The organism is Microbacterium sp. NPDC058062 (assembly GCF_042885375.1).
In the GTDB taxonomy this organism is placed as follows: domain Bacteria; phylum Actinomycetota; class Actinomycetes; order Actinomycetales; family Microbacteriaceae; genus Microbacterium; species Microbacterium trichothecenolyticum_C.
Genome location: NZ_JBHVSC010000001.1, coordinates 226,605 through 339,646, shown reverse-complemented (window position 1 = coordinate 339,646; position 113,042 = coordinate 226,605). Strand labels below are relative to the sequence as shown.

Genomic DNA, 113,042 nt, shown 5'->3' with positions numbered 1-113,042 from the left:
TCGATCGATGCGCGGAAGGTGCGGTCGGCCTCCCAGAACGCGAGCGTCTGCTGCTCGATCTCGGGGAAGCGAGGGCTCGGAACGACGGCGGCCGGCGCGGCGTCGGCCGCGGGCCCGAAGGCGGAGGGTCGGGGGTAGGTCATGTTCTCTCGCAGGTGCTCGCTCGTGTGCTTCCTGCGGGGACGACACTGCCTGGATCCCTGACCAGACGTACCGCGGTACCACCCTGCATTGACGCTCGGCCCTTCGACAGGCTCAGGGACCGAGACGCCCTCTCTCATTGCGGCTGTGACGGGCCTGACCCGCTCGGTTCTACTGGGGGCGCCACGTGCGTGGGGTCCTGTTCTTCCGAGAGCTCCCCGGTGATGGCCGGATCCGCGCTGGTCCGACGAGTCTACCGTGGCTGTGCAAGAGGGAATGCGGCGACCGTCGCCGGGGTTTCTGGACTCGTGCCAAGATTGACGCCCGTGACCGCAGCAGCACCCGAACCCGCGCTCGCCCTCGAGACCGCCCCGACGCGTCGCGTCGCGTGGGCGTCGATGGTGGGCACCTCCCTCGAGTCCTTCGACTTCTACCTGTTCGCCTACTTCTCGGCGTTCTTCGTCGGCCCGCTCTTCTTCGACCCGCTGGGCGAGTTCGGCGCGACCAGCGCGGCGTTCCTCACGATCGCCCTCGCGTTCGTCGTGCGCCCGATCGGCGCCGTGATCTTCGGGTACATGGGCGACCGCCTCGGCCGCCGGGCGACCCTGCTGTGGACCGTCGCCATCATGGGCGTCGCGACCGGCCTCATCGGCCTCCTCCCCACCTATGCGCAGGCGGGCTGGCTGGGCGCGATCCTGCTGATCCTCCTCCGCATCGTGCAGGGCCTGTCGCTCGGCGGCGAGTGGGGCGGCTCGATCCTCATCGCCACCGAGAACTCCGGCCCCGTCAAGCGCGCCTTCTACGCCGCGGTGCCCCAGCTCGGATCCCCCGTCGGCTCGATCCTGTCCGCGACCGTGTTCATCGTGCTGACGACCGTCCTCCCGGCGGATCAGATCGCGGAGTGGGGCTGGCGCGTCCCGTTCCTCCTCGCGATCCCGCTGCTGCTGGTGTCGCTGTACCTGCGATGGTCGATCACCGAGACGCCGGTGTTCGAGCGCGTCGTCTCCGAGGGGCGCCGCGACCGCGTCCCCTTCCTCACGATGTTCGCGAAGCGCCCCGGCGCCATGGCCATCGCCATCGGTGCGGCCCTCCTCGGCATCGGGTCCTACTCGCTGATGAACACGTACACCGTCAACTACGGCGTGGAGCAGCTGGGCTTCAGCTTCCAGGACCTGCTCATCGCGACCACGATCGGCGGTCTGCTGCAGCTCGTCACGATCCCGCTGTTCGGCGCGTGGGCCAGCCGGGTCGGGTCGGCGAACGTGGTCGTGTGGGGCGCGCTGGGCACGCTCCTCATCACGTTCCCGATGTACTTCCTGCTCCAGTTCGCGACCTTCCCGATCCTCATCGCGACGATGCTCGTCGGCGGCATCCTCCCGACGATGGCCTGGGCCGCGCTCGGAGGTCTCATGAACGACCTCTTCCCTGACCGCTTCCGCTACTCGGCGCTGTCGTTCGCGTACGCGCTGGCGGCGACGATCAGCGGCTTCGTGCCCTACCTCACGTTCGAGCTCGGCGTGGCCACGGGCTTCGCGTGGTGGCACCCGGGCGTGATCCTCGCGATCATGTCGGCCATCACACTGGTCTCCGCGTGGCTGGCCTCCCGGCGCACCGTCGAGCCCGAGCTCGCGAGCGACCCGGCGACCGCGACGGCCAACGCCTGAGCGAAGACGCCGGAAAGCGAGCGGATGCCGGAACCCCCGGCATCCGCTCGCTTCTCCCGGTGCATGGACACCCGGGTAGAATCGAGCGACATCCCACACTCAGGCACGCTCACACAGTGCCGCACATATCGCCTCGAGGAGACGCCATGACCGACGCCCGCCCCGCACAGGGTCAGATCCCGGACAAGCCCGCGCTGGAGGGCCTCGAGGAGAAGTGGGATGCCGCCTGGTCCGGGCAGGGCACGTACCTGTTCGACCGTGCTCGTGCCGCACAGGTCGGTCGCGCCGGCGTGTACTCGGTCGACACTCCCCCGCCGACGGCGTCCGGGAGCCTGCACATCGGGCACGTGTTCTCGTTCACGCACACCGACCTCAAGGTGCGGTACGAGCGCATGCGCGGGAAGACCGTGTTCTACCCGATGGGCTGGGACGACAACGGCCTGCCCACCGAGCGCCGCGTGCAGAACTACTACGGCGTGCGCTGCGACCCGTCGCTGCCCTACGACGCCGACTTCACGCCGCCGTTCGAGGGCGGCGACAACAAGTCGAGCCGCGCCGCCGACCAGGTGCCCGTCAGCCGCCGCAACTTCATCGAGCTGTGCGAGAAGCTCACGGTCGAGGACGAGAAGCAGTTCGAGGCGCTCTTCCGCCAGCTGGGCCTCAGTGTCGACTGGACGCAGACCTACCGCACCATCTCCGACGACACGATCCGCACGAGCCAGCGTGCGTTCCTGCGCAACCTCGAGCGCGGCGAGGCCTACCAGGACCTCGCGCCGACGATGTGGGACATCGACTTCCGCACCGCCGTGGCCCAGGCAGAGCTCGAGGACCGCGAACAGCAGGCGTCGTTCCACACCATCGACTTCCCGTTCGCGGACGGCTCGGGCGCGATCACGATCGAGACCACTCGTCCGGAGCTGCTGCCGGCGTGCGTCGCGATCGTCACGCACCCCGAGGGCCCCCACAAGCACCTCATCGGCACGAAGGTGCGGAGCCCGTTCTTCGGCGCCGACATCGAGATCCACGGCCACCACCTCGCCCAGCCCGACAAGGGCACGGGCGCGGCGATGGTCTGCACGTTCGGCGACGTGACCGACATCGTGTGGTGGCGCGAGCTCCGCACCACCGACGGCCGCCACCTGCCGAACATGACCACGATCGGCCTCGACGGGCGCTTCCTGCCCCAGGCGCCCTCGATCGTCGCGAACGCCGAGGCGGGCGCGTGGTACGAGGCCGAGATGGCGGGCAAGACCGTCTTCTCCGCCCGCAAGGCCCTCGTCGAGAAGCTGCAGGAGACCGGCGACATCACCGCCGTCGGCAAGCCGTTCATCCACGCGGTGAAGTTCTTCGAGAAGGGCGACCGTCCGCTCGAGATCGTCTCGACGCGCCAGTGGTACATCCGCAACGGCGCACGCGATGCCGAGCTGCGCGACAAGCTCATCGCACTCGGACAGCAGATGTCGTGGCATCCCGATTTCATGCGGGTCCGCTACGAGAACTGGACCAACGGTCTCACCGGCGACTGGCTCGTGTCGCGCCAGCGCTTCTTCGGCGTGCCGATCCCGCTGTGGTACGGACTCGACGAGAACGGCGAGCGCGACTACGACCGCGTGCTCACCCCCGACCTGGCGTCGCTTCCGGTCGATCCGTCGACCGACGTGCCCCCGGGCTACAGCGCCGACCAGCGCGGCGTCGCGGGCGGCTTCGACGGCGAGAACGACATCTTCGACACGTGGGCGACCTCGTCGCTCACGCCGCAGCTGGCAGGCGGCTGGGATCGCGATCCGGAGCTCTGGAACCTCGTGGCCCCGTTCGACATGCGCCCGCAGGGTCAGGACATCATCCGCACCTGGCTGTTCTCGACGATGCTGCGCAGCGCCCTCGAGGACGACCGTGCACCGTGGATGGATGCCGCGATCTCGGGCTTCATCGTCGACCCCGACCGCAAGAAGATGTCGAAGTCGAAGGGCAACGTCGTCACGCCCGCTGACATCCTGGCGCAGCACGGCTCGGACGCGGTGCGGTACTGGGCGGCCTCGAGCCGCCTCGGCACCGACGCGGCGTTCGACCCGCAGAACCCGACGCAGATCAAGATCGGCCGCCGCCTCGCGATCAAGGTTCTCAACGCCGCGAAGTTCGTGCTGTCGTTCCCGGTTCCCGAGGGTGCCGAGGTGACCCACGCCCTCGACGCATCGATGCTCGCGACGCTCCACGGCGTCGTGCGCGACGCCACGAAGGCGCTCGAGAACTACGACCACGCCCGTGCGCTCGAGGTGACCGAGTCGTTCTTCTGGACGTTCTGCGACGACTACCTCGAGCTCGTCAAGGAGCGCGCGTACAACCAGACCGACGCAGGTCAGGCCTCCGCCGCGCTCGCGCTGCGCCTGGCGATGTCGGCGCTGCTGCGCCTGCTGGCCCCGGTGCTGGCGTTCGCGACCGAAGAGGCCTGGTCGTGGTTCAACGACGGCTCGGTGCACACCGCAGACTGGCCCGTCGCACCGGACGAGGAGTGGGGCGACCCCACGGTGCTGACCGCCGTGAGCGCGGCGCTCATCGGCATCCGCCGCGCGAAGACCGAGGCGAAGGCGTCGCAGAAGACCGCGGTCGCCCGCGCCGTCCTCGCCGGCCCGGCCGCCGCGCTCGATGCGCTGCGGCTCGCGGAAGGCGACCTCAAGGCGGTCGGCCGGATCACCGAGATCGAGTACGTCGACGCCGAGGCCGTCTCCGTCACGGAGATCGAACTCGCTCCCCAGGAGGTGTGACATGCAGCTCGGAACACGCTGGACCTCGGGTGACGAACCGCCGAAGGCCGTCCCGGCCGCGCTGGTGCGCGGCATCCGTTCCGTGGATGAGACGATCCCCGCCGACCAGCTCGGTCAGCCGCGTCCGCGCTGGACGCTCACGTGGTTGGAGGGCAAGCCCATCGCGGAGCTCGACACGGGTGTGATCGTGTCGCTGGACGCCGACGGCGAAGCCGTCGTCCGGCACGATCCGGACGACGGCTTCGCCTAAGCCTCAGCGGCTCATTCCTCCGGCGCGTCGTGGTGCGACGCCGAGAGGAGCAGCCGGATGGCGAAGAGGGTCGCGACGAGTGTCACTCCCGCGGCGATGAGGAACGGCAGCCGCAGATCGATGCGGGCCACCCATCCGCCGAGGAGCGTCGCGAACGGGAAGATGCCCCACGTGAACGTGCGGGTGATCCCCAGCACGCGGCCGAAGATGTGACCCGGCACGATCGTCTGACGCAGCGCGCCCCACGGCACGTTCCACACGGAGACGGCCGCGGCCATGAGGCCGTACGCGATGGTTCCCGTGATCGCCTCGGGCGCCGCCCACACCGCCGCGAGGCTGATGGCTGCGACGACGTTGGCGCCGAGCATCACCGGGCCGCGACCGAACTTCGCGACGAGCGACGAGGCCACGAGTGACCCCGCGAGTCCCCCGAGCCCGATTCCGGCGGTGACCACGCCGATCGCGGCCGCCGGCACGTGCTGAACGTCGAGGAAGTACAGGTACACCGGTGCCTGGGCGAACGCGAAGGCCGAACCGACGATCGAGGTGAAGATCACCATCGAGCGCAGGAACCGGTGATTCCAGAGGTACACGAAGGCGTCGCGAGCCGAGACGTTCGGACGGGCGGTGGCGGCAGCATCCGTCTCCGTCGCCTCTTCGGAGGCCGCCAGCGGGTCGCCGGCTGCGACCGCCGCCTCAGCCCGCACCGCCGTGGCGCGCGCTTCGTGCAGCGGACGAGCGGCCGACAGCGGGAGCATCACGGCGAGCACGATCGGGATGAGGTAGCCCGCGGCGCCCACCCAGAGCGGCAGCGCGAGCGAGATCGCGAACAGGACGCCGCCGATCGGCGACGAGATGAAGCTGTCGATCGTGATCTGCGCTGCCTGCATCCAGCCGTTCGCGCGATCCAGCGCCGGGCGCTTGACGACAGCCGGCATGATCGCGTTGGTCGCGTTGTCGAACAGCGTCTCGCCGAGACCGAAGACCAGCACGCCGGCGAACAGCCACCAGATGTCGAGAGCCCCCGAGACGGTGAGCAGGGCGAGCCCGACCGCAGCGAGTCCACGGATGCCGTTGGCGATCGCCATGATCCAGCGGCGATCGAACCGGTCGACGAGCATGCCGGCCGGCAGGCCGAAGACGAGCCACGGGAGGAACGCGAGCGCGGTGATCGCCGAGATCGCGAGCGGGTCGCGGGTCAGGGTGGTGGCGATGAGTGGAACCGCCACGCGTCCGAGGCCATCCGCGAGGTTGCTGAACGCGGCCGCGGTCCACAGCTTTCCGAAATCGCGGCCGAGCGGGACCCTGCGTGCCCGCCCGGCCGACGATCCGGTCCGCTCGGCCGTGTCGACGCTGTCGCTCACCGCGGCAGCAGCCCCATTGCGGCGCGTGCCTCGGCTTCGCGCCGAGCCCCGACCACGGCGGCCTGGGCGGTCAATGCGCGACGCTCTTCGGCGTCGTCTCGCTTCTCGACGCGTGCGACGACGTACGCGTCGAGAGCGGATGCTGCGCGCAGCAGCGCGCGGTCGAATCGGGTGGCGGATGCCCGGAACCCACGTGCCGCGAGTTCGTCTGCCGTGATGGCGGTCATGACTGTCCTCCTATTTGCGGGAGCGGGAAGAGGTCTGCCCGGATGGTGACGGGGCGGACGTTCTCGCCGGTCTGATTGCGGTAGTTGTCGACGGTCTCGTCGATGAGCGCCATGATCTTGAGCGCCAGGTCTTTGCTCTGCTCGGCGGTGAGGCGCGCGGTGGCGGTGGAGATCAGCGTGCCTTCCTGCCACATCTCGTCCTCGCCGCCGATGCCGCGGTTGACGAAGTCGAGCAGCTGGTCGTTGCGGTTGCGCAGGAACTCGTTCATCACGACCTGCGTCGCCGCACGGCCGGCGGGCGTCGCCATCGCATCCGGGTTGGCGAATGACACGCCTCCGACGGGACGCTCCCACCACCGCTCGCGGCCGGTGCCGCGATCTTCGGCCTCCCGGATCAGGTCCTGCTTGGCGAGAGCGCGGAGGTGGTAGCTCGTCGACCCGCTGGACTCCCCCAGCCGCTCCGCGAGCGAGCTCGCCGTCTGCGGGCCGTACTGGCTGAGGATGTCGTAGATCTTCACGCGCAACGGGTGCGCCAGAGCCCGGAGCGCCCCGGAGTCGAGGACGCGATCCTGGTTGTGACGCTCCTCGGTGCGGGCGGCGGCATCCGTGGTCTCGGGTGTCTCGTTCTCTGCCATGACACCAGAGTAGCGATGCAAAGAAGTCTTTGCAAGTACTTCTTTGCAACCAATAGTTTGCAAGCTGCTCTTTGCAAAAGACTCTCGGCATGGGCGGGCGGCGTGACTAGGCTGGACGCCATGCCGAACGAGAACCCGCTCCTGTCCCCCAGCACGCTGCCGTACGGTCTGCCCGAGTACGCGGCCATCCGCCCCGAGCACTACCTGCCAGCGTTCGAGCAGGCGTTCGCCGATCACACCCGCGAAGTGGCGGCGATCACGCGCGTGCGCTCTATGCCGACGTTCGAGAACACGCTGGTGCCGCTGGAAGAGAGCGGTCGTCTCCTGGGTGACGTCGCCCGCACGTTCTACACCGTGTCGTCGGCCGACGCGACGCCCGAGATCCAGGAGATCGAGGAACAGCTCGCGCCCCTCATGTCGGCGCACCAGGACTCGATCCAGCTCGACTCGGACCTGTTCTGGCGCATCAGGACGATCCGCGAACAGCTCGACCAGCTCGATCTGACGCCCGAGCAGCGGTACCTCGTGGAGCGCCACCACACCGAGATGGTCCACGCCGGTGCGGGACTGGACGACGCGGCGAAGCAGCGCCTCACGGAGCTGAACCAGCGGCTGTCGACCCTCACCACGCAGTTCGAGAAAAACCTCCTCGCCGACTCCAATGACCTCGCGATCGTGTTCGACGACGCGTCCGAGCTCGACGGGCTCTCCGAGGGCGAGCTGTCGGCGGCGGCTCAGGCCGCAGCGGATCGCGGGCTCGAGGGCAAGTGGGTCGTGACCCTGACCCTCTTCACGGGGCATCCCTACCTGTCGAGCCTGACCGACCGTGGATCCCGTGCGCGCCTGCTCGCGGCATCCCGCTCCCGGGGCGCGCGCGGCAACGAGCACGACAACCGCGCCACCCTGCTCGAGATCGTCAGGCTCCGCGCCGAGCGGGCGGCGCTGCTCGGCTACGACTCGCACGCGTCGTACATCACGTCGGACGAGACCGCCGGCTCCCCCGCAGCGGTCCACGACCTGCTGCGCCAGCTCGCCGCGCCCGCCGCCCGCAATGCCCGGCGCGAGCAGGCCAAGCTGCAGGCCATCATCGACTCCGAGCCGGAGCCGTTCGCGCTGGAGGCGCACGACTGGGCCTTCTACACCGAGAAGGTGCGCGCGGCCGAGTACGACCTCGACCGCGCCGCGCTGCGCCCCTGGTTCGAGGCGGAGCGGGTGCTCCAGGACGGCGTGTTCCGGGCGGCCACCGATCTGTACGGCATCACGTTCGCCGAGCGAGCGGACCTCGGGGGCTACCACCCCGACACCCGCGTGTTCGAGATCCACAACGCCGACGGATCGACGCTCGGGCTGTACATCCTCGATCTGTACACGCGCGACACCAAGCGCGGCGGCGCCTGGATGAACTCGATCGTGCTGCAGTCGCGGCTGCGCGGCACACAGCCGATCGTGGTCAACAACCTCAATGTGCCGAAGCCGGCCGAAGGGCGGCCGACTCTGCTCAGCCTCGACGAGGTGACGACGCTGTTCCACGAGTTCGGACACGCGCTGCACGGGCTGTTCGCGACCGTGACGTACCCGCACTTCGCCGGCACCAACGTCTACCGCGACTTCGTCGAGTTCCCCAGCCAGGTCAACGAGATGTGGATCTACTGGCCCGAGATCCTCGCTTCGTACGCCCGTCACATCGACACCGACGAGCCGCTGCCTGCCGAGATCGTCGAGAAGCTGCACGCGTCGGAGGCGTTCAACCAGGGCTTCGCGACGAGCGAGTACCTCGCGGCGGCATGGCTCGACCAGGCGTGGCACTCGCTGTCGGTCGACGGCGCTGCCGCCGACATCGACGTCGCGGCCTTCGAGGCGGCCGCACTCGCCGACATCGGGCTCGACAACGCGGTCGTGCCGACCCGCTACTCGTCGACCTACTTCGCCCACGTCTTCTCGGGCGGTTACAGCGCCGGGTACTACTCGTACATCTGGAGCGAGGTGCTCGACGCCGACACGGTGGAATGGTTCCGCGAGAACGGCGGCCTCCGTCGTGAGAACGGCGATCGCTTCCGCGGCCGGCTGTTGGGCGTGGGCGGGTCGAAGGACCCGCTCGAGGCCTACCGCGACTTCCGGGGCCGCGACGCCGAGATCCAGCCGCTGCTCGAGCGCCGCGGACTGGCAGGCTAGCCGACGTTCACAGCAGGCCGAGCTCGCGGGCGAAGGCGCACACCCGCTCGGCCATCACGGCGGGCACTTCGGCGATCGCGAAGTGCCCGCCCTCGTCGAGCCGCTCGAAGGTGCGCAGGTCGCGGTAGAAGCGTCGCGCCAGCGACTCGGGGTAGTCGCCCTCGTGGCGCTGGATGTGGACGGATGCCGGAACCACGACCGGCGGCATCTCGTCGGGCTGGTCGGCGCCTTCGTAGTACGGCCGGAACGAGGTGCCGATGCTCTGGGTCGTCCAGTAGATCATCGCCTCGGTCAGGATGCGGTCGCGGGAGATCCGTCGCTCGACCGCGCGCGGGTCGCCCTGTGGAGTGTCGCTCCACTCCACGAGCTTCTCGGTCAGCCAGGCGAGCAGTCCCGCGGGCGAGTCGTTGAGGGCGGCGGCAAGCGTGTCGGGCCGGGTCGCCTGCACGTGCCCGTAGGCGCCATTGGCGCCGCCCCAGTGCTCGAGACGTGTGAAGAAGGCGACCTCGTCGGGGGCGGTGAGGAGTGGGCGCTCGGCCATCGAGGGGAAGTGCGAGTGGGTGACGACGACGCCCGACACCGACTCCGGGTACGATCCCGCGATCAGGTCGTTGACGTTCGCCGACACGTCCTCGCCGTAGGTCAGGTAGGCCTCGTAGCCGAGCACATCGGTCATGAGGGCATGCATCGTCGCAGCGAGCCGGGTCTCGGTCATCGGGCCTTCGGCGTACGCGGACGAGTACGCAAAGCCGGGGAAGCTCGGCACCACGAGGTGGAAGTCGGGCAGCAGATCCGCGAAGTCGAGCTGCAGCGCGAACGTGTGCGGCCAGCCGTGCATCACCAGGAGCGCGGGCGCGTCGTCGCGGGCGGCGCGCAGATGCGCGAAATGGATCGTCGTGTCGCCGATGTCGGCGAGGAACTGCGCGTGCCCGTTCAGCCATGTCTCTCTCGCGCGCCAGTCCCAGTCGCGCCACGCCTCGACGAGGGTGGTCAGATAGTCGGCGTCCATGCCTGACGGCGGTCGCCGCGGCGATTCCGGAAGTGGCCGGAACCGGTCGAGGCGCTCCTGCAGATCGGCGAGTGCGGCATCGGGCACGTGGATCGAGAAGGGGCGGACGGTGGGCATGGCCCGAAGCTACTCGGCCCCTCCGACACCGCCGGCCCGGATCGCGCTCATCAGCTCGCGGACGCGGACGAAGGTCGGCACCTCGGCGTTCGCCAGGCCGGTGACCGTTGTCGCCGTCGGAGGGTGGTGCCGGCTCACCGCCACCACGCCATGGTCGCCGCCGACGATGGCGAGATCCTCGCCATCGAGCCACACCCCGCGGCCGTAGCCCAGCCCGTCGCCCGCGTCGGCGGTGACCCGTTCGGTGAGCAGCGCCACGAGCGAGGGGTCGACGACGCGCCCCGCCAGGAGCGCCAGCCAGAACAGGTGAAGATCGCCCGCGGTGGAGTGCGCTCCCCCGTCGCCGGATCCGACGACCGGCAGTTCGAACACGTTGGTGCGGCCGTCGTCCTTGTAGCCGGTCGCCGTGCCCGGTGGGAGCAGATCGGAGCGGGGGAAGCCCGTCGAGGTCATGCCGGCGGGCTCGAACACGCGAGCCCGCACGAGGTCGGCGAACGGGATGCCCGAGGCGCGCTCGGCGATGATCGCGAGCACGACGTAGCCGCCGTTGCAGTAGGAGAACCGCTCGCCCGCGCGGAACTTCGTCGGGAAGCCCTCGAGCATCGGCAGATAGGCGGGCGTGGAGTCGAGGCTCTGCACCGGCACGCTGAGAGGCGCCAGAGCGTCGACTTCCTCGTCGAGATAGTCCCCGATGCCGGACGTGTGGCTCAGGAGATGGTCGATGGTGACGTCGTCGGCGATGAGCGGCAGGTCGTCCTGAAGGATCTCGCGCGCGGGAGTGTCTTGCCGCAGCAGGCCGTCGCCGATGAGCGAGAGCGTGGTGAGCGCGGTGAAGGTCTTCGTTCCGCTCGCGAGCCCGAACCGCGTCGCAGGGGTGTTCGGCGCACCGGCGGTACGGTCGGCAAGCCCGACAGCCCACTCGCCCAGCACGGCGTCACCACGGCGCGCGCTGATGACGCCGCAGAAGCCCTCGAGGTCCGGCGCGACATCGCCCATGCGTAGGACTCCCGCGGTCGTGGGATCCGGTCAGGCGCTCTTGCGCTTCTCGCGAAGCACGAGAGTCGGCGGAGCGCCCTCGTCGACGGCGGCGCGGGTAACGATGACCTTGTCGACGTCGTCGGTCGACGGGATCTCGAACATGATCGGGCCGAGGACGTCCTCGAGGATCGCGCGAAGGCCGCGCGCGCCGGTCTTGCGCGCCACCGCGAGGTCGGCGATCGCCTCGAGCGCCTCGCGATCGAACTCGAGGGTGACACCGTCGAGTTCGAACATGCGGTGGTACTGCTTCACGAGCGCGTTCTTCGGCTCGGTGAGGATCTCCATGAGCGCCTCGCGGTCGAGCGGCGAGACCGAGGCGACGACGGGGAGCCGACCGATGAACTCGGGGATCAGGCCGAACTTGTGCAGGTCTTCCGGCTGCACGTCGCCGAACAGGTTGAGGTCTTCGTCCTTGCGGTGCAGCGAGGCGCCGAAGCCGACGCCGTGCTTCCCGACGCGAGAGGAGATGATGTCTTCCAGTCCGGCGAACGCGCCGGCCACGATGAACAGGACGTTCGTCGTGTCGATCTGGATGAACTCCTGGTGCGGATGCTTGCGACCGCCCTGTGGCGGGACCGAGGCCACGGTGCCCTCGAGGATCTTGAGCAGCGCCTGCTGCACGCCCTCACCCGAGACGTCACGGGTGATCGACGGATTCTCGGCCTTGCGGGCGATCTTGTCGACCTCGTCGATGTAGATGATGCCGGTCTCGGCGCGCTTCGTATCGAAGTCGGCGGCCTGCAGCAGCTTGAGGAGGATGTTCTCAACGTCCTCGCCGACGTAGCCGGCCTCGGTCAGCGCAGTGGCGTCGGCGACCGCGAACGGCACATTGAGGCGCTTCGCGAGCGTCTGCGCGAGATAGGTCTTGCCGCAGCCCGTGGGGCCGAGGAGCAGGATGTTGCTCTTGGCGATCTCGATCTCGTCGGCGCGCTGCTCGGCCGACTGGATGGTGCCGTGCGCACGCACACGCTTGTAGTGGTTGTAGACGGCGACCGAGAGTGCGCGCTTGGCGTCGGTCTGCCCGACGACGTACTCCTCAAGGAACGCGAAGATCTCGCGGGGCTTCGGCAGGTCGAAGTCGGCGACGACGCCGGACGACGACTCGGCCATGCGCTCTTCGATGATCTCGTTGCACAACTCGACGCACTCGTCGCAGATGTAGACGCCGGGTCCGGCGATCAACTGCTGGACCTGCTTCTGGCTCTTACCGCAGAAGGAGCACTTGAACAGGTCGGCGCTCTCACCGATGCGTGCCATGCGCTCCTCCTCGTACGTCGGGGGCCGAGCCCCCCAGCTGTTCTCCGAGCCTAATAGCTGAGGCCGACATGCGGCGGCATTGCGACGCACGTTGTGGACGACCCGGGGTTCGCGGAGAGAGAACCATCTCGTCACACGCAAGCGCCCCGCCGCCCGGTCATCCGGGCGGCGGGGCGCTGAACGCTGCGCTGATAGCGGCGGAGAGACTACTTCGTCAGGGCCTGCTGGCCGCGCTTGCGCGTAGTCAGTACCTGGTCGACGAGGCCATAGGTGACCGCCTCCTCCGCGGAGAGGATCTTGTCGCGATCGATGTCCTTGTTGACCTCTGCCTGCGTCTTGTTCGAGTGCTTCGCGAGCGTCTCCTCGAGCCAGGTGCGCATGCGCAGGATCTCGGCCGCCTGGATCTCGATGTCCGATGCCTGACCATGGCCGGCCTCGCCGACGGCGGGCTGGTGGATCAGGATGCGGGCATTCGGCAGCGCCAGACGCTTGCCGGGTGCGCCGGCCGCGAGCAGCACGGCCGCAGCGGACGCCGCCTGGCCGAGCACGACCGTCTGGATCTGCGGCGACACGTACTGCATGGTGTCGTAGATCGCGGTCATCGCCGTGAACGAGCCACCGGGCGAGTTGATGTACATGATGATGTCGCGGTCGGGGTCCTGCGACTCGAGCACGAGCAGCTGGGCCATGACGTCATCGGCCGAGGCATCGTCGACCTGGACGCCCAGGAAGATGACGCGGTCCTCGAACAGCTTGTTGTACGGGTCCTGGCGCTTGTAGCCGTAGGCGGTGCGCTCCTCGAACTGCGGCAGGATGTAGCGGCTGCCGGGCATCTGGAGCGCCTGGGGCGCCGCCGCTCCGAAGGTGGGGGTCTGCATTCCGGGTTCTCTCTCTTTCGCCTTCGGTCTCAGCTGTCGGAGGCGGTGCCGCCGCCGCCGATGACGTCGGTCGCGGATTCGCGGATGTGGTCGACGAAGCCGTACTCCAGTGCTTCCTCGGCGCCGAACCAGCGGTCGCGGTCACCGTCGGCGTTGATCTGCTCGACCGACTTGCCCGTCTGCTTGGCGGTGATCTCGGCGAGGCGCTTCTTCATGTCGAGGATGAGCTGCGCCTGCGTCTGGATGTCGCTCGCGGTGCCGCCGAAGCCGCCGTGCGGCTGGTGCAGCAGGACGCGGGCGTTCGGCGTGATGTAGCGCTTGCCCTTCGTTCCCGCCGTGAGCAGGAGCTGGCCCATCGAGGCGGCCATGCCGATGCCGACCGTGACGATGTCGTTGGGCACGAACTGCATCGTGTCGTAGATCGCCATGCCGGCCGTGATCGAGCCACCCGGCGAGTTGATGTAGAGGTAGATGTCCTTCTCGGAGTCCTCGGCGGCGAGAAGCAGGATCTTCGCGCAGATCTCGTTGGCGTTGTCGTCACGCACCTCCGACCCCAGCCAGATGATGCGGTCCTTCAACAGCCGGTCGAAGACGCTGGTCGCGACAAGTGGTTCGGCCATGTGTACTCCTGTTTCCTTGGGTCGCCATCGAATCTACCGGCGCCTCGCGAACGACCCGCCCGTGTTCGCCCTGGGCAGAGCGCGCACAACGCAGAAGAGGACGGATGCCGCGGCATCCGTCCTCTTCTGTCGATCGGTCAGCCGATCGGAACGCGTATCACTCGGCGTCGGCGGCCTTCTTGGCCGGAGCCTTCTTGGCGGCCGGCTTCTTGGGGGGAGCCTTCTCAGCGGTCACGGCGTCCTCCGCGGCCGTCTTCTTGGCGGCGGGCTTGCGCGCGGGAGCCTTCTTGGCGGGCTTCTCGGCGACCTCGGCCTCTTCTGCCTCGATCACGGCGTCGGCGTCGGCCGCGGCATCCGCGATCTCCTCCGCCTCCTCGACGACCTCTTCCTCGTCCTCGGTGGCGACGAAGCCGCTGAGGTCGACGGGCTGGCCGTTCGTGTCGACGACGTTGACCTTGCCGAGCGCGACGGCGAGAGCCTTGTTGCGGGCGACCTCGCCGATCATCGCGGGGAGCTGGTTGCCCTCCTGCAGAGCGTTCACGAAGTCCTGCGGTGCCATGCCGTACTGGGCGGCCGACTGCACGAGGTACTGCGTGAGCTCGTCCTGCGAGACCTGCACGTTGACCGTCTCGGCGATCTTGTCGAGCAGCATCTGCGTCTTGAACTGCTTCTCGCTCGCCTCGGCGACCTCGGCACGGTGGACGTCGTCCTCGAGGCGGCCCTCGCCCTCGAGGTGGTTGTGCACCTCGTCCTCGATGAGCTGCGGCGGAACGGGGATCTCGACCTGCTCGAGCAGCGTCTCGATCAGCTTGTCGCGCGCGGCGGAGCCCTGGGTGAAGGCGCCCTGCTGGCCGACGCGCTCCTTGAGGCTGTCGCGCAGCTCGGCGATCGTGTCGAACTCGCTTGCGATCTGGGCGAAGTCGTCGTCGGCCTCGGGCAGCTCGCGCTCCTTGACGGCCTTGACGGTCACCGAGACCTCGGCCTCGTCGCCGGCGTGGTCGCCGCCGACGAGCTTCGAGCGGAAGGTGGTGTCCTCGCCGGCGGTGAGCGAGTCGATGGCCTCGTCGATGCCCTCGAGGAGCTCGCCCGAGCCGACCTCGTAGGAGACGCCCTCGGCGCGGTCGATCTCGTTGCCGTCGATCGTGGCGACGAGGTCCAGCTCGACGAAGTCGCCGGTGGCGGCGGGACGGTCGACGGTCACGAGCGTGCCGAAGCGGCCGCGCAGGCGGTCGAGCTCCTCGTCGATCGCGGCCTCGTCGACCTTGACGGCCTCGACCTCGACGGTCGTGCCCTCGAAGGACGGCAGGTCGAACTCGGGACGCACGTCGACCTCGACGGTGACCTCGAGGTCGCCCGAGAAGTCCTTCTCGTTCGGCCAGGTGGTGACGTCGGCCGACGGACGGCCGAGCACGCGCAGCTCGTGGGCGGCGGCGGCCTCGCGGTAGAAGGTATCGAGACCCTCGCTGACGGCGTGCTCGAGAACCGCGACACGACCGATGCGCTGGTCGATGATGGGCGCGGGCACCTTGCCCTTGCGGAAGCCGGGGATCTGCACGTCCTGTGCGATGTGCTCGTATGCGTGCTTGATCGACGGCTTGAGCTCGTCGGGGCTGACCGTGATGTGCAGCTTGACCCGGGTCGGGCTGAGCTTCTCGACGGTGCTGTTCACCATGCCTGTACTTCTCCTCTTTCCGGCCGCACGCGGCAGCGTGCGGTTGAAGGTCTGGGTTCGAAAATTCCGAGGGCCGTGATGTCGGGGCGACAGGATTTGAACCTGCGGCCTCCCGCTCCCAAAGCGGGCGCTCTACCAAGCTGAGCTACGCCCCGGGCGGGTTCGCACGCGTGCGTGCGCCTTTCGGCCCCGAGAAGTCTAGCCGACGCGCCCGCGACGTTCCTGCGCCCCTACATCTGCTCGACCCAACCCGCGCGCCAGTCGGGCGCCGGGAACGGCTTCGTCCAATACGCGGTCTCTTTCGAGATGAGTCCGTCGCGCAGCTCGAAGACGAACACCGTCTGGTACGGATCGCCGTCGCCGTAGTCCAGATCAGCCTCCAGCACCCACAGGTCCCCGGCGCCGGTGAGACGGCGCGGCGAGATCGCAGGAAGCTGCGGAAACGCGCCGTAGATGGCGCGCCGGTTGTCGGCGCCCACGATGCGCTCCCCCGACTGCGGCCACTCGATGACGGCATCGTCGTGGAACACATCGTCCATGCCCGCGACGTCGCCCGCGTTGAGTGTGGCGACGAGCGCCTCGACGACCTGCTTGCCCGTGCGTTCCATGACCGGCCCTTCGCTCGGCCGCGCGTCTGGAGGGCGGGTCGGAACGGGAAGACCTTCGCGATGTAATACGATTGACCGGTGCCCGTCCGCGGGCGCACGGGGATGTAGCTCAATGGTAGAGCCTCAGTCTTCCAAACTGATGGTGCGGGTTCGATTCCCGTCATCCCCTCCGAATGCCCCTTCGAGGTAGGCCCAGGCCGCCCCGGAGGGGCGATTTCATTCACATCGCGCGATCTGCTCCCGCGTGCCCTACTGTTCCCGGGTCGCCCTCTCGCGGCAGACTGGGTGTGGAACTGTTCCATGCCCTCCAGGAGCCGCGATGAGCAGCCGTAAGCCGATCCCCGAGCCGGGCGAGCGCAAGCTCCCGCGGCGTGCCGCGTCGGAACTCGCCGAGAAGTGGACCCGCATCGACGGCGTCGACGTCTTCTACCGCGAGTCGCCGAACCCGACCAAGGACGAGCGCGTCATGGCGCACGTGCACGGATTCGGGCTGTCGGGCCGCTATCTGCTGCCGACGGCCGAGCGGCTCGCCGACGAGTTCCACACCTACGTCCCGGACCTTCCCGGATTCGGGCGCAGCGGCAAGCGCAAGGACATGCTCGACATCCCCGATCTCGCGCGTGCCGCGGTCGACTTCTTCGACGACCGCGGGGTCGAGAAGGCGACGCTCGTCGGCAACTCGATGGGCTGCCCGGTCATCATCGAGTTCGCGCACCGCTACCCCGAGCGCATCGACCGTGCGGTGCTGGTGTCCCCCGCGGGCGGACTGTTCAACCAGCCGCTGCGGCGGGCGATCAAGCAGCTCTCGCAGGATGCTCCGCGCGAGCCGGTGAAGATGGCGCGGGTCGCCGTGCCCGACTACGTGCGCTTCGGCGTGCCGAGCACGATGAAGATGTTCCGCTCGCTCACGCAGTACCCCTCATTGCAGCGGCTGCTCGAGATGCGCATCCCCACGCTGGTCGTGCTGGGCGAGCGCGACCCGCTCCTCCCCCACGCGCACCGCGTCGACGAGATCGCGAGCCAGACCGACAGCCACGTGCTGGTCGTGATGCTCGAGGGCGCCGCCCACGCGATCAACTTCAGCCACCCGGGGCAGCTGGCCCACGTCATCCGTCATTTCATAGACGACCTGCCGATCGAGAACGACCCCGCGTGGCCCGGTCACGTGCGCCTGTACGAGGTGCACCGCGGCAAGCATCACCCGCCCGCACAGCCCCGCGACTGACGCGTCGCCGCCTCAGTCGAGGGGCGTCGCGTCGCGGTGCTCGTCGATGTGCGCGAGGTAGTGCTCGGCGTTGCGAAGCAGACCGGCGCGCTCGTCCGCGGTGAGCTCGCGGCGCACCTTCGCGGGTACACCGGCGACCAGGGATCCGTCCGGGATCTCGGACCCCTCGAGCACGACCGCCCCACCGGCCACGAGGCATCCCGATCCGATCTTCGCGCCGTTGAGCACCACCGCGCCCATGCCGATGAGCGAGCCGTCGCCGATCGTGCAGCCGTGGACGACGGCGTTGTGGCCGACCGACACGTTCTCGCCGATGACGACCGGCCTGCCGGCATCCACGTGGACCGAGACGTTGTCCTGGAGGTTGCTGTTCGCCCCCACCGTGATGGTGTCGCCGTCGGCGCGGAGCACCGCGTTGTACCAGACGCTCGCACCGGGGCCGAGCGTCACGCCCCCGACGACGCGGGCGCCGGCGGCGATGAACGACGTGGGGTCTAGCGAGGGCGTCCTGCCCGCGGCGACGAGGACTGATGCTCCGGGTGCGACCGTCATGGTCCGACCCTATTCGCCAGCGCCTTCTCGATGGCGTCGGTGTACCAGGGCGCCAGCGTGTCGGCGAACGTGACCGTCAGGTGGTCCTGGTCGCGGTAGATGTTCGCCCCTCCGACGACGGGCGCGCACGTGTCGGGGCCGCAGAACACGTCGGTGAAGTCGAGCAGCGTGACGGAGTCGAGACCGGATGCTGCGCCCCGGAGCGGATCGTCGTCCACCAGCACGTCCGATCGCGCGCCGTCGCACTCGGACATGTCATGCGTGCGCAGGCACTTGTTGGGGTCGGTCTCCCACACGGGGTTGTCGACGACCGTGATGACGGGGATGCCGCGCTCGGTGACGGTGCTCCACGCGTCGCGGTAGCCGGCGACGGCCGCGTCGTAGGAGGAGTCGTAGCCGGCCGCCGAGTACGGAGTGGTCGCGATCGCCGCGGTGAACACGGCGTCGAGGTCGGCGTCGTCGATCGCGTTCTGCACGCGGTCGCGCCACTCGGTGCAGGCTGCGCCGAACGCGCCCGGCGTAGCCAGCGGTGTGGCGTTCCAGGGGCACGCGCCCTTGAACCACGTGACGAGCTGCCAGCCGTTCTCGTTCGCCATGCGCTGGAACGTCGACAGCAACTGGTACGCGTGGCTGTCGCCGATGAGCGCGACGCGCGGGGCGTCGGGGTCGTCCGAGCCGAAGGTGCACGAGACAGGTCGCGAATCGGTGAGCTGCACGAAGCAGTCCGGATTCTCGGGCCGGTCGATCCCCGCGAAACCGGGAGCGGGGAGGATCGTGTCGCCGAAGTCCGCGCCCGCGCAGGAGGGGTCGAGGACGGATGCCGCGCCGAAGCACTCGGGCGGATTCTGCTGCAGCTCCGCGATGTCGCGGGTGCCCTGGCTGTACAGGGGCGCGTTGACGAACCATGCGGACGCGGCCACCAGGCCGACCACGATCATGGCGCCGAGCGACGACCACAGGGTCACGCGAGCGGGACGCGAGGTGAGCACCTTCCAGCCGCGGGCAGGATCCTCGACGAATCGCTTCGTGAGCCAGGCGAGCACGAAGCACAGCACCAGCAGCGCGACGCGATGGTAGATGGTGAGACCCCAGAACGGCACGGAGGGTGCGATGACGATCAGCGGCCAGTGCCACAGGTAGAGCGAATACGAGATGTCGCCGACGAACTGCGCCGGACGGATCGCGAGGATGCGGGTCGGGTACCACCAGCGCTCGGTGTTCGAGGCCGCGATGACCGAGGCAGCGCCCAGGGTCGGCAGCGCCGCCATGTAGCCGGGGAACGGCGTCTGCCCGTCGAACGTGAAGGCGACGTAGAGGAGGAGCAGGATGCCGCCCCAGCCGAGCACGAAGCTGCCGATTGCGCCCCGGACCCTCAGCATCGGCACGAGCGCGATCAGGGCGCCCACGCCGAACTGCCACATGCGGCCGAACGTGACGAAGTACGCGGGCGCGGGGTTCGTGATCGTGAAGACGACGCAGAACACGAACGAGACGGCGGTCACGATGCCGAGCGTCGTGATGATCGCGCGGCGCCGGGCGCCGCGGAAGAACTTCACGCCGATCCACGCGGCCAGCAGCATGATGAGCGGCCACATCACGTAGAACTGCTCTTCGAGCGACAGCGACCAGTAGTGCTGCACCGTGGTGGGCGAACCCGCGTGGTTGAGATAGTCGGCCGAGTTGAGCGCCAGGTACCAGTTCTCGACGTAGAACGTCGACGCGAGGATCTCGCGCACTTCGTTCGGCAGCGCCGACGTGGGCATGAGATACGGCGACATCACGACGACGGCGCAGAACAGCAGGACGAGAAGGGAAGCCGGGAGCAGGCGCCGTGCGCGTCGCGCCCAGAACTGGCCCAGCTTCACCGAGCCGGTGGCGGTCAGCTCGCGCATGAGGTGCGCGGTGATGAGGAAGCCCGAGATCACGAAGAAGATGTCGACGCCGATGTAGCCGCCCGTGAGCCGGCCCGGCCAGAAGTGGTACAGCACGACGCACAGCACGGCGATCGCACGCAGGCCCTGCACGTGCGGGATGAAGCGGGAGGGCTCGGCGTGTTCGGGCGAGCGGTCCCGGGGCTCGCGGGTCACGGTCTTGGCGGGAACGCTCAGATGCTGCGGTCCGAGGTCGTGATCGGCGGAAGGCACGAATCGACGTTAGCCGCTGTCGCGCCGTCGGCCCGCACCGACGGCGCGGATTCCCCGGTTTAGCCCAGCCTTCTCTTGCTTGCGGAATGACTCCTCGTGAGTAGCGTTGCAGTCACCAGAGGCCGAAAGATGGAGACGAGCGACATGACGAACACCCAGACCACCCCCGCAACCGCAGCGAACCCCGACGTCGCCGCCGCGACGGCGCAGTTCCTCACCCCCGTCGTCCTGGGCCTGCAGGCCCTGGCCGTGAACGGAAAGCAGGCGCACTGGAACGTGCGCGGCGCGAACTTCATCGCGATCCACGAACTGCTCGACTCCGTTGTCGCCCACGCTCAGGCCGGCGCCGACCAGGCCGCCGAGCGCATCGTGGCCCTCGGGCTCCCGATCGACGCCCGCGTCGGCACGGTCGCCCAGAAGACCTCGTCCGCGGTCCCCGCCGGCTTCACGCAGTGGGATGCGCTCATCCGCAACGTGATCTCCGACATGGACACGGTCATCGCCGACACACAGGCCGCGATCGACGGACTCGACGAGTTCGACCTCACGAGCCAGGACATCGCGATCGGCATCAAGGAGTCGCTCGAGAAGGACCGCTGGTTCCTCTTCGCGCACCTCGCCGAGTGATCGCCATCTGATGACGAGGGCCCCCGGGATTCCCGGGGGCCCTCGTCGTGTCACGGATGCTGCAGGAAGGCGAGCACCGCAAGGACCCGGCGATGCTCGGTGCCCGACTCCTCGAGCCCGAGCTTCGCGAAGATCGCGCTGATGTTCTTCTCCACCGCTCCCACGCCGATGAACAGCCGCTCCGCGATGCTCGCGTTGCTGCGCCCCTCCGCCATGAGCGTCAGCACATCGCGCTCGCGCGGCGTCAGCGTGGAGAGCGGATCCGGCCGCGCCGCGAGCAGCCCCTGCACGACGAGTGGATCGAGCACGGTCCCCCGCTCGCGGACGCGGCGGACCGCGTCGGTGAACTCGTCGAGCGAGGTGACGCGGTCCTTCAAGAGGTAGCCGACGCCGCCCTCGCCGCCGGCGAGGAGCTCCTTCGCGTAGACGCCCTCGACATACTGACTGAGCACGAGGATGCCGACCGCCGGCAGTGCGGCCCGCACCGCCAGCGCCGCGCGGATGCCTTCGTCCCGGAACCCGGGAGGCAGGCGGACGTCGAGGATCGCGACGTCCGCACGCGCTTCGCGCACGCGGGCCACGACGTCATCGGCGTCGCCCCAGGCGCCGGCGGTGACGTAGCCCGCCTCGTCGAAGAGCCGGATGAGGCCCTCGCGCAGGAGGACCGAATCCTCGAACAGGACGACGCGGAGCGGGGCGGAGCCGGGCGACGAGACCATCCCCTCAGGATAGGGATCGGTCATGGCAGGGCCGTGAGCGGGATGTGCGCGCCGACCGAGGTCGGTCCGCCGACCGGGCTGGTCACGACCAGTACGCCGCGGAGCCCTGCGACGCGCTCGCGCAGGCCCTCGAGCCCATGACCCGACGTGATGGCGGCGCCGCCGCGGCCGTTGTCCACCACCCACACATCGAGGTGCGTGGGTGCCCCGGTAGGCGTCCGTCGCAGCGACGCGCGCAGTGTGACCCCGGTGGCGCCGGAGTGCTTGACCGCGTTCGTCATCAGCTCCGCGACGATGAAGTAGACGGTGCGGGCCACCTCCTGGCTGACCGCGCGGTCGACCGCGGGGTCGATCTCGACCTGCACCCAGAGCGGCGAGGCTGTCGCGACGGCGTCCAGCGCGGCGGCGAGCCCGCGGTCCTGCAGGAGCGGCGGGGCGACCCCGCTCGACAGCGCGCGCAGCTCGTCCAGCGCCGCCTTCGCGTGGCCCCGTGCGTCCCGCGCGAGGTCGGCGGCAGCATCCGTGTCTCCCGACGCGGCGCGGCGCTCCAGCGCGGCGAGGTCCATCTGCAGCCGTACCAGGCGCTGCTGCGGACCGTCGTGGATGTCGCGCTCGAGGCGACGAAGGGCGACGTCCTCGGCGTGCACCGCGGCACCGCGAGCCGCCGCCTCGGCACGGACCTCGGCAGCGAGCTCGTCCGACTCCCAGCGGCCGAGCATGCCCTTCGCGACCGCATGGTGGCCGCGCGCGAGGCCGCCGAGCACCCACGGCATCGTGAAGGTGAAGACGATGCCGGCGACGAGGTAGAGCGCGACTTCGACGGCCCAGCTCGACCAGCCGCCGAAGAGCCACGGCATGAAGTCGGCGACGTAGTGCCCCCACTCCCCTTCAAAGCCGTCTCCGCTGCTCCAGTTCCGGGGTAGGAACAGCCCCCAGAACCAGTACGTGAGGCCGCCGAGGCCGACGCTCAGCCACACCACGGTGAGGGTGAAGGAGATCGTGCTGATGATCGGGTTCACGATCATGCCGTGCACCAGGTACAGCCAGTAGTGCGTGTTGCGGATCGGGCGGGTCAGCGTCACCCAGAAGCCCGTCGCCTCGGGCGCGTCACGATTCCACTCCGGCTCGGCGATCTCGGGCTGTCCGGTCAGCAGCAGGAGGAACCTGTCCGCGACGCCGAACCCTCGCGCGATCAGCAGCGTCAGCACGATGAGCGGCAGCCCGATCACCAGGATCAGCAGGCCGACGCCGGTCCAGAACAGCGAGGCGAGCAGGCTCACCGAGACCATGGCGAGCACGAAGACCGCGAGAAGGTACAGCGCACTGCCCGGCGTGCGCACCCACGCCTGTCCGTACGATGCCCAGAACCCCGTGGCGGGGTGGGACGCGATCGGCTGGAGCGGGGCCGGTTCAGTGGTGGCGGCGGTCATCGGTGTCTCCCTCGGAACTCATGCTCCCAGCTTCGCGACGGTCGCGGTGCCGCGGCATCCGATGCCCTCCCGAACGGGTACGGGGGCTGACCCCCGTACCCGCGACGGGTCACGCCACGTGTGTGAGCCGTCCCGCCAGCAGCGTCGCGGCGACGCGCATCCCGCGCAACCGCGGCTCGTCGGCGGCGAGGGGGTCGTGCTCGCAGATCGCGAGGTCGGCGACGTCGCCGGGATCGATGCGCGCAGGCTCCGCGGACCCGCCGCGCGTCGACGCGGCCAGTGCCGTCGCCGCGTCGACACGCTGCGACGGCTGCCACGGATCGCGGCCCCCGCGCGTGCGGAACACGGCGGACGCCATCGCCGCCCAGGGATCGAGCGGCGCGACGGGCGCATCCGAGCCGAAGAGCAGATTCGCGCCGGAATCGGCGAGGGCCCGCAGCGGGTACGGCTGCGCCGTCTGGCCCGCCCAGACGGTGTCGGTCAGGTCGCGGTCGTCGAGCGCGTGCTCGGGCTGCACGCTCGCGCCCACCCCGAGTCGCGCGAACCGCGGGATGTCGGCGTGCGCGACGAGCTGCGCATGCTCGATCGTGCCCCACGCCCCGGTCGCGGCGAAGGCGTCGAGCGCGTGCGAGTTCGCCACGTCGCCGATCGCGTGGATCGCCGACGCGATGCCTGCCGCGGTCGCGCGGGTCATGAGGTCGACCAGCGTCGCGACGTCCACGGTGAGCAGGCCGTGGTTGTGCGGGTCATCGGGATACGCGTGTGAGCACGCCGCTGTACGCGTTCCGAGCGATCCGTCGGTGATGACCTTGAGCGGGCCGACGCGGACGAGATCGGATGCTGCGCCCCGGGCGGCGTCTCCGGTCTGGAGTCCGTCGGCGATCGCGCGGTCGAGGAACTGGGGGTAGATCCCGAACGAGATCCGCAGCGCGTCGAACCCCGCGGCGAGGCGCCGGGCCCACGCGTCCTCGTTCCACGACATGTCGAGGTCGACGAGTCCCACGACGCCGCGGGCGGCGGCATCCTGCGCCATGCGCGCGACGAGCGGGTCGGACACCGACGCGTCGACGGCGTTGAGCCGGCGTGAGATCTCGAACGCGGGCTCCTCGCGGAGGATGCCGTGATCGTCGGGGTCGAAGCCCTCGCGGCGGAGCGCCGCCGAGTTCAGCCACACGCTGTGCACGTCGGCGTTGATGAGGTAGGTCGGGACCTCGCCCGTCGCCGCATCGAGCGCGGCGAGATCGGGGGTGTCGGCCCAGAACGCGTCGCGGAAGCCGCTGCCGACGCGGCGCCCGTCGGCGAGCGGATCGGCCTCGCCCATGAGCCTCGCCGCCTCCGCGGCGGACGTCGCCCCTCCGAGGGGCACCCGCTGGGCCGAGAGCGCCCACTGCACGGTGTGGACGTGGTGATCCCAGAGCCCTGGAACCACCCAGCCGCCGTCGGCGTCGAGCACGTTCCCGTTGCGCGCGAGCGCCCCGGCGGGCGCGATGTCGACGACGAGGCCCTCGGCCAAGTGCACGTCGACCGGGTCGGCGCCGAAAGGATCGGTGCGGTCGGAGCCGGTGAGACGCGCGTTCGCGATGACGTCGACCGCCTCGCCGCGCGCCGCCGTCACCGAGCGGCCTTCCGCGTCTCGAGGTCGCGCCGCATCTCCGCGGGGAGCCGCGGGTCGGCGTACGGGCTCGCACCGGCCTCGAGCTCCATGATCACCGTCTCGACGGTCTCGTCGGGCTTGTTCTGGCTCAGCTTGCGCTTGCCGACGACCTTCGTCGGCGTGAGCCGGAAGCCCACGGTGCCCCTCTCGAGCCGGCGCACGTACTCCGGATCGTTCGGCGGCTCCCACATCAGGCGCGGCTGCGGCAGGCCGCTCTCGAACCGCGCGACGAGGCGCTCGAGCACCCGGAGGTTCTCCTCCGGCGTGAGCAGCTCCGGGATGCCGCTGAGGTGCGCCGAGACGAAGTTCCAGGTCGGGACGCTCTGCACGTCGCCGTACCAGCCGGGCGAGACGTACCCGTGCGGTCCCTGCACGACCACGAGCAGCTCACGCTCCCCGAGCCCGTGGATGAGGTCGTCCGGCTTGCCGACGTGGCCGACGATCGTCAGGTCGTCGCGGTCGGCGTCGAGGAGCACGGCGTAGTGCGAGGCGACGAGCCCGTCCTCGGTCGACGAGACGATCGTGACCCACGGGTTGTGCTCGATGAGCCGGCGGATCTCGCCGACATCCGACATCGCGAAGCTCGGGTTCTGACGCATGCGCCCAGCCTATTCGCGCACGCTGCCCCCGCGGATCGGCGTCACGCCTGGCAGCGCGGGCACCAGTAGAGCTTGCGCCCCGCGGCCTCCTCCACCACGATCGCGGTGCCGCACACGCGACACGGCAGCCCGGCGCGGTGGTACACCCAGTGGCGGTCGTCGCGACTGGCCATCGCGGCACGGTAGGCCTCGGGGTCGAGATCGTCCATCGTCATCATCTGGCCGGTCTCGACGCCGATCGCGAGCAGCCGCACCCAGTCCCGCCAGAGATCGCGGACGACCTCCACCGGCACGTCGCGCCCCGGTGTGTGGGGGTTCTGCCGTGCCCGGAACAGCAGCTCGGCGCGGTATACGTTGCCGATCCCGCTGACGACGTTCTGGTCCATGAGCAGCAGGCCGATGGATGTCGGCTTGCGGCGCACGACCGAGGTGAAGCGCTCCTCGCCCTCCGCGACGTCGTCGACGAGCGGGTCGGGCCCCAGCTTGGCGATCGTCGCGGCGACCTCATCGGGCCTCTGCAGCTCGCACGCGGTCGGGCCACGCAGGTCGGCGCACGTGACGTCGGTAAGCAGACGCAGGCGCACCTGACCGACGACCGGCGGCGGCCACTCGTCGCCCTCGTCGGCGAGCCCGGTGGTCTGCTCCGACATGCGCACGTGCACGCGGGTGCGCCGCGGGGCGCCGATCGAGGTCAGCGAATTCTCGCCGGCGCTGTCGAGGATCGGGTCGTCGAGGTCGGTGCCGCGCTGGTTCGTCTGTCCCATGCGGCCATTGGCCGAGGCGATCGTCGGATCGACCAGGATCTCACCCGCGAAGTCCCACGCCCCGTACATGCCCAGGTGCACGCGCAGCCAGAGGTCGTCGTCGAACTCGAGGAACATCTGCTTGCCGACGGCTCGCACCGAGGTCGCGGTGCGGCCGTTCAGGATCTCCGCGCCGTCGACGAAGCGGCCCTGGGGGCTCGACGCCGTGACCGCGCGCCCGACGAAGTTGCGGTCGAACTGGCGGGCGATGCGATGGACGGAATGCCCCTCGGGCACGGCTCAGCCGGCTTCGGGGTCGAACGAGCTGTCGTCGGCGGAGAGGACGTCGGGCTGCCCGGTCACCGCACGCGGGTCGGGCTCGAGGGTGCCGTCCTCCTCGTACGCGGCGAGCTGCGCGATGCGGCGGGCGTGGCGCTCCTCGCGCGAGAACGGGGTCGCGATGAAGCGGTCGATGAAGGTCGCGGCCTCTTCGAACGTGTGCTGCCGGGCGCCGATCGCGATGACGTTGGCGTCGTTGTGCTCCCGGGCGAGCTCAGCGGTGGCGATGCTCCACGCGAGGGCGGCGCGGACGCCGACGACCTTGTTCGCGGCGATCTGCTCGCCGTTGCCGGAGCCGCCGAAGACGACCCCGAGCGCCTCGATGCCGGCGGCCTGGTCGCGCACGACCGCCTGCGCGGCGCGGATGCAGAACGCGGGGTAGTCGTCGAGCGGGTCGTACTCGATCGGGCCGTGGTCGACGACCTCGTGACCGGCGGCCGCGAGGTGGTGCTGCAGCTGCGTCGAGAACTCGAGGCCGGCGTGGTCGGTCGCGATGTGGATGCGCATGGGCTCAATCCTAGAGAGGGGGCGGGAGGCGGAGGACGAAGGATGCTGCGGCCGCGGCGAGCGGTCCGCTCAGGCGGTTCGCGGGCTCAGGGCGCGACGCCCGCGGCGGCGGGCTTGAAGCCTGCGCGCACGTTCTCGCAGCAGGCGGGACGGCAGACGTCGAACCAGGGTCCGAGGTCGGTCGCGTGGGGCCGCTCCCCCGGAGGCGTGCCGTTCAGGCGCTCTTCGACGAGGTCGATCAGCCCCGACACGAACACCGGGTCGACGCCGGGCGTGGGCGTGCGCACCGCGCGGATGCCGGCCTCGGCCGCGGCATCCATCGCCTCGGTGTCGAGGTCCCACAGCACCTCCATGTGGTCGCTCATGAACCCGACCGGGACGATCGCCACCGCCTGCACACCCGCCGCGGGCAGTTCGGCGATGACGTCGTTGACGTCGGGCTCGAGCCACGGCTGGCTCGGCGGGCCGGAGCGCGACTGGTAGACGAGATCCCACGCGACGCGATCGGCGCTCGGGACCTCGGCGGCGACGGCCGCCATGACGACCTCAGCCACCGCGAGATGCTGTGCGGCGTAGGCGCCGCCCTCACCCAGGTCGCGATGCAGCTCGTCGCCATCGCGCGGGCCGGAGCGCTCGGCATCCGCCGTCGGGATGCTGTGGGTCGAGAACAGCACCCGCACGGCCTCGGGGACGATGCCGTCGGAGAGGAAGCCTGCCACCGCGTCGCGCACACCGTCGACGAACGGCTGCACGAACCCGGGGTGGTCGAAGAACTGCCGCACCTTGTCGATGGTGACGCGCCCGGCGAGGTCCGTCTCCGTCAGCACGCGCGCGAAGTCCTCGCGGTACTGCCGGCAGCTCGAGAACGACGAGTAGGCGCTGGTCGCGAGCGCCAGGAGGTTCGTGTGGCCGGCGGCCGCGGCATCCGTCACGGCCTCGCCGAGATAGGGCGCCCAGTTTCGGTTTCCCCAGTAGACGGGGAGGTCGAGACCGCGCCGAGCGAGCTCGCCCTCGAGCGCGGCCTTGAGCGCGCGGTTCTGCGCGTTGATCGGACTCACCCCGCCGAAGTGGCGGTAGTGGTGCGCGACCTCTTCGAGGCGCTCGTCGGGGATGCCGCGGCCGCGGGTGACGTTGCGGAGGAAGGGGATGACATCGTCCTGACCCTCCGGACCGCCGAAGCCCGCGAGAAGGATGCCGTCGTACGCGACGGGCTCCTCGACGTACGGGGCACCCGGTGCGGCGGCGGGAGAGGCGAACGGGACGACGTGCTGCTCGGGAGAGGTCACCCCTCCATCCTGACACCGCGCCCGGGTGGTTTCAGCCACGGGATCGGGCGTTCGCGGGCCCGCTGGCATAGGCTGGGACGGTTGTCATCGGTGCCAGCAGCGCTGGTGGCGGCCGCCGGATCGAGCGCTCGCGCGACGAGCCGATCGACCACCTCCGTCATCCTCACCCATGGGAGCCACAGCAGTGCCTGGAGAGAACCTCACCCGCATCGAGGCGCAGGAGCGCCGCGCGATCGTCGACACGCAGTCGTACGAGGTCGCGCTCGACCTGACGAAGGGCGCCGAGGTCTTCGGATCCCGCTCCGTCGTCCGCTTCACCGCGACGCCCGGTGCCGCGACGTTCATCGACCTGATCGCGCGCGAGGTGCGCGAGATCACCCTCAACGGCCGCTCGATCGACCCCGCGACGGCGTTCGCCGACTCGCGCATCGCGCTCGACGACCTGGCCGCCGACAACGAGCTCGTCATCGACGCCGACTGCCTGTACACCAACACCGGCGAGGGCCTGCACCGTTTCGTCGACCCGGTCGACGGCGAGGTGTACCTCTACTCGCAGTTCGAGGTGCCCGACTCCCGCCGCGTGTTCGCTGTGTTCGAGCAGCCCGACCTCAAGGCGACGTTCGCGTTCACGGTCACGGCCCCCGAGCCGTGGAAGGTCGTCTCCAACTCCCCCACTCCCGAGCCGAAGAAGCACGGCGACGGCACGGCGACCTGGCGCTTCGAGCCGACGCCGCGCATCTCGTCGTACATCACCGCCCTCATCGCCGGCCCGTACGAGGCGACCTTCTCCGAGCTGACCAGCTCGTCGGGCCGTGTCATCCCGCTCGGCGTCTACGGCCGCAAGAGCCTCTGGCAGTTCCTCGATGCCGACTACATCTTCGACAAGACGCGCCAGGGCTTCTCGTACTTCGAGGAGAAGTTCGACTACGCGTACCCGTTCGCGAAGTACGACCAGCTGTTCGTGCCCGAATTCAATGCGGGCGCCATGGAGAACGCGGGCGCGGTCACCTTCACCGAGACCTACGTCTTCCGCTCGAAGGTGACGGACGCCGTCAAGGAGCGTCGCGTCGTCACGATCCTGCACGAGCTCGCGCACATGTGGTTCGGCGACCTCGTGACCATGAAGTGGTGGAACGACCTGTGGCTGAACGAGTCGTTCGCGGAGTGGGCGTCGACGATCGCCACCGCCGAGGCGACCGAGTGGACCGAGGCGTGGACCACGTTCAACGCGATGGAGAAGACCTGGGCGTACCGCCAGGACCAGCTCCCCTCGACGCACCCGGTCGTCGCGCAGATCAACGACCTCGAAGACGTGCAGGTCAACTTCGACGGCATCACGTACGCCAAGGGCGGCTCGGTGCTCAAGCAGCTGGCCGCATGGGTGGGCATCGAGGCGTTCTTCGCGGGTGTCGCCGCGTACTTCAAGAAGCACGAGTGGTCGAACACCGAGGTGGGCGACCTGCTCGCCGAGCTCGAGGCCACCAGCGGCCGTGAGCTGTCGACGTGGTCGAAGAAGTGGCTCGAGACGGCGGGCGTCAACACGCTGTCGCCCGAGATCGTGACGGATGTCGACGGCACCATCACGCGCTTCGCGATCGTGCAGACCGCCCCGGCGGACTACCCGACGATCCGCCCGCACCGCCTCGGGGTCGGCTTCTACGAGCTCCGCGGCGAAGCGCTGGTGCGCGTGCACCACGTCGAGCTCGACGTGGACGGCGACCTCACCGAGGTGCCCGAGCTGAAGGGGCACAAGCGCCCGGCGCTGGTGCTCCTGAACGACGAGGACCTCGCCTACGCGAAGATCCGCCTCGATGACCAGTCGCTGGAGACCGCGATCGACCACCTCGGCAAGATCAGCGATCCGCTCGCCCGCTCGCTGGTGTGGGGTGCCGCGTGGGACCAGACGCGCGATGCCGAGGCATCGGCTTCCGACTACGTCGACCTGGTGCTGCGCAACATCGGCGCCGAGACCGAGTCGACCACCGTCCGCACCACCCTCGCGCAGCTGCAGCTCGCCGCGAACTCGTACGTCTCGCCCGAGAAGCGCGACGTCACGCGAGCCAAGGTCGCCGACGCGCTGTGGGCGCTGGCCGGCTCGGCCGAGGCCGGTGGCGACAGCCAGCTGCAGTTCGTGACCGCGTTCGCGTCCGCCGCGGCCACCCCCGGCCAGTGGGACAAGGTCCGTCAGGTGCGCGACGGCGAGGCGACGTTCGATGGTCTCGCCATCGACACCGACCTCTCGTGGCAGCTGCTCGTGTCGCTCGCCGCCGGCGGGGTCGTCACCGCGGCCGACATCGACGAGGCCCTCGAGGCCGACAACACCGCCAAGGGCGGCGAGTTCGCCGCGCAGGCCAAGGCGGCGCTGCCGTCGGCGGAGGCGAAGGCGGCCGCGTGGTCGTCGCTCGTCGACAGCGACGACCAGCCGAACACGATCGTCCGGTCGGCTGCCCTCGGCTTCACGCACCCGGCCGGCCGCGAGCTGCTCGGCGACTTCGTCGCGCGCTACTTCGAGTCGCTGCTGCCGATCTGGGACTCGCGCACCTACCAGATCGCGCAGTACCTGATCGTGGGCCTCTACCCCGCGCCGCTCGCCGACGTCGCCCTCCGCGACGCCACGCGCGCGTGGCTCGAGGCGAACGGCGACGCCGCGCCCGCCCTCCGCCGCCTCGTCGCCGAGAACCTCGCCGGTGTCGAGCGCGCGCTGTCGGTGCAGGACCGCGACGCCCAGTAAGCAACGACGACGGATGCCTCGACCCTGCGTGGGTCGAGGCATCCGTCGTCTTCGGCACCCTGGTACCACGTCGTCGGCCATTGTTCATCCCGAAGGCTGACGCGCACGGGCACAGCTGACTCATAGCGTTGTGGGCATGATCGTTGCAGAACAGCTCACGAAGCGCTTCGGAGACAAGACCGCGGTGTCCAACGTGTCGTTCACCGTGCAGCCGGGGAAGGTCACCGGGTTCCTCGGTCCGAACGGCGCCGGCAAGTCGACCACCATGCGGATGATCGTCGGCCTCGACCGGCCCACATCCGGCACGGTGACCGTCGCCGGCCAGAATTACGCGCACCTGCGCTCACCGCTGACCGAGGTCGGCGTCCTGCTCGACGCGAAGGCCGTGCACACGGGTCGCTCGGCCCGCAACCACCTGCGCGCGATGGCCGCGACCCACGGCATCGGACGCTCGCGCGTCGACGAGGTGATCGAGCTCACCGGCATCCAGTCGGTCGCCGGCAAGCGGGCGGGCAAGTTCTCGCTCGGCATGGGCCAGCGGCTCGGCATCGCGGCGGCGCTGCTCGGCGATCCGCGCACGCTCATCCTCGACGAGCCGGTGAACGGCCTCGATCCCGAGGGCGTGCGGTGGGTGCGCCAGTTCGTGCGGCACCTCGCCGCCGAGGGGCGCACCGTGCTCCTGTCCAGCCACCTCATGAGCGAGATGGCGCAGACCGCCGACCACGTCATCGTGCTCGGCCGCGGGCAGGTGCTCGCCGATGCCGAACTGTCCGAGCTCGTGCAGGCGTGGACCACCAACAATGTCATCGTGCGGTCGCCGCGCCTGTCGGAGCTCGTCGCCGCCCTCGCGGGCCCCGACGTCACCGTGACGGCGTCGTCCCCCGGGGTCGCCGAGATCTCGGGCGTCACGGCCGCGTCGATCGGCGACCTCGCCGCGTCGCTCGGCATTCCCGTCCACGAACTCACGTCCCGCACCGGATCACTGGAAGACGCCTATCTCGCGCTCACCGGCGACGCCGTCGAGTACACCTCCAAGGAGATCGCATGACCGCCCTCGCCCCCGCCACGCGTGCCGACGCCGGAGCGCGCGCCGCATCGCCGTACCGCCTGACGTTCGCGAATCTGCTGCGCAGCGAGTGGATCAAGATCACGACGCTCCGCTCGACGTGGTGGTCGCTCGGGATCACCGCGGTGCTCTCGATCGGCATCTCGATGATGATCGCGTCGGCGTCCGCCCAGTTCGGCGGCGGATTCCCCGCGGTCAGCGCGATCCTCTCGCCGACGCAGTTCACCATGCTCGTCGCCGGCATCCTCGGCGCGATCGTCATCACCGGCGAGTACTCCACCGGCATGATCCGCTCGACCCTCACCGCCGAGCCGCGCCGCGGCGCCGTCGTCGTGGCGAAGGCGGTCGTCATCGGCGTGCTGATCGCGCTGACGACCGTGGTGACCTACGCCCTCGCGATCGCGGCGACCGCCCCGTTCCTCGCCGAAGGCATCGACTGGTCGGAGCCCGCGCAGTCGATCGTGCCGCTCGCACTCGGCGTGCTCTCGATGGTGGTCTTCACCTTCATCGGCCTCGGGTTCGGGTTCATCCTGCGCAACGGCGCCGGAGCCATCGCGGTGACCGTCGGCGTGCTGTTCGTGCTGCCCATCGTGTTCAGCCTGTTCTCGATGTTCGGTGAGAGCTGGAGCTGGATCGCCGACCTCGCCCAGTACCTCCCGATGAATGCCGCGTCCGCGGTGACCGCTCCGGGCGCGGAGGACCTCGCGGTCCCGCTCATCACGCTGGCCGCGTGGGGCCTCGTGCCGCTCGTGGGCGGCTGGGCGGTGCTGCGCGGTCGCGACGCGTAGAGTCGACCGAATGCCGCGAACCGCCAGCCAGGCCGTCGCCCCCAGGCGTCTTCCGGCGCTTCTGGGCGCGGCATCCGCGAGCCGCCGATGTGATCGTCGCGGTCCTCGCGTTCCTCCTGTCGGCACCCACTGCCGCGTTCCGCTCCGAATACCCGGTCCCCCCGACGGTGCCGCAGACGGTGTATGCGATCGTCGTGGTCGTCGGCGCCTGCGTCGCCCTGGTGTTCCGCCGCTCGCGGCCGCTCCTCGTCTTCGCCGTGGCGGCGATGCCCCTGGTGATCCTGCCGCCGAGCCTGGTCCCCGCAGCCCATGTCCTTCCGGCTTTCGCGATCTACGCGGTCGCGGTCTATCGGTCGGTGCGGTCGTGCTGGATCGCCTTCGCCACGGCGACCGGCCTGATGGCGGTGTACACGGTGATCGCCGGCCTGGCGGCTCCCGCGACGTGGGGCTATCTCGTCACCTCGCTCGTGTCGGGCGCGATCGCCATGCTCATCGGCGCGTTGATCGGGATCAACGTCGGCAACCGGCGGCGGTATCTCGAGGCTCTCATCGACCGATCGCGCCAGCTGCTCGTCGAACGCGATCAGCAGGCGCGCCTGGGCGCCGCCGCCGAGCGCACGCGGATCGCTCGCGAGATGCACGACATCGTCTCGCACAATCTGACCGTCATCGTCGCCCTCGCCGAGGGGGCGACCGCGACTCCGGACCCGGCCCGCGCGGGGGCGGTCACGGAGCAGATCGCCGACACGGCGCGCGGCGCCCTGACCGAGATGCGCGCGATGCTCGGCGTGCTGCGCGATCCCGAACTGTCCCCGGACGCGCCCCTCGCCCCCGTCGACGCGGCGTCGGTCGCGGACGCTGTCGAGTCGGCGCAGCGCGCCGGGTTCCCCGTCGTGCTGCACGTGGAGGGTCGCCTCGACGATGTCCCCGCGGAGGTGCGGTTCGCAGTGGCGCGCATCGTGCAGGAGTCCCTCACGAACGCGATGCGGCACGCCCCCCTCGCCACCACGATCGACGCGCGGATCGCCGTGCGGGCGGACGCCGTCGACCTCGACATCGTGAACGACGGCGTGCGACCACGCACCGAAGGGGCGGATTCGCCAGGGGGCGCGGGGTTCGGCCTCCCGGGGCTCCGCGAGCGCGCGGCGCACGTCGGCGGCACGCTGCAGGCCGGAGCGGTCGACGGCAGGCGCTGGGCGGTGCGCGCTTCGCTGCCCCTGCCGGCGCAGGCAGGCGCGCAGGCCGACCTCGAGGAGAACGCACCATGACGACACCCATCCGCGTGCTCCTGGTCGACGACCAGGAGCTCATCCGCCTCGGCTTCCGCCTGGTGCTCGAGGCCGAAACGGACGTCGAGGTGGTCGGTGAGGCGGCCGACGGCGACGAGGCGCTGCGTGCGGTGGCGGCGCACGCACCGGATGTGGTGCTGATGGACATACGGATGCCGCGTACCGACGGCATCGCGGCCACCAGGTCGATCGTCGCCGCACACCCGTCGACACGCGTTCTCGTCCTCACGACGTTCGACCTCGACGAGTACGCCGTGGGGGCGCTCGATGCCGGCGCCAGCGGATTCCTCCTGAAGGATGCGCACCGGTCCGAGCTCACCGCGGCGATCCGCGCTGTGCATCGGGGTGACGCCGTGCTGGCGCCGTCGGTCACACGGCGGCTCATCGACCGGCTCCACGCGGCGCCGCCCGTGACGGGACCCACGAGCCCGGCGAGCGACCCGACGGCCGAGCTCACCCACCGCGAGCGGGAGGTGTTCCTCGCGATCGCGCGCGGGATGAACAACGCCGAGATCGCGGGTCACCTGTTCCTCAGCGAATCGACGGTGAAGACGCACGTCGGGCGTGTGCTGGCCAAGATCGGGGCGCGAGACCGGGTGCAGGCCGTGATCCTCGCCCACCGTCACCGGCTGGTCGACGAGTCCGCGCCGCCCGCGGACGAGCGGTCCACAACCTGAGCGCCGCCCAGGCTGAGCGCATCCTCACCTCGTTAGGATCGTGACGATGATCAGCGTCCCCCTCGACACAACGACTCCTGACGAGCCGACCATCGCAGACATCGAGTTCTGGCAGCAGGTCGGCGAGTTCTTCGTGAAGGCCGGCTGGAACCTGCTGACCGTCGCCGGCATCATCGTCGGGGCATTCATTCTCGCCTGGATCCTCCGCTTCGTGATCCACCGGGTCGTCAGCCGCATCGTCAACGGCGCCAAGAACAAGGCGAACGTCGACGACACCCAGGCGCTCGAGCGGTCGCCGCTCGCGTCGGTGCGGCTCGTCCAGCGCACGCGCACGCTCGGCTCCATCCTCGGCAACATCGTCAACGTGACGATCGTGATCATCGCGCTGCTGCTGATCATCAACGTGCTGGCGCCGTCCGCGCTCGGATCCCTCACGCTCCTCACGGCGGCGATCGGCGCCGGCCTCGGCTTCGGCGCGCAGAACATCGTCAAGGACGTGCTCAACGGCATCTTCATCGTCGCCGAGGACCAGGTGGGCATCGGCGACGTCGTCGACCTCGGACTCGCGACGGGCATCGTCGAGTATGTGAGCGTCCGCGTGACGCACGTGCGCGACGTCAACGGCACCCTCTGGTACGTGCGCAACGGCGAGATCCTGCGCATCGGCAACCTCTCGCAGGGGTGGTCGCGCGTCATCCTCGATCTCTCGGTGGCCACCGACTCGGACATCGGCGAGGTCGAGAAGGCGATGCTCGACACCGCCAAGGAACTCGCGAAGGATCCGAAGTGGCGCACGCGGATCCTCGAGCAGCCCGAGGTGTGGGGTCTCGAGTCGATCTCGGGCGACGCGCTCGTCATCCGTCTCGTCATGAAGACGCGTGCGAACGCGAAGGACGACGTGGCACGCGAGCTGCGCATGCGCCTGAAGCACACGATCGACGAGATGGGCATCACGCTGCCCGCCCTCACAGCGGTCATGCCGAGCGGCCTCGAGGGCGCGCAGCGCGTCCGCGGCGCCAACCCGCCCAAGACCAAGCCCACGCCGGTCGCTTCCACGCCGGAGCGCCCCGTGTGGAAGCCCAAGCGAACCCCCAAGAAGCCGTCGACACCGTCCACGGGCGACGAGTCCGGCCCGACCACCGGAGGAACCCCATGACGGACCCCGCCACCCCGCTGAGCTTCTACGACGAGGTCGGCGGCCACGACACGTTCGTGCGGCTCGTCGACGTGTTCTACCGCGGGGTCGCCGAGGACGAGGTCCTGCGCCCCATGTACCCCGAGGAGGACCTCGGCCCGGCGCAGGAGCGGCTCACGCTGTTCCTCGAGCAGTACTGGGGCGGTCCGACGACGTACAGCCAGGAGCGCGGCCACCCTCGGCTGCGCATGCGTCACGCGGCGTTCCACGTGGACCCAGACGCGCGCGACCGCTGGCTCGCGCACATGCGGGTCGCCGTGGACGAGCTCCAGCTCCCACCTCTCCACGAGGCCACCCTCTGGGATTACCTCCAGCGCGCCGCGTATGCCATGGTGAATACCTTCGAGCCCTCGGGCATCGGACCCGCCGCAGGACCCCGGGCTGCAGCATCCATTCCCGTCACGGCGGCACCGCCGGCTGACGCCGACCCCGCTCGCTGAGCTTCGCCTCAGCCTCCCCTCGCCGACGAAGGAGTCGACATGCCCTCCCACCACACCGACATCCTCGTCATCGGATGGGGACTCGCCGGCCTCGTCGCCACCGCGGAGGCGGTCGCGGCGGGCAAACGGGTGACGATCGTCGACCAGGAGCCGCGGTCGAATCTCGGCGGGCAGGCGTGGTGGTCGTTCGGCGGCCTCTTCTTCATCGATTCGCCCGAGCAGCGGCGCCTCGGCATCCACGACTCGCTCGAGCTCGCGCGGCAGGACTGGTTCGGCAATGCCGGGTTCGACCGGGATGAGGATCTCTGGCCCCGACGCTGGGCCGAGGCGTACCTGCAGTTCGCGCACGAGGAGAAGCGCGCGTGGCTGCGTGAGAAGGGCGTCGGCTTCTTCCCGATCGTCGGCTGGGCGGAGCGGGGCGGGTACACCGCGACCGGCCCGGGCAACTCGGTGCCGCGCTTCCACATCACATGGGGCACCGGGCCCGGGATCGTGGAGCCCTTCCAGGCGGCCGTGGAAGCCGGCGAAGCCGACGGACGCGTGACGATCCTCCCCCGTCATCGCGTCACGTCGCTCACCGTCGAGGGCGGCGTCGTCACGGGCGCGGCCGGTGATGTGCTGGCGCCGTCCGGCGCCGCGCGCGGCGTCGCGAGCTCGCGCGAGGTCGTCGACACGTTCGAGGTCACGGCGGACGCGACGATCGTGTCGTCCGGGGGTATCGGGGGCAACCACGACCTGGTCCGCCAGTGGTGGCCCGAGCGCCTCGGCACTCCCCCCGCGACGATGGTCACCGGGGTGCCGGCGTACGTCGACGGCTCGATGCAGCCCGTGTCGGAGGCTGCGGGCGCGCGCCTGATCAACGGCGACCGCATGTGGCACTACGTCGAGGGCATCCAGAACTGGGATCCGATCTGGCCGGATCACGGCATCCGCATCCTTCCCGGACCTTCGTCGGTCTGGCTCGACGCGACGGGCAATCGCCTGCCCGTCCCGCTCTTCCCCGGTTTCGACACGCTGGGCACGCTCGCGCACCTCCGCGCCACCGGGCACGACCACTCGTGGTTCGTGCTGTCGCAGAAGATCATCGAGAAGGAGTTCACGCTGTCCGGCAGCGAGCAGAACCCCGACCTCACCGGCAAGGACGTCAAGCTCCTCGCGAAGTCCCGCCTCGGAAAGGGCGCCGCGGGTCCCGTGCAGGCGTTCATGGATCAGGGCGCCGACTTCGTCGTGCGCGACAACCTCGACGACCTCATCGCGGGCATGCAGGCGCTCCCCGGCGGCGACGCGCTCGACGCCGACCGCGTCCGATTCGAGGTCGAGGCTCGCGACCGTGAGATCGACAACGACTTCACCAAGGACGCGCAGATCGCGATGCTGCGCTCGGCGCGCGCGTTCCGCGGCGACCGCCTCATCCGCACCGCGAGCCCGCACCGCATCCTCGACCCCAAGTCCGGACCGCTGATCGCCGTGAAGCTGCACGTGCTCACCCGGAAGTCCCTGGGCGGCATCGAGACCGACCTGTCGGGCCGCGCGCTCGGTGCCGGCGGCGAGCCCGTTCCCGGCCTGTACGCCGCGGGCGAGGCGAGCGGATTCGGCGGCGGCGGCATCCACGGCTACCGCGCCCTCGAAGGCACCTTCGTCGGCGGATGCCTCTTCTCGGGGCGGGTCGCCGGGCGTGCGGCAGCGGCGGCAGTATGACGCCGTCGCCGGTGGAATTCGTCGACCGGATCCCGACTCCCGCCGAGCATCGGACGATCGCCGAGGCCGTCGGATGGACCCACGCCTTCGACTGGGACACGATGGACGCGTCGCTCGCGGGCTCCACCGCCGGCGTCGTCGCGGTTCGGGACGGTCGTGCCATCGGCATGGGCCGCCTGGTCGGCGACGGCGTGAAGTACTTCTACGTCCAGGACCTCGCCGTGGTCCCCGAGGCCCAGGGCGAAGGGCTCGGTGCCCGGCTTCTCGACCACCTGCTCGCGTGGGTCGCCGATCATGCCCCCTCCCACGCATTCGTCGGGCTCTTCGCGACGGCGGAGGGGGATGCGCTCTACCGCTCCCGCGGGTTCGAGCGGGGCGACATGGCGGGCATGTTCCGTATCGTCGCTCCCACCGAACGGAGCTGAGCCTCGCGCGCGAGCGTCAGTTCGCAGAGGAGCCCGTGCGGCGCACCGGCGTGAGTCCGGTCGCCACCGGTCCGCGCACCAGCACGTGCCCGCGGCTGAGGCTCACTCGCGTCCACGGTCCGCTCGCGAAGACCCGAGCGGTCTCGCCGCCGCTGATGAAGCCGAGGCTCAGGGCTGCGAACGCGACGCCGAGCGGCAGACCGCCCAGCTCGTCGTCGGGCGCGCCCCACACGGCGGCGCGGACGGTGCGCACCACGTCCTCGCCGGCATCCGTCGGCACCGTGTCGGCGACGCGGGCGATCCCTCCTTGGGCCTTGGCGGCGAGCGTCGAGGCCTCGATGCCGGGCCGCGCGTCCCAGCCGCTGCGCGGCGGGGTGATGCCCGCCCACGCGGGCGACAGGGCGGTCTCGGGGAGCGTGAGGGCGCGCGGATCGTCGGCGTTCGCAGAGAGGGCGGATGCCTCGACCACGAGGTCGCACACGAGCTCGGGGTCCGCGTTCAGCGACCGGAGTGCGAGGACAGTCGGCGTCGGATCCCCGAATCCGCGCGGCGCGAGCGGTGCCGCGGTCATCGCCAGGATCCCGCCGGAGGCCTGCAGCCGCACGCCCTCGACGGTGAAGCGCGCTGCCCGACCCGCGAAGGTGAGGGCGTCGGCGGCGGACTCGGGATCGGCGAGCAACAGGCGCGGTGACATCGCCTCTAAGCTACCAAGCGGACCTACGGGCGGCCGCCGCCCCGGAGAGGAGCACCCGTGGATGCCGAGCCGAACGCCGAGACCGCACCGGAGAAGGATCCGGTCGCCTCGATGCTGTCGGTCATCGATCTGAGCGCATCCGATGCGCGCACCACGGAGGACATCTTCACCGGCGCATCGCAGTCGATGCCGCTCGGGCGCGTGTACGGCGGCCAGGTGCTCGCACAGTCCATCGTGGCCGCATCGCGCACGATCCCCGAGGAGCGGATCGTGCATTCGATGCACGGGTACTTCCTGCGCCCCGGCGACTCCGCGAAGGGCATCACGTTCTCGGTGGACCGCATCCACGACGGCCGCTCGTTCTCGACCCGGCGCACGCAGGCGTTCCAGGAGGGGGTCCCGATCTTCTCGATGATCGCGTCCTTCCAGGACGAGGACCCGGGGCTCGAGCACCAGGAGCCGATGCCGGAGGGTGTGCCCGCGCCCGAGGACCTCCCCGACATCGAGGCGCACCTCGGCGGCCTGCATCCGATGTCCAAGCGGCTCTTCACCGATCGACCGGTGGATCTTCGGCACGTCCCGGCGCCCATCTACGTCAGGGCGGACGCCGAGAAGGCGCCGCGCCAGGCCGTCTGGATGCGAGTGCGCCGCCCGATCCCTGACGACCCAGCGATCCACCGCGCCGCGCTCGCGTACCTGAGCGACCTCACCATCCAGGAGTCGATCCTGCGCGCACACGGCGTCTCGTGGGCGACGCCGGGGCTGAAGGTCGCGAGCCTCGATCACGCCATGTGGTGGCATCGGTTCGGCCGCGTGGACGAATGGATGCTGTACGTCCAGGAGTCCCCGAGCGCCCGCGGTGGCCGGGGCCTCGCGTCAGGACGGATCTACGCCGCTGACGGCACCCTGCTGGCCAGCGTGGCGCAGGAGATCATGATTCGGGTTCCCGGGGCCGGAGGCGACGCCGGCTGAGTCCGTCGGCCGGTCACCGCCGGTGGGCGTAGTGGATCGGCTCGCCGACGTAGGGCCCCCACGCCGCGCGCTCCTCGCCCGTGAGCCGGAGCGGGCGCCCGGTCTCAGCATCCACTTTCACGATGACCGTGGTGGCGCGTGCGTACAGGGTTCGACCGCCCGCAGCGGACTCGACCGGGCTGTAGACCTCGTAGCAGACCTCGATGCTCGACCCGCCCAGCTTGCCGAACCACATCTGCACGTCGAGCGGGTGCCGCTGATACGGCACGGGCGCCAGGTACTCGATCTCCTGCCGGGCGATGAGCGTCAGCATCCCGCTGAAGATGCTCGAGTCCAGCACCGCCGTCGGCGGCGCGTCCTCGCCCGGCTCGGGCAGCCAGAACGCTCGCACTCGGGCCTCTTCGAGCAGCTTCAGCATCGACGTGTTGTTGACGTGGTTGAACGCGTCGAGGTCTCCCCATCGCAGGTGGATGGGGATGTGCAGGCGGCGGTCGCCGGCCGTGGCTGCGACCGCCGCGTCGCCTGTCTCAGTCACGCGTGAGCTTGCGGTACGCGGTGCGGTGCGGACGTGCCGCCTCCGCGCCCAGGCGCTCGATCTTGTTCGCCTCGTACGCCTCGAAGTTCCCCTCGAACCAGTACCACTGGTCGGGGTTCTCGTCAGTGCCTTCGTAGGCGAGGATGTGGGTCGCGATGCGGTCGAGGAACCACCGGTCGTGCGTGATGACGACGGCGCAGCCGGGGAACTCGAGCAGCGCGTTCTCGAGCGACTGCAGCGTCTCGACGTCCAGGTCGTTGGTCGGCTCGTCGAGGAGCAGCAGGTTGCCGCCCTCCTTGAGGGTCAGCGCGAGGTTGAGGCGGTTGCGCTCACCGCCGGACAGCACCCCCGCCTTCTTCTGCTGGTCCGGGCCCTTGAACCCGAACTTCGACACGTAGGCGCGCGAGGGGATCTCGGTCTTGCCGACGGTGATGATGTCGAGACCGTCCGAGACGACCTCCCACAGCGTCTTGTTCGGGTCGATGCTCGCCCGCGACTGGTCGACGTAGCTGATCTTGACCGTCTCGCCGATCTTGAGGGCACCACCGTCGAGCGGCTCCAGGCCGACGATGGTCTTGAAGAGCGTCGTCTTTCCGACACCGTTCGGACCGATCACGCCGACGATGCCGTTCGGCGGGAGCGTGAAGCTCAGGCCGTCGATGAGCGAGCGGCCATCGAAGCCCTTCTGCAGCTTCTTGGCGTCGATCACGACGCTGCCCAGGCGCGGCCCGGGCGGGATCGTGATCTCCTCGAAGTCGAGCTTGCGCGTACGGTCCGCCTCGGCGGCCATCTCCTCGTAGCGGGCGAGGCGCGCCTTGGACTTCGCCTGGCGGCCCTTCTGGTTCGAGCGGACCCAGTCGAGCTCCTCGGCGAGACGCTTGGCGAGCTTGGCGTCCTTCTTGCCCTGGATGGCGAGGCGCTCCGCCTTCTTCTCCAGGTAGGTCGAGTAGTTGCCCTCGTAGCCGATGAGGCGGCCGCGGTCGACCTCGGCGATCCACTCCGCCACGTTGTCGAGGAAGTACCGGTCGTGGGTGATGGCGATCACGGCGCCGGGGTACTTCTGCAGGTGCTGCTCGAGCCAGAGCACGCTCTCGGCGTCGAGGTGGTTCGTGGGCTCGTCCAGCAGAAGCAGGTCGGGCTTCTGCAGCAGGAGCTTGGTGAGAGCGACACGGCGCTTCTCACCGCCCGAGAGCGGGCCGATCTCGGCGTCGCCCGGCGGGGTGCGCAGCGCGTCCATCGCCTGATCGAGCTGGGAGTCGAGGTCCCAGGCGTCGGCGGCGTCGATCTCTTCCTGGAGCACGCCCATCTCGGCGAGGAGGGCGTCGAAGTCGGCGTCGGGGTCTGCCATGAGCCCCGAGATCTCGTTGAACCGGTCGACCTTCGCCTTGATCGCGATGCCGTCCTGGATGTTCTCGAGGACCGTCTTGGTCTCGTCGAGCTCGGGCTCCTGCATCAGGATGCCGACCGTGAAGCCGGGGCTCAGCTTCGCCTCGCCGTTGGACGGCGTGTCGAGCCCGGCCATGATCTTGAGGATCGTCGACTTTCCGGCGCCGTTGGGGCCGACCATGCCGATCTTCGCGCCGGGGAGGAACGCCATCGTGACGTCGTCGAGGATCAGCTTGTCGCCGACGGCCTTCCGGGCGCGGACCATCGAGTAGATGTACTCAGCCATGCGGGTTTCTGCTCTCCTTGGACTTCAGACGTCAGCGTCCCAGCCTACCGGGCGATGCGACGAGCGGCGTGAGCCGACCCGCGTCCGGGATGACGTGGGCGGCGCTCGGACGTCACCAGTCGATGGGCCGGGTCTGCCCCACGAGGCAGTTCCCCTCGGCGAGCACCGGCACCACGACGGTGACCGGGTCCCCCGTCGCCGGGCCCACCTGGCCGATGAGGCACTGATCGTTCCAGCGCACCGAGAACTGGATGCTCTCGGCGGGATTGCCCACCGTCGACTGATCCTGGGTCACCTGCATCGCGGCCTTGTCGAACCCCGCCGCAGTGAGCGCGTCGATGTACGCCCGCCCCGTCACCCGGGCGTCGGTCGCCCACACCGCCGCGGTGACCGACGAGAACAGCGGGAGGTTGTCCTCCGCGGTTCCGTCCGGCACGAGCGTGGGCGCGGCCGGCGTCGTCGGCGTTGCGCTCGGGCTCGGGGTGCCGTCGGCGGTCGTCGTGGTGGGGGTGGGTGTCGCCTCCGGGTCACCGGGGCTGCACGCCGCGAGTACCCCGACGAGCGCGACGGTGAGGATCACCCGCGCGGCGCGCCGTGAACGGACATCGAAGCGAGCGCGGGGCGGGAGGTCTCGGGCCACGGGGAGAGTTTAGGGCCGCCGGCCCCGCGCAAGCTGAACGCCTCAGAAGGGCGCCTCCATGCCGTCCGTCGACGAGTCGCCGCCCGCCGCGACCGCGACGAGTACCGGCCTCACGGCCTCTTCGACCTCGCCCGCGGCCCCGCCGTCGATCCCGGGAGTCGCCCACGCGTCGTCGCCGACGGGAGTCGGCCGCGCCGCGGCGGGGTCGATCGTCGCGCTGTGAGAGTCCTTCACGAAGGTGGTGGTCCCCCAGAGCAGGTCATGCCCGATCGCGTCGGCGTCGATCTCGATCGCCGTGCCACGGCGCGTGCCGTTGTCCCATTCGCGCAGCCGGAGGCGGCCCGTGAGGATCACCCGATCTCCCTTCTGCAAGGACTTGTAGGCATGGTCGGCCAGCGAACGGAACACCGACACGGTGTACCAGTTCGTCCCGGCGTCGGTCCACGCCTCCGCCCCGCGGTCGTAGCGGCGCTGACCGCTCGCGACCCGGAAGGTGGTGATCGGCACCCCGGCCGGCGTCCGTTTCAACTCGGGAGGTGTCGCCACGTTCCCGGTGATCGTGATGGTGTCGCCTCTGTCGCTCATCGCTCATCCTCTCTGTCTTCCGAGGACCCTCCTCGGTCCTGCCGGCGCCCCGTGCCCGAGGACGCCGGCAGTGGATCCAGCCTCACCGCGCCGAAGCGCCTGGAGTGAGGCGCGCGGGTGATCTGTGGACAGCGGCGTCGTGCGCTTGCCTGGGGAGGAAACGCCGGACGAATTCGTCACCCTGGATGTCGGAGGTCGTAGCTATGTTCGAACGCGAAGGAGGCACCATGTCAGCTCTCATCGAAACCCGCACCTCGGGCGCTCCGCCGCTCGAGTCGCGGACCCGCATGCGTCTCGTCGCCGCGGCCCCTTCCCTGTGGCGGGTCGTGGAACCGGGTGGCCGCGTGATCGGCCATCTCCAAGAAGTCGCACAGGCGGGCAGCATCCGCTTCCGCGCGCGCCGCTACAACCCCGCAGCCCACGTCTTCCGCGATCTGGGCGATTTCTGGAACGCCGACGACGCCGTCGAGTGTCTGGCGTTCGCCCGCTGAACCCGCACGCCGGGCATGAGGCGCCACCCGTGGTTCAGATGACCGCGCCGACCTGCTCCACGAGCGTCGAGGGCGCGCCGGCGCGGACCGACGACCAGGCGTCCGCGAGCACGTCTGCGGCGCGCACCATCTCCTCGGGCGGCGCAGTGAAAGGCACGCGGAGGTGTCGCTCGTGCCCGCCCTCCACGGAGAAACGCGGCCCGGCGCTCAGCAGCACGCCGCGCGTCCGCGCCTCGATGACCAGCGCGGAACTGAGCGGGGCACCCAGCTCGATCCAGAGCGAGACGCCGCCATGCACGTCCGGGACGTCCCACGAAGGCAGACGCTCCCCCAGCGCTCGCACCAGCGCGTCGCGACCCGATCGCAGCAGCTCCGAGCGCTGCCGGACGATGTCGTCGAACTGCGAGAGCAGTCGGGTGGCGATCGCCTGCTCGAACTCGGGCGTGCCGAGGTCGTGCGCCGGCCGCGCGGCGACGAGCCTGCGGATCAGGTCGCCGTCCGCGCGCACCCACCCGAGCCGCAGCCCGCCCCACACCGTCTTGCCCAGAGAGCCGATGCGCACGACCGTTCCGGGCTCGGACGCCGCGAAGCCCGCGGTGAGCGGTCCGCGGTCGATGTCCAGATCCGCGGTCGTCTCATCGAGCACGAGCACCGTCCCCGACCGCTCCCCCGCCGCGAGCATGGCCTCACGCTCTCCGATGCTCATGCTCCGGCCCGTGGGGTTCTGGAAGTCGGGCATCAGGTACGCCATCACGGGAAGCGTGCGCGAGAAGGCCTGCTCCGCCCGATCGAGATCCCAGCCTTCTTCGGTCGTGACGGGCACGCCCACGAGCCGAGCGCCGGCCCGGCGGAGAGCGTCGGCCGCGTGCGGATAGGTCGGCGTCTCGACCAGCACACGGTCCCCGCGGCCGATGAGCACGGTCGACACGAGATGGATCGCGCTCTGGGCGCCCGTCGTCACGAGCACCTCATCCGGGCGCGTCGGCACCCCGCGAGCGGTGTATCGGTCGGCGATCGCCTCACGCAGCTCGATGCGTCCGAGCACGTCGTACCCCACGCGCGATACCAGCGCGGACGCACCGCCTGCCGTCTCGGCCATGATCCCGGCCAAGCCCGGCCAGGCGGGCGGGCTGGCCTGCTGGAGATCGATCATCCCCTCGCCGGCGTCGGCGCGCCCGGGCTCTCGCCGCCCGAGGGGCAGCGTGACGCTGCCCGACCCGCGCAGACTCGCGATGTGGGCCGTCTCCCGAAGGCTCCGATAGGCAGCCGCCACCGTGCTGCGGCTCAGGTGAAGGGCGGACGCGAGCTCGCGCTCGGCCGGCAGGGCGGTGCGAGGGGCGAGGCGGTTGTCCAGACAGAGCAGACGGATGCCGTCCGCCAGTGCTTCGTACGCGGGTTCGCGCGTGCGCCAGCCACCGAGGGCTGCCGACAGGGCGCGCGCAGAGATGCGGGAGTCCATGAGGCCAGAGTAGTCGCATTGGACTGCAGGTAGCGATCCAATTCTGCGATTGGATGGACGCATGCCACGCCGAATCGTCCAGCTGCTCGTCGGTCTCTTCCTTTACGGGGCGGGCTGCGCCCTGACCGTCGAAGCCGGCCTCGGCGTCGATCCGTGGACCGTCTTCGCCCAGGGACTCTCCGTCCGCACGGGAATCGGCATCGGCTGGATCACCAATATCGTGGGCTTCTTCGTGCTCCTGTTGTGGATTCCGCTCCGGCAGAAGCCGGGCGTCGGCACGATCGCCAACATCCTCCTGGTCGGCACCAGCATGCAGATCGTGCTCGGTGTCGTCCCGCCGATCTCGGGGTTCGTCGCCCAGTTCGCGACTCTGCTCGGCGGGATCGCCCTGGTCGCGATCGCGTCAGGCCTCTACATCGGGGCGCATTTCGGGCCCGGGCCCCGCGATGGCCTGATGACAGGCATGCACGCGCGCTTCGGCTGGCCGATCTGGCTGTGCCGTGCACTCGTCGAGGTGTCGGTGCTGATCGTGGGATGGCTCCTCGGCGGCACGGTAGGCATCGGCACGGTGCTCTTCGCGGTCCTGATCGGCCCGCTGGTGCACGTCGCACTGCCCCTGCTCGACACCCGCAGGACGTCGACGCGCGTCGCCGCCGAGCATTCGGCGTGACGCGCGTCACCCGGCGGCGCACCCGCGATCGGGTGCGCCGTGCGGGTCAGTGCTCGCGGAACATGGGCCAGTCGCTGCCCGGCGTCATGTGCGAGTGAAGTGCGCTCTTCGCGATCTCCATCGTCGGGTACGTACCCGTCGCTTCGCTCGCGCCGGCCATGGTGACCGTGTAGCCGTCGTCGTCCTTGCGGATGCTTCCGGCGACGCCGGATGCTCCGTAGGCGACCCAGAGAGGGTGGTGCGTCTCCGTGGTGCTCATCGGTGAACTCCTTTCGATGCCTCCGGTGCTGACGCTACGCCGAGAGTCCGTCATCCGCCAGCGTCCGCGACGGCGTGGTGCGACCCGGTAGTGTGGAAGGACCTTTCCCTCCGTAGCTCAGGGGACAGAGCGAGCGGTTTCTACCCGCAAGGTCGGGGGTTCGAATCCTCCCGGAGGGGCGAACGGGTCCGGCGTGGGAGTCGGCACCTGAGTCCAGGCCCGTGGGATGTCTGGACTTGCGATAAGGATGGAGCACATGGTGGGTGCATCCGAGAACGACCGTCTGGTGTGGATCGACTGCGAGATGACGGGCCTCGACCTGGGCGTCGACGAGTTGGTGGAGATCGCCGTGGTCGTCACCGACTTCGAGTTGCGAACGCTCGACCCGGGCTTCTCGGTGGTGATCAAACCGGACGACTCGGCACTGGCGAACATGAACGAGTTCGTCACGAACATGCACCGCTCCTCGGGGCTGCTCGACGAGATCCCGCACGGCGTGAGCCTGGCGGATGCCGAGTTCCAGGTCCTCGAGTACATCCAGCGGTTCGTCCCGCTGGAGGGCAAGGCTCCCCTCGCGGGCAACACCATCGGCACGGACCGCATGTTCCTGGCGAAGTACATGCCGCGGGTGGACCGCTGGCTGCACTACCGCAACGTCGACGTGTCGAGCATCAAGGAGCTCTCGCGCCGCTGGTACCCGCGCGCGTACATCCACGCACCCGCGAAGGACGGCGGCCACCGCGCGCTCGCCGACATCCTCGAGTCGATCCGCGAGCTCGCCTACTACCGCCAGGCGGTGTTCGTTCCGGAGCCCGGTCCGACGAGCGACGGCGCGCGCGCAGCCGCTGCTGCCGTCGTGTCGTCGTTTGCTCCCGAGGTGTGAGAGAATCATCTGGTTGCCCCGCGCGAGCAGGGCACATGGTGGGTATAGCTCAGTTGGTAGAGCGCGGCCTTGTGGTGGCCGATGTCGCGGGTTCGAGCCCCGTTACTCACCCCAAGTCAGATCGAATGGGGCGCGTCTCACGCGCCCCATTCGCGTAGAAGCGGGGCATCATGATGGAGATGGATGCCGCCACCTTCGAGACGCTCGTGATCGACGAGCTGGATGCGCTCCCCGACGACATGGTCGAGGGCCTCGACAACGTCGTGTTCGTCGTCGAGGACCGGCCCGAGGACGGCAGCCTCGACCTGCTGGGGTTGTACGACGGCTGGGCGCTGACCGAGCGGGAGCGCTACGGCATCGGCGAGCTGCCGGATCGCATCATCGTGTACCGCGAACCCCATCTGGCGGTCTGCGACGACGAGGACGAGCTGCGCGATGAGGTCCACACGACGCTCGTGCACGAGATCGCGCACTTCTACGGAATCGATGACGACCGCCTTCACGAGCTGGGGTGGGCATGATGGCCGCGCTCGCCACACCGTCGGTCGACGAAGACATCGACCTCTCCGAGCTCGTCGATCCCGCACGCCCCTGGCAGACCGTCGTCTGGGACGATCCGATCAACCTCATGAGCTACGTCACGCACGTGTTCCGCGAGTATTTCGGCCTCGCCCGCCCGGACGCGGAGCGCCTCATGCTCGCGGTTCACAACGAGGGGCACGCGGTTGTCTCGCGCGGCCCCCGCGAGCAGATGGAGATGCACGCGCAGGCGATGCACGACTACGGCCTGTGGGCCACCGTGAGACAGGAGCCCCGATGAGCGACCGGGTCGTCGTGCTCGAGGTCGCCCGCCTCGAGGCCGCCCATCTCGCGGGCCTGGTCGGCCAGTTCGCCGAACTGCTGCGCGAATCCGCGCCCGACGACGGCGACCCCGCCATCGCCCGGCTGGTGCCGTCGGCCTACTCGGACGACGAGGACGCGGCGCGGGAGTTCCGGGCGCTCACGCAGTCCGACCTGCTCGATCGGCGTGCCTCCGACGCAGGTCTCGTGCTCGCATCCCTCCAGGACGCGGCCGAGATCCCGGAGGACCCGAACGACCCGGCACTGCTGGAGCAGGTGGAGATCAGGCTCGCCCCCGAGACGGCTCAGGCCTGGTTGCGCACCCTCGCCGCCGTCCGCCTGGTGCTCGCCACCCGGTTGGGCGTCGTCGACGAGGACGATCACGAACACGACGATCCGCGGTTCGGCGTCTACGACTGGATCGGGTACCGGCTCGACGGTCTCGTCGCGGCTCTCGACAGCGGGGACTGATCCGCACTCACGGCACGGGGAACACGAGGGACGCGAGGCTCATCGGATCGTCGCGGGTCACGTGCTGCTGTTCCTGCCGTGCCCACCGATCCCAATGAGGACGGTACGTCGCGCCGTCGCGGGCCAGGGCGCGCTCCTTGCGCGACGCCGCCGGCGACTCGAGCCACACCCGCACGTCCGCGAGCCGAGCGGTCGCCGGGGTGAGTGCGCCGGAGCCTTCGACGATGAGCGGCAGAGACGGATCGACGGCATGCGCCTCCGCAGGTTCACCGACAGTCCAGTCCCACCGTTGCCACACCCCCACGAGTCCCTTGGCGTGCGGCGTCAGTATCAGTTCCCTCGCGAGCTCGACGCCGTCGTCGAGGCCGTCCCAGCCAGGGTAGATCGAGTCGAGCGCCACGAGTTGAACGCGGCCGCGCAGCGGCCATCTCGCCACGAGCGTCCGTGCCAGCGATGTCTTTCCCGCACCGCTTCGTCCGTCGATGAGGACCACGGGATTGGATGCGGCGACCTCTGCGACTGCCGCGATGATCCGATCGACCGCGATCCCGAGCGAATTGCCGACCGCGTCCGGGTTACTTCTTGAGGGTGCGGATGACACGGCTGAGCGCGCGACCGGCGAAGAAGACGAACGGAACCGCGACCGTCAGGAGCGCGATGATGTTCGGCTCGAACCGGAGGTCATCGCCCCGACGGATGTATGCGCCGACCGGGATGGCCCAGCCGCCTCCGCCGCCACCGCCGTTCCCCGCCTCGTCGGATCCGCCGCCGAAGCCGGACCACGTCAGCGCCACCGGGATGATGCGGACGCCGTCGACGTCCTGCTGATCGCCGTATGCGCTCTTCACGCCGAAGGACGCGGACTGCTTGCCGAGTTCGAGTGCGATGTTGGGCATGGGTCCAACGTACCCGCCGCCGCGCCGCGCGCACAGCGCGCAGGCCAACTCGGGCGTCCCTGTCCAGCCTCGACCGCGCGCGTCACGCTTGGTCGAGCCGGGGCGGGGGCGGGCTGGACGGCAGGGTGCCTCCGCCGCGCGTACCGAGCAGTGTGGCGCGGGTGACCGCGCCCCGGCCGAATTTCGCGGTGGCACCGTCGAGCGCGTCCTCGATGCGGCGCCATCCCTCGTCGTCGTCCCACAGCGTCGGCATCGCCGCGCCCGCCGGGAGCAGCTTCTCCGCGCGTACGCCGATGAGCCGCACGGGCAGCGCTCGATCCACCGACGCGAAGAGCTCGTGGGCGGCATCGCCGATGCGCTGCCCCACGGCCGTGGGCTCGGTGAGCGTCTGCGAGCGGGAGATCGTCGTGAAGTCCGCGTAGCGCACCTTGATCGCGACGGTCGACGCCTCCCACCCGCTGCTGCGCAGTCGGGCACCCACACGATCGGCGAGGCGCCGCAATTCGGAGCGCAGGATGGCGGTGTCGCCGATGTCCTCATGGAAGGTCTCTTCGTGCCCCACGCTCTTCTCGACGCGGCTCGTGTCGACCTCGCGCGCGTCGATCCCCCGCGCCAGATGCCAGATCCGATCCCCCATCGCGACCCCGAGAGCACGGTCCAGCAGCTCGCGGGGCGTGTCGAGCACGTCGGCGATGGTACGGATGCCGCGTGCCTCGAGCGCTTCGGACGTCTTGGGGCCGACGCCCCACAGCGCGCGCACCGACCGCGGCGCGAGGAACGCGGCCGTGTCTGCCTCCGCGACGATGAGCAGCCCGTCGGGTTTGCTCATCGTCGAGGCCATCTTCGCGACGTGCTTGGTCGACGCGACGCCCACGCTGCATGTGAGGCCGGTCTCGTCGAGGACGCGGCGGCGCAGCATCCGTGCGATCTCTCCGGGACTCCCCCACAGCCGGCGCGCGCCCCGCACGTCGAGGAACGCCTCGTCGATCGACAGCGGCTCGACCAGCGGGGTGACATCGCGGAAGATGCGCATGACCTGCGCCGACGTCTCGAGGTACCGGTCGAAATGCGGGGGGACGACGACCGCGTGCGGGCACAGCCGGAGCGCCTGGCCGACCGGCATGGCCGAACGCACGCCGTAGCGCCGGGCCTCGTACGACGCGCTGGATACGACCGAGCGGCCGTCGGGCGCGCCGATGATGATCGCCTTGCCGCGCAGCGACGGATCGTCCAGCTGCTCGACCGACGCGTAGAACGCGTCCATGTCGACGTGCAGAATGCCGGCGCCACTGTCATCGGCACCGTCTGGTGAGACGACACGGCCGGTCCCGTCGCCACGCCCCATGCGTCGATCCTTCCACCAACCCCGGACATCGAAGAAGGAGGGCGGATCCCAGCCGGGATCCGCCCTCTCGAAGCAGCACGGGCGCTCACGCGCCCTCAGCCGTTACGCGCCCGTCGAGCCGGCGCGCTCGAGCACCAGCTCGCGCACGCGTGCGGCGTCCGCCTGGCCCTTCATCGCCTTCATGACCGCGCCGATGACGGCGCCCGCGGCCTGCACCTTGCCGTCGCGGATCTTCTCGAGCACGTCGGGCTGAGCGGCCAGCGCCTCGTCGATCGCCGCGATGAGCGCGCCGTCGTCCGAGACCACTGCGAGGCCGCGGGCGTCGACGATCTCCTGCGGCGTGCCCTCACCGGCGATCATGCCCTCGAGCACCTGGCGCGCGAGCTTGTCGGTGAGCGTTCCCGCGTCGACCAGCGCCTGCAGTGCAGCCACGTCCGCGGGGGTGGCGAGCTCCGCGGGTTCGCGCCCCTCGGCGTTCGCGATGCGCAGCAGCTCACCCGTCCACCACTTGCGCGCCGCTGCCGGCGACGTGCCCGCGGCGATCGTCGCCTCGACCTCGGCGAGCAGACCGGCGTTCACGACACCCTGGAAGTCGATGTCGGCGAAGCCCCAGTCCGCCTTGAGACGGCGGCGGCGGGCTGCGGGCGGCTCGGGCAGGGCCGCGCGCAGCTGCTCGATCAGCTCGATGGACGGAGCCACCGGCAGCAGGTCGGGCTCGGGGAAGTAGCGGTAGTCGTCCGCGTCGGACTTCGGACGACCGGGCGACGTGGTGCCGGTGTCCTCGTGCCAGTGGCGCGTCTCCTGAGTGATCGTCCCGCCAGCGGCGAGGATGGCGGCCTGACGCTGGATCTCGTACCGCACGGCACGCTCGACCGAGCGCATCGAGTTGACGTTCTTCGTCTCGGTGCGCGTGCCGAGCTTCTCCTGGCCGCGCGGACGCAGCGAGACGTTGGCGTCGCAGCGGAGGTTGCCGCGCTCCATGCGCGCCTCCGAGATGCCCAGTCCGATCACGATGTCGCGGATCGTCGCGACGTACGCCTTCGCGATCTCGGGCGCGCGGTGCTCGGCTCCGAAGATCGGCTTCGTGACGATCTCGACGAGCGGGACGCCGGCGCGGTTGTAGTCGACGAGCGAGTACTCGGCGCCCTGGATGCGACCGGTCGAGCCGCCGACGTGCGTGAGCTTGCCGGCATCCTCTTCCATGTGCGCGCGCTCGATCGGCACCGTGACGATCTCGCCGTCGGCGAGCTCGATGTCGACCGAGCCCTCGAAGGCGATGGGCTCGTCGTACTGCGAGATCTGGTAGTTCTTGCCCAGGTCGGGGTAGAAGTAGTTCTTCCGCGCGAACCGGCTCGACGGCGCGATCGAGCAGCCGAGGGCAAGGCCCAGGCTGATCGAGTACCGCACCGCGGTCTCGTTGACGACGGGGAGCGCGCCCGGCAGTCCCATGTCGACCGGAGCGACGAGGGTGTTCGGCTCTGCGCCGTGGTTCGCGTCGTTCGCCGGGTTGGCCGCCGCCGAGAACATCTTGGTCTCGGTGTTGAGCTCGACGTGCACCTCGAACCCGAGCACCGGCTCGTAGAGCTCGAGCGCCTTGTCGAAGTCCATCAGCTTGTCCTTCGCCATCAGCGGGCACCTCCGTTCGCGCCGAGCGCCGGCGCCCTGTCGAGGAGCGGGCCGCCCCACGAGTCGACGAGCAGGGACTCCAGCGCCGCACCGACGCGGTACAGGCGAGCGTCCTCGTGGGCCGGGGCGAGGAACTGGATGCCGACCGGCAGGCCGTCCTCGGACGCGAGGCCCGACGGGATCGAGATGCCGGGCACGCCCGCGAGGTTCGCCGGGATGGTCGTCACGTCGTTGAGGTACATCTGGAGCGGGTCGTCGATCTTCTCGCCCAGCTTGAACGCCGTGGTCGGAGCCGACGGCGTCGCGATGACATCCACCTTCGAGAACGCGTCCGCGAAGTCCTGCTGGATGAGCGTGCGCACCTTCTGGGCCGAGCCGTAGTAGGCGTCGTAGTAGCCCGCCGACAGGGCGTAGGTGCCGAGGATGATGCGGCGCTTCACCTCGTCGCCGAAGCCGACGTCGCGGGTCTTGGCCATGACGTCTTCGACGGTGCCGCCGGGCACGTCGACGCGAAGGCCGAAGCGGACCGAGTCGAACTTCGCCAGATTGCTGGATGCCTCGGCCGGGAGGATCAGGTAATACGCGGCGACGCCGTACTCGAAGTGCGGCGCGCTGATCTCGACGATCTCGGCGCCCTGGGCCTCCATCGCGGCGAGAGCCGCGCGGAAGGACTCCGACACGCCGGCCTGGAAGCCGCTGTCGGGCAGCTCGCGGATCACGCCGACCTTGAGGCCCTTGAGCACCTGGCCGGTCGCGCCTTCTCGCGCGGCGGCGGCGAACGACGGCCACTCGTGGGCGAGCGACGTGGAGTCGTGCGGGTCGTGCCCGCCGATCACGTCGTGGAGGAGTCCGGCGTCGAGCACCGTGCGCGTGACGGGACCGACCTGGTCGAGGCTCGAGGCCAGCGCGATCGCGCCGTAGCGGCTGACGCCGCCGTAGGTCGGCTTGATGCCCACGGTGCCGGTGACGTGCGCGGGCTGGCGGATGGATCCGCCGGTGTCGGAGCCGAGGGCGAGCGGGGCTTCGAAAGCCGCGACCGCGGCGGCAGAGCCACCGCCCGAGCCGCCGGGGATACGGGAGAGATCCCAGGGGTTGCGCGTCGGACCGTACGCCGAGTGCTCGGTCGACGAGCCCATCGCGAACTCGTCCATGTTCGTCTTGCCGAGCGGGACGAGACCCGCGGCGCGCGAGCGCGCGACGACGGTCGCGTCGTACGGCGACATGTAGCCCTCGAGGATCTTCGAGCCGCTGGTCGACGGCATGTCCGTCGTGACCAGCACGTCCTTGATGGCGAGGGGAACGCCCGCGAGCGGGCCGAGGTCGTCACCGGCTGCGCGCCGGCGGTCGATGTCGGCGGCCACGTCCAGCGCGTGCTCGCTGACGTGGAGGAAGGCGTGCACATCGGCATCGACGGCGGCGATGCGGTCGAGGTGGGCCTGCGTGGCCTCCACGCTCGACACGTCGCCGGCGGAGAGCTTGTCTGCGAGCGCGGCGGCGCTCAGCTTCGTGAGATCGGTCACGTCGGGGCCCCTTACTGCTCTTCGCCGAGGATCGCGGTCACGCGGAATCGGCCGTCCGCGGAATCCGGTGCGTTCTGCAGCACCTGCGCGGGTGTCAGCAGATCGCCGGGCACATCCGAACGGAAGATGTTCTCGAGAGGGATCGGGTGACTGGTGGCGGGGACGTCGGGGGTGGCGACCTCGGAGACCTTGGCGATGTTGTCGACGATGGCGTCGAGCTGGCCGGTGAGGCGCTCGACCTCTCCGTCGCTCAGCTGGATCCGGGCGAGCACACCGAGATGGCGCACGAGATCGGGGGTGATTTCAGACACCACCTAAGACTACCGGGGCCGCACCCATGGCCCCGGGCGTCCCCGGCGTAGGCTGTGCCCGTGACGACCTACGACCCGCCGCGCCCCTGGATCGCCAGCTATGCCGAAGGGGTTCCGGAGGACCTCGCCCCCGTGACCGGCTCGCTCGTCGACATCGTCGATGCGTCGGCACGCGATTACCCGGATGCTGCGGCCCTGCAGTTCTTCGGACGCGAGACGTCCTACCGCTCGCTGCACGAGCAGATCGAGCGCGCGGCCACCGGACTCCGTGACCTCGGAGTGAAGGCCGGCGACCCGGTTGCGATCGTGCTGCCGAACTGCCCGCAGCACATCGTCGCGTTCTACGCGATCCTGCGCCTGGGCGCGGTCGTGATCGAGCACAACCCGCTCTACACGCCGCGGGAGCTCCGCAAGCAGTTCGAGGACCACGGCGCGAAGCACGCGATCGTCTGGACCAAGGTCGTCGCGACCGTGCAGGACTTCCCCGCCGATCTCGCCGTGACGAACCTCATCTCGGTCGACGTGATCAAGGCGATGCCGTTCGGCACCCGCCTCGCCCTCAAGCTCCCCATCGCCAAGGCCCGCGAGGCGCGCGAGGCGCTGACCGAGCGGGTCTCGGGGACGGTGACATGGGAGAAGGTCGTCGGGTCGCCGGCGCTCCCGGCATCCCATCCGCTCCCCGGCACCGACGACCTCGCGCTCATCCAGTACACGAGCGGAACCACCGGCACTCCGAAGGGCGCCTCGCTCACGCATCGCAACCTGCTCTCGAACGCGGCGCAGGCGCGCGCGTGGGTGCCCTCGATCGTCCGCGGAGACGGGTGCGTCGTCTACGCCGTGCTGCCGATGTTCCACGCCTACGGACTCACCCTGTGCCTGACCTTCGCGATGTCGATGGGCGCGCGCCTGGTCCTCTTCCCCCGCTTCGACCCCGATATGGTCCTCGACGTCACGAAGAAGCATCCCGCCACCTTCCTCCCGCTCGTCCCGCCGATCGCCGATCGCCTCCTCAAGGCCGCGCGTGAGAAGGGTGTGTCGCTCGCGGGCACCGAGGTCGCGATCTCGGGCGCCATGGCGCTCCCGCACGAGCTCGTGGTGCCCTTCGAGGCGGCGTCCGGCGGGTTCCTCGTCGAGGGCTACGGGCTCAGCGAGTGCTCGCCGGTGCTGATGGCGAATCCCGTCGCCGACAACCGGGTCCCGGGGACGGTCGGTCTTCCGCTGCCGGGCACCGAGTGCCGCGTCGTCGACCCGGACGACCCGACCCAGGACGTGCCCGCCGGCGAACGGGGTGAGCTGGTCGTGCGCGGCCCGCAGGTGTTCAGCGGCTACTACGGCAAGCCCGAAGAGACCGAGGCGGTGTTCACCGAGGGCTGGTTCCGCACCGGCGACATCGTCACGATCGACGACGCCGGGTTCGTGCGCATCGTCGACCGGATCAAGGAGCTGATCATCACGGGCGGCTTCAACGTCGCGCCCACCGAGGTCGAGAACGCGCTTCGCCAGTACCCCCAGGTCGAGGACGCGGCCGTCGTCGGACTCCCGAGCGAGCACTCCGGCGAGGAGGTCGTCGCCGCGATCGTGGTCGCCCCGGGCCAGGAGATCGACGTCGAAGCCGTGCGCGACTTCGCGCGGGGCATCCTCACGCCCTACAAGGTGCCGCGACGCATCTACGTGGTCGACGAGCTGCCCAAGTCCCTGATCGGCAAGGTGCTGCGCCGCCAGGTGCGCGACCGCCTGTTCGCGCTGAACACGGGAGCCTGACGACTCAGTCCTCGAGGCTGTCGCGGGCGACTGCGATCCGATAAGGATGCAGCGACGCGACGAAGACGCCGGCCGCGACCGCGGGGTCGGCCTTCATGATGCCGCGCGCCGTGGCTTCGTCGTCGGCTTCGAAGATCGTGATGCCGAAGGTGCCCTCGGTCTCCTGCGTCCGCCCGGCGAGGACCAGTACACCGCGGTCGCGCAGCGCGACCAGGTAGGCGAAGTGCTCGCCCACGATGCGCTGCTCGTCAGGAGTCGCGTCGGCGACCATCTCGGGTCGAGACGGGACGATCCGGTAGAGCCACTGCGCCATGCGGTCATCATCCCAGCCGCGGACCGCCGGCGCACCATCGTCGGGAAGTCGGCGTCAGCCCGCGTCGGGGACGAGGGCGTCGAGCGCCTCGGGTCCTTGCGTCACGAGGATGTGGAACTGTGCCGCGTCGAGGATGCGGATCCCGAGCTCCTCCGCTTTCGCGAGCTTCGAACCGGCGCCCGGGCCGGCCGCGACGAAGTCCGTCTTCTTCGACACGCTCGACGCGGCCTTGCCGCCGGCCTTGAGGATGGCTTCCTGCGCCCCCTCACGGCTGTAGCCCTCGAGGGAGCCGGTCGCGACGACGGTGAGGCCGTCGAGCACTCCCCCGGTGCTGACGGCCGCGCCGGGCCCTGGGTGGCCAGGCGTGGCGAGCTGGGCGCCTGCCGCCGCCCACCGCTCGACGATGTCGCGGTGCCAGTCCACCTCGAACCACTCCCCGAGTGAGTCGGCGATGATCCCGCCCACTCCCTCGACCGCGGCGAGGTCGTCGCGGGATGCCTCACGGATCGCCGCCACCGACCCGAACCATTGCGCCAGCGCTCGCGCCGCCACCGGCCCGACATGGCGGATGTTGAGAGCCACCAGGAAACGCCACAGCTCCTTGGACTTCGCGCGCTCCAGCTGATCGATCAGCGTCAGGGCCTGCGCCGACGGCTGTGCGTCGGTGATGCCGGCTTTCTTCTCGGCGGGAGTGGGGTTGCGTCGGAACGGCGCCCGCCGCACGATCTCGCCCGACTTCTCGTCGATGCGCGGCTCGCCGGTCTCGGCATCCCGCACGACAACCTCGATCGGCACCAGCTGGTCGACCGTGAGCTCGAAGAGCGTCGCCTCGGTCTCGAGGGGAGGCACCTCGGGCACCGACGGCTGCGTGAGGGCAGCCGCGGTCACCTCGCCCAGCGCTTCTATGTCGAGCGCACCGCGCGACCCGATGTGCTCGACGCGGCCGCGCACCTGGGCCGGGCAGGCCCGCGTGTTGGGGCAGCGCAAGTCGATGTCGCCCTCCTTCGCCGGCGCGAGCGGGAAGCCGCACTCGGGGCAGTCGGCGGGCATGACGAACTCGCGCTCGGTGCCGTCGCGGAGCTCGACCACGGGACCGAGGATCTCGGGGATCACATCGCCGGCCTTGCGCAGCACGACCGTGTCGCCGATCAGCACACCCTTCGCGCGCACGACGTCCTGGTTGTGCAGCGTCGCCTGACGCACCACCGACCCGGCGACGCGCGCCGGAGCCATCACGGCGAACGGCGTGGCGCGACCCGTACGACCGACCGAGACGACGATGTCGAGCAGCTTCGTGTTCACCTGCTCGGGCGGGTACTTGTACGCGATCGCCCACCGCGGCGCGCGGCTGGTCGCGCCGAGCTCGTCGTGCAGCGCGAGCTCGTCGACCTTGACGACGACGCCGTCGATCTCGTGCTCGACGTCATGGCGGTGCTCGCCATAGTGTGCGACGAAGTCGAGCACACCGTCGATGCCGTCGGCCGTGCGGAAGTACGGGCTGGCCGGAAGTCCCCACTCGGCGAGGAGGCCGTACGTCTCGCTCTGGGAATCGACCGGCGGGCGACTCCACGCCCCGATGCCGTGGACGAAGAGGCGGAGCGAATCGAGCCGGGCCTGCCCGGCCTCGCGTTCCAGGCCGTCCTTCTTGTCGAGCTGCTGGCGGAGGCCGCCCGAGGCGGCATTGCGGGGGTTGGCGAACGACGGGAACCGCCGCTCCGCGCTCAGGCGCGCCTTGGCCTCGTCGAGCGCGCGTCCGCGGGCGCGCGTCTCTTCGACGGCGCGGTCGCGCATGTCGGCCTGCAGAGCGTTGAGCGCCTCGAAGGCCGCGACCGGGATGAACACCTCGCCGCGCACCTCGACGAGGTCGGGGTGTCCGCTGCCCTCGAGTCGCTGCGGGATCCCCGCCACGCGGATCGCGTTGACCGTGACGTCCTCACCGGTGCGGCCGTCGCCGCGCGTCGCCGCCGACGTCAGGACGCCCTTCTCGTAGCGCAGGCTGATCGCCAGTCCGTCGATCTTGAGCTCGGTGAGCCACCGCACCTTGCGGCCGGCCGCCGTCTCGGCCTTCACGCACCAGTCCCGCAGCTCGTCGAGGCTGAACACGTTGTCGAGGCTCAGCATGCGCTCTGCGTGCTCGACCGGGGCGAACATCGAGCTCTCGGCCGCGCCGACGGTCTGGGTCGGTGAGTCCTGGCCCTGGAGTTCGGGGTGCAGCCGCTCGAGCTCCTCGAGCCGGTGCATCCACCCGTCGTAGGTCGCGTCGTCGACGAGTTCGGCGTTGCGGCCGTAGTACGCGTCGCGGGCGTCGATGATGCGGTCCGTCAGTTCCTGCGCTTCGGCGCGCGAGGCCTCCAGACCGGCGTCGGCGGGGAGGGGGGCCGCCGCATCGAGCGGGGCGGTGGCTGGCGTACCGAGGTCATCCGTCACCGCACCAGTCTAGGAGCGGGGTCGGACACCGCCAGGGCGCCGAGGCGCCCGCAGAACCGGGCGGCGCAGCATCCGATCCGGTCTAGGCCTCGACCGGAACGGCCGAGACCGTGCGATCGATCGTGAACTGCCCGATCACGCGCGTGCCGTCGTACAGCACGGCTGTCTGGCCCGGAGCAACGCCGTCAAACGGCTCCTCGGGAACGACCGTCAGCAGGCCGTCCGCGAGCGTGGCGGTCGCCGGCACGGGGTCCGCGTGGGCGCGGATCTGCACATGGCAGGCGAACTCGCCCGCGGGCTGGGGACGCCCGGCCCAGGAGTACCGCTCCCCCGCGATCTCGGCGGTGGCGAGGGCCTCTTTCGGGCCTACGACGACGGTGTTGGACACCGGCCGCACCTCGAGCACGAAGCGCGGCTTGCCGTCGGGCGCCGGAACGCCGAGCTGAAGGCCGCGGCGCTGGCCGACGGTGAAGGCATGCGCACCGTCGTGCGCTCCCACGACCGCGCCGGTCCGGTCGACGATGTCACCGCGCTCGGCGCCGACCTTCTCGGCGAGCCACCCGCGCGTGTCGCCGTCGGGGATGAAGCAGATGTCGTGGCTGTCGGGCTTGTGCGCGACGGTCAGGCCGCGCTCCTCGGCCTCGGCGCGCACGAGGGCCTTCGACGGTGTCGCACCCAGCGGGAAGTAGGTGTGCGCGAGCTGCTCGGCATTCAGGACGCCCAGCACGTAGGACTGGTCCTTCGCGGCATCCGAGGCGCGGTGCAGTTCGAGGCCCTCGGGACCCTCGACCAGCGTGGCGTAATGCCCTGTGCACACCGCGTCGAAGCCGAGCTCGATCGCACGCTCCAGGAGCGCGGCGAACTTGATCTTCTCGTTGCACCGCATGCAGGGGTTCGGCGTGCGACCGGCGCGGTATTCGGCCACGAAGTCGTCGATGACGTCGTCACGGAACCGCTCGGAGAAGTCCCACACGTAGAACGGGATGCCGAGGCGGTCGGCGGCCCGGCGCGCGTCCATGGCGTCCTCGATGGTGCAGCAGCCGCGGCTGCCGGTGCGCAGCGTGCCGCCGGCCCGTGAGAGCGCCAGGTGCACGCCGACGACCTCGTGTCCCGCCTCGACGGCCCGGGCGGCCGCGACGGCGGAGTCCACTCCACCGCTCATGGCCGCAAGGATCCGCATGGGTCCAGTCTACGAACCTCTGCCTGACCGTGGCCCGGATGCCGCCCTCGCGCGCTCGACGAGGTCGGGCAGCAGCGCGAGCACGGCGTCGACGTCGGCGTCGGTGGTGGTCCGCCCCAGCGTGAACCGCAGCACCTGGCGGGCCTCGGCATCGGTCCGTCCCATCGCGAGCACGACGTGCGACGGCTCGGGCACTCCCGCCTGACACGCCGATCCGGTGGAGACCTCGACACCCGCCATGTCGAGGAGGAACAGCAGCGTCTCACCCGACGCCCCCGGGAAGAGCAGGTGCGCGTTGCCCGGGACACGGTCGATCGGGTCTCCGAGCAGCTCGGCATCGGGGATGCGGTTCCGGATGCTGCCCACCAGCCGCTCCCGCAGGGCGGCGAGTCGCTCCGCCTCCGCCACCCGTTCCGCCTCCGCGAGTTCTGCGGCGACCGCGAAGGCCACGGCGCCGGGCACGTCCTGCGTGCCGGCGCGGAGTCGTCGCTGCTGGCCACCGCCGTGCAGGAGCGCCGTGAGCTCCGCGCCGCGCGCGACGACGAGCGCGCCGACGCCTGTGGGGCCGCCGATCTTGTGCGCCGACACGCTCATTGCTGCGAGCCCGGCGCGACCTCGCGCATCGCCCCGCCAGGTGCGGAACGACACCGGCACGTGACCGAAGGCCGCCACTGCGTCGAGGTGCAGCGGCACGCCCGCCGCCGAGGCCGCGGCCGAAAGCGCGGCCCCATCGTTCACTGTGCCGGCCTCGTTGTTCGCGACGAGCGCGGTGGCCAGAGCCGCGTCGGACAGCGCCGCGGCGAACCCGTCCACGGGGATCCGAGCAGCGTCGTCGATGCCGACGTGCCGGAGGCTCGCGCCCTGCGCCTCGAGCCACTCGACCGCGTCGAGGGTGGCGTGGTGCTCGCCGTCCGGCAGCACCACGGCGTCGGACTCGGGTCGGCGCGCCCACCACAGGCCCTTGACCGCGAGGTTGACGGCCTCGGTGCCGCCCGAGGTGAAGACGATCTCGATCGGGTCCGCCCCCACCACCGCGGCGAGGCGCTCGCGCGCCTCCTCCAGCACACGTCGCGCGTGCTGGCCCGCGCCGTGGATGGACGAGGCGTTGCCCACCGTCGCCGCGGCGTCGACCCACGCGTCTCGCGCCTCCGGTCGCAGCGGCGCGGTCGCGGCGTGATCCAGATAGATCCGCACGTCGCTCATGACCGGTCGGCCTCCCTCGCGATCGGATGCGGCGGCTGCTGCATCCGAGTTCCGTGTCCGGTGGGACCCGGTGTCGTAACACCGCCGACTCGGACCATGGTTATGGTAGTCCGCATGATCAGCCCGGTCTCCGTGATCTCGCCCCCTGACGAGGATCTGCTCGATCCCCAGCTCGATGGGCTGGGCGTCGTGCTGCTCGACGGGCACGCACGCCTGCGCGTCTGGTCGGACGCGGCGGACGCGATCGACCTCGTCGTCTTCGACGACACCGACCTCGACTGGATCACCGCGACCGAGCCTCTCGTCGCGATCGGCGGCGGCGTCTGGGAGATCAAGACGCCGCTCCTGCGCCCCGGCACGCGATACGCCATCCGCGTCGACGGGCCGCAGGCCCCGGGCAACACCTTCAATCGCGGCACGCTCCTGCTCGAGCCGTACTCCCGCGGCCTGGTCCGCACCGGCTACGACGGCTGGCGCTCGGAGGTCGTCGACGGATCGTTCGACTGGGGCGGTGTCGCCAAGCCGGCGATCCCGATGGACCGCACCGTGCTGTACGAGGGCCATCTGAAGGGCCTGTCGAAGCGGCATCCCGATGTCCCGGGCGCCCTCCGCGGCACGTACGCCGGCCTCGCCCACCCGGCCATGGTGCAGCATTTTCTCGACCTCGGCGTCACGAGCATCGAGCTGCTGCCGATCCACGCGTTCACGACCGAACCGCGGCTGCTCCAGCACGGACTCACCAACTACTGGGGTTACAACTCGCTGAACTTCTTCACCCCGCACGCCGCGTACGCCACCGAGGATGCGCGTCGACAGGGCCCCGAGGCGGTCCTGCGCGAGTTCAAGGGCATGGTGAAGCTGCTGCACGAGGCGGGGCTCGAGGTGATCCTCGATGTCGTCTACAACCACACGGCCGAGGAGGGCATCGGCGGTCCGCGCTCGAGTCTGCGCGGCATCGACAACCGCGCCTACTACCGCCAGCAGGAGGACGGCGCGTACATCGACGTCACCGGCTGCGGCAACTCGGTGAACACGTCGACGGATGCTGCCGCCCGCCTGGTGCTGGACTCCCTGCGCTACTGGGCGAACGACGTGCAGATCGACGGGTTCCGGTTCGACCTCGCCGCGACGCTCGGACGCGACGCGGGGCACGTGTTCACCCCGGAGCATCCGCTGCTGCGCGCCATCCTCGACGACCCTGCGCTCGCCGGCGTCAAGATGATCGCCGAGCCCTGGGACGTGGGCATGGGCGGCTGGCAGACCGGCAACTTCGGCGACGGCTGGAGCGAGTGGAACGACCGCTACCGCGACCGCGTCCGCAACTTCTGGCTGAGCGACGTCGACTATGCCCGCCGCGCCTCGACCTCCCCGGTCGGCATCGGCGGGTTCGCGAACCGTCTCGCGGGTTCCGCGAACACCTTCGCGGACGCGCGCGGTCCGCTCGCCGGCATCAACTTCGTGACGGCCCACGACGGCTTCACGCTGCGCGACCTCGTGTCGTACGACGTCAAGCACAACCTCGGCAACGGCGAGCAGAACCGCGACGGAGCCGACACCAATCGATCCTTCAACCATGGCGCGGAGGGACCGACCGACGACGAGCGCATCCTCTCGACGCGACGCAAGGCGATGCGCAACCTCATGGGCACGCTGTTGCTGTCGGCCGGCGTGCCGATGCTGACCGCCGGCGACGAGTTCGCCCGCACTCAGCGCGGCAACAACAACGCGTACTGCCACGACTCGGTCCTGACCTGGCTGTCGTGGGAGCACGCGCCGTGGCAGCAGGACCTGTATGCGCACGTGCGCCACCTGCTCCGTCTGCGTCGAGACAACCCCGCGCTGCGCCCGAGCCGCTTCGCGCGGCTCGGCGAACGCACGCCGTCGGCCTCTGTCATGGAGTGGTACGACGAGCACGGCGAGACCATGTCGGGCGAGCGGTGGACGGATCCGTCGCACCGCACGCTGCAGTACGTCGCCGCGTCGACGCCCGAGTTCGAGGGGTTCAACCGCGTGCTGCTGATGATCCACGGCACGGAGCGGGCGATCGACGTCACACTTCCCGACGTGGAGGACGTGACACGATACGTGTCGCTGTGGTCGAGCGCCGACGAGACGCCGTCCGAGAGCGGGGAGACCTTCGCACCCGGAGACACCGTCTCGCTCGCCGGCACGTCGATGCGTCTCTTCCGTGCCGAGTAGCTCGGAACCGTCGGTGAAATCACGGCACCGCGTCACGTCGCTGTCATCCCGGTCGGGCGCGCGATAGGTTCGAGTCGTGGTCACGAAGACGCGCTCCGTGCGCTCCCGCCCGTGGCGGAGCGCCTCGGCACTCCCCGTCCGCAAGACCCGCGCCTGGCAGGCGGAACGCGATACCGCAGCGCGGCGCGTTCCTCTCGCTCAGCCGACACCGGCGGTTCCGTGGGGCGATTACCGGCCCACGGCGTTCGCCGGCGAGGTGGTGCCGTTCGGGGTGACGTCGTTCCGCGAAGGGCATGACCGCATCGGCGTGCAGGTGCGGCTGTTCTCACCCTCCGGCGACGAATCGCTGCACCGCCTCGACCCGCTCGAGGACGGCTTCGACCGCTGGCGGACCGAGATCGCCCTGCTCGAGCAGGGCATCTGGCGATTCCGGTTCGAGTCTTTCGGCGACGACTTCGCGACATGGGAGCACGCCGCATCGCTCAAGATCGCGGCGGGGGTGGACGTCCCTCTCATGCGCGAGATGGGCGCTCGCCTGTTCGAACAGGCCGGCGCCGAGAGGGGCCGCCCCGCGGCGGAACGCCGGGCGCTCGCCGACGCGGCGGCGTCCCTGCGCGACACCGAGGTCGACGATGCCGGGGCGCTGTCGATCGTCGAAGACCCTGCGATCGCACAGTACTTCCACGAGCGGCCTGTCATGTCGCTCGTGACCATCGGGGACGACCTCGAGCTGCTCGTCGAGCGCGAACGCGCCGGCGTCGGCGCCTGGTACGAGTTCTTCCCCAGATCGGAAGGGGCCCGTCGCCTCAAGGACGGCACCATCAAGAGCGGCACGTTCCGCACGGCGGTCAAGCGGCTCCCGGCCGTCGCCGACATGGGCTTCGACGTTCTCTACCTGCCGCCGATCCACCCGATCGGCACGCTCAACCGCAAGGGGCCGAACAACACGCTCGACGCGGGTCACGGCGACCCCGGCTCGCCGTGGGCGATCGGCTCGGCGGCCGGCGGCCACGACACCGTCCACCCCGACCTCGGCACACTCGCGGACTTCCGCTCGTTCGTGCGCAAAGCACGCGACGCGGGCATCGAGATCGCCCTCGACCTCGCGCTGCAGGCCGCGCCCGACCACCCGTGGGTCGCCGCACATCCGGAGTGGTTCACGACCCTCCCCGACGGGTCGATCGCCTATGCCGAGAACCCGCCGAAGAAGTACCAGGACATCTACCCGGTCAACTTCGACAACGATCCGGCAGGGATCCGCGCCGAGGTGCTGCGGATCGTGCGCCACTGGATCGCCCAGGGCGTGCGCATCTTCCGCGTCGACAATCCCCACACGAAGCCGCTGCAGTTCTGGGAGTGGCTGATCGCGACGGTATCGGCCGACGAGCCGGACGTCGTCTTCCTCGCCGAGGCGTTCACGCGTCCGGCTCCGCTGCAGAGCCTCGCGTCCGCCGGCTTCCAGCAGAGCTACACGTACTTCACGTGGCGCAACACGAAGGCGGAGCTCGAGGAGTTCCTCTCGGGACTCGCGCACGAGACCTCCGCCTTCCTCCGCCCCAACCTCTTCGTCAACACGCCCGACATCCTCACGGAGTACCTCCAGTTCGGCGGCAGGGCCGCGTACCGCATCCGTGCCGCCATCGCGGCGACCGCCGCCCCCAGCTACGGCGTGTACGCGGGTTACGAGCTCTACGAGAACGTCGCACGCCCGGGCTCCGAAGAGAACATCGACAACGAGAAGTACGAGTACAAGGTCCGCGACTGGGCGGGCGCCGTCGAGCGCGGCGACTCGCTCGCGCCGTTCCTCACCCGCCTCAACGAGATCCGGCGCGCGCACCCGGCCCTGCGGCAGCTCCGCAACCTCAGCGTCCACTGGAGCGACGACGACGCCATCCTGGTCTACGCCAAGCACCTCGACGCCGCGCTGTCTCCCGACGGCCGCAGCGACACGATCATCGTCGTCGTCAACACCGACCCCCACTCGGTGCGTCAGACGATGGTCCACCTCGACACCCGTGTGTGGGGCGTCGAGCCGGGCACGCCGTACGAGGTCGAGGACCTCGTCACCGGCGCCCGGTGGACGTGGTCGGATCACAACTTCGTGATGCTCGACGCGTTCACCGAGCCGGTCCACATCCTCCACGTGAAGGAGTCCCGATGACGCCCGCCGACCAGATCCTCGATGCCGTCGCGACGGGCTCGCACCACGATCCCCACGCCGTGCTCGGCATCCATCCCGACACGGATGCCGAGGGCACCGCGACCTGGATCGTTCGCGCCCGCCGGCCGCTGGCGCGCAGCGTCACCGCGGTGTTCGCCGATGGCACCCGCGTGCCGCTCGAGCACGTGCACGGCGGGATCTGGGAGGGGACGCGCGCGGGAGCGCTGAACCGGTACGAGCTGCTGACCACGTACCCCGACGGTCCCGACTTCATCGCCGACGACCCCTACCGCCACTCCCCCACGATCGGCGAGCTCGACCTGCATCTCATCGGCGAGGGACGCCACGAGGAGCTGTGGCGTGTGCTCGGCGCCCACGAGCGCGAGCACGACGGCTCGCCGGGAACCGCCTTCACCGTGTGGGCGCCCAACGCCCGCGCGGTGCGCGTGGTGGGCGACTTCAACGGCTGGGACGGCCAGGGGCACGCGATGCGCTCGATGGGCGCGAGCGGCGTGTGGGAGCTGTTCATCCCCGGCGTCGGCCAGGGCTCGACCTACAAGTTCGAACTTCGTGCCCGCAACGGCGACTGGGTGCTCAAGGCCGACCCGATGGCCCGGTTCGCCGAAGTGCCGCCGGCCACAGCATCCGTCGTCGTCCAGTCCTCCTACTCGTGGGGCGATGCCGCCTGGCTCACTCAGCGTGCCAAGTCGACCCCGGTGTCGCGGCCGATGTCGGTCTACGAGCTCCACCTCGGCTCGTGGCGTCAGGGGCTGTCGTACCGCGAGGCCGCCGACCAGATCATCGACTACGTGAGCGCGCAGGGCTTCACCCACGTCGAATTCCTTCCGCTCGCCGAGCACCCGTTCGGGGGGTCGTGGGGCTACCAGGTGACCGGGTACTACGCACCGACCAGCCGATTCGGGCACCCCGACGACCTCCGGTACCTCATCGACCGGCTCCACCAGGCCGGCATCGGCGTGATCATGGACTGGGTGCCGGGCCACTTCCCGAAGGACTCCTTCGCCCTCGCCCGCTTCGACGGTGAGCCGCTGTACGAGCACGCCGACCCGCGGCGGGGCGAGCACCGCGACTGGGGCACGTACATCTTCGACTACGGTCGCAACGAGGTGCGCAACTTCCTGGTCGCCAACGCGCTCTACTGGTTCGAGGAGTTCCACGTCGACGGGCTGCGCGTGGACGCCGTGGCCTCGATGCTCTACCTCGACTACTCGCGCGAGGACGGCGAGTGGGCGCCGAACGTGCACGGCGGCCGCGAGAACCTCGAGGCGATCCGCTTCCTGCAGGAGGTGAACGCCACCGCATACAAGCGGTATCCCGGCATCGCGATGATCGCCGAGGAGTCGACGAGCTTCCCCGGGGTCACCGCGCCCACCAGCCAGGCCGGACTCGGTTTCGGCTTCAAGTGGAACATGGGCTGGATGAACGACTCGCTCCAGTACATCGCGCGCGATCCGATCTATCGCTCCCACCACGAGGGCGAGCTGTCGTTCTCGTTCGTGTATGCGTTCAGCGAGAACTACGTGCTGCCGATCAGCCACGACGAGGTCGTCCACGGCAAGGGCAGCCTCTTCTCACGGATGCCGGGCGACCATTGGCAGAAGCTCGCCAACATGCGCGCATTCCTCGCCTACATGTGGGGGCACCCCGGCAAGCAGCTGCTGTTCATGGGCCAGGAGTTCGGTCAGCTCTCGGAATGGTCGGAAGGCCGCTCGCTCGACTGGTGGCTGCTCGATCAGCCCACGCACGCCCAGCTCCAGCAGTTCGTCGGCGCGCTCAACCGGGTCTACCGCGAGGAGTCCGCACTGTGGGCGCGCGACAGCGACGGTGCGGCGTTCACGCGCCTGGGTGCGCCGAAGTGGAACCCCAACGTGATCGCCTTCGCCCGGAGGGACTGGCACGGCAACACGATCGTCGTCGCGGCGAACTTCTCGGGCAACCCGATCTCGTCCTACGAGCTCGACCTGCCCGAGACGGGAGTGTGGGACGAGATCCTCAACACCGACGCGCAGCTGTACGGCGGGTCGGGGGTCGGCAACCTCGGCGTGGTCCACGCGGGTGCGGGCGGCCGCGCGTCGCTCGTGCTGCCGCCGCTGGGCGTCCTGTGGCTGCGCCACCGGACGGACGCACACATCCCGTCGCCCACGAAGGGCTGAGAATCCTCCGACGCGCGATGAGGGCCCCGGATGCAGCATCCGGGGCCCTCATCAGCGAAGTGGATACTCCGTCGTCAGGTGAGCGGATCGCTCAGAACAGCAGCGACGCCAGGCGACCCCGGGCGGCGATGACGCGCGGGTCGGCGTCCCCGACGAGCGCGAAGAGCTCGAGCAGCCGTTCGCGCACCGGGGTGCGCTCATCAGCCGGAAGCTGGGCGAACAGATCGAGCAGGCGCCCGTAGGCGTCTTCGACGTGCCCGCCGGCGAGGTCGAGATCGGCGACGGTGAACTGCGCGGCGACGTCCTGAGGGGCGGATGCTGCGGCCGCGCGGGCGGCCTGCAGATCGACGCCCTGCACACGGTCGAGCAGGCGCACCTGCCCGAGGCCGGCGCGTGCCTCCGCATCGCGGGGGTTCTCGACGAGGGCCTGCTCGTACGCGGCGACGGCGCGCGCGTAGTCGCCCTCCTCGATGGCCGCGAACGCCTCGGCGTGCAGCGGAGGAAGCGGCGGCTCCTCGGCGGGGGCTTCCTCGGGTGCCTCTCCGTCGACGGACGCGGAGCCGGTCACGCCGTTCTGCGCGGCGAGCTGAAGGAGCTGCGCGAACACCTCGCGCACCTGCTGCTCAGGCACGGCGCCCGTGAACATCGGCACCGGCTGGCCGGCGACCAGGGCGACGACCATCGGAATCGACTGGGCGCGGAACGCCTGCGACAGCTGGGGGTTGGCGTCGACGTCGACCTTGGCCAGCACGACGCGGCCGCCGAGTTCGACCACGACCTTCTCGAGGATCGGGCTCAGCTGCTTGCAGGGGCCGCACCACTCGGCCCAGAGATCGACGACCACGGGGACGGTGCGCGACAGCTCGAGCACCTGCGGGAACGTCTCGTCGGTGACGTCCAGCACGAGGGACGGAACCGCGACGCCGGCGCCGGCCGGAGCTTCCTCACCCGGCGCGGCGGGCGCCGGACGGTTACGGAGGGAGGACAGGTCGACGGCACCGCGCAGCGAGGCGCCCAGAGTGGGATCGGTCACTACAGAATCTTCGCATCGAGGATGTCGGACGAGTAACCGAGCAGCCGGATCTTCTCGTTCGACCCCGGACCGGGCACGTAGAAGAACACCTGGTCGCTGAAGGTCGTCGCGAATCCGGTCTGCGACTGGTCGACGCCGGCGAGCGTCTTGACCGTCCGGTTGTCGTTGACCTTGATCACGGCGTCCGCGTTGGTCGGCTTCACCGTGTCGATCTCGTTGATGTTCACGGCGACGATCGCACCGCTCTCGACCGTCTGCAGCGCGAACGGCTCCTGCACCCCGGCTGCCGAGCTGAACTCCAGGTTTCCGGTCGACGATGCGGTCTTGTTGAACTCTTCGAGCCGGCGCTGGCGGTCGGCCGCGATGCTGGCTCGGAGCTGGTCGCCGTCGGCCTCGAAGAGGTCGTAGTACTGGCTGGACTCACCGTTGGTGATGATGTCCGAGTACGCGGCGGCGATCTCGTTCGGCGGCAGCAGGAGGAACGGCGAGTCCGGCTCGACCTGCGGTGCGCCGATGTAGGCGGGCGCGAGGTCGGGAAGGGTCGTCGAGGCCTCCAGGCTTCCGACATACGACAGCTTGTAGTCCGCCCACTGATCCTGCTGCGTCAGCACCATGATGCTCGACGTCTTGGATTCGTCGTCGTCCGCGACGGCGATGACCGAGCGCGGCCAGCCGTCGTACGCCTGCGGCAGGATGATCTCGAGAGGCTTCGCCAGGATCGGCGCCGGCGCCGGGTAGTCGCCGAGGGCGGCCCGCAGCTTGTAGTTCGTGTCGCGTGCCGCGAGTGCCGCGCCCTCGAGGCGCGTGTCGGCGAGGTCGCCGTCCATCGCCGCGTCCGCGTCTGCCACCGTGGCGGCGATGCGGGTGAGGATGCGCTCGGCCTGGGCCTTCGTGACGGCCGGCGCCTGCTGGCCGTCGGGGGCGATCACGGTCGCGGTGGGCGACGGCGTCGGCGACGAGCCGAGCTGCGGCCAGGCATCGGCCGAGCAGCCCGAGAACAGCAGCGCCGAGACGGCCACCACGGGGAGCACCGCGAACGCGCGACGGCCGGCGCTCGAGACGGCGCGCCGCGTCGGCTTCGCGCTGCTGATCACGCCCTTGTCGTCGTGGTCGATCGCGATGTCGATGGGTTCGGTGACAGGCAGCGGCAGCCCCTTGCGTCGCGGCCCGCGCTTACGGCGCGCGTGGCGGATGCCGAGGATGTACAGGAACACGCCGACCGCCATCAGGATGCCGCCGACGACGATGAGCGGCCCCGCCCACGGCGTCGACGTCTGCAGCGGCCAGGAGACCGTCACCTTGCTCGGCGCGGGGGCGGTGCCGTCCGCGGCGACGAGCACGCTCATGTCCTCCGGCAGCTGCAGCGGAGCGATGAGAAGGTCGGTCTGCTGGTACTCGTCGAGCCACAGGTCCGATCCGACAGGCGTGCGACCGGTCGTCTCTGCGGCGGCGTCCCCGCTTGTCGCGTCATCGGTCGCGGCCGCGTCGTCGGCGGCAGCGTCACCGGCTGCCGCATCTTCGGCCGGAGCCTCAGCAGCGGGATCGACGGTCGCGTCGACTGCGGGTTCGACCACCTGGGTGTCGAGGGCGCCCTGGTCGTCCAGCGTGACGTGGGTGTAGGTCGAGTCGGAGAGCCAGGCCTCCATGTCGGCGGTGCGGCCGTAAGAGGCGAAGATGTCGCCCTCGGCCTGGGCGCGCAGCGTCTGCGTGCCGGGCATCTGGTTGAGCACGGCGCCGTCGATGAGGAGATACGGAGTCTGCTCTTCGACCGAGATCGCCGCGGTCTCGGTCTTGGGTCCCTGGAAGATCGTCCGCTGGGCGATGCCCGCACCGATCATCACGGTGGCGAGCACGAAAGCCGCCACGGCCCACACGAAACGCACGAAGAACACCTTTCCGGGGCGCGCGGACACAGCGCAGCCCTTCGATTCGACAGTTCAGACTAGCGAATACGACCTGAGAGGCGCGTGGGAGGCGGCATTCCCGGGGCTGAACGTCCCTGATGCGTATCCTGGGCGAACAGACGAATCGACACCGTGTCGACTTGAGGGGGAACTCGATGAAGCTGCACAACCCGTTCCGCACAGCGCTGCTCGCGACGCTGGGTGTCGGGCTCGGGCTGCTGCTCATCGGAAGCATCCAGAACCTCCAGACGATCCTGCTGTACGTCGGCACGGCGCTCTTCCTGTCGCTGGGCCTGGATCCGATCGTGGCCTGGCTCGAGCGCCGCAAGCTGCCGCGCTGGGCGGCCGTCCTCATCACGATCCTGGGGGTGCTCGCCGTCTTCGCGGGGATCATCCTCATGGTCGTGCCGATCATCGTGCAGCAGATCGGTCAGCTCGTCACGACGATCCAGGACCTCGCCGAGAAGGGCGAGTTCGATGATCCGGTGAGTGCGATCCAGGACTGGCTGCACGCGGTCTTCCCCGCCCTCAACGTCGACGAGGTGTGGGGCTATATCGAGGACTGGTACGCCTCGCTCGACGTGGGCGCGATCGGCTCCGAGGTCGGCGGCAGCATCATCGCGATCATCGGCGCCCTCATCGCCGGGTTCGCCGGTGCGTTCATCGTGCTGATCCTCACGATCTACTTCACGGCGTCGACGCCGAACCTGAAGCGCGCCGTCTACCAGCTGGTCCCGGCGTCCAAGCGTGCGCGCTTCATGGACCTCGGCGAGCAGATCACCGACTCGGTCGGCTACTACGTCATCGGCCAGGTCACGCTCGGCCTCATCAACGGTGTGCTCAGCGCGATCTTCCTCACGATCATCAAGGCGCCGTTCCCCGCCGTGCTCGCGGTGATCGCCTTCTTCTTCTCGCTGATCCCTCTCGTGGGCACGCTCACGGGCTCGATCATCATCGTGTTCACGTGCCTGGTCGTGGGCTCCCCCACGACCGCCTTGATCGCCGCGATCTACTACCTGATCTACATGCAGATCGAGGCGTACGTGATCTCGCCGCGCATCATGGGACGCGCGGTGGCGGTGCCCGGTGCGGTCGTCGTGATCGCCGCCCTCGCCGGTGGATCACTGCTCGGCCTGCTCGGCGCCCTGGTCGCGATCCCCGTGGCCGCCAGCATCCTGATCATCTACCGACAGGTCGTGATCCCGCGTCAGAACGAGCGCTGAGGCTCAGCCCTCGGCGGCCGGGCCGTGCCATTCGAGCGGCAGCGGCAGGGCGTCGGGGTTGACCGCAGCGACGATCTCGGTCAGCACGCGGCGGGTCTGGTTCTCCCCCACCCACAGATGCTTGCCGCCCTCGACCGGGATCAGGACGGCCTCCGGGACGCTCGCGAAGCGCTGGGCCGCGGCATCCGGTCGAAGGTAGTCGTCGAACTCGGGGACGAGCACGATCAGACGACGCTCGTCCCCCGCCCACGCCGCGACCTCTTCGTCGGTCGCGCGGTGCAGCGGCGGCGACAGCAGCACCGCGCCCTCGACGCCGTGGTCGCGACCGTACTTGAGCGCGAGCTCGGTGCCGAACGACCAGCCCACGAACCACGGTCGCGGGAGGCCGCGCTCGCGCACGAAGTCCATCGCCGCAGCGACGTCGAAGGCCTCGGCACGACCGCCGTCGAACGAACCGTCGCTGGTCCCGCGCGGCGAGGTCGTCCCGCGGGTGTTGAACCGCAGCACGGCGAGATCGGCGAGGGCGGGAAGGCGCCCGGCCGCCTTGCGCAGGATGTGGGAGTCCATGAAGCCGCCGGCCGTCGGAAGCGGATGCAGCGTCACGAGCGTCGCGACGGGCTCGCGGGTCTCGGGCAGGGCGAGTTCGCCGACGAGGGTCAGCCCATCGAGCGTCTCGAGCTCGATGTCCTCGCGGCGCGCGGGCAGCAGCATCGGTCCGCGGATCTCCATGTCAGGCCACCTTCCAGCAGTGCTGATGCCAGTGCCGCCGTGCGGCGAGGTCCGCAGCGTCGCCCAGCACGCCGTCGGCGCGCCACGCCACCAGGTGCGCGACGCCGACGTCGATCTGCCGACCGCACCCGGGGCACGTGTACGGCTTCTGCGCCTGTGCGGCCGAGACCGGCTGCACGGTCCACTCGACACCGCGGCGCATCTCGGTGCGCTTCCAGCCCGCGAGCAGGCGCTCGAACGAGTCGTCGCCGCCCGAATCGTGTCGACGGCGGTTGGAGCGCGGCACGACTCAGTACCAGCCTGTGCGCTGCGAGTGGTCCCACGCGCCGCACGGCGTGCTGTAACGGCCGCCGATGTAACCGAGACCCCAGGCGATCTGCGTCGCGGGATTCGTCTCCCAGTCGGCGCCGGCGCTGGCCATCTTGCTGCCCGGGAGCGCCTGCGGGATGCCGTAGGCGCCGCTGCCCGCGTTGTACGCGTTGACGCGCCAGCCGGACTCCTTCTTCCAGAGCGCGACGAGGCAGGCGAACTGGTCGTCTCCCCAGCCCCGCGCCAGCACCATGTCGTAGGCGATGGCCTGCGCGCTGCCCGGGTCCGGCGTGACGAACGGAGGACGCCACCCGCCGGAGGACGACGACGTGGAGGTCGATGCCTGGACGGTCGGCGTCGGCTTCGGCTTCACGTAGACCGTGTAGTTGCCGCGGTCGAGAGCCGCGGGCTCCGGATCTGCCGCGGACTCGTCGCCGGCGCGGGACTGGACGTCATCGAGTCCGCTGGCGTAGAGCGAGACCTGCGACTCCTCGTCGGCGCTCGCCTGGGCCAGCGCGAGTCCCGTCGGACCGATGTACGCGACGACGAAGCCGAGCACAGCGAAGGCGGCGAACGCGCCGACGACACCACGGCGACGAGACCAGCGCGGAGCAGGCTTGCGGGGCGGCGAAGACGGCGTCGAGGGACTGGATGCTGCCACCGCGACCGGCCTCGCAGACCGGGCCGCCACCTCGTGACGTCGGGCGCGTCTGGTCGGGTACAGCTCGTTTCCAGAAGTCACAGTGTCCCGATTCTCGCATACCGGCACGACGAGGTGCCATCCGCGGACCCGCGCGTCTCACTTGACGGCGAGCATCACCTCGACGACGGCATCGAGCACGGCGTCGACCTGCGTCTCGCGGTACCCCCCGCGCTGCATGCGGAACGCGACGGAGCGCACCTGCTCGACGGTGACGGAGTCGCCCGTCTCGAGGAACCGCGCGAGCTTGTCGGTGACGAGGTCGACCTCCGCGATGCGGTAGCCGTAGCGCAGCGGCGACACGCGGTCGAAGCGGCGCTTGGCCGGCCGGCTGAGGCGGTCCAGCACCTCCTGGGCGAGCTCGCGGGTGTGGCCGACCCACTCCCTGGCACCGGTGGCAGCGACCGCCGACGAGCGCTCGCGGGCGGCGAAGGCATCCTCGATGCGGCCGAGTGCGGCGTCCACCGAAGCGATGGCGTAGCCGTGGCGCACCAGCGGGAACGCGACCTGACGGATGTCGGCGGACGTGAGTGCGTCGCTGCCGCGCTCGAACGACGCGCGTGCGCGGGCGAGGAACTCGTCGACGGGCTGCTTGTCGTAGCCCTTCTCGCGCCCACGGGCTTCGGGGAAGGACGCCCGGGCGGTCGTCTCGGATGCCGTCATGATGCCACCAGCGGAGTGAAGAGGTAGTAGAGGGTCAGCGCCGCGACGACCGACAGGAGGATCGAGTCGAGGCGATCCAGGACGCCGCCGTGACCCGGGAGCCAGGAGCTCATGTCCTTGATCCCGAGGTCGCGCTTGATCATCGATTCTCCCAGGTCGCCGACCGTGGCCGTGGCGAGGATGAGGATGCCGAACACGGCGCCCATCCACCACTCGAGGCCCAGCATGAAGAGCCCGACGAGCACGCCGGCGAGGATCGCGGCCGCAGCGGCACCCGCGAAGCCCTCCCACGTCTTCTTCGGGCTGATGCGGGGAGCCATGGGATGCTTGCCCATCGTGATCCCCGCGGCGTAGGCGCCCGTGTCGACCGCGACGGCGACGATGATGAACGACAGGACCCACAACTCGCCGCCCTCCTTCGCCAGCAGCACGAGCGTGAGGCTTCCGAGGAAGGCGACATAGAGCTGGAGGAACGTCGCGATGAGCACGTCGCCCAGCACCAGACCGTACGGCCTGCCGTCGTGCGACGCCATTTGACCGACCAGTCGCCACACCACGACGAAGGCGAGTGCGACGAACAGCAGCACCCAGTGCAGCCACGAGTCGACGAAGTACGCCGACAGCACGACCACCGCACCCGCGATGAGCTGCGGGATCAGATCGACCCGGCGACCGCTCGCGATGAGGGCCCGAGAGAACTCGAAGAGCGCGAGCAGCGCCGCGGCCAGGGCGAACGGCACGAACGCCCATTTGACGAACAGCAGCGACCCGAGCAGGACGAGACCGATCGCGAGGCCGATGAGGATCGCGACGATCAGGTCGCGCCCCGTCCGCTCCTTGATGCGCTCGTTCGCCTCCTCGAAATCGGCCCGCGCCTGCGCGACGTGGCCTTCCAACTCGCTGCGCGCCGCGCGCAGATGAGACTGCAGTGCGGGGCCCGTGTCAGGGGTCTCGGCGGCACGGCGTGCCTCGCCGGCCTCGCGCCGCGTCTGCGGTGAGGACGGCTGGTCGCTCCGCGGCGGGTCGGATGCGTCGGTCATGGGCAGACCTCAGACCTCGAGGAGCTCGGCCTCTTTGCGCTTGAGCGCCTCGTCGATGGCGTCGACGTGCGCGCGCGTGAGCGCGTCGAGCTCCTTCTCGCCGCGAGCGAGCTCGTCCTCGCCGACCTCGCCCTTCAGCGCGTCGATGTCGTCCTTCGCCTTGCGACGGATGCCGCGCACGTGGACCTTCGCGTCCTCGCCCTTGGTGCGCGTGAGCTTCACGTACTCCTTGCGGCGCTCCTCGGTGAGCTCGGGCATCGTGACGCGAACGAGGTTGCCGTCGTTCGTGGGGTTCACACCGAGGTTCGGGATGTCGCGGATCGCCTGCTCGATCGCCTTCAGCGCCGACTTGTCGTACGGCGTGATGAGGAGTGTGCGCGCCTCGGGGTTGTTGATCGACGCGAGCTGCGCGAGCGGCGTCGGGCTGCCGTAGTAGTCGACGAGGACCTTCTGGAACAGCTGCGGGTTCGCGCGTCCGGTGCGCACCGTGGCGAAGTCCTCCTTCGCAGCCTCGACGGCGCGGTCCATGCGCACTCCGGCATCGGCCAAGACGTCCGCGATCACAGTGTCTCCTTCGCGTAGATGGGGCTGGTCAAGTCTATCGACGCGGGACGCGTCACGCCGTGACCAGCGTGCCGATGGTGTCGCCCAGCAGAGCCTTCGTCACGTTGCCCGCGGGCTCCATGCCGAACACGCGCATGTCCATGCGGTTGTCCATGCAGAGGCTGAACGCGGTCGAGTCGACGACCTTGAGACCCCGCTGCAACGCGTCGAGATACGTGATGCGATCGATCAGGGTGGCCGAGGCATCCTTCTTCGGATCGGCGGTGTACACCCCGTCGACGCCGTTCTTCGCGACGAGCACCTCCTGCGCGTCGATCTCGAGAGCGCGCTGGGCGGCGACCGTATCGGTGGAGAAGTACGGCAGGCCGGCGCCGGCGCCGAAGATGACCACGCGGCCCTTCTCCATGTGCCGCTCGGCGCGACGCGGGATGTACGGCTCGGCGACCTGTGTCATCGAGATCGCGGACTGCACGCGCGTCGCGGCGCCCGCCTGCTCGAGGAAGTCCTGCAGGGCGAGGGCGTTCATGACGGTGCCCAGCATGCCCATGTAATCGGCGCGGCCGCGGTCCATGCCGCGCTGGCTGAGTTCGGCCCCCCGGAAGAAGTTGCCGCCGCCGACGACGATCGCGATCTCGACGCGGTCGACAGCGGCCGCGATCTCCTGGGCGATCTGGCTGACCACGTCGGGGTTCACACCCAGCTGGCCTCCGCCGAACGCTTCGCCGGACAGCTTCAGAAGGACGCGGCGGCGCCCGGTGTTCTCGTTGATCACTGTGGTCCTCTCGTCTACGACAAACTACCGAAGGGCATGAGAAAAGGCCCGCATCGGCTTGCCGATGCGGGCCTTCTCAGAAGGTCAGGCGCCGACCTTATAGCGGGCGAAGCCCGTCAAGGTCAGACCGGCGTCCTTCGCGACCTGCGCGACCGACTGCTTGTTGTCCTTCGCGTAGTCCTGGTCGAGCAGCGAGACCTGCTTGAAGAACGCGTTGACGCGGCCCTCGACGATCTTCGGAAGGGCGGCCTCGGGCTTGCCCTCGTTGCGGGAGATCTCGGTGACGATCTCGCGCTCCTTCTCGACCTCGGCCTCGGGGACCTCGTCGCGCGACAGGTACGACGGGTTCGCGAACGAGATGTGCTGTGCGAGGCTGCGCGCCGTCTCGGCGTCGTCGCCCGAGTAGGCGAGGACGACACCGACCTGCGGCGGCAGGTCCTTGCTGGTCTTGTGGAGGTAGATCTCGAACTTGTCGCCCGAGAGCGTGTTCACGCGACGCAGCTCGACCTTCTCGCCGATGATCGCGGCCTCGTCCGAGATGAGCTCGGCGACCGTCTGGGTGCCGGCGGACGCGGCGAGGGCGGCCTCGGCCGAGTCGGCGTGGGCAGCCGCGGCGGCGTCGAGGACCTTCTCCGCAAGGGCGATGAATCGCTCGTTCTTCGCGACGAAGTCGGTCTCGGTGTTCAGCTCGATGATCGTGACCTGACCGTCGACCTCCTTGGCCGCGACCAGACCCTCGCTCGTGGAGCGGTCGGCGCGCTTGGCGTTGCCCTTCGCACCCTTGAGGCGCAGGATCTCGACGGCCTTCTCGAGGTCGCCGTCGGCCTCCTCGAGCGCCTTCTTGGTGTCGACCATGCCCGTGCCGAGCTGCTCGCGCAGCGTCTTGATGTCAGCGATCGTGAAGTTTGCCATGGGTGGCGGCTCCTTGAATTGGTGAGTTCTCGTGGATGCCTCGGCGGGACCGTCCGGACCGTTCGATCTGGGCGATCCCGCCGGGGCGGAGTGTGTGTGAGCCTTACTCGGCGGAGGTCGCCTCAGCGGCCTCAGCGACCTCGACAGTCTCAGCGGCCTCGGCGCCCGCCTCGTCGGCAGCCGACTCGGTCGCGATGGTCTCGACCTCGGCGACGTCGGTCACCACGGCCTCGTCGGAGGGCGCGGGCTGCTCGAGCAGCTCGCGCTCCCAGTCGGCGAGGGGCTCCGCGTCAGCGGTCTCGTCGGTGGGCTGGTGGCGCTGGATCAGGCCCTCGGCGGCGGCGTCGGCGATGATGCGGGTGAGCAGGCCCACCGAGCGGATCGCGTCGTCGTTGCCGGGGATCGGGTACTGGAACTCGTCCGGGTCGGCGTTGGTGTCGAGGATGCCGATCACCGGGATGCCGAGCTTCGACGCCTCGTCGATGGCGAGGTGCTCGCGCTTGGCGTCGACGACCCAGATGGCCGAGGGCGTCTTCTGGAGGTTGCGGATGCCGCCCAGCGACTTGTGGAGCTTGTCGAGCTCGCGCTTCTTGAGGAGGAGCTCCTTCTTGGTGAAGCCGCTCGCTGCCGGGTCCTCGAAGTCGAGCTCCTCGAGCTCCTTCATGCGCGCGAGACGCTTCGACACGGTCGAGAAGTTGGTGAGCAGACCGCCGAGCCAGCGCTGGTTGACGTAGGGCTGGCCCACGCGGGTCGCCTGCTCGGCGATGACTTCCTGCGCCTGCTTCTTGGTGCCGACGAAGAGGACGGTGCCGCCGTGGGCGACCGTCTCCTTGACGAACTCGTACGCCTTGTCGATGTACGTCAGCGACTGCTGCAGGTCGATGATGTGGATGCCGCTGCGCTCCGTGAGGATGAAGCGCTTGACCTTCGGGTTCCACCGGCGGGTCTGGTGTCCGAAGTGGACGCCGCTGTCGAGCAGCTGGCGAATGGTGACGACGGCCATGGCCGTTCTCCTGTTCCGGCGCGTGCGCGCCTGTTGCGGTTGTTCTCGCGCCGGCTCGTGGCCGGCGTGGCCTGGTGCCCGGCTCATTCCCGCCTCGCGCTCGCTCGGAAGCGTTCGCCAGGACCGTTGGGGATGGATGCCGCGCCGCACCCTTCGTCAGGCTCGGGGCTTGCGGCGCTATGGGCACGCGGAGTCACCCCGACATGCGGAGTGCACAGTCAGTGTATCAGGAGCGGCCGGGCCGCTCCTCCTCCCCCGACGGCCGAATGCGCGCCTTCTCCACGGGTGTCGGTGCCACAGATCCACGGCGTTCACCGCACGGTCACGGTGGGATCATGTCGCGATCGGTTCCCACTCGCCAACGCCGATTCCGCTGCGGGTCGCACCGTCGTGCCGTGGGCGCGATGGCCCTCAGCGTTCTCCTTGCGGCCGCACCCGCTGCCGCACAGGCCGCCGCGGTCCGTGAGCCCGAGCCCGCGCCGGTCGCCGACGGCGGGATGGTGTCGGTCGCGCGGGACTGGACCTGGCCGGTTCACCCGTTCCGGCTCGTGCACCCCTTCGTCGCACCGCCGCACGAGTTTGGGCCAGGTCACCGGGGAATCGACCTGCTGCCCTCAGGAGACGGCGTGGTGCGCGCCCCGGCGCCAGGCGTGGTGGCGTTCTCCGGACAGGTCGCAGGGCGCGGAGTGATCACCGTGGACCATGGCGACGGCCTGGTGTCGACGATCGAGCCGGTCGACCCCGGGCTTGCCGTCGGGACCCCGGTCGAACGATCCACTCCCCTGGGCACGATCTCGGCCGGAGGACACGCTGAGCCCGGCGCTGTGCATTTCGGCGTCCGGCTGGACGGTGCGTACATCAACCCGCTCGTGCTGCTGGGCGGTGTGCCGCGGGCCGTGCTCCTTCCCTGCTGCTAGCCGCCCTTCAGGCCCGCGGGTGCGCGAGGCGGTAGGAGGCAGCCAGTCGCTCACTCGAGACGTGCGTGTATATCTGCGTGGTCCCGAGGCTCGCATGGCCCAGCATCTCCTGGACGGCGCGGAGGTCTGCGCCACCGTCGAGGAGGTGCGTCGCGGCAGAGTGACGCAGCGCGTGCGGTCCCACCTGCGCCCCGAGCTCGGGGCCGAGTTCGCGCGACACGAGGTCGTACACCGCACGTGCGCCGATCCGACCGCCCCGGGCACCGAGGAACAGGGCCGGCACGGGCACGTCGTCCGCGCGTCTGGCGAGGAGCGACGGTCGGCCGCGGACGATGTAGGCCTCGACCGCCCGGAGCGCCGGCACGCCGAACGGCACGACCCTCTCCTTCGATCCCTTTCCGAGGACGCGAGCAGTGCGTCGGTCGCGGTCGAGGTCGTCGACGTCGAGCCCGCACAGCTCGGAGACACGCACGGCAGCTCCGTACAGCAGCTCGAGGATGGCGTGATCGCGCAACGCGACCGGGTCGCCCTCGGCGGCGGCGGATGCCAGCCGGTCGAGCACCCCGCTGAGGGTGTCCGCTGTCGCGACCTTGGGGAGCGTCTTGCCGCGCTTCGGTGCGACCAGGCGAAGGCTCGGGTCAGCCGGGATCGCGCCGGTCTCGGTCGCCCAGGCGAAGAGGCCCCGGACGGCCGCCGTGCGCCGCGCGATCGTCGCGCGGCTGTCGCCGCGCTGGACGGCGTGCCAGAGCCAGTCGCGGAGCTTGTCGAGATCGACCGCGACCAGGTCGATGTCGCCGCAGGCGGTGGCGAGTCCGTCCAGGTCGGAGCGATAGGCCCGCACCGTCGCCGGAGACAGGCGGCGCACCTCCGCGAGGTGGCGCAGGTAGGCCGCCGCTGCCTCGTGGATGTCCATGCGTCCAGCTTGCGCCCGCGCGTGCGCGCGGCGGTGTTGCGACGCACCCGAAGACGCTCCGCCGCCCGCCGATCACGCTCCTACCCGTGGCAGCCTCCATCCCTCGATCCCCGACTCCACCGCCCCATCGAGCGCCAGCAGCCCGAGGATCCCCTCCACGACGTCGGCCGCCATCCCTGCGCGTTGCGCGATCGCGCGGGCGTCCCGCCACACCCGGGTGCTCATGGCATCCTTCACACGGGTCGCGTCCCCGGTGTACGTCCCGCCGACGGAGAGTGCGGCATCCATCGCCCCTCCCATCCCCAGCAGCTCGCGGACGTCATCCGCACTCGTGATGCACTGGGCGCCGTACTCCCGGATGAGCCGATGCGTGCCTGCCGACGTCGCGGATGTGATCTGGCCGGGCACGGCGCCGAGCGGGCGCGACAACGTCGCCGCATGGCCCGCGGTGTTGAGCGATCCGCTGCGCCAGCCGGCTTCCACGACCACCGTCGCGGCGGAGAGAGCGGCGATGAGCCGGTTCCGCTGCAGGAAGCGCCATTTCGTCGGCGCCGAGCCGCACGCCACCTCGCTCGCCACGACACCTCGTCGGGCGACGTCGTCGATCAGCTGCGTATGGCCCGCGGGATACGCGCGGTCGGCGCCGCCCGCGAGGAGCGCGACGGTGAGTCCGCCGGCGAGAAGGGCGGCCCGGTGCGCTGCGCCGTCGATGCCGTAGGCGCCGCCCGACACCACGGCGATGCCTGTGCCCGCCAGGTCGGCGGCGAGCTCCCTCGCCACGTGGTCGCCGTAGTGGGAGGCGGCCCTGGCGCCGACGATCGCGACGGATGCCTCGAGCCGGCGCAGCGCCGAGGCATCGCCGCGCACCCACAGGCACAGGGGCGCATGCGCGCCGAGGTCGTCGAGCTGGGCCGGCCAGTCCGGATCGCCGCGCGTGAGCAGCGTCACGCCGCGTGCCGCCGCTGTGGCCAGTGATTCGGCCACCGCGCCCGCCGACAGCCGCGGAAGCCAGCGCTTGCGCCCTTCGGCGAGTTCCTTCGGCGTGATTTCGGGAAGCGCTGCGCCCCCGAGCACGGCTTCCAGCGCCGCGACGGCGCCGCGCGCGCCGATGATGCGGCCGGCGACGGAGTCGCCCGGCTCGATGAGCTGACACCAGACAGCCGTCGCATACCGAGTCCGGCCCTCATCCGCGTCGTACTCGATGCCGGCGGGCGACAAGGCCCGTCGGGCGGCGTCTGCGCTCAGGTCGAACGCGATCACAGTGCGATCCCCTTCTTCAGGTACAGGGCGCGCCCGACATGCTCCGCCCCGAGCTGGCCGCGGCCCTCGATGTCAGCCAACGACCAGGCGACGCGCAAGACCCGGTCGTACGCCCGCAGGGTGAGCGATCCGCGGCGGAGTGCGGCGTCGAGCGGGCGCCGGACGACCGGAGACGGCGCGGCCGGTCCCTCGCGCAGCCACGTTCCCGGCACGTCGGCGTTCACCTTCCACGGCGTCTCGGCGAGGCGGTGGCGCGCGCGTGCCCGCGCATCGGCGACCTGCGCTCGCGCGCTCTCGGTCGAGACCGTCGGCCCGGTGCCGCGTTGCGCCACGGCGACGCGCGTCAGCGTCAGCTCGATGTCCATGCGGTCCAGGAGCGGTCCGGACAGCCGGCCGAGATAGCGGCGGATCGCGGCCGGTGGACACGTGCACGTGCCGCCGCGGATGCCGTAGTCACCGCAGGGGCACGGGTTCGTGGCGAGCACGAGCTGGAACCGCGCGGGATACTCGGCGTGCGCGCCCGCGCGGTCGATCGTGATGGCGCCGGACTCGAGGGGCTGACGCAGGGCATCCAGCGCACTGGCTGCGAACTCGCCGGCCTCGTCGAGGAACAGCACCCCCTCGCTCGCGCGCGCGATCGCCCCCGGGCGCACCACTCGGGAACCGCCGCCGACCAGCGCGGCGACGCTCGCGCTGTGGTGCGGGGCGACGAACGGCGGGGTGCGCGAGAGCTCGACCACGCGGGAGCCGGCGAGGCTCCGGATGGACGCCGCCGCCAGCGCCGCACGGTCGTCGAGCTCGGGGAGTATTCCGGGCAGCCTCCGTGCGAGCATCGTCTTACCCGCCCCGGGCGGCCCGCACATGAGCAGGTGATGACCGCCCGCCGCTGCGACCACGAGCGCCTCGACGGCGTCGCGCTGGCCGATCACCTCCGCGAGATCCAGCGCGGGCTCGGCCGCCTCCTCGTCGTCCGGGAGAGCGACCGGTTCGTCGGCGGTGACCTCGACGTCACCGCCGTGCCAGGCGATCACCTGCGCGAGGTTGACGGCGGCGAGGACCTCGACGCCTTCCACCAGCGACGCCTCGGGGCCGTTCGCGTGGGGAACGACGACGCGTCGATGGCCGGCCCGCCGCGCGGCCACCACGGCCGGAAGGACGCCCGGCACCGGCCGGAGGCGCCCGTCGAGCCCGAGCTCACCGATGTGGACCGCCGACGCGACGGAGGCCGCATCCATGGAGGTCTCGGTGGCGAGAGACGCGACGGCGATGGCGACGTCGAATCCGGAGCCCTGCTTGGGCAGACTCGCGGGCGACAGATTGACCGTGAGGCGTCGTCGCGTGAGCGGCGTGCCGGTGTTCGCGCAGGCGTTGTGCACGCGCTGGACGGACTCGCCGAGAGCTTTGTCGGGAAGCCCGATGATCCGGAAGTCCGGCTGCTGATTCGAGAGGTCCGCCTCGACCTCGACGCATTCGCCCTCGGCCCCGACGAGGGCGACCGCCCAGGTTCGTGCGACCTTCACGGCACCTCCACGTCGACGAGGTGCTCCAAGCGCGCGGTGCGAGGATCGCCGCCGATGAGGCCGACGGCGTCGATGCGCAGCCGTCGTCCCTGCACGAGCTCGCGGTGCGCACTCGCCCACGCGATCGAGAGGCGCCAGAGCCTTCCCCGCTTTCGGGCGTCGATCGCCTCGAACGGGTGCCCGAACCCCTCATCACGCCGCGTCTTGACCTCGACGACGACCACTGCCGAGCGATCGGCGACCACGAGGTCGATCTCGCCGTCGCGGCATCGCCAGTTGCGCGCCAGGACGGTGAATCCCTGCGCCTCGAAGTACCGGGCGGCGCGGTCCTCGCCCGCCCGGCCGAGGACGTCTTTATCTGCCATTCCGGCATCGTCGCGCGCCAGTGCACGCGCGCGGGCGCGCGGCCGCGGCATCCGTTCAGAACTCGCGGTGAGCCCCGGAATCGGCGGGCTGGGGAGGAGGCGTCAGGCCCGCTCAGGTATCGAGCGAAAGCTCCTCGGGGAGGTGGAAATCACGGCGCGAGAGCTCTTCGACGTTGACGTCCTTGAAGGTCAGCACGCGCACCGCTTTCACGAAACGGTCGGCGCGGTAGATGTCCCAGACCCACACGTCGGACATCGAGATCTCGAAGTAGAAATCGTGCTCGGTGTCGCGGCGCACGACGTTGACCTCGTTCGCGAGGTAGAAGCGCCGCTCCGTCTCGATCACATACTGGAACTGCGAGACGACATCGCGGTACTCGCGGTACAGAGCGAGTTCGAGCTCGCGGTCGTAGTCTTCGAAGACCTCGTCATCCATGGTGAATCCATCCTATGGGCGCGAGCGGGTACGGCGACCCGCATGCGCGTGTGGCGAACGCTCAGAAGAGCGTCGGCGCCTCGGCGATCGACCACGAGGCCCGGTGGTGGCGGCTGATGCCGTGCGTGCGGATCGCTTCACGATGGTCGGGGCTGGCGTAGCCCTTGTTGCGCGCCCAGTTGTACGCGGGGAGCTCGTCATGCAGTTCGGTCATGAGGCGATCGCGCGCGACCTTGGCGATGACGGATGCCGCAGCCGCAGAGGCGCAGTCGCGGTCGGCCTTGATCACCGGGCGCACGGTGAGTCCCCACTCGCCGGCGGGACGGATGTAGTCGTAGTTGCCGTCGAGGATGACGATGGCGTCCTCCGGCACGACGCCGTGCGCGCGGAGATCCGCGATGGCGCGGATCGAGGCGAGCCCGAGGGCGCGCATGATGCCGATCTCGTCGATCTCCTCGGAGCTCGCCCACCCGACGGCGCTTGCGGCGACCCACGATGCCGCGCGTGCCGCGACGTCGGCGCGCTTCGGCTCGGGAACGAGCTTCGAGTCGCGAAGCCCCTGCGGAATGCGTTTGCGCGATCGCGGGGCGTCCACGACCGCCGCGCCGACCGCGACCGGACCTGCCAGCGCCCCTCGCCCCACCTCGTCGCACGCGATGACGAGCGTGTGCTCGCGCAGGAGCCGGCGCTCGAGCGTGAGGCGGGGCTCGGCGACGGTCACTTCCCGCCGCCCTCCGGCTCTGCGTCGGGAACCCCGGCGAACACGTCGTGGTGGAAGTCCAGCAGGCCGAACCGGTCGAACGGCCAGGTCACGAGGAACGCACGGCCGACGAGGTTGTCGATCGGCACGAAGCCCTTGCCGGGCTGATCCGTGTTGTACCGCGAGTCCTTCGAGCGGTAGCGGTTGTCGCCGAGCACCCAGAGGCTGCCCTCGGGGACCGTCACGTCGAAGGGGTCGCCCGAAGCGGCGGTCTCCCCCGCCGGCAGCTTCAGGTACGCGCTCTCGTCGATCGGCACGTCGTTGACCGTGATCTGACCGATGGCGTTGCAGCACACGACGTGGTCGCCGGGAACCCCGATGATGCGCTTCACGAGATGGTCGTCGCTGTCGGGCGCCGCGAGGCCGACGAGCGACAGGACCCACTCGACGCCCTCGACGATCGGAGGACGCGCGGGAGCCGTGCTGGGCGGCAGCCATCCGCCCGGATCCTGGAACACGACGATGTCGCCGCGCTCGTAACCGCCGAAACGCGGCGTGATCTCGTCGACCAGGATGCGGTCCTTGACGTGGAGCGTGTCCTCCATCGACCCCGAGGGGATGTAGAACGACCGCACGAGGAACGTCTTCACCACGAGCGAGACGAGGACGGCGATCAGGATGATCACGACGACATCGCGAAGGAACACCAGCCAGCCCCGACGACGCGGCTGAATGGTCGCAGCGGGCTCGGGCCCGGGCGCCGGCTCGGCCGGAGCCGACTTCTCGGTCGTCATGAGTTCCTTCGCGGGTGCCGACGGTCGCGGCGGCCCGCCTTCAAGGGTCGCACACTCCGGCCCTTCCGGAGTACGGACGAAGCCCCGGACCTGGTCGGTCCGGGGCTTCGTGACAGCGTTGCAGGGAGAGCGTCAGTTGCTCTCGCGCTTCTCCTTGATCTTGGCCTTCTTGCCACGGAGGTTGCGCAGGTAGTAGAGCTTCGCGCGACGCACGTCACCGCGGGTCACGACCTCGATGTGGTCGATGACCGGGGAGTGCACCGGGAAGGTGCGCTCGACGCCGACCTGGAAGCTGATCTTGCGGACCGTGAAGGTCTCGCGAACGCTGTCGCCGGAGCGGCCGATGACGACGCCCTGGAAGACCTGGATACGCGAGCGGTTGCCCTCGGTGATGTTGACGTGCACCTTCACGGTGTCGCCGGCGTTGAAGGCGGGGATGTCGGAGCGGAGTGAAGCCGCGTCGACGGCGTCGAGGATCTGCATGATCGTCTCTCTCTGCGGCCGCCACAGGTCGACCGCGGGAAGGATGGTAAAGGACTGAGTGTGCCGCAGGCCTTCGGCGTGACGCCGTCCAGCTGGTTCCCCTGAGGCAGAACCGGTCAGGGCACAAACAACCATTCTGCCATGGATGCCGCACCCGGCCAAACCGCGTCAGCTCGCGGGTGGAGTCTGCTTCTCCGAGATGATGATGACCTCGCGCGGAGCAGCCTCCGGCGCGTCGGTCTCCGCGGGGATGTAGGCGACCCCCTCCGAGGTGTGCAGGACGAATCGCGAGGGCCGCGCCTCACTCCACAGCTGCCACAGCTCGAGCCAGAAGAGGCCGACGCCCGCGAGGATCGCCACCACCATGACGGGCGCCCACCACGCCTCGGCGAAGAAGCCGAGCGAGATGACGAGCAGGTGCCAAACCGTGAACCCGAGCACGTCCCACCACGAGACGGCGCGGTGAGCCCGCACGGTTCCGCGCGCCCGCACCAGCACGGTGAGGAGCAGCTGCCACAGGAAGACGCCCGGGATGGCGAGGAACAGCACCCAGAGGAACGCCCAGCCGCCGGCGTTGAACACGGCCCATCCGACCAGGAGCCACAGCGGCAGCAGGAAGGCGGCCGGGATCAGCCAGCCGAAGAATGCGCGACGCAGCCACATGCCACTGATGCTACGCCCGCACACGTCCCCGGTGGTCCGCTTCCGCGTGCCGCGGAGCATCCTCCCAGCCCCATGCGTACGGGTCAGACAGAATGGAGGGGAACGAGAGGATCCCCTACATGATCGAGTTGCGCACGCCTGCCGAGATCGAGGCGATGAAGCCCGCAGGGCGATTCGTCGCCGAGACCCTCGCGACGCTGCGCGACGAGACCAAGGTGGGCACGAACCTCCTGGCGATCGACCGTCGCGCGCACGACCTCATCCGCCGAGCCGGCGCCGAGTCGTGCTACATCGACTACCACCCGTCGTTCGGCGCCCGTCCCTTCGGGAAGGTCATCTGCACCTCGGTGAACGACGCCGTCCTGCACGGACTCCCCTTCGACTACGCCCTCCGCGACGGCGACCTCGTCTCGCTCGACTTCGCGGTCTCGGTGGACGGTTGGGTGGCAGACTCCGCCGTCTCGTTCGTCGTGGGGACCCCGCGCGACGAGGACCTCGCGCTCATCGACACGACCGAGCGTGCACTGGCCGCCGCCATCGGCGCGGCGACCGTGGGCAACCGCATCGGCGACATCTCGGCGTCGATCGCCGCGGTCGCGCACGCCGACGGCTACGCGATCAACACCGACTTCGGCGGTCACGGCGTCGGCAGGATCATGCACGGCGATCCGCACGTGCCCAACGACGGCAAGGCCGGACGCGGCTACCCGCTCCGCGCGGGCCTCGTGGTCGCGCTCGAGCCGTGGTTCCTGCAGACGACCGACGAGCTCGTGACCGACCCTGACGGCTGGACGCTGCGCTCGGTCGACGGATCCCGGGGCGCCCACGCCGAGCACACCGTCGCGATCACCGAGGACGGCCCCATCGTCCTCACGGACCGGTCCTGGCTCGGCGTCGCCTGACCCGGTGCACCTGACCGGTCCGGTCAGGTGCGCAGCTCCGCACGGGGTGCGTGCGCGGGCGTCCCGGCGCCGGCGAGGGCGGCGAGCGATGCCGCCACCGAGTGATCGACCTCTCGTTCGACCCGCGGGTGCTCGCTCAGCACGATGAGCGACTTCGCCGCGAGGCGCAGGGTGTCGCCCGGCTCGATGAGCGCCGAGTCTGCCCGCTCCCCCGCCGTGTCGATGACGACCTCCCAGTCGGGGCTGAACTCGACCACCGGGATGCGGAAGTCGATGATGTCGTCGCCGGCATTGAAGAGGACGATGAAGTGGCGGTCGCGGATCGGCTCGCCGCGCCGGTCCTTCTCGCGGATGCCCTGACCGTTCAGGAAGACCCCGACCGCACGCCCGAAGCCGGACTCCCAGTCGTCCGGCTGCATGAGCGTCCCGTCGGGGCGGAGCCACGCGATGTCCTGAATCGGAACGCCGGCGTCGCGGCGCACGGGACGGCCCTCGAAGAAGCGCCGACGGCGGAACGTGGGGTGGTCGCGCCGCAGCCGGCTCATCGCCGCCGTGAATTCGAGCAGCGGGCGGTCCGCAGCATCCCAGTCGATCCACGTGGTCTCGTTGTCCTGCGCGTAGCCGTTGTTGTTGCCCTGCTGCGTGCGGCCGAGCTCGTCGCCGTGCAGCAGCATGGGAACCCCCTGGCTGAGCATGAGCGTCGCGATGAAGTTGCGCTGCTGGCGGGCGCGCATCGTGAGCACCGCGGGGTCGTCGGTGGGGCCTTCGACGCCGAAGTTGTCGGAGCGGTTGTCGTCGGCCCCGTCACGGCCGTCCTCTCCGTTGGCGTCGTTGTGCTTCTCGTTGTACGACACGAGATCGCGCAGCGTGAACCCGTCGTGGGCAGTGACGAAGTTGACGGATGCCACGGGCCGGCGCCCGGAGTGCTCGTAGAGGTCGCTCGACCCCGTGAGCCGTGAGGCGAACTCGCCGAGCGCCTGCGGCTCACCGCGCCAGAAGTCGCGGACGGTGTCGCGGTACTTGCCGTTCCACTCGGTCCACTGGGGTGGGAAGTTCCCCACCTGGTAGCCGCCGGGGCCGACGTCCCACGGCTCGGCGATGAGCTTCACCTGCGAGACCACGGGGTCCTGCTGGACGAGTTCGAAGAAAGTCGACAGGCGGTCGACGTCGTAGAACTCGCGCGCCAGGGCGGACGCGAGGTCGAAGCGGAACCCGTCGACGTGCATCTCGAGCACCCAGTACCGCAGCGAGTCCATGAGGAGCTGCAGCGAGTGCGGATTGCGCACGTTGAGGCTGTTCCCGGTACCCGTGTAGTCGGTGTAGTAGCGCTTGTCGTCGTCGAGCTTGTAGTAGGCGGCGTTGTCGATGCCTCGCATCGAAAGGGTCGGCCCGAGGTGGTTGCCTTCGGCCGTGTGGTTGTAGACGACGTCGAGGATCACCTCGATGCCCGCGGCGTGCAGTGCCCGCACCATTCCCTTGAACTCCTGGACCTGCTGACCGCGGTCGCCGGTCGCCGCGTAGCGGTTGTGCGGGGCGAAGTACGAGATCGAGTTGTAGCCCCAGTAGTTCGAGAGCCCCTTCTCCTGCAGCACCGCGTCGTCGACGAACTGGTGCACCGGCATGAGCTCGATCGCCGTCACGCCGAGTTTCGTGAGGTGCTCGATGATCGCCGGATGCGCGACGGCGCTGTAGGTGCCGCGCATGTCCTCCGGGATCGCGGGGTGGCGCTCGGTCAGTCCGCGGACGTGTGCCTCGTAGATGAGCGTCTCGGAGTACGGCGTCCCGGGCCGGCGGTCGCCCGCCCAGTCGAAGAAGGGATTGACGACGACGCCCTTGATCATGTCGGCGGCGGAGTCGTCGTCGTTGCGTGAATCGGGATCCCCGAACGTGTACCCGTAGACCGACTGCCCCCACGTGACCGCACCTTCGACCGCCTTCGCGTACGGGTCGAGGAGCAGCTTGGCGGGGTTGAAGCGCAGGCCGTTCGCGGGGTCGTACGGGCCGTGGACGCGATAGCCGTAGCGCTGGCCGGGCTGGATGTTCGGCACATACGTGTGCCATACGAACGCGTCGACCTCCACGAGTTCGAGGCGGGTCTCGGCACCGCGCTCGCCGAACAGGCAGAGTTCGACGCGCTCGGCGCCCTCGCTGAACAGCGCGAAGTTCGTACCGCTCCCGTCGAATGTCGCTCCGAGCGGATATGCCGATCCCGGCCAGGTGTGCACGAATCTTCTCCTCGCCGTCGGGTCGCTACACCCTATCGGAGCGGGATTGCCGATCCCCCGGAGCTCAGATCCGCTCGGCGACTCCCTCGAGCGGATGCGGGGCGCCGCTGGGCGCCGGGGCGGCGACGAACCGTTCCGGCGTGTCGACGGCCTGCCGGACGGCCTCGACGACACGATCGACGTCTTCGGGGGTGTTGTAGAGGGTGAAGCTCACGCGGCAGCTCGCCGGCGGATCGATCGCCAGGTCATGGTGCGCGAGCGTCGCGCAATGGCACCCGGCGCGCGACTCGACCCCCTGCGCGTTGAGCGCCCGGGCGATGTCGAACGGCGAGTGCCCGTCGACGTTGAACGCGACGAGCGGGGTCCGCTCCCTCCCCCGTGGCACGCCGTACACATGCAGTCCGTCGATGGCCGAGAGCTCCTCCAAGGCCTGTTGGGTGAGGGATGCCGCGTGCCCGGCGACGATCCCCATGGCGGCGTCGACGGCGGCAGAGCTGATCGGGTCGTCCGTGCGGAACCAGGCGCGTTCGGCATCCGCGCCGACCATGTCGACGATGAGACGGAGCGTCTGCGCCGACGCGATCACACCGAGGATGTTCGGGGTGCCGGCGGAGTACTTCCACGGCAGCTCGTTGTACTCGACGCGGTCCGGGAAGACTCGCCCCTCGGCGATCATGTCGCCCCCGTACAGGAAAGGCGGAAGCGATTCTCGAAGCGTCTCCTTCGCGTAGAGCACGCCGACGCCGAAGGGAGCCAGCAGCTTGTGGAACGAGAACGCCACGAAGTCGGCATCCATCGCCTGCACGTCCACGCGTGAGCTCGCGAACCGCTGGGCGCCATCGACGAGGAGGAGCGCACCGCGGCGGCCGTCCGGCTGGGCGTAGCCGCCCGCGTCCGCGATCGCGCGCACGCTGTCCAGCGGCGGCTTCGTCCCCAGGAAGTTCGACCCGCCCGTGCAGCACACGAGCTTCGTGCGGGCGTCCACGAGTGAGGCGAGGTGCTCCAGATCGAGCTCACCGGTCTCATGGTCGAATCGCGCGAGCCGGCATTCCACCCGCAGGCCGAACCGCGGCAGGATCTCGCGGCACAGCGCATACCACGGGACGTAGTTCGAGTTGTGCTCCATGAGGGTCGTGACGACGTTGTCGCCGTCGCGGAAGTCGGCCATCAGCGAGTACATCGCGGCGTTGATCGCCTCCGTCGTGCTGCGGTGCATCGACAGCGTGCGTCTCGACGGCGCGTTGATCCACGCCGCGATGGTGTCGAAGGACGCCTCGAACATCTCGGTGGTCCGGATGGACGCATCGGACTGCCCGCGGTGGACGTTCTCGTACGTCTCGGACAGGTCGCGCAGCAGCTCGAACACCGCGAGCGGAGGCTGAGTGCTCGCGGCATTGTTCGTCACGGTGCGGTCGCGGAGCGGGAACGCGAACTGGGAGCGGATCAGCTGGAGCTCGCGCGAAGCGAGGTTCCCCATGCAGCAGAGAATCCTCCTCTTCACCCCGCGCGGCAAGAGCCTCCGGCCGGCGGGCCGCGCGCCTGCGGGCGCCCTGCAGGTCGCAGCATCCTCTCCGCTCTTCTCACTTCCCCGTGCCGTCCGGTGTGATCGAAACGTTCGCTCGGGGTAACCGCCCGCGGTCCGGCGGTGAAACACCGCGCTCGTAGCGTCAGCGTCACCGAGACGTCTGCCCCCCGAGGAGGAGCCATGGCCCACCGCGACCGTGTCAACAGCCGGAAACATGACGCTGACGCTGCTGCAACATCACCGGCGTACGGTGACGGCATGAGCGAGACCCCTGCCCTCGGCACCCACGTGGTGATCGTGGGCGCGGGCATGGTCGCGCACCGCTTCATCGAGAGCCTGCTCAGCCGGGCCGGCGAAGAGTGGCGCATCACGCTCATCGGCGAAGAGGAGCGTCACCCCTACGACCGGGTCGGCCTCACCGGGTTCTTCGCCGGCGCATCGCCCGAAGACCTCGAGCTCGAGCGCGCGGTGCTCGACGACGAGCGCGTGCGGTTCCTCCGCGGCGAGGCCGTCACCCGCATCGACCGCGCTGCGCGCCGCGTGACGACCCGCAGCGGCACGAGCCTCGCCTACGACAGGCTGATCCTCGCGACCGGCTCGTACGCGGCGAAGCTCGCCGTCGACGGCTTCGGTCTCGAAGGCTGCTTCGTCTACCGCACCCTCGACGACGTCGAGAAGCTCGAGCAGTTCGTCCAGCGCCGCTCGGCCGAGCTCGGACGTCCGCTCGTCGGCACGGTGATCGGCGGCGGACTCCTCGGACTGGAGGCCGCAGGCGCCCTCCAGGGACTCGACGTCGACTGCACGGTGGTCCAGTCCTCCGACCGGCTCATGTCGGCGCAGCTCGACCTTCCCGCCGGCAACGCCCTGCGGCGCCTCATCGAGTCGCGCGGGATCACCGTGAAGACCGAAGCGGTCACCACCCGTCTCGACCCCGACCGTTCGGGACAGGTGACGGGCCTCGAGTTCCGCGACGGCACGTACGCGCGCACCGACGTCGTGGTCTTCACCGTCGGCGTGCGCCCGCGCGACGAGCTGGCGCGCGGCGCCGGCCTCGACGTGCACCCCCGCGGCGGCGTGCTGATCGACGCCGGCTGCCAGACCTCCGACCCTCGCGTGCTGGCGATCGGCGAGGTCGCCAACTACGACGGCATGTGCGTGGGACTGGTCGCACCCGGATATGCGATGGCCGAAGTCGCCGCCACGCGGCTGCTCGGGGGCGAGGCATCCTTCCCCGGCTACGACCTGTCGACCAAGCTCAAGCTGTCGGGCGTCGACGTCGCCAGCTTCGGCGACGCGTTCGCCGAGACGCCGGGCGCACTCGACGTCACGTACGCCGACCCGGTGGCCGGCGTCTACAAGAAGCTCGTGCTGTCGGACGACGCGAAGACGCTGCTCGGCGGCATCCTCGTCGGCGACGCATCGGCCTACGGGTCGCTGCGTCCGCTCGTCGGCGGCGCGCTCGGCGGCGACCCCGCCGCCTACCTCATGCCCGAGGGCGGCGTCGCGGCGCCGACCGGCGACCTCCCCGACGAGGCGCTCGTGTGCTCGTGCAACAGTGTCACGGCGGGAGCGATCCGCCACGCGGTGCACGAGGAGGGCTGCACGGATGTCGCGGCCATCAAGTCCTGCACCAAGGCCGGGGCGGCATGCGGCTCGTGCGTGATGATGGTGAAGAAGATCGTGGGCACGGAGCTCGCGAAGTCCGGCGCGGCGCTCAGCAACGCCATCTGCGAGCACTTCGACATGTCGCGCCGCCAGCTGTTCGACGCCGTGCGCGTGTCGGGACTCACCACGTTCAGCGCCGTGATCGAGCGCTTCGGCACCGGGCGCGGCTGCGACATCTGCAAGCCCGCTCTCGCCAGCATCCTGTCGACGCTCGTGCGCGGTCACGTGCTCGAGGGCGAGAACGCCACTCTGCAGGACACCAACGACCACGTGATGGCGAACCTGCAGAAGGACGGCAGCTACTCGGTGGTCCCCCGCATCCCCGGCGGCGAGATCACGCCCGAGGGACTGCTCGTGATCGGCCAGGTCGCGAAGGACTTCGGTCTCTACACGAAGATCACCGGCGGGCAGCGGATCGACATGTTCGGCGCGCGCCTGGAGCAGCTGCCCGAGATCTGGAAGCAGCTCGTGGACGCCGGATTCGAGTCGGGTCACGCCTACGGCAAGTCGCTGCGCACGGTGAAGTCGTGCGTCGGCTCCACCTGGTGCCGCTACGGCGTGCAGGACTCGGTCGGCATGGCGGTGCAGCTCGAGCTTCGCTACCGCGGGCTGCGCTCCCCGCACAAGATCAAGCTCGGTGTCTCGGGCTGCGCGCGCGAGTGCGCGGAGGCACGCGGCAAGGACGTCGGCGTGATCGCCACCGAAGCGGGCTGGAATATGTACGTCGGCGGCAACGGCGGCTTCACGCCCCGCCACGCCGTGCTGCTCGCCGAGGGGCTCAACGACGACGAGCTCCTCACGGCGATCGACCGGTTCCTGATGTACTACATCTTCACCGCCGACCGCCTGCAGCGGACCGCGCCGTGGTTCGAGGACCTGGACGGCGGCATCGAGGGCCTCCGTGAGGTCATCTTCGACGACAGCCTCGGAATCTGCGCCGACCTCGACGCCGCGATGGAAGCCCACCTCGACTCGTACGCGGACGAGTGGAAGGCGACCCTCGAGGACCCCGAGAAGCTCCGCCGCTTCGCGTCGTTCGTCAACGCCCCGACGACGCCCGACCCCTCGCTGGCCTACACCGCCGAGCGCGGCCAGCCCCGACCCGCCACCGAGGACGAGCGCGCCGACTCGCGCGTGCTCATCGCCGGAACGACCCTGGAGGTGCGCCGATGACCCTCGTCGACCCGCAGACCGCCGAGTACACCGCTCCCGACGGCTGGGTGCGCGTCTGCGCGCTCGACGACCTCGAGATCGAGCGCGGCCGCGCCGCTCTCCTGGGCGGAACGCAGATCGCACTGTTCCTGCTCCACGGGCCCGACGGCTCTGCGGGCCGCGTTCACGCCGTCTCGAACCTCGACCCCTACAGCCACGCGCACGTCATCTCGCGCGGCATCGTCGGCACCCGGCAGGACGTCCCCACGGTCGCCTCGCCCATGTACAAGCAGGTCTTCGATCTGCGCACGGGCGTCTGCCTCGATACGCAGGGCAAGGAGCCGAAGAGCCTGCACGTCTGGCCCGTGGCCATCGACGACGGGCATGTCCTGGTCCGCTGGGAGGGCGAGCGATGACCGGGCGCGCGAAGACCACCGTCGGGCGCGTCGACCTCATCGGCGGCGGTCCCGGTCCGATCGACCTGCTCACCCTGCGCGCGTGGCGCCTGCTGACGCGCGCGGAGGTCGTCGTGATGGACAGGCTCGGGCCGACCGACATCCGCGACCACGTCGGCCCCGACGTGGAGATCATCGACGTGGGAAAGCTCCCCGGCCACCACCCGGTGCCGCAGGACGAGATCAACGAGCTCCTCGTCGACCGCGCCCGTGCGGGCAAGCGGGTGGTGCGCCTCAAGGGAGGGGACCCCTTCGTCTTCGGCCGCGGCGGCGAAGAGGTCGCCGCGTGCCTCGCGGCCGGCATCCCGGTCGACGTCGTGCCCGGCATCTCGAGCGCGGTCGCGGTTCCTCAGGCAGCCGGCATCCCGATCACCCATCGCGGTGTCGCAGGAGCGGTGCACATCATGAACGGACCGTCCGAGGTGACCGAGGCCACGCTCGCGGCCCTCCGCGACAACAGCGTCACGACGGTCATCCTGATGGGCGTCGGCGCACTGCCCCGCATCGTCTCGGACGCCCTCCACGCCGGCGTTCCCGCGGATCGCCCCGTCGCCATCGTCGAGCGCGGTCACCACCGCGACCAGCGCACGACGCGCAGTACCCTGGGGTCGGTCGTCGTCGATGCCGGCCTCGCCGGCGTGCGCAACCCCGCCGTCATCGTGGTCGGCGAGGTGGCCCGCGCCGGGCTGCTGCTTCCCGACCCCCAACTGGCAGGTGACATCGTCCTTTGAGCTCCACCCCACGCCCCACCCTCTCGGCCGCGCTCGACGGCTGCACGATCGTCATCGCCGTCGATCGTCGCTCCTCCGAGCTGGCCGCAGCACTCGAGCGTCATGGCGCTCAGGTGCGCCACGCTCCCGCGCTGACGATCGTGCCCCACATCGATGACGACGCCCTCATCGCCGCGACGCGCGAGCTGATAGCGCGGCAGCCCGACGTGGTCGTCGCGACGACCGGCGTGGGCTTCCGCGGCTGGATGGAGGCCGCCGACGAAGCCGGACTCCTCGACGACCTCCACGCCGCACTGTCCAGGGCCCAGATCGTCGCCCGCGGCCCCAAGGCGCGTGGCGCGATCCAGCAGGCGGGTCTCACCGCCGACTGGGTGGCCGAGTCCGAGACCTCTGCCGAGCTCGGCGAGTACCTCCTCGCCGAGGGTGTCGCCGACAGGCGCGTGGCGGTTCAGCACCACGGCTCGGGCGCCGACGGCCTGGACGACCTGTTCGAGGGCGCGGGCGCCGACGTGGTGAGCCTCACCGTGTATCGCTGGGGTCCTCCGCCGGACCCCGCAGCGGTCTCGCGCTCCGTCATCGCCGCCGCGCAGGGCGAAGTCGACGCGGTGCTGTTCACGTCCGCCCCCGGCGCCGCAGAGTGGATCACCGCGGCACGGAACGAGGGCGTGATCGACCAGATCGTCGACCGTGAGGCGGAAGGACGCCTGCTCATGGCCGCCGTCGGACCCATCACCGCGGGTCCGCTCCAGGATGCAGGACTCCAGCCGCTGATCGCCGAGCGGGGTCGCCTCGGCTCGCTGGTGCGAGCCGTCGTCACCCACTTCGGCGGCGGCGGCGCGGCGTCGCTGCCGACCTCTGCGGGGCGTCTCGAACTGCGCAGCACGGGCATCGTGCTGGAGGGCCGGCACATCCCGCTGTCGCGCAGCGCCACCGACATCGTCGCCGCGCTGTTCGACGCCCAGGGCGGTGTCGTGTCGCGGCCTCGCCTGCAGGCGGCGTTGCCGCGGTCCGGCGAGAACACGCACGCCGTCGAGATGGCCGTCGCGCGGCTCCGCGAGTCGCTGGGCGTTCCCGACCTGGTGAAGACCGTGGTGAAGCGCGGCTACCGGCTCAACGTCATCGAACCCGCCTGACGCCTCCCCGGCGATTCCGCCGGGGCCGCGGCATCCGCCTCAGGCGGCAGGATCGGGCTCGCTCAGCAGGTCCGGACGGTGCGCCCGCGTGCGCTCGAGGCTCTGCTCGCGCCGCCACGCGGCGATCGCGCCGTGGTTGCCGCTGAGCAGGACCGGCGGCACCTCGAGCCCGCGCCATTCGGCGGGTTTCGTGTAGCTCGGGTACTCGAGCAGGCCGAGCTCGTGCGATTCCTCGACGAGGCTCTCGGGGTTGCCCACGACGCCCGGGATCAGCCGGGACACCGCCTCGATCACGGCCATCGCCGCGACCTCTCCCCCGTTGAGGACGTAGTCGCCGAGGCTCACCAGTCGCACGCGCCCGCGCGCCGCGTAGTGGTCGACGACGCGCTGGTCGATCCCCTCATAGCGTCCGCAGGCGAACACGAGGTGCTTCTCGTCGGCGAGTTCGCGCGCCATCGGCTGCGAGAAGAGTTCGCCGGCGGGAGACGGCACCAGCAGCACGGCGTCGTCGCTCAGCACCTCGTCGAGCGCCTCGCCCCAGGGCTCGGGCTTCATCACCATGCCGGCGCCCCCGCCATACGGGGTGTCATCGACGGTGCGATGGCGATCGTGGGTCCAGTCCCGCAGATCGTGGACGTGCATGTCGAGGATGCCGCGATCCCGGGCCTTCCCGATGAGCGAGACGCCGAGCACGTCGAAGAACGTCGGGAAGATCGTGACGATGTCGACGCGCATGCCTTCGAGTCTAGAAGCCCCACGTGTTTCCGACGTGTGACGGGGCGTCCACCTCGGGCGGCAGCATCCGTGATCGAGAAGTGACCGAGAGGTAACCGCGGGAGCAGGCGGGCCGAAACACCGCGTTCCTAGCGTGGAGACACACTCACCCCCAGTGTCTGCTCAATCAGGGAGGCGCCATGACCACGACCGACACCCCGTCGATGACGGATACCGCAGCTCCATCCCGCACCACCGCACCGGCCGATGCGCCGGTCGCACTCACCCATCGCCCGGGCCGCTGGATCGACGGCTGGAACGCCGAGAACCCGACGTTCTGGGCGGCGTCAGGCCGCGCGATCGCACGACGCAACCTCGGCTGGTCGATCTTCGCCGAGTTCCTCGGGTTCATCATCTGGCAGCTGTGGAGCATCGTCGTCGTGATGCTGCCGGCCGCCGGCTTCCAGCTCACCAGCTCCGAGTCGTTCTGGCTCATCTCGCTGCCCAGCCTCGTCGGCGCGACCCTGCGCTTCCCCTACACGTTCATGGTCGCGATCTTCGGCGGCCGCAACTGGACGATCGTGTCGGCGGCGCTGCTGCTCATCCCCGCGACACTGCTCGGCATCGTCGTGTCCAACCCCGAGACCCCCTTCGGCGTGCTGCTGCTCGTCGCGGCGCTCGGCGGCGTGGGCGGCGGCAACTTCGCGAGCTCGATGGCGAACATCACCTACTTCTTCCCGCAGAAGGAGAAGGGCTGGGCGCTGGGCCTGAACGCCGCGGGCGGCAACCTGGGCACGTCGGTCGCCCAGTTCGCCGTGCCGATCGTCGTGACGCTCGGCGCAGGGGCGACCCTCAACATCTCCCTCGCGGGCTGGATGTGGATCCCGCTGATCCTGGTCGCGATGTTCGGCGCATGGCGCTATATGGACAACCTGTCGTCGGCGAAGGCGGACTTCGGCAGCTCCGCCGCCGCGCTGCGCGAACCGCACCTGTGGATCATGGCGCTGCTCTACATCGGCACGTTCGGCTCGTTCATCGGGTTCGCGAGCGTCTTCCCGAAGCTCATCGCCGACCAGTTCCCCGAGTTCTCGACGATCCAGGTCGGACAGGCGGCGGTCTCGCTCGCCTTCCTCGGCGCGCTGGTCGGCTCGCTCGCCCGCCCCTACGGCGGCCGCCTCGCCGACCGGTTCGGCGGCGCACGCGTGACGGTGTGCGCCTTCTCGGTGATGGCACTCGGCGCGCTCGCCCTCGTCTGGACGCTGCCGATGCACAACTTCGTCGTGTTCCTCGCGTGCTTCCTCGTCCTGTTCGCGGCGACCGGCATGGGCAACGGGTCGACCTACCGCATGATCCCGAGCATCTTCGCCGCGCGCTCGCGGGCGCGGGGCTTTGAGCCCGGCACGCCGGAGGCCACGAAGATGATCCGCAAGGCGGCCGCGGCGCTCGGCCTCATCTCGGCGATCGGCGCCTACGGCGGGTTCCTCGTTCCCCAGGTGCTCAACGCCTCCCAGCTCGCCACCGGCGGCTACCAGGCCGCGTTCTACGGCTTCGTCGCCGCGTACGTGGGGCTCCTGCTGCTCACGGTGTTCGTGTACGTGATCCCGAGGGCGTCGCTGGCGAAGCAGCGCATCTGACCGCACCAGCTCTGACGGAGAGCGGATGCCTCGACCCGAGGCATCCGCTCTTCTGCGTGTCCGTCCGCATCCTGGTCAACGGCGCGTTCGTTCGTCACAGATGTACGCGAACGTCGCCGATCTGCGTACATCTGTGACGAACGAACAGGAGGGTGGCGGGGGTTCGCGACGGCCGCGACCGCGTGAAGCTGCGGGTCCCGCGACCGGCAGCGTCGGCCAGGGCCGCGCTCAGTAGACGTCGCGGACGTACCGCTCGTCGGCGGCAAGGCCGCGGACGTACTCGGCGGCGGCCTCTTCGGAGAGCTTGCCGTGCTGCTGGGCGATGGCGACCAGGGTGGCGTCGACGTCCTTGGCCATGCGCATCGCGTCACCGCACACGTAGACGTGCGCGCCGTCGTCCTGGAGCCAGCGCCACAGGTGGGCGCCGTGCTCGATCATGCGATCCTGCACGTAGATCTTCTGCCGCTGGTCGCGCGAGAACGCGACATCGAAGCGGGTGAGGAACCCGTCCTCGCGCATCTCGTCGAGCTCGTCGCGGTAGTAGAAGTCGCTCGCGGCGTGCTGCTCGCCGAAGAACAGCCAGTTGCGGCCGGTGTGGCCGTCGGCGCGACGGTCGTGCAGGAACGCGCGGAACGGGGCGATCCCGGTGCCCGGGCCGATCATGATCATCGGGGTCTCGCTGGTGGCCGGCGGGCGGAACGCGGGCGACCGCTGCAGGTACACCGGCGCGCCGAGGGCGTCGCCATCCGCGAGGAACGTCGAGCACACGCCGCCGCGGGCGCGTCCGGAGTCGGTCTCGAAGCGGACCACCGAGACCGTGAGCTCCACCGTGTCGGGGTCGGCCTTGGGGCTCGACGAGATGGAGTACTGACGGGGCTGCAGTCGCTTGAGCACGCCGGCCCAGTCGGCGGCGGTGGCCCGCACCGGGAAGTCGCGCACGAGGTCGACCGCCTGCTGGCTCCACAGGAACTGCTCGAGGCGCCCCTTGTTCTCACGCCGCAGCAGGCCGGCGAGCATGCTGTCGCCGCTGCGCTCGGCGATGAAGCGCACCAGGTCGACGGGCGTCTTCGTGATGTCGAGCCGCGTCCGCAGGGCATCGGCGAAGGTGCGCTCCTCGCCGTCGACCTCCACGATCTCGAGCGGCGCGATGCCGGTCGCATCGATCCACTCTGCGACGACCGCCGGAGCGTTGGCGCACACGACGCCGAGTGAGTCTCCGGCCTCGTACGTCGCGCCCGAATCCGAGAGGTCGAACGCGAAGCGCCGCACCTCCTTCTGCGAACCCGGACCGCTGAGCAGGTCGTTGCGCACGAGCGGTGCGAGCACGGGGTTGGCGCGGCTGAACAGGCGCTTCGCCGGCGGAGCCTGGAGGGCGACGGATGCCGCACCCGTCGTCCCTTCCGCGGCCAGGGTGTCGAGGATCTGGGCCAGCCACGCCTCGCGCGGTTCGTCGGCGTCGGGCTCGAGATCGACTCGTTCGAGGAGAGCGGTCGCGCCGAGCTCGCCCAGGCGACTGTCGAGCCGCCGACCATGGCCGCAGAAGTCGTCGTAGTTCGAGTCGCCGAGCGCGAGCACCGCGTAGCGCAGCCCCGACAGCTCGGGCGCACCGTCGGCGTTGAGCTCATGCCACAGGGCTGCGGCGTTGTCGGGCGGCCCACCGTCGCCGAACGTCGAGGTGACCACCAGCAGACGCTTCACCGCCGTCAGGTCCGTCGCGCGCAGCTCCGCCATGCTCCGGGCACGCGCGGGGATGCCGCGCGCGCCGAGTGCGGCGGTCGCCGCCGTCGCGAACTCCTCGGCGTTCCCCGTCTGCGAGCCCCAGAGCACGACGACCTCGTCCATGCCCTCGGCCCCCGGCATCGCCACGCCGACCGCGGTGCGGGAGAAGGCCCCCGCGAGCACGCCGTCGAACCACGCCCGCACGAGCGCACCGAGCGGGGCCTCGGCGGGCAGCACCGGCACCTCGCCCGGAGCGAGCACCACCGACCGCACCGTCGAGAGGAAGCCTGCGAGGTAGGCGCCCTCCAGATCGTTCAGCTGCGGCGGCGCGAGCGCCACGCCGGCGCTCGCGAGCGCCTCGTCGGCGGATGCGGTCGACGATCCTGCTCCCCCGACCGCCGGGCCGACCCGGCGGAGGGTCACGGCGGCGAACTTGAACTCCGGCTGCGCCGACAGCGGGTCCACCGCGTCGCTCGTCACGGCGTTGACGGTGACGTACTCTCCGTGCTCGTCGTTCCAGTGGAACGGCGCGAACAGCCCGCCGGGCTGCACACGGTCGGTGAGCACCGCGGGCACGACGAAACGGCCGCGGCGCGAGGCGACCTCGACCTGATCGCCCTCGGCGATGCCGAGCCGCTCGGCGTCGGCCGGGTGCACCTCGACGAACGGTCCGGGGTGCAGCTTCGCGAGCTTGGCCACGCGGCCGGTCTTCGTCAGCGTGTGCCAGTGGTGCGGGAGGCGCCCGGTGTTGAGCACCCAGGGGTAGTCGTCGTCGGGAAGCTCAGCCGGTGCCAGGTGCGGCCGTGCGAGGAACTGCGCGCGCCGCGACGGCGTCGCGAACGCGAGGCGCGGCACCGTGCCGTCGTCCTCGACGTGCAGCGACTGGCTCACCCCGTCGTTCAGATACCGGATCGGATGCCGCGTCCCGGGGTCGTCCGGCGGCGCGGGCCACTGCACCGGCGTCTCACGCAGCCGCTCGTAGGTCACACCGCGCAGATCCCACCCGGTCTGCGGGTTCCAGAAGCGTCGGATCTCGTCGAACACCTCGGCGCTCGAGGCGAAGTCGAACCCCTCGAAGCCCATCGCACGGGCGATCTGGCAGATCGTGAGCCAGTCCGGCTGCGCCTCGCCCGGCGCCGCGATCACGTCGCGCACGAGCGTCAGCGTGCGGTCGCTGTTCACCGTCACGCCATCGGCTTCGACCCACAGCGTGGCCGGCAGCAGGATGTCGGCGTACGCGGTGGTGGCCGTCTCGGTGTAGACGTCCTGTGCGATGACGAGCTCGGCGGTCTCCAGCGCCTCGATCACGGTCTTGCGGTTGGCCACCGACGCGACGGGGTTGCTGCAGATGATCCAGACGGCCTTGATCTCGCCGTCGGCCGCGCGCCGGAACATGTCGATCGTGCCCGAGCCCGACTCCGCGCGGATCGCACCGGACTCCAGTCCCCAGACGTCCTCGACGAACGCGCGGTCGGGCGCGCTGAACACCGCGCGCTGGCCGGGCAGACCCGGCCCCATGTACCCCATCTCGCGCCCGCCCATCGCGTTCGGCTGGCCGGTCAGCGAGAACGGTCCGCTTCCGGGGCGGCAGATCGCGCCGGTCGCGAGGTGGAGGTTGCAGATGGCGTTCGTCGACCACGTGCCGTGGGTGGACTGATTGAGCCCCATCGTCCACAGCGTCATCCACTCGCCGGCCTCGCCGATCCAGCGGGCGGCGGTGCGGATGTCGTCTTCGGCCAGTCCGGTCAGCTCTGCGACGCGCGCCGGCGGGTACTCGGCGAGGAGCTCGTCCATGTGCTCCCAGCCCTCGGTGTGGGCGGCGATGAACTCCTCGTCGATGTCGCCGGCCTCGACGAGGAGGTGCAGGAGGCCGTTCAGCAGCGCGAGGTCGGTGCCGGGCCGGATCTGCAGGAAGAGGTCGGCGCGGTCCGCGGTGGTGGTGCGACGCGGGTCCACGACGATGAGCTTCGCGCCCTGCTTCAGCCGGTCGGCCATGCGCAGGAACAGGATCGGGTGGCAGTCGGCCGTGTTCGAGCCGATCACGAAGAAGAGGTCGGCGCGGTCGAAGTCCTCATACGATCCGGGCGGTCCATCGGCACCCAGCGACTGCTTGTAGCCGGTGCCGGCCGACGCCATGCACAGCCGCGAGTTCGACTCGATGTGGATGCCGCGCAGGTACCCCTTGACCAGCTTGTTCGAGAGGTATTGCGCCTCCATGCTCATCTGCCCCGAGACGTACAGCGCGATCGCGTCGGGACCGTACTCGTCGAGGATCGCGCGGAGGCGGGCCGCAGCATCCGTCACCGCATCGGAGACCGGAACGGGCGCCGCGGGCTCACCGCGCGACGGCCGGACGTGCGCCGTGGTCATGCGACCCGGAGCCTGCATGAGCTCGGCGTGGGTCGCGCCCTTGGTGCACAGCCGCCCCGCGTTCGTGGGGTGCGCGCGGTCGCCCGCCACCTTCGCGATGGCGAGCGGATGCCCCGCCTCGGCGCCCGAGGTCGTCACCGAGATACCGCAGCCGACGCCGCAGTAGGAGCACACGGTGCGCACTTCGCCCATGTCTTCGATGGTCCCGGACGGAGATTCCGGGGCGTTTCCCGCCGTGTTTCCCGCAGATCACATCTGCCGCACGCCGAGCGGCTGCGCGCAGTGAAGAGGAGTCAGTCGGTGGAGTCGTCGGCGTCGGGCTCGGAAGGAGCCTCTTCGCCGTCGTCCGGGATCTCTTCGAAGAGTCCTGCGGGCGGTGTCACGATCACGCGACCGCCCGCGATGTCGACCTCGGGCACGATCGCCTTGACGAAGGGCACCAGAACCTCGTCGTCGCGGACCTTCACGATGAGCAGGTCCTGCGAGGGGAAGTGGTCCACGCGTGCGACCTTGCCGACGGTCTCCCCGTCACGCACGACGTCGAGGCCGACGAGCTGGTGGTCGAACCAGGCGTCCTCTTCGGCGGGCGAGGCCTGCATGTCCTCGTCGACCCAGAGGATCGCGCGGATGAGCCCTTCGGCCGCGTCGCGGTCGTCGACACCGTCGAAGAAGGCGACCGGGTGGCTGTTCATCCATTTGAACTCGCGCACCGTGAGGGGCTTGCCGTGCCACGGCGACGACTCGGGCACCTGGAGCGTGAACGTCGCGCCGGGGACGAAGCGTCCTTCCGGGTCGTCGGTGTACAGCTCGAGCTTGATCGCGCCCTTCAGGCCGTGCGCCTTCACGAGGCGGCCGACCCGGAGCTGCGTCTTGCCCGCGGGGGGAACTGCGTTCACGGGCTTCCGGGCGTCGGCGCCCGATCCCGTGGTGTCTTCGCCTGACACCTCAGTCGTCCGCGACGTCGACGCGCACACGGCGTCCGTCGGCGAGGGCGGAGATGAGGGTGCGCAGGGCTTTGGCCGTGCGGCCGCCGCGCCCGATCACGCGACCCCGGTCTTCGGGGTGGACGTGCACCTCGAGCACGTCGCCTCGCGGCGACGTGGACGAGTCGATGCGGACGTCGTCCGGGTGATCGACGATCCCCTTGACGACGTGTTCGAGCGCGGCGGCGAGCAACGGATTACTCGGCGGACTCGTCGGCGGCGTCGGCCGCGTCGGTCGCCTCGTCGGCGGGAGCCTCGGCGGGCTCCTCTGCCTTCTTCTCAGCCTTCGGCTTGACGACCGACTTCTTCGAGGCGTCGGCCTCGAAAGCGGCCTTGTCCTCGCGGGTCTTCACGGTCGAGACCGCGTTCTTGTCGCCCTTGAACTGGCCCCAGTCGCCGGTCAGCTTGAGGATGGCGAGCACCTGCTCGGTCGGCTGGGCGCCGACGGACAGCCAGTACTGCGCGCGCTCCGAGTCGACCTCGATGAACGAGGGCTCCTCGGTGGGGTGGTACTTGCCGATCTCCTCGATGACACGACCGTCGCGCTTGGTGCGCGAGTCGGCCACGACGATGCGGTAGTAGGGCGCACGGATCTTGCCGAGGCGCTTGAGACGAATCTTGACAGCCACGATTCTCCTGAATGTGTGGAAAGTGATTGAACCGGTCGCCTGGAGAGTGGGGTGCACACCCGGCGGAAGCTCTGAGGGAGGATCTCCGCGCTGGATAGAGGGTCGAGCGGGTGATCCAGCCCTCTATTCTGCCAGATGACGAACGATGCCGTGAACCAAGAAGGTCCGGCGAGTCCCCATGTCAGACTGTGCCCATGACGGTGCCCTTCGCGACATCCGCCCGATCGTCCGTCGGTCTCGAGTGGGAACTGATGCTCGCCGATGCCGTGACCGGAGACCTCATCCCGGGCGCGCCCGGGCTGCTCGCCGCCCTCGAGGAGCGATCGACCCTCGAGCGCTACACGGTCACCGGGGAACTGCTGACCAACACCGTCGAGCTGACCAGCGGGATCGGCGACACGGTCGCCGCCGCCGTCGACGACATCGCCGACGCGATCGCCGAGGTGCGCACATACACCGACCCCCACGGCGTCGATCTGCTGTGCGCCGGCAGCCACCCGTTCGCGCAGTGGTACGACCAGAGCGTCACCGACAAGACCAGGTACCACAAGCTCATCGAGCGCACCCAGTGGTGGGGTCGCAACATGATGATCTGGGGCATCCACGTGCACGTCGGCGTCGACGACGTCGACAAGGTGTTCCCGATCATCAACGCCCTCGCCGTGTACCTCCCCCACCTCCAGGCGCTGTCGGCGTCGAGCCCCTTCTGGGCGGGTGACCGCACGGGTTACGCATCGAACCGCGCCCTCGTCTTCCAGCAGCTGCCGACCGCGGGACTCCCCTGGCCGCTGCGCGACTGGACCGAGTTCGAGGGCTACCTGGACGACATGGTGAAGACGGGCGTGATGGAGGACGCCAGCGAGGTGCGGTGGGACATCCGCCCCGCCCCTCGCTGGGGGACGATCGAGGTCCGTGCGTGCGACGGGATGTCGACGCTCCCGGAGCTCGCCGCGGTCGCCGCGCTCGTCCAGGTGCTGGTCGAGCACTTCTCGCGACGCCTCGACGAAGGGCTGCCGCTCGAGACGATCCAGCCCTGGTTCATCCGCGAGAACAAGTGGCGCGCCGCCCGCTACGGCCTCGATGCCCGTGTGATCGTGGACCACGCGGGTACGCAGCGCCCCGTCGTGGACCACCTCCGCGAAACCCTCGAGGAGGTGGACGACATCGCCGTCGAGCTCAAGTGCGCACGCGAGCTGGCAGGGATCCGGACGATCCTCAGCGACGGCGCCAGCTACTCGCGTCAGCTCGCGATCGCCGACGCCGCGCACGGCGACCTCCGCGAGGTCGTGCGTCACCTCGTGGGCGAGTTCCGCTCAGGCCCCACCCTGCGAGAGCATCTCGCCGCGCTCGGCAACTGATCCTGCGCAGACGTGCGGGCTGACGGTCCCCACGCCCACTCCAGGCGCCGCTGGCGCGTCGCCCGGAGCCTCCGGGCGCGTAGGCCCAGCTGCGGGCCGCAGCATCCGTTTCCTTCGCTGTCAGCCGCGGCCGAGCATCTTCTGCAGCTCGGCGAGGTCGGCCTCGGTCGGCGCGCCCTTCGCGCCACCGCCGCCGAGCCCGAAGCCGGAGCCGGTCGGCGCCTCCGCCGCCTCCGCCGCGATGCCTGCGTTCTCGGCGGCGCGCTTGGCCGGATTGCCCGACCGCGATCCCTTGGCCTTCTGCTGCTTGCCGCGCTTCGACGACGCACCCGGGCGCCCGGCGCCGGGAATCGGGCCCATGCCTGGGATGTTCGGCACGCCGCCGCGGGCGACGGTCTTCATCATCTTCGCGGCCTGGTCGAACCGCTGCACGAGCTGGTTGACATCGGTCACCGTCATGCCCGAACCGCGCGCGATGCGCAGGCGGCGGGAGCCGTTGAGGAGCTTCGTGTTGCGGCGCTCGGCGGGGGTCATCGAGCGGATGATCGCCTCGGTGCGGTCGATCTCGCGCTCGTCGAAGTTCTCGAGCTGGTCCTTCATGGACCCCATGCCGGGGAGCATCCCGAGCATCTTCTTCATCGAGCCCATCTTGCGCATCTGCTGCATCTGGGCGAGGAAGTCCTCGAGGGTGAAGGTCTCGGTCGCGAGCTTCTCGGCGACCTTGAGCGCCTCCTCCTCGTCGAACGCCTGCTGCGCCTGCTCGATGAGGGTGAGGATGTCACCGAGGTCGAGGATGCGCGACGCCATGCGGTCGGGGTGGAACGCCTCGAGGTCGTCGAGACCCTCACCCGTCGACGCGAAGATGATCGGGCGGCCGGTCACCGAGGCCACCGACAGCGCGGCGCCACCGCGTGCGTCGCCGTCGAGCTTCGACAGCACGACGCCGGTGAAGTCGACGCCGTCCTGGAACGCCTTCGCCGTGTTGACGGCGTCCTGACCGATCATCGCGTCGATGACGAAGAGGACCTCGTCGGGATCGGTCGCCTTGCGGATGTCCGCGGCCTGCTTCATGAGCTCGGCGTCGACACCGAGACGGCCGGCGGTGTCGATGATGACGACGTCGTGCTGCTGGCGACGGGCGACCTCGACGCCGTCCTTCGCGACCTTGACCGGGTCGCCGACCCCGTTGCCCGGCTCAGGCGCGTAGATCGCGGCGCCGGCGCGCTGGGCGACGACCTGCAGCTGGTTGACGGCATTCGGCCGCTGGAGGTCGGCGGCGATGAGGAGCGGCGTGTGGCCGTCCTTCTCGAGCATCTTCGCGAGCTTGCCCGCGAAGGTCGTCTTTCCGGAGCCCTGGAGGCCCGCGAGCATGATGACGGTCGGCGGGTTCTTGGCGAACTGCAGGCGGCGCTGCTCGCCGCCGAGGATCGCGATGAGCTCCTCGTTGACGATCTGCACGACCTGCTGGGCCGGGTTCAGGGCCCGGTTGACCTCGTCGCCGAGCGCACGCTCGCGCACCTTGGCAGTGAACTCCTTGACGACAGGCAGCGCCACGTCGGCATCGAGTAGGGCGCGCCGGATCTCGCGGACCGTGCCGTCGACGTCCGCGGGCGTGAGCTTGCCCTTGGTGCGGAGGTTGCGGAAGGTCTCGGTGAGCCGGTCGGAGAGGGTGCCGAAAGTCGCCATGATCCCCCGATTCTACGGGAGCGCGCCACGTGCTTCGCCGGGCGGCGTCGCCTCGCCGTTTCACGCGTGGTTCACGTGCGCGCACCCTCGGGCGCCCGCTCATAGCCGTACGGAGTGAGCGTCAGCTCCGCCTGACCACCGGTGAGTGCGCGCAGGTCCAGCACGTACCGCGCGAGCTCCGCGTCCGGGACGGTCGCGATGACGCGGGTGCGTCCGTCTGCGTCCGTCTCCGACTGGACCACGCGACCCCGGCGTCCCGACAGGTCCGTCAGCACATGCCCCTGTCCGGCAGCCGGCACGACGACGACCACCGTCGAGACGGGTTCGAGCAGCACAGCCCCGGCTTGCGCGAGCGCGGCCCTCACCCCGATGGCCGCGGCGGTGCGGAAGGCCATCTCCGACGAGTCGACCGAGTGCGACTTGCCGTCGTAGAGCTCGACGCGAACGTCGACGACCGGATGCCCGAGCGTGCCTCCGGCGGCGAGGGCGTCACGTGCGCCCTTCTCGACGGCCGCGATGTACGAGCGGGGCACAGCACCGCCGACGACGGAGTCGACGAACTCGAAACCCCCTCCAGGAGCGAGCGGAGAGACCCGCAGCATGACGACGGCGAACTGCCCGTGTCCGCCCGACTGCTTCTTGAGCTTGCCCTCCGCCGCCGCGCCGTGCGCGATCGTCTCCCGGTAGGCGACCGGTGCGGGGCCGGTCGTGACATGCACGCCGAGCACACGCGCGAGCCGCTCGACGGCGACCGCCACATGCGTGTCGCCGAGTCCGCGCAGGATCGTGTCCGGCCCGACCCGATCCACGACGAGTGTCGGGTCCTCGGCGAGGAGGCGACCGAGCGCCGTCGTGAGCTTCGTATCGTCCGACTGCGACACCGGCTGCAGGCTCATCGCGAACACCGGCGGCCGACTGGGCAGCCGCGCAGGACGGGCGTTCGTCTGGGGCCGGCTCCACAGCAGCGAGCCCGAAGGCGTGCCGGCGAGCTTGGCGACGGCCCCGATCTCGCCGGCCTGCAGCGCGTCGACCGGCAGATGGTCGGCGCCCCGAAGCCGGAACAGCGCCGGCATCCGCTCCTCGACGCCCGTCGTGGCGTTGCGCAGGCGATCACCGGGTCGCAGGACTCCCGAGAGAACTTTGAGCATCGCGATCTGACCCACGAACGGGTCTGCCACGGTGCGGAACACGTGGACCAGCTTTTCGCCCGCAGGCTCCGGCGCGACGCTGTGCTCGCGGCCTCCTCCGCCGTCTTCGTCCACGCCGAGCACGATGCTGCTGTCACGGTGCGCCACGGCGGGAGCGAGCTCCCCCAGGAGGTCGAGCACGCGGTCGACTCCCGTCCCGGTCACACCGGAGCATACGACGACAGGCACGCCGTCTCCGGCGGCGACGGTCCGGGCGAGCGTGCGCCCGAGTTCGGCTGCTGCGGGCTCCCGTCCCTCCAGATACGCCTCGAGCTGGTCGTCGTCCCGCGACACGATCTCCTCGGTGACCGCCTGGTGAAGGCGGTGCTCCTCCTCTGCGAGGTCGGCGGGCACCGGTTCTTCGTGCTGTCCGCCGTCGGCGTCGTACAGCACGGCCTGCTCCGAAAGGACGTCGGCGACGCCGTGGAAGGACTGCGCCTCCCCGACGGGCAGCTCCAGCGCCCAGATGCGGTCGCCGAACTCCTCGCGGAGCTGATCGAGGACTCCGCGGAACGACGCCCGCGCACGGTCCTCCTGGGTCACGACGACGACCCGGGCGACGCCGGCGGCCTCCGCAGCGGACCATGATGCGCGGGCGCCGGCGGTCACGCCGTCGATCGCGCTCACGACGAGCACCGCCACATCGGCGACCGCCAGCGCGGCGTCCACGGCGCCCGCGAAGTCCGGGTGACCGGGCGTGTCCAGGAGCGTGATGCCGCAGTCCGCGTCGCCGACACGCCAGGACAGCCACGCCGGTGTCAGTCCGAGCGTCGTATGACGCGCGATCTCCTCGGGTTCGTGGTCGCAGACCGTCGTGCCCTGCTCGATCGCCCCCCGCCGTGAGATCGCTCCGGATCGGTGCAGCAGCGCCTCCGCGAGCATCGTCTTGCCCGAACCCGTCGGCCCGATAAGGGCGACGGAGCAGTGCATGGAGAGTGCGGATGCCGATTCCACGGGTACCTCCCACGACGATGTGCGCTGGGCACCATCGTGCACCGTCTCAGGGGCGGCTGCCAGAGGACTCCGGCAAGAGACCCTCGCTCCCGTGGAGCGTCACTCCGCGGGGCCGAGCTCCTGGAAGAGCGTGAGCTGCAAGCCCGCCGGGCCACGGAGACGCGCGTTGACCGAGCGCCAGGGCGTCTCGCGTGCGGATGCCTCGATCTCGGCGCCCGCGTCGGACAGCCGTACGGCGGTGCTCGCCGCGTCTGCGACTTCGAGGGCCAGACGGATCCGGTCGCTCGGAGCATCGCCGTCGGTCTCGACGCGGTCGATGAAGTCGACCTGGGCAGGATTGGCGATCTCGAGCGTTGCGCGACCGGCTGCGAGGATCGCGACGCGCGCGCCGCCCTCCGCCTCGTATGCCTCGGCCTGCGGCATCCCGACCACGTCGCGATAGAACGCGAGGGTCTGCTCGAAGGCTGCCGCCTGCACCACGACGCGAAGCTGCGCGACGTCGCCGGCCGGAGCCGTCGACGAGACCGGCGCCGCCGCGTCGGCCGCGAGCGAGAGGAAGCGGGCGAGCGACGTGCGGCCCGCGCCGTCGTGCGCCCACGCCTCGACGGCGGCGAGGACCGCGCCGCCCCACGCCGCTCCGGCGACCTCGGCGCGGACGCGATCGGCGCCGCCCGCCAGCAGGCGAGCGGAGACCGCTCGCGCCGCACGCGCGCGCCGCAGCGCGGCATCGCGCTCGTACTCCGCCTCCAGACCCATCGCCGTGGCGTTCACGATCCCGAGGGCGAGGCTGTCGGGCGCGAAGGACTCGGCGATGCCCAGCGTCGCGGCCCGAACGGCGGCGGAGGCATCCGTGCCATCCATCTCTTCGAGTCGCTGCTCGAAGACCGTGAGCCTTTCGTCGAGACCCGCCCAGAGGACGTCGGACTTCGACGAGAAGTAGTTGAAGAAGCTGGATCGGCTCACTCCGGCACGACGGGCGATGTCGACGATCGACGTCTGCTCGTACCCCTGCTCGAGGAAGAGCTCGCAGGCAGCCTCGGCGATGGTCTCGCGCGACGACGCCTTGGGGCGCCCCGCGCGCGGCTCGGTGGACATGAGCCCACCCTATTGGCCGCCCTCGGAGCGCGTGCCGGACGATGCCCGGGAGCGACGGCACTCCGCCCTGCGGATGTATTGTTGGACGCGATCCATCAATCGCCACAAGCGAAGAGCGAAGGAGCACGATGCTCGACATCCAGACCGTCGGCCTGTCCCCCGACTACGTGCCGTATCTCGACGGGTGGGCGCTGCAGCGCAGCCTTCACGCCGACATCGTCGCGGGGACCCGACCCGACACTCTTCTGCTGCTCGAGCACGAGGCGGTCTACACCGCAGGGGCGCGCACGGCGCGCCACGAGCGGCCGACCGACGGCACGCCGGTCGTCGACGTCGACCGCGGCGGCAAGATCACGTGGCACGGACCCGGCCAGCTGGTCGGCTACCCGATCGTGCGCCTCGTCGAGCCGGTGGACGTGGTCGCGCACGTGCGTCGCCTGGAACAGTTGCTCATCGACGCGCTGCACGAGTTCGACGTGGACGGCTACCGGGTCGAGGGGCGCAGCGGTGTGTGGGTGCGCCGCCCGCTCGGCGAGGACAAGGTCGCGGCCATCGGCGTGCGCGTACAGCGTGGCGTCACGATGCACGGCTTCGCGCTGAACTGCGACAACTCGCTGGCAGGCTTCCGCGGGATCATCCCCTGCGGGATCACGGATGCCGGGGTCACGACCGTCAGCGAGATCGTCGGCGCCGACATCTCCCCGAGCGACGTGATCGACACCGTGTCACGGGTCTTCGCCGACGACTTCGCGGGGGTGCCGGCATGAGCGCGTGCGGCACGAGCCACGGAGCATCCGCAGGCGCCGGGGGCGCAGCATCCGTCTCCCCCTCCTCCGCTCCCGAGGGGCGCAAGCTGCTGCGGCTCGAGGTCCGCAACGCGCAGACGCCGATCGAGCGCAAGCCGGAGTGGATCAAGACGCGGGCGAAGATGGGGCCGGAATACCAGGCGCTGCACTCGCTCGTGAAGACCGAGGAGCTGCACACCGTCTGCCAGGAGGCCGGCTGCCCGAACATCTACGAGTGCTGGGAGGACCGGGAGGCGACGTTCCTCATCGGCGGCTCGCAGTGCACCCGTCGGTGCGACTTCTGCCAGATCGACACCGGCAAGCCCGCCGACTACGACACCGACGAGCCCCGCCGCGTCGCCGAGAGCGTCGTGCGCATGAACCTGCGCTACGCCACGGTCACCGGCGTCGCCCGCGACGACCTGCCCGATGGCGGCGCGTGGCTGCACGCCGAGACGGTGCGCGCGATCCACGCGGCGAACCCGAACACGGGCGTCGAGATCCTCGCGACCGACTTCAACGGCGACCCGACGCTGCTCGGCGAAGTGTTCGACAGCCGCCCCGAGGTCTTCGCGCACAATGTCGAGACGGTGCCGCGCATCTTCAAGCGCATCCGCCCGGCGTTCCGGTACGAGCGCTCGCTCGACGTGCTCACGCAGGCACGGGATGCCGGCCTCATCACGAAGTCGAACCTGATCCTCGGCATGGGCGAGGAGCCGGAAGAGGTCGTGCAGGCGCTCGAGGACCTGCACGCTGCCGGGACCGACATCATCACGATCACGCAGTACCTGCGGCCGTCGCCGCGCCACCTGCCGGTGGCCCGCTGGGTCAAGCCGCAGGAGTTCGTCGAGTTCAAGGAGGAGGCCGAGCGCATCGGGTTCCTCGGCGTCCTCGCCGGACCGCTCGTGCGCTCGTCGTACCGCGCCGGGCGCCTCTGGGCGCAGTCGATGATCTCCAAGGGGCGCGAGATCCCGTCGCACCTCGCGCACATCGCGGAGGACGTGCACGTCGACCGCGGTTTCGCGCAGGCGGTCTGAGGGCGAGCGGACGCTAGTCGGCGCTCGTCACCGACAGCACGCCGCCGTCGGAGTCGAGGTTGACGAGCAGCACGTCGTCGGTGGCGTCGGGATCGAGGGCGTACTCGAGAACGGCGAACGGGTCGGAGCCGCCGTGCTCGTCGGCGAGGATCGTCATGCTCATCAGCTGCAGCGAGCGGATCACGTCGATGTGCACGTCGCCCGAGATGTCGACGAGCGTGTCTTCGAGGGCGTCGCCGAGCGCCTCCTGCTGCTGCAGGATGTACTCGGTCACCTCGCTGGTGCGGTCGCTCAGCTCGTTGACCATCGCGTTGCGGGCGCTGCGGTCGATGTCCTCGATCGCGGAGATGAGCGCGGCGGCCACG

The 113,042-nt window shown here is 70.1% G+C and carries 105 protein-coding genes and 4 tRNA genes (2 of these 109 cut by a window edge); 40 read left to right on the top strand and 69 right to left on the bottom strand.

Annotation, left to right across the window (positions count from 1 at the left end):
* Positions 1 to 143, bottom strand: partial view of an isoleucine--tRNA ligase gene (ileS, locus tag ACFVSU_RS01595; RefSeq protein WP_387137093.1) — the 5' portion only. 3,241 nt of this gene lie to the left of the window's left edge; 143 of the gene's 3,384 nt are visible here — the first part of the coding sequence; it begins with the start codon at positions 141 to 143; its stop codon lies beyond the left edge, outside the window.
* Positions 144 to 467: 324 nt separating this feature from the next.
* Between ileS and ACFVSU_RS01590 the strand changes: the two genes are divergently transcribed.
* The 3 genes from ACFVSU_RS01590 to ACFVSU_RS01580 all read left to right on the top strand — a co-directional run bounded on the left by ACFVSU_RS01590 (position 468) and on the right by ACFVSU_RS01580 (position 4,817).
* The gene (locus tag ACFVSU_RS01590) at positions 468 to 1,805 is read left to right on the top strand and encodes an MFS transporter (RefSeq protein WP_387137090.1); all 1,338 of its coding nucleotides are present in this window, start codon (positions 468 to 470) and stop codon (positions 1,803 to 1,805) included.
* A gap of 146 nt (positions 1,806 to 1,951) precedes the next feature.
* Entirely contained in the window at positions 1,952 to 4,567 is a 2,616-nt protein-coding gene (gene valS, locus ACFVSU_RS01585) for a valine--tRNA ligase (RefSeq protein ID WP_387137087.1), read from the top strand.
* Position 4,568: 1 nt separating this feature from the next.
* Positions 4,569 to 4,817, top strand: a complete 249-nt coding sequence (locus ACFVSU_RS01580) for a hypothetical protein (RefSeq protein ID WP_056367450.1) — start codon at positions 4,569 to 4,571, stop codon at positions 4,815 to 4,817.
* A gap of 11 nt (positions 4,818 to 4,828) precedes the next feature.
* Here the strand turns inward: ACFVSU_RS01580 and ACFVSU_RS01575 are convergent, their stop codons facing one another.
* From ACFVSU_RS01575 to ACFVSU_RS01565, 3 genes are read right to left on the bottom strand one after another with little or no spacing between them, the layout of a single operon-like run.
* On the bottom strand, positions 4,829 to 6,181 hold the full coding sequence (locus tag ACFVSU_RS01575; protein ID WP_387137082.1) for an MFS transporter: 1,353 nt from the start codon (positions 6,179 to 6,181) through the stop codon (positions 4,829 to 4,831).
* Positions 6,178 to 6,408, bottom strand: coding sequence for a hypothetical protein (locus ACFVSU_RS01570; protein WP_310291077.1), 231 nt, complete (start codon positions 6,406 to 6,408; stop codon positions 6,178 to 6,180). Before ACFVSU_RS01570 ends, ACFVSU_RS01575 begins: the two co-directional genes overlap by 4 nt.
* Complete coding sequence (locus tag ACFVSU_RS01565) at positions 6,405 to 7,043, bottom strand: ArsR/SmtB family transcription factor (protein ID WP_387137079.1); 639 nt, start codon at positions 7,041 to 7,043, stop codon at positions 6,405 to 6,407. The genes ACFVSU_RS01570 and ACFVSU_RS01565 overlap by 4 nt, the downstream gene beginning before the upstream one ends.
* Before the next feature lie 120 nt (positions 7,044 to 7,163).
* Here ACFVSU_RS01565 and ACFVSU_RS01560 point away from each other — a divergent pair, with 120 nt between their 5' ends.
* On the top strand, positions 7,164 to 9,215 hold the full coding sequence (locus ACFVSU_RS01560) for a M3 family metallopeptidase (protein ID WP_387137076.1): 2,052 nt from the start codon (positions 7,164 to 7,166) through the stop codon (positions 9,213 to 9,215).
* A 7-nt stretch (positions 9,216 to 9,222) separates the two neighbouring features.
* Here ACFVSU_RS01560 and ACFVSU_RS01555 read toward each other — a convergent pair whose 3' ends face one another.
* The 8 genes from ACFVSU_RS01555 to ACFVSU_RS01520 all read right to left on the bottom strand — a co-directional run bounded on the left by ACFVSU_RS01555 (position 9,223) and on the right by ACFVSU_RS01520 (position 16,414).
* Positions 9,223 to 10,341 carry an epoxide hydrolase family protein gene (locus ACFVSU_RS01555; RefSeq protein WP_387137073.1) on the bottom strand — a complete coding sequence of 373 codons (1,119 nt, stop codon included), beginning with the start codon at positions 10,339 to 10,341 and terminating at the stop codon, positions 9,223 to 9,225.
* 9 nt (positions 10,342 to 10,350) lie between these two features.
* Positions 10,351 to 11,337, bottom strand: coding sequence for a serine hydrolase domain-containing protein (locus ACFVSU_RS01550; protein WP_387137070.1), 987 nt, complete (start codon positions 11,335 to 11,337; stop codon positions 10,351 to 10,353).
* 30 nt (positions 11,338 to 11,367) lie between these two features.
* On the bottom strand, positions 11,368 to 12,636 hold the full coding sequence (gene clpX / locus ACFVSU_RS01545; RefSeq protein ID WP_116193219.1) for an ATP-dependent Clp protease ATP-binding subunit ClpX: 1,269 nt from the start codon (positions 12,634 to 12,636) through the stop codon (positions 11,368 to 11,370).
* A 206-nt stretch (positions 12,637 to 12,842) separates the two neighbouring features.
* Positions 12,843 to 13,514, bottom strand: coding sequence for an ATP-dependent Clp protease proteolytic subunit (locus ACFVSU_RS01540; RefSeq protein ID WP_310291089.1), 672 nt, complete (start codon positions 13,512 to 13,514; stop codon positions 12,843 to 12,845).
* 29 nt (positions 13,515 to 13,543) lie between these two features.
* Positions 13,544 to 14,134 carry an ATP-dependent Clp protease proteolytic subunit gene (locus ACFVSU_RS01535; RefSeq protein WP_341999149.1) on the bottom strand — a complete coding sequence of 197 codons (591 nt, stop codon included), beginning with the start codon at positions 14,132 to 14,134 and terminating at the stop codon, positions 13,544 to 13,546.
* 157 nt (positions 14,135 to 14,291) lie between these two features.
* On the bottom strand, positions 14,292 to 15,803 hold the full coding sequence (gene tig / locus ACFVSU_RS01530) for a trigger factor (RefSeq protein WP_387138666.1): 1,512 nt from the start codon (positions 15,801 to 15,803) through the stop codon (positions 14,292 to 14,294).
* 84 nt (positions 15,804 to 15,887) lie between these two features.
* A tRNA-Pro gene (locus ACFVSU_RS01525) sits at positions 15,888 to 15,961 on the bottom strand.
* 75 nt (positions 15,962 to 16,036) lie between these two features.
* Positions 16,037 to 16,414 (bottom strand): nuclear transport factor 2 family protein, encoded by a 378-nt coding sequence (locus ACFVSU_RS01520; protein ID WP_387137065.1) that lies wholly within the window; start codon positions 16,412 to 16,414, stop codon positions 16,037 to 16,039.
* Between the two features lie 98 nt (positions 16,415 to 16,512).
* Between ACFVSU_RS01520 and ACFVSU_RS01515 the strand changes: the two genes are divergently transcribed.
* Both ACFVSU_RS01515 and ACFVSU_RS01510 read left to right on the top strand, forming a co-directional pair.
* A tRNA-Gly gene (locus ACFVSU_RS01515) sits at positions 16,513 to 16,583 on the top strand.
* Positions 16,584 to 16,733: 150 nt separating this feature from the next.
* Positions 16,734 to 17,639, top strand: a complete 906-nt coding sequence (locus ACFVSU_RS01510; RefSeq protein WP_387137062.1) for an alpha/beta fold hydrolase — start codon at positions 16,734 to 16,736, stop codon at positions 17,637 to 17,639.
* A 12-nt stretch (positions 17,640 to 17,651) separates the two neighbouring features.
* Here ACFVSU_RS01510 and ACFVSU_RS01505 read toward each other — a convergent pair whose 3' ends face one another.
* Both ACFVSU_RS01505 and ACFVSU_RS01500 read right to left on the bottom strand, forming a co-directional pair.
* A complete protein-coding gene (locus ACFVSU_RS01505) occupies positions 17,652 to 18,191 on the bottom strand; it encodes a gamma carbonic anhydrase family protein (protein WP_387137059.1) in 540 nt (179 codons plus the stop codon).
* Positions 18,188 to 20,335, bottom strand: coding sequence for an acyltransferase family protein (locus tag ACFVSU_RS01500; RefSeq protein ID WP_387137056.1), 2,148 nt, complete (start codon positions 20,333 to 20,335; stop codon positions 18,188 to 18,190). Before ACFVSU_RS01500 ends, ACFVSU_RS01505 begins: the two co-directional genes overlap by 4 nt.
* Before the next feature lie 144 nt (positions 20,336 to 20,479).
* On the opposite strand from ACFVSU_RS01500, the gene ACFVSU_RS01495 reads away from it, so the two are divergent.
* Positions 20,480 to 20,962: a Dps family protein gene (locus ACFVSU_RS01495; RefSeq protein WP_387137053.1), complete on the top strand. Its 483-nt coding sequence runs from the start codon at positions 20,480 to 20,482 to the stop codon at positions 20,960 to 20,962.
* Between the two features lie 50 nt (positions 20,963 to 21,012).
* Here ACFVSU_RS01495 and ACFVSU_RS01490 read toward each other — a convergent pair whose 3' ends face one another.
* The 7 genes from ACFVSU_RS01490 to ACFVSU_RS01460 form a co-directional block, all read right to left on the bottom strand.
* On the bottom strand, positions 21,013 to 21,681 hold the full coding sequence (locus ACFVSU_RS01490) for a response regulator transcription factor (RefSeq protein WP_387137051.1): 669 nt from the start codon (positions 21,679 to 21,681) through the stop codon (positions 21,013 to 21,015).
* A 20-nt stretch (positions 21,682 to 21,701) separates the two neighbouring features.
* Positions 21,702 to 23,111 carry a sensor histidine kinase gene (locus ACFVSU_RS01485; protein ID WP_387137047.1) on the bottom strand — a complete coding sequence of 470 codons (1,410 nt, stop codon included), beginning with the start codon at positions 23,109 to 23,111 and terminating at the stop codon, positions 21,702 to 21,704.
* A 109-nt stretch (positions 23,112 to 23,220) separates the two neighbouring features.
* Entirely contained in the window at positions 23,221 to 24,726 is a 1,506-nt protein-coding gene (locus ACFVSU_RS01480; protein WP_387137044.1) for an amidohydrolase family protein, read from the bottom strand.
* Positions 24,723 to 25,364: an FMN-binding negative transcriptional regulator gene (locus tag ACFVSU_RS01475; RefSeq protein WP_387137041.1), complete on the bottom strand. Its 642-nt coding sequence runs from the start codon at positions 25,362 to 25,364 to the stop codon at positions 24,723 to 24,725. The genes ACFVSU_RS01480 and ACFVSU_RS01475 overlap by 4 nt, the downstream gene beginning before the upstream one ends.
* A 41-nt stretch (positions 25,365 to 25,405) precedes the next feature.
* A complete protein-coding gene (locus ACFVSU_RS01470; RefSeq protein ID WP_387137038.1) occupies positions 25,406 to 26,404 on the bottom strand; it encodes an Fpg/Nei family DNA glycosylase in 999 nt (332 codons plus the stop codon).
* A gap of 3 nt (positions 26,405 to 26,407) precedes the next feature.
* A complete protein-coding gene (locus ACFVSU_RS01465; RefSeq protein ID WP_387137035.1) occupies positions 26,408 to 26,953 on the bottom strand; it encodes a ribose-5-phosphate isomerase in 546 nt (181 codons plus the stop codon).
* Positions 26,954 to 27,039: 86 nt separating this feature from the next.
* The gene (locus ACFVSU_RS01460; protein WP_387137032.1) at positions 27,040 to 28,239 is read right to left on the bottom strand and encodes a ferrochelatase; all 1,200 of its coding nucleotides are present in this window, start codon (positions 28,237 to 28,239) and stop codon (positions 27,040 to 27,042) included.
* 184 nt (positions 28,240 to 28,423) lie between these two features.
* Here ACFVSU_RS01460 and pepN point away from each other — a divergent pair, with 184 nt between their 5' ends.
* The 9 genes from pepN (at position 28,424) to ACFVSU_RS01415 (ending at position 38,548) form a co-directional block, all read left to right on the top strand.
* The gene (gene pepN, locus ACFVSU_RS01455) at positions 28,424 to 30,970 is read left to right on the top strand and encodes an aminopeptidase N (protein ID WP_387137029.1); all 2,547 of its coding nucleotides are present in this window, start codon (positions 28,424 to 28,426) and stop codon (positions 30,968 to 30,970) included.
* Between the two features lie 136 nt (positions 30,971 to 31,106).
* Positions 31,107 to 32,018: an ABC transporter ATP-binding protein gene (locus ACFVSU_RS01450; RefSeq protein ID WP_387137025.1), complete on the top strand. Its 912-nt coding sequence runs from the start codon at positions 31,107 to 31,109 to the stop codon at positions 32,016 to 32,018.
* Complete coding sequence (locus tag ACFVSU_RS01445) at positions 32,015 to 32,824, top strand: ABC transporter permease subunit (RefSeq protein WP_387137022.1); 810 nt, start codon at positions 32,015 to 32,017, stop codon at positions 32,822 to 32,824. Before ACFVSU_RS01450 ends, ACFVSU_RS01445 begins: the two co-directional genes overlap by 4 nt.
* Positions 32,825 to 32,913: 89 nt before the next feature.
* Positions 32,914 to 34,092, top strand: coding sequence for a sensor histidine kinase (locus ACFVSU_RS01440; protein WP_387137019.1), 1,179 nt, complete (start codon positions 32,914 to 32,916; stop codon positions 34,090 to 34,092).
* Positions 34,089 to 34,790: a response regulator gene (locus ACFVSU_RS01435; RefSeq protein WP_387137016.1), complete on the top strand. Its 702-nt coding sequence runs from the start codon at positions 34,089 to 34,091 to the stop codon at positions 34,788 to 34,790. Before ACFVSU_RS01440 ends, ACFVSU_RS01435 begins: the two co-directional genes overlap by 4 nt.
* Positions 34,791 to 34,836: 46 nt before the next feature.
* Positions 34,837 to 35,946 (top strand): mechanosensitive ion channel family protein, encoded by a 1,110-nt coding sequence (locus ACFVSU_RS01430; protein WP_387137013.1) that lies wholly within the window; start codon positions 34,837 to 34,839, stop codon positions 35,944 to 35,946.
* Entirely contained in the window at positions 35,943 to 36,425 is a 483-nt protein-coding gene (locus ACFVSU_RS01425) for a globin (protein WP_310291127.1), read from the top strand. The genes ACFVSU_RS01430 and ACFVSU_RS01425 overlap by 4 nt, the downstream gene beginning before the upstream one ends.
* A gap of 39 nt (positions 36,426 to 36,464) precedes the next feature.
* Entirely contained in the window at positions 36,465 to 38,123 is a 1,659-nt protein-coding gene (locus ACFVSU_RS01420) for an FAD-binding dehydrogenase (RefSeq protein WP_387137010.1), read from the top strand.
* Positions 38,120 to 38,548: a GNAT family N-acetyltransferase gene (locus ACFVSU_RS01415; protein WP_387137006.1), complete on the top strand. Its 429-nt coding sequence runs from the start codon at positions 38,120 to 38,122 to the stop codon at positions 38,546 to 38,548. The genes ACFVSU_RS01420 and ACFVSU_RS01415 overlap by 4 nt, the downstream gene beginning before the upstream one ends.
* Before the next feature lie 16 nt (positions 38,549 to 38,564).
* Here the strand turns inward: ACFVSU_RS01415 and ACFVSU_RS01410 are convergent, their stop codons facing one another.
* Positions 38,565 to 39,242, bottom strand: coding sequence for a hypothetical protein (locus ACFVSU_RS01410; RefSeq protein WP_387137003.1), 678 nt, complete (start codon positions 39,240 to 39,242; stop codon positions 38,565 to 38,567).
* Positions 39,243 to 39,353: 111 nt separating this feature from the next.
* On the opposite strand from ACFVSU_RS01410, the gene ACFVSU_RS01405 reads away from it, so the two are divergent.
* The gene (locus tag ACFVSU_RS01405; protein WP_387138663.1) at positions 39,354 to 40,214 is read left to right on the top strand and encodes an acyl-CoA thioesterase; all 861 of its coding nucleotides are present in this window, start codon (positions 39,354 to 39,356) and stop codon (positions 40,212 to 40,214) included.
* Positions 40,215 to 40,227: 13 nt separating this feature from the next.
* Here the strand turns inward: ACFVSU_RS01405 and ACFVSU_RS01400 are convergent, their stop codons facing one another.
* The 4 genes from ACFVSU_RS01400 to ACFVSU_RS01385 all read right to left on the bottom strand — a co-directional run bounded on the left by ACFVSU_RS01400 (position 40,228) and on the right by ACFVSU_RS01385 (position 43,646).
* Positions 40,228 to 40,749, bottom strand: a complete 522-nt coding sequence (locus tag ACFVSU_RS01400; protein WP_387137001.1) for an acyl-CoA thioesterase — start codon at positions 40,747 to 40,749, stop codon at positions 40,228 to 40,230.
* A complete protein-coding gene (ettA, locus tag ACFVSU_RS01395) occupies positions 40,742 to 42,421 on the bottom strand; it encodes an energy-dependent translational throttle protein EttA (RefSeq protein WP_387136998.1) in 1,680 nt (559 codons plus the stop codon). Before ettA ends, ACFVSU_RS01400 begins: the two co-directional genes overlap by 8 nt.
* A 112-nt stretch (positions 42,422 to 42,533) precedes the next feature.
* A complete protein-coding gene (locus ACFVSU_RS01390; protein ID WP_387136995.1) occupies positions 42,534 to 43,061 on the bottom strand; it encodes a DUF6993 domain-containing protein in 528 nt (175 codons plus the stop codon).
* 42 nt (positions 43,062 to 43,103) lie between these two features.
* Positions 43,104 to 43,646 carry a single-stranded DNA-binding protein gene (locus ACFVSU_RS01385; RefSeq protein ID WP_387136993.1) on the bottom strand — a complete coding sequence of 181 codons (543 nt, stop codon included), beginning with the start codon at positions 43,644 to 43,646 and terminating at the stop codon, positions 43,104 to 43,106.
* A 227-nt stretch (positions 43,647 to 43,873) separates the two neighbouring features.
* Here ACFVSU_RS01385 and ACFVSU_RS01380 point away from each other — a divergent pair, with 227 nt between their 5' ends.
* On the top strand, positions 43,874 to 44,137 hold the full coding sequence (locus ACFVSU_RS01380; RefSeq protein ID WP_387136990.1) for a hypothetical protein: 264 nt from the start codon (positions 43,874 to 43,876) through the stop codon (positions 44,135 to 44,137).
* Positions 44,138 to 44,171: 34 nt separating this feature from the next.
* On the opposite strand, the gene ACFVSU_RS01375 is transcribed toward ACFVSU_RS01380, so the two are convergent.
* On the bottom strand, positions 44,172 to 45,596 hold the full coding sequence (locus ACFVSU_RS01375; protein ID WP_387136987.1) for a PLP-dependent aminotransferase family protein: 1,425 nt from the start codon (positions 45,594 to 45,596) through the stop codon (positions 44,172 to 44,174).
* 61 nt (positions 45,597 to 45,657) lie between these two features.
* On the opposite strand from ACFVSU_RS01375, the gene ACFVSU_RS01370 reads away from it, so the two are divergent.
* A complete protein-coding gene (locus tag ACFVSU_RS01370) occupies positions 45,658 to 46,266 on the top strand; it encodes a YitT family protein (protein WP_387136984.1) in 609 nt (202 codons plus the stop codon).
* A 46-nt stretch (positions 46,267 to 46,312) separates the two neighbouring features.
* On the opposite strand, the gene ACFVSU_RS01365 is transcribed toward ACFVSU_RS01370, so the two are convergent.
* On the bottom strand, positions 46,313 to 46,525 hold the full coding sequence (locus ACFVSU_RS01365; RefSeq protein WP_220287448.1) for a methyltransferase: 213 nt from the start codon (positions 46,523 to 46,525) through the stop codon (positions 46,313 to 46,315).
* Between the two features lie 106 nt (positions 46,526 to 46,631).
* Between ACFVSU_RS01365 and ACFVSU_RS01360 the strand changes: the two genes are divergently transcribed.
* The 6 genes from ACFVSU_RS01360 (at position 46,632) to ACFVSU_RS01335 (ending at position 48,719) form a co-directional block, all read left to right on the top strand.
* Positions 46,632 to 46,704: transfer RNA gene (locus ACFVSU_RS01360), tRNA-Arg, on the top strand.
* A 77-nt stretch (positions 46,705 to 46,781) separates the two neighbouring features.
* Positions 46,782 to 47,408: an oligoribonuclease gene (gene orn, locus ACFVSU_RS01355; protein WP_310291146.1), complete on the top strand. Its 627-nt coding sequence runs from the start codon at positions 46,782 to 46,784 to the stop codon at positions 47,406 to 47,408.
* A 38-nt stretch (positions 47,409 to 47,446) separates the two neighbouring features.
* Positions 47,447 to 47,522: transfer RNA gene (locus ACFVSU_RS01350), tRNA-His, on the top strand.
* A gap of 59 nt (positions 47,523 to 47,581) precedes the next feature.
* A complete protein-coding gene (locus ACFVSU_RS01345; RefSeq protein ID WP_082496959.1) occupies positions 47,582 to 47,929 on the top strand; it encodes a metallopeptidase family protein in 348 nt (115 codons plus the stop codon).
* A complete protein-coding gene (clpS, locus tag ACFVSU_RS01340; RefSeq protein ID WP_387136980.1) occupies positions 47,929 to 48,228 on the top strand; it encodes an ATP-dependent Clp protease adapter ClpS in 300 nt (99 codons plus the stop codon). Before ACFVSU_RS01345 ends, clpS begins: the two co-directional genes overlap by 1 nt.
* Positions 48,225 to 48,719, top strand: a complete 495-nt coding sequence (locus ACFVSU_RS01335) for a DUF2017 family protein (RefSeq protein ID WP_387136977.1) — start codon at positions 48,225 to 48,227, stop codon at positions 48,717 to 48,719. The genes clpS and ACFVSU_RS01335 overlap by 4 nt, the downstream gene beginning before the upstream one ends.
* 7 nt (positions 48,720 to 48,726) lie before the next feature.
* On the opposite strand, the gene ACFVSU_RS01330 is transcribed toward ACFVSU_RS01335, so the two are convergent.
* From ACFVSU_RS01330 to gatC, 6 genes are all read right to left on the bottom strand, one after another.
* On the bottom strand, positions 48,727 to 49,320 hold the full coding sequence (locus tag ACFVSU_RS01330; RefSeq protein WP_387136974.1) for a hypothetical protein: 594 nt from the start codon (positions 49,318 to 49,320) through the stop codon (positions 48,727 to 48,729).
* Complete coding sequence (locus ACFVSU_RS01325) at positions 49,295 to 49,615, bottom strand: hypothetical protein (RefSeq protein WP_310291154.1); 321 nt, start codon at positions 49,613 to 49,615, stop codon at positions 49,295 to 49,297. The genes ACFVSU_RS01330 and ACFVSU_RS01325 overlap by 26 nt, the downstream gene beginning before the upstream one ends.
* An 82-nt stretch (positions 49,616 to 49,697) precedes the next feature.
* On the bottom strand, positions 49,698 to 50,960 hold the full coding sequence (locus tag ACFVSU_RS01320) for a DNA polymerase IV (protein WP_387136971.1): 1,263 nt from the start codon (positions 50,958 to 50,960) through the stop codon (positions 49,698 to 49,700).
* Positions 50,961 to 51,062: 102 nt separating this feature from the next.
* Positions 51,063 to 52,586, bottom strand: coding sequence for an Asp-tRNA(Asn)/Glu-tRNA(Gln) amidotransferase subunit GatB (gene gatB / locus ACFVSU_RS01315; protein WP_387136968.1), 1,524 nt, complete (start codon positions 52,584 to 52,586; stop codon positions 51,063 to 51,065).
* On the bottom strand, positions 52,586 to 54,106 hold the full coding sequence (gene gatA, locus ACFVSU_RS01310; RefSeq protein ID WP_387136965.1) for an Asp-tRNA(Asn)/Glu-tRNA(Gln) amidotransferase subunit GatA: 1,521 nt from the start codon (positions 54,104 to 54,106) through the stop codon (positions 52,586 to 52,588). Before gatA ends, gatB begins: the two co-directional genes overlap by 1 nt.
* An 11-nt stretch (positions 54,107 to 54,117) precedes the next feature.
* Positions 54,118 to 54,417, bottom strand: coding sequence for an Asp-tRNA(Asn)/Glu-tRNA(Gln) amidotransferase subunit GatC (gatC, locus tag ACFVSU_RS01305; RefSeq protein WP_387136962.1), 300 nt, complete (start codon positions 54,415 to 54,417; stop codon positions 54,118 to 54,120).
* Positions 54,418 to 54,477: 60 nt separating this feature from the next.
* Between gatC and ACFVSU_RS01300 the strand changes: the two genes are divergently transcribed.
* The gene (locus ACFVSU_RS01300; protein WP_387136960.1) at positions 54,478 to 56,178 is read left to right on the top strand and encodes a long-chain-fatty-acid--CoA ligase; all 1,701 of its coding nucleotides are present in this window, start codon (positions 54,478 to 54,480) and stop codon (positions 56,176 to 56,178) included.
* Between the two features lie 4 nt (positions 56,179 to 56,182).
* Here the strand turns inward: ACFVSU_RS01300 and ACFVSU_RS01295 are convergent, their stop codons facing one another.
* The 4 genes from ACFVSU_RS01295 to ACFVSU_RS01280 all read right to left on the bottom strand — a co-directional run bounded on the left by ACFVSU_RS01295 (position 56,183) and on the right by ACFVSU_RS01280 (position 61,292).
* Positions 56,183 to 56,491, bottom strand: a complete 309-nt coding sequence (locus ACFVSU_RS01295) for a YciI family protein (RefSeq protein ID WP_387136957.1) — start codon at positions 56,489 to 56,491, stop codon at positions 56,183 to 56,185.
* 54 nt (positions 56,492 to 56,545) lie between these two features.
* The gene (gene ligA / locus ACFVSU_RS01290) at positions 56,546 to 58,732 is read right to left on the bottom strand and encodes an NAD-dependent DNA ligase LigA (protein ID WP_387138660.1); all 2,187 of its coding nucleotides are present in this window, start codon (positions 58,730 to 58,732) and stop codon (positions 56,546 to 56,548) included.
* Between the two features lie 268 nt (positions 58,733 to 59,000).
* Positions 59,001 to 60,098, bottom strand: a complete 1,098-nt coding sequence (mnmA, locus tag ACFVSU_RS01285; RefSeq protein ID WP_387136954.1) for a tRNA 2-thiouridine(34) synthase MnmA — start codon at positions 60,096 to 60,098, stop codon at positions 59,001 to 59,003.
* A 9-nt stretch (positions 60,099 to 60,107) separates the two neighbouring features.
* The gene (locus ACFVSU_RS01280; RefSeq protein WP_387138657.1) at positions 60,108 to 61,292 is read right to left on the bottom strand and encodes a cysteine desulfurase family protein; all 1,185 of its coding nucleotides are present in this window, start codon (positions 61,290 to 61,292) and stop codon (positions 60,108 to 60,110) included.
* A 123-nt stretch (positions 61,293 to 61,415) separates the two neighbouring features.
* Here ACFVSU_RS01280 and glgX (ACFVSU_RS01275) point away from each other — a divergent pair, with 123 nt between their 5' ends.
* From glgX (ACFVSU_RS01275) to glgB, 3 genes are all read left to right on the top strand, one after another.
* Positions 61,416 to 63,500, top strand: a complete 2,085-nt coding sequence (gene glgX / locus ACFVSU_RS01275) for a glycogen debranching protein GlgX (RefSeq protein ID WP_387136952.1) — start codon at positions 61,416 to 61,418, stop codon at positions 63,498 to 63,500.
* A gap of 76 nt (positions 63,501 to 63,576) precedes the next feature.
* On the top strand, positions 63,577 to 65,661 hold the full coding sequence (locus ACFVSU_RS01270; RefSeq protein ID WP_387136949.1) for a maltotransferase domain-containing protein: 2,085 nt from the start codon (positions 63,577 to 63,579) through the stop codon (positions 65,659 to 65,661).
* Entirely contained in the window at positions 65,658 to 67,835 is a 2,178-nt protein-coding gene (glgB, locus tag ACFVSU_RS01265) for a 1,4-alpha-glucan branching protein GlgB (protein ID WP_387136946.1), read from the top strand. Before ACFVSU_RS01270 ends, glgB begins: the two co-directional genes overlap by 4 nt.
* 91 nt (positions 67,836 to 67,926) lie before the next feature.
* On the opposite strand, the gene ACFVSU_RS01260 is transcribed toward glgB, so the two are convergent.
* On the bottom strand, positions 67,927 to 68,868 hold the full coding sequence (locus tag ACFVSU_RS01260; RefSeq protein WP_387136943.1) for a tetratricopeptide repeat protein: 942 nt from the start codon (positions 68,866 to 68,868) through the stop codon (positions 67,927 to 67,929).
* On the bottom strand, positions 68,868 to 70,751 hold the full coding sequence (locus tag ACFVSU_RS01255) for a glycosyl transferase (protein ID WP_387136940.1): 1,884 nt from the start codon (positions 70,749 to 70,751) through the stop codon (positions 68,868 to 68,870). Before ACFVSU_RS01255 ends, ACFVSU_RS01260 begins: the two co-directional genes overlap by 1 nt.
* 176 nt (positions 70,752 to 70,927) lie before the next feature.
* On the opposite strand from ACFVSU_RS01255, the gene ACFVSU_RS01250 reads away from it, so the two are divergent.
* Positions 70,928 to 71,995: an AI-2E family transporter gene (locus tag ACFVSU_RS01250; RefSeq protein ID WP_387136937.1), complete on the top strand. Its 1,068-nt coding sequence runs from the start codon at positions 70,928 to 70,930 to the stop codon at positions 71,993 to 71,995.
* A 3-nt stretch (positions 71,996 to 71,998) separates the two neighbouring features.
* Here ACFVSU_RS01250 and ACFVSU_RS01245 read toward each other — a convergent pair whose 3' ends face one another.
* From ACFVSU_RS01245 to rpsB, 9 genes are all read right to left on the bottom strand, one after another.
* Positions 71,999 to 72,724, bottom strand: a complete 726-nt coding sequence (locus tag ACFVSU_RS01245) for an alpha/beta hydrolase (protein ID WP_375872003.1) — start codon at positions 72,722 to 72,724, stop codon at positions 71,999 to 72,001.
* Between the two features lies 1 nt (position 72,725).
* Positions 72,726 to 73,010 carry a hypothetical protein gene (locus ACFVSU_RS01240; RefSeq protein WP_387136934.1) on the bottom strand — a complete coding sequence of 95 codons (285 nt, stop codon included), beginning with the start codon at positions 73,008 to 73,010 and terminating at the stop codon, positions 72,726 to 72,728.
* Positions 73,011 to 73,013: 3 nt separating this feature from the next.
* On the bottom strand, positions 73,014 to 73,775 hold the full coding sequence (locus ACFVSU_RS01235) for a lytic transglycosylase domain-containing protein (RefSeq protein ID WP_387136932.1): 762 nt from the start codon (positions 73,773 to 73,775) through the stop codon (positions 73,014 to 73,016).
* A gap of 57 nt (positions 73,776 to 73,832) precedes the next feature.
* Complete coding sequence (locus tag ACFVSU_RS01230; RefSeq protein ID WP_387136930.1) at positions 73,833 to 74,396, bottom strand: DivIVA domain-containing protein; 564 nt, start codon at positions 74,394 to 74,396, stop codon at positions 73,833 to 73,835.
* A complete protein-coding gene (locus ACFVSU_RS01225) occupies positions 74,393 to 75,436 on the bottom strand; it encodes a phosphatidate cytidylyltransferase (protein WP_387136928.1) in 1,044 nt (347 codons plus the stop codon). The genes ACFVSU_RS01230 and ACFVSU_RS01225 overlap by 4 nt, the downstream gene beginning before the upstream one ends.
* A gap of 9 nt (positions 75,437 to 75,445) precedes the next feature.
* Complete coding sequence (gene frr, locus ACFVSU_RS01220) at positions 75,446 to 76,000, bottom strand: ribosome recycling factor (RefSeq protein WP_045297881.1); 555 nt, start codon at positions 75,998 to 76,000, stop codon at positions 75,446 to 75,448.
* 52 nt (positions 76,001 to 76,052) lie between these two features.
* Positions 76,053 to 76,772, bottom strand: a complete 720-nt coding sequence (gene pyrH, locus ACFVSU_RS01215) for a UMP kinase (protein ID WP_045297882.1) — start codon at positions 76,770 to 76,772, stop codon at positions 76,053 to 76,055.
* A gap of 84 nt (positions 76,773 to 76,856) precedes the next feature.
* Positions 76,857 to 77,684, bottom strand: coding sequence for a translation elongation factor Ts (gene tsf / locus ACFVSU_RS01210; protein WP_387136925.1), 828 nt, complete (start codon positions 77,682 to 77,684; stop codon positions 76,857 to 76,859).
* A 103-nt stretch (positions 77,685 to 77,787) separates the two neighbouring features.
* Positions 77,788 to 78,687, bottom strand: coding sequence for a 30S ribosomal protein S2 (rpsB, locus tag ACFVSU_RS01205; protein WP_387136923.1), 900 nt, complete (start codon positions 78,685 to 78,687; stop codon positions 77,788 to 77,790).
* 404 nt (positions 78,688 to 79,091) lie between these two features.
* Here rpsB and ACFVSU_RS01200 point away from each other — a divergent pair, with 404 nt between their 5' ends.
* On the top strand, positions 79,092 to 79,604 hold the full coding sequence (locus ACFVSU_RS01200; RefSeq protein WP_387138654.1) for a murein hydrolase activator EnvC family protein: 513 nt from the start codon (positions 79,092 to 79,094) through the stop codon (positions 79,602 to 79,604).
* A gap of 7 nt (positions 79,605 to 79,611) precedes the next feature.
* Here ACFVSU_RS01200 and ACFVSU_RS01195 read toward each other — a convergent pair whose 3' ends face one another.
* The 9 genes from ACFVSU_RS01195 to ACFVSU_RS01155 all read right to left on the bottom strand — a co-directional run bounded on the left by ACFVSU_RS01195 (position 79,612) and on the right by ACFVSU_RS01155 (position 86,738).
* The gene (locus tag ACFVSU_RS01195) at positions 79,612 to 80,517 is read right to left on the bottom strand and encodes a tyrosine recombinase XerC (RefSeq protein ID WP_387136921.1); all 906 of its coding nucleotides are present in this window, start codon (positions 80,515 to 80,517) and stop codon (positions 79,612 to 79,614) included.
* Positions 80,518 to 80,589: 72 nt separating this feature from the next.
* Positions 80,590 to 81,777 (bottom strand): DNA-processing protein DprA, encoded by a 1,188-nt coding sequence (dprA, locus tag ACFVSU_RS01190; protein ID WP_387136919.1) that lies wholly within the window; start codon positions 81,775 to 81,777, stop codon positions 80,590 to 80,592.
* Positions 81,774 to 83,297: a YifB family Mg chelatase-like AAA ATPase gene (locus tag ACFVSU_RS01185; protein ID WP_387136917.1), complete on the bottom strand. Its 1,524-nt coding sequence runs from the start codon at positions 83,295 to 83,297 to the stop codon at positions 81,774 to 81,776. The genes dprA and ACFVSU_RS01185 overlap by 4 nt, the downstream gene beginning before the upstream one ends.
* Positions 83,294 to 83,662, bottom strand: coding sequence for a YraN family protein (locus tag ACFVSU_RS01180; RefSeq protein WP_387136915.1), 369 nt, complete (start codon positions 83,660 to 83,662; stop codon positions 83,294 to 83,296). Before ACFVSU_RS01180 ends, ACFVSU_RS01185 begins: the two co-directional genes overlap by 4 nt.
* Positions 83,663 to 83,774: 112 nt before the next feature.
* Positions 83,775 to 84,098 carry a DUF2469 family protein gene (locus ACFVSU_RS01175; RefSeq protein ID WP_045297888.1) on the bottom strand — a complete coding sequence of 108 codons (324 nt, stop codon included), beginning with the start codon at positions 84,096 to 84,098 and terminating at the stop codon, positions 83,775 to 83,777.
* Between the two features lie 61 nt (positions 84,099 to 84,159).
* Positions 84,160 to 84,819 (bottom strand): ribonuclease HII, encoded by a 660-nt coding sequence (locus ACFVSU_RS01170; protein ID WP_056367530.1) that lies wholly within the window; start codon positions 84,817 to 84,819, stop codon positions 84,160 to 84,162.
* The gene (gene lepB / locus ACFVSU_RS01165) at positions 84,816 to 85,592 is read right to left on the bottom strand and encodes a signal peptidase I (RefSeq protein WP_387136912.1); all 777 of its coding nucleotides are present in this window, start codon (positions 85,590 to 85,592) and stop codon (positions 84,816 to 84,818) included. Before lepB ends, ACFVSU_RS01170 begins: the two co-directional genes overlap by 4 nt.
* Before the next feature lie 132 nt (positions 85,593 to 85,724).
* Positions 85,725 to 86,075, bottom strand: coding sequence for a 50S ribosomal protein L19 (gene rplS / locus ACFVSU_RS01160; RefSeq protein ID WP_310291209.1), 351 nt, complete (start codon positions 86,073 to 86,075; stop codon positions 85,725 to 85,727).
* 168 nt (positions 86,076 to 86,243) lie between these two features.
* Positions 86,244 to 86,738, bottom strand: coding sequence for an MFS transporter permease (locus tag ACFVSU_RS01155; RefSeq protein WP_387136909.1), 495 nt, complete (start codon positions 86,736 to 86,738; stop codon positions 86,244 to 86,246).
* A gap of 119 nt (positions 86,739 to 86,857) precedes the next feature.
* Between ACFVSU_RS01155 and map the strand changes: the two genes are divergently transcribed.
* Positions 86,858 to 87,640, top strand: a complete 783-nt coding sequence (gene map / locus ACFVSU_RS01150; RefSeq protein WP_310291215.1) for a type I methionyl aminopeptidase — start codon at positions 86,858 to 86,860, stop codon at positions 87,638 to 87,640.
* Positions 87,641 to 87,663: 23 nt separating this feature from the next.
* On the opposite strand, the gene glgX (ACFVSU_RS01145) is transcribed toward map, so the two are convergent.
* Both glgX (ACFVSU_RS01145) and ACFVSU_RS01140 read right to left on the bottom strand, forming a co-directional pair.
* A complete protein-coding gene (glgX, locus tag ACFVSU_RS01145) occupies positions 87,664 to 89,865 on the bottom strand; it encodes a glycogen debranching protein GlgX (protein WP_387136906.1) in 2,202 nt (733 codons plus the stop codon).
* Between the two features lie 64 nt (positions 89,866 to 89,929).
* Entirely contained in the window at positions 89,930 to 91,342 is a 1,413-nt protein-coding gene (locus ACFVSU_RS01140; RefSeq protein ID WP_387136904.1) for an aminotransferase class V-fold PLP-dependent enzyme, read from the bottom strand.
* A 306-nt stretch (positions 91,343 to 91,648) separates the two neighbouring features.
* Here ACFVSU_RS01140 and nirB point away from each other — a divergent pair, with 306 nt between their 5' ends.
* From nirB to ACFVSU_RS01120, 4 genes are read left to right on the top strand one after another with little or no spacing between them, the layout of a single operon-like run.
* Positions 91,649 to 94,228, top strand: coding sequence for a nitrite reductase large subunit NirB (gene nirB / locus ACFVSU_RS01135; RefSeq protein WP_387136902.1), 2,580 nt, complete (start codon positions 91,649 to 91,651; stop codon positions 94,226 to 94,228).
* A complete protein-coding gene (nirD, locus tag ACFVSU_RS01130; RefSeq protein WP_387136900.1) occupies positions 94,225 to 94,623 on the top strand; it encodes a nitrite reductase small subunit NirD in 399 nt (132 codons plus the stop codon). Before nirB ends, nirD begins: the two co-directional genes overlap by 4 nt.
* Positions 94,620 to 95,393: a uroporphyrinogen-III C-methyltransferase gene (gene cobA / locus ACFVSU_RS01125; RefSeq protein ID WP_387136898.1), complete on the top strand. Its 774-nt coding sequence runs from the start codon at positions 94,620 to 94,622 to the stop codon at positions 95,391 to 95,393. Before nirD ends, cobA begins: the two co-directional genes overlap by 4 nt.
* On the top strand, positions 95,390 to 96,526 hold the full coding sequence (locus ACFVSU_RS01120; protein WP_387136896.1) for a uroporphyrinogen-III synthase: 1,137 nt from the start codon (positions 95,390 to 95,392) through the stop codon (positions 96,524 to 96,526). The genes cobA and ACFVSU_RS01120 overlap by 4 nt, the downstream gene beginning before the upstream one ends.
* A gap of 39 nt (positions 96,527 to 96,565) precedes the next feature.
* Here ACFVSU_RS01120 and trmD read toward each other — a convergent pair whose 3' ends face one another.
* Complete coding sequence (gene trmD / locus ACFVSU_RS01115) at positions 96,566 to 97,261, bottom strand: tRNA (guanosine(37)-N1)-methyltransferase TrmD (RefSeq protein ID WP_387136894.1); 696 nt, start codon at positions 97,259 to 97,261, stop codon at positions 96,566 to 96,568.
* A gap of 179 nt (positions 97,262 to 97,440) precedes the next feature.
* Here trmD and ACFVSU_RS01110 point away from each other — a divergent pair, with 179 nt between their 5' ends.
* Positions 97,441 to 98,874, top strand: coding sequence for an MFS transporter (locus ACFVSU_RS01110; RefSeq protein ID WP_387136892.1), 1,434 nt, complete (start codon positions 97,441 to 97,443; stop codon positions 98,872 to 98,874).
* Between the two features lie 228 nt (positions 98,875 to 99,102).
* On the opposite strand, the gene ACFVSU_RS01105 is transcribed toward ACFVSU_RS01110, so the two are convergent.
* From ACFVSU_RS01105 to rpsP, 4 genes are all read right to left on the bottom strand, one after another.
* Complete coding sequence (locus tag ACFVSU_RS01105; RefSeq protein ID WP_387136890.1) at positions 99,103 to 103,155, bottom strand: molybdopterin-dependent oxidoreductase; 4,053 nt, start codon at positions 103,153 to 103,155, stop codon at positions 99,103 to 99,105.
* A 101-nt stretch (positions 103,156 to 103,256) separates the two neighbouring features.
* A complete protein-coding gene (rimM, locus tag ACFVSU_RS01100; RefSeq protein WP_387136888.1) occupies positions 103,257 to 103,859 on the bottom strand; it encodes a ribosome maturation factor RimM in 603 nt (200 codons plus the stop codon).
* A gap of 49 nt (positions 103,860 to 103,908) precedes the next feature.
* Complete coding sequence (locus ACFVSU_RS01095; RefSeq protein WP_106814138.1) at positions 103,909 to 104,139, bottom strand: RNA-binding protein; 231 nt, start codon at positions 104,137 to 104,139, stop codon at positions 103,909 to 103,911.
* Positions 104,140 to 104,143: 4 nt separating this feature from the next.
* Positions 104,144 to 104,575 (bottom strand): 30S ribosomal protein S16, encoded by a 432-nt coding sequence (gene rpsP, locus ACFVSU_RS01090; RefSeq protein ID WP_387136885.1) that lies wholly within the window; start codon positions 104,573 to 104,575, stop codon positions 104,144 to 104,146.
* Positions 104,576 to 104,769: 194 nt separating this feature from the next.
* Between rpsP and ACFVSU_RS01085 the strand changes: the two genes are divergently transcribed.
* Complete coding sequence (locus ACFVSU_RS01085) at positions 104,770 to 105,933, top strand: glutamate--cysteine ligase (RefSeq protein WP_387136883.1); 1,164 nt, start codon at positions 104,770 to 104,772, stop codon at positions 105,931 to 105,933.
* Between the two features lie 120 nt (positions 105,934 to 106,053).
* Here ACFVSU_RS01085 and ffh read toward each other — a convergent pair whose 3' ends face one another.
* The 3 genes from ffh to ACFVSU_RS01070 all read right to left on the bottom strand — a co-directional run bounded on the left by ffh (position 106,054) and on the right by ACFVSU_RS01070 (position 110,855).
* The gene (gene ffh / locus ACFVSU_RS01080) at positions 106,054 to 107,619 is read right to left on the bottom strand and encodes a signal recognition particle protein (RefSeq protein ID WP_310291237.1); all 1,566 of its coding nucleotides are present in this window, start codon (positions 107,617 to 107,619) and stop codon (positions 106,054 to 106,056) included.
* A gap of 71 nt (positions 107,620 to 107,690) precedes the next feature.
* On the bottom strand, positions 107,691 to 109,760 hold the full coding sequence (locus ACFVSU_RS01075; RefSeq protein ID WP_387136880.1) for an elongation factor G: 2,070 nt from the start codon (positions 109,758 to 109,760) through the stop codon (positions 107,691 to 107,693).
* Positions 109,761 to 109,859: 99 nt separating this feature from the next.
* Positions 109,860 to 110,855: a TetR family transcriptional regulator gene (locus tag ACFVSU_RS01070; RefSeq protein ID WP_387136878.1), complete on the bottom strand. Its 996-nt coding sequence runs from the start codon at positions 110,853 to 110,855 to the stop codon at positions 109,860 to 109,862.
* Positions 110,856 to 110,896: 41 nt separating this feature from the next.
* Here ACFVSU_RS01070 and lipB point away from each other — a divergent pair, with 41 nt between their 5' ends.
* Both lipB and lipA read left to right on the top strand, forming a co-directional pair.
* The gene (gene lipB, locus ACFVSU_RS01065) at positions 110,897 to 111,622 is read left to right on the top strand and encodes a lipoyl(octanoyl) transferase LipB (RefSeq protein WP_387136876.1); all 726 of its coding nucleotides are present in this window, start codon (positions 110,897 to 110,899) and stop codon (positions 111,620 to 111,622) included.
* A complete protein-coding gene (gene lipA / locus ACFVSU_RS01060) occupies positions 111,619 to 112,677 on the top strand; it encodes a lipoyl synthase (protein ID WP_387136874.1) in 1,059 nt (352 codons plus the stop codon). The genes lipB and lipA overlap by 4 nt, the downstream gene beginning before the upstream one ends.
* A 13-nt stretch (positions 112,678 to 112,690) precedes the next feature.
* Here lipA and ACFVSU_RS01055 read toward each other — a convergent pair whose 3' ends face one another.
* Positions 112,691 to 113,042: the 3' portion of a DUF2004 domain-containing protein gene (locus ACFVSU_RS01055; RefSeq protein WP_045297905.1), read on the bottom strand. The gene runs 149 nt beyond the window's last position; only the last 352 of its 501 coding nucleotides appear in the window; the start codon falls outside the window, past its right edge; its stop codon occupies positions 112,691 to 112,693.

Bases quoted from the DNA above. Each gene is read 5' to 3' on its own strand.
- valS (WP_387137087.1), top strand. From the start codon at position 1,952: ATGACCGACGCCCGCCCCGCACAGGGTCAGATCCCGGACAAGCCCGCG.
- ACFVSU_RS01580 (WP_056367450.1), top strand. From the start codon at position 4,569: ATGCAGCTCGGAACACGCTGGACCTCGGGTGACGAACCGCCGAAGGCC.
- ACFVSU_RS01570 (WP_310291077.1), bottom strand. From the start codon at position 6,408: ATGACCGCCATCACGGCAGACGAACTCGCGGCACGTGGGTTCCGGGCA.
- ACFVSU_RS01565 (WP_387137079.1), bottom strand. From the start codon at position 7,043: ATGGCAGAGAACGAGACACCCGAGACCACGGATGCCGCCGCCCGCACC.
- ACFVSU_RS01560 (WP_387137076.1), top strand. From the start codon at position 7,164: ATGCCGAACGAGAACCCGCTCCTGTCCCCCAGCACGCTGCCGTACGGT.
- ACFVSU_RS01555 (WP_387137073.1), bottom strand. From the start codon at position 10,341: ATGCCCACCGTCCGCCCCTTCTCGATCCACGTGCCCGATGCCGCACTC.
- ACFVSU_RS01550 (WP_387137070.1), bottom strand. From the start codon at position 11,337: ATGGGCGATGTCGCGCCGGACCTCGAGGGCTTCTGCGGCGTCATCAGC.
- clpX (WP_116193219.1), bottom strand. From the start codon at position 12,636: ATGGCACGCATCGGTGAGAGCGCCGACCTGTTCAAGTGCTCCTTCTGC.
- ACFVSU_RS01540 (WP_310291089.1), bottom strand. From the start codon at position 13,514: ATGCAGACCCCCACCTTCGGAGCGGCGGCGCCCCAGGCGCTCCAGATG.
- ACFVSU_RS01535 (WP_341999149.1), bottom strand. From the start codon at position 14,134: ATGGCCGAACCACTTGTCGCGACCAGCGTCTTCGACCGGCTGTTGAAG.
- ACFVSU_RS01520 (WP_387137065.1), bottom strand. From the start codon at position 16,414: ATGGAACGCACGGGCAAGCAGGTCGTCGAGGCGCTCGTCGCCACACTC.
- ACFVSU_RS01510 (WP_387137062.1), top strand. From the start codon at position 16,734: ATGAGCAGCCGTAAGCCGATCCCCGAGCCGGGCGAGCGCAAGCTCCCG.
- ACFVSU_RS01505 (WP_387137059.1), bottom strand. From the start codon at position 18,191: ATGACGGTCGCACCCGGAGCATCAGTCCTCGTCGCCGCGGGCAGGACG.
- ACFVSU_RS01495 (WP_387137053.1), top strand. From the start codon at position 20,480: ATGACGAACACCCAGACCACCCCCGCAACCGCAGCGAACCCCGACGTC.
- ACFVSU_RS01490 (WP_387137051.1), bottom strand. From the start codon at position 21,681: ATGGTCTCGTCGCCCGGCTCCGCCCCGCTCCGCGTCGTCCTGTTCGAG.
- ACFVSU_RS01485 (WP_387137047.1), bottom strand. From the start codon at position 23,111: ATGACCGCCGCCACCACTGAACCGGCCCCGCTCCAGCCGATCGCGTCC.
- ACFVSU_RS01475 (WP_387137041.1), bottom strand. From the start codon at position 25,364: ATGCGTCAGAACCCGAGCTTCGCGATGTCGGATGTCGGCGAGATCCGC.
- ACFVSU_RS01465 (WP_387137035.1), bottom strand. From the start codon at position 26,953: ATGCGCATCCACATCGCGACCGACCACGCCGGCCTCGAGTTCTCGACG.
- ACFVSU_RS01450 (WP_387137025.1), top strand. From the start codon at position 31,107: ATGATCGTTGCAGAACAGCTCACGAAGCGCTTCGGAGACAAGACCGCG.
- ACFVSU_RS01445 (WP_387137022.1), top strand. From the start codon at position 32,015: ATGACCGCCCTCGCCCCCGCCACGCGTGCCGACGCCGGAGCGCGCGCC.
- ACFVSU_RS01435 (WP_387137016.1), top strand. From the start codon at position 34,089: ATGACGACACCCATCCGCGTGCTCCTGGTCGACGACCAGGAGCTCATC.
- ACFVSU_RS01430 (WP_387137013.1), top strand. From the start codon at position 34,837: ATGATCAGCGTCCCCCTCGACACAACGACTCCTGACGAGCCGACCATC.
- ACFVSU_RS01425 (WP_310291127.1), top strand. From the start codon at position 35,943: ATGACGGACCCCGCCACCCCGCTGAGCTTCTACGACGAGGTCGGCGGC.
- ACFVSU_RS01420 (WP_387137010.1), top strand. From the start codon at position 36,465: ATGCCCTCCCACCACACCGACATCCTCGTCATCGGATGGGGACTCGCC.
- ACFVSU_RS01415 (WP_387137006.1), top strand. From the start codon at position 38,120: ATGACGCCGTCGCCGGTGGAATTCGTCGACCGGATCCCGACTCCCGCC.
- ACFVSU_RS01410 (WP_387137003.1), bottom strand. From the start codon at position 39,242: ATGTCACCGCGCCTGTTGCTCGCCGATCCCGAGTCCGCCGCCGACGCC.
- ACFVSU_RS01405 (WP_387138663.1), top strand. From the start codon at position 39,354: ATGCTGTCGGTCATCGATCTGAGCGCATCCGATGCGCGCACCACGGAG.
- ettA (WP_387136998.1), bottom strand. From the start codon at position 42,421: ATGGCTGAGTACATCTACTCGATGGTCCGCGCCCGGAAGGCCGTCGGC.
- ACFVSU_RS01385 (WP_387136993.1), bottom strand. From the start codon at position 43,646: ATGAGCGACAGAGGCGACACCATCACGATCACCGGGAACGTGGCGACA.
- ACFVSU_RS01380 (WP_387136990.1), top strand. From the start codon at position 43,874: ATGTCAGCTCTCATCGAAACCCGCACCTCGGGCGCTCCGCCGCTCGAG.
- ACFVSU_RS01375 (WP_387136987.1), bottom strand. From the start codon at position 45,596: ATGGACTCCCGCATCTCTGCGCGCGCCCTGTCGGCAGCCCTCGGTGGC.
- ACFVSU_RS01370 (WP_387136984.1), top strand. From the start codon at position 45,658: ATGCCACGCCGAATCGTCCAGCTGCTCGTCGGTCTCTTCCTTTACGGG.
- ACFVSU_RS01365 (WP_220287448.1), bottom strand. From the start codon at position 46,525: ATGAGCACCACGGAGACGCACCACCCTCTCTGGGTCGCCTACGGAGCA.
- orn (WP_310291146.1), top strand. From the start codon at position 46,782: ATGGTGGGTGCATCCGAGAACGACCGTCTGGTGTGGATCGACTGCGAG.
- ACFVSU_RS01345 (WP_082496959.1), top strand. From the start codon at position 47,582: ATGGAGATGGATGCCGCCACCTTCGAGACGCTCGTGATCGACGAGCTG.
- clpS (WP_387136980.1), top strand. From the start codon at position 47,929: ATGGCCGCGCTCGCCACACCGTCGGTCGACGAAGACATCGACCTCTCC.
- ACFVSU_RS01335 (WP_387136977.1), top strand. From the start codon at position 48,225: ATGAGCGACCGGGTCGTCGTGCTCGAGGTCGCCCGCCTCGAGGCCGCC.
- ACFVSU_RS01325 (WP_310291154.1), bottom strand. From the start codon at position 49,615: ATGCCCAACATCGCACTCGAACTCGGCAAGCAGTCCGCGTCCTTCGGC.
- ACFVSU_RS01320 (WP_387136971.1), bottom strand. From the start codon at position 50,960: ATGGGGCGTGGCGACGGGACCGGCCGTGTCGTCTCACCAGACGGTGCC.
- gatB (WP_387136968.1), bottom strand. From the start codon at position 52,586: ATGGCGAAGGACAAGCTGATGGACTTCGACAAGGCGCTCGAGCTCTAC.
- ACFVSU_RS01295 (WP_387136957.1), bottom strand. From the start codon at position 56,491: ATGGCGCAGTGGCTCTACCGGATCGTCCCGTCTCGACCCGAGATGGTC.
- ligA (WP_387138660.1), bottom strand. From the start codon at position 58,732: ATGCACCGGCTCGAGGAGCTCGAGCGGCTGCACCCCGAACTCCAGGGC.
- mnmA (WP_387136954.1), bottom strand. From the start codon at position 60,098: ATGCGGATCCTTGCGGCCATGAGCGGTGGAGTGGACTCCGCCGTCGCG.
- glgX (WP_387136952.1), top strand. From the start codon at position 61,416: ATGATCAGCCCGGTCTCCGTGATCTCGCCCCCTGACGAGGATCTGCTC.
- glgB (WP_387136946.1), top strand. From the start codon at position 65,658: ATGACGCCCGCCGACCAGATCCTCGATGCCGTCGCGACGGGCTCGCAC.
- ACFVSU_RS01250 (WP_387136937.1), top strand. From the start codon at position 70,928: ATGAAGCTGCACAACCCGTTCCGCACAGCGCTGCTCGCGACGCTGGGT.
- ACFVSU_RS01245 (WP_375872003.1), bottom strand. From the start codon at position 72,724: ATGGAGATCCGCGGACCGATGCTGCTGCCCGCGCGCCGCGAGGACATC.
- ACFVSU_RS01230 (WP_387136930.1), bottom strand. From the start codon at position 74,396: ATGACGGCATCCGAGACGACCGCCCGGGCGTCCTTCCCCGAAGCCCGT.
- ACFVSU_RS01225 (WP_387136928.1), bottom strand. From the start codon at position 75,436: ATGACCGACGCATCCGACCCGCCGCGGAGCGACCAGCCGTCCTCACCG.
- tsf (WP_387136925.1), bottom strand. From the start codon at position 77,684: ATGGCAAACTTCACGATCGCTGACATCAAGACGCTGCGCGAGCAGCTC.
- rpsB (WP_387136923.1), bottom strand. From the start codon at position 78,687: ATGGCCGTCGTCACCATTCGCCAGCTGCTCGACAGCGGCGTCCACTTC.
- ACFVSU_RS01200 (WP_387138654.1), top strand. From the start codon at position 79,092: ATGGCCCTCAGCGTTCTCCTTGCGGCCGCACCCGCTGCCGCACAGGCC.
- ACFVSU_RS01195 (WP_387136921.1), bottom strand. From the start codon at position 80,517: ATGGACATCCACGAGGCAGCGGCGGCCTACCTGCGCCACCTCGCGGAG.
- ACFVSU_RS01180 (WP_387136915.1), bottom strand. From the start codon at position 83,662: ATGGCAGATAAAGACGTCCTCGGCCGGGCGGGCGAGGACCGCGCCGCC.
- ACFVSU_RS01175 (WP_045297888.1), bottom strand. From the start codon at position 84,098: ATGGATGACGAGGTCTTCGAAGACTACGACCGCGAGCTCGAACTCGCT.
- lepB (WP_387136912.1), bottom strand. From the start codon at position 85,592: ATGACGACCGAGAAGTCGGCTCCGGCCGAGCCGGCGCCCGGGCCCGAG.
- rplS (WP_310291209.1), bottom strand. From the start codon at position 86,075: ATGCAGATCCTCGACGCCGTCGACGCGGCTTCACTCCGCTCCGACATC.
- ACFVSU_RS01155 (WP_387136909.1), bottom strand. From the start codon at position 86,738: ATGTGGCTGCGTCGCGCATTCTTCGGCTGGCTGATCCCGGCCGCCTTC.
- map (WP_310291215.1), top strand. From the start codon at position 86,858: ATGATCGAGTTGCGCACGCCTGCCGAGATCGAGGCGATGAAGCCCGCA.
- ACFVSU_RS01140 (WP_387136904.1), bottom strand. From the start codon at position 91,342: ATGGGGAACCTCGCTTCGCGCGAGCTCCAGCTGATCCGCTCCCAGTTC.
- nirB (WP_387136902.1), top strand. From the start codon at position 91,649: ATGAGCGAGACCCCTGCCCTCGGCACCCACGTGGTGATCGTGGGCGCG.
- nirD (WP_387136900.1), top strand. From the start codon at position 94,225: ATGACCCTCGTCGACCCGCAGACCGCCGAGTACACCGCTCCCGACGGC.
- cobA (WP_387136898.1), top strand. From the start codon at position 94,620: ATGACCGGGCGCGCGAAGACCACCGTCGGGCGCGTCGACCTCATCGGC.
- trmD (WP_387136894.1), bottom strand. From the start codon at position 97,261: ATGCGCGTCGACATCGTCACGATCTTCCCGACGTTCTTCGACGTGCTC.
- ACFVSU_RS01110 (WP_387136892.1), top strand. From the start codon at position 97,441: ATGACCACGACCGACACCCCGTCGATGACGGATACCGCAGCTCCATCC.
- ACFVSU_RS01105 (WP_387136890.1), bottom strand. From the start codon at position 103,155: ATGGGCGAAGTGCGCACCGTGTGCTCCTACTGCGGCGTCGGCTGCGGT.
- ACFVSU_RS01085 (WP_387136883.1), top strand. From the start codon at position 104,770: ATGACGGTGCCCTTCGCGACATCCGCCCGATCGTCCGTCGGTCTCGAG.
- ffh (WP_310291237.1), bottom strand. From the start codon at position 107,619: ATGGCGACTTTCGGCACCCTCTCCGACCGGCTCACCGAGACCTTCCGC.
- ACFVSU_RS01070 (WP_387136878.1), bottom strand. From the start codon at position 110,855: ATGTCCACCGAGCCGCGCGCGGGGCGCCCCAAGGCGTCGTCGCGCGAG.
- lipB (WP_387136876.1), top strand. From the start codon at position 110,897: ATGCCCGGGAGCGACGGCACTCCGCCCTGCGGATGTATTGTTGGACGC.
- lipA (WP_387136874.1), top strand. From the start codon at position 111,619: ATGAGCGCGTGCGGCACGAGCCACGGAGCATCCGCAGGCGCCGGGGGC.